The organism is Faecalibacterium sp. An122, from assembly GCF_002160895.1.
Lineage (GTDB): Bacteria > Bacillota > Clostridia > Oscillospirales > Ruminococcaceae > Faecalibacterium.
This window is the reverse complement of record NZ_NFLL01000012.1, coordinates 1-86,391: the sequence shown is the minus strand read 5'-3', so window position 1 is coordinate 86,391 and position 86,391 is coordinate 1. Positions and strand designations below refer to the sequence as shown.

At 57.4% G+C, this 86,391-nt stretch carries 68 protein-coding genes and 1 tRNA gene; 31 read left to right on the top strand and 38 right to left on the bottom strand.

Translation table 11 applies throughout. From position 1 onward, the window contains the following. Nucleotides 1–185 precede the first annotated feature (185 nt). The 14 genes from mobP3 to B5E67_RS09125 form a co-directional block, all read right to left on the bottom strand. Nucleotides 186–2,132 (bottom strand): MobP3 family relaxase, encoded by a 1,947-nt coding sequence (gene mobP3 / locus B5E67_RS09185; RefSeq protein WP_204246543.1) that lies wholly within the window; start codon nucleotides 2,130–2,132, stop codon nucleotides 186–188. Beyond that, nucleotides 2,120–2,539: a hypothetical protein gene (locus B5E67_RS09180; RefSeq protein WP_087384874.1), complete on the bottom strand. Its 420-nt coding sequence runs from the start codon at nucleotides 2,537–2,539 to the stop codon at nucleotides 2,120–2,122. Before B5E67_RS09180 ends, mobP3 begins: the two co-directional genes overlap by 13 nt. Before the next feature lie 188 nt (nucleotides 2,540–2,727). Continuing rightward, nucleotides 2,728–3,273 carry a helix-turn-helix domain-containing protein gene (locus tag B5E67_RS09175; protein WP_087384871.1) on the bottom strand — a complete coding sequence of 182 codons (546 nt, stop codon included), beginning with the start codon at nucleotides 3,271–3,273 and terminating at the stop codon, nucleotides 2,728–2,730. After that, entirely contained in the window at nucleotides 3,270–3,449 is a 180-nt protein-coding gene (locus B5E67_RS09170; protein ID WP_087384869.1) for a DNA-binding protein, read from the bottom strand. Before B5E67_RS09170 ends, B5E67_RS09175 begins: the two co-directional genes overlap by 4 nt. Nucleotides 3,450–3,649: 200 nt before the next feature. After that, on the bottom strand, nucleotides 3,650–4,357 hold the full coding sequence (locus B5E67_RS09165; RefSeq protein ID WP_087384867.1) for a hypothetical protein: 708 nt from the start codon (nucleotides 4,355–4,357) through the stop codon (nucleotides 3,650–3,652). Nucleotides 4,358–4,581: 224 nt separating this feature from the next. After that, a complete protein-coding gene (locus B5E67_RS15460) occupies nucleotides 4,582–5,241 on the bottom strand; it encodes a hypothetical protein (protein WP_143405409.1) in 660 nt (219 codons plus the stop codon). Between the two features lie 6 nt (nucleotides 5,242–5,247). Further along, on the bottom strand, nucleotides 5,248–6,291 hold the full coding sequence (locus B5E67_RS09160) for an ATP-binding protein (protein ID WP_158098869.1): 1,044 nt from the start codon (nucleotides 6,289–6,291) through the stop codon (nucleotides 5,248–5,250). A gap of 204 nt (nucleotides 6,292–6,495) precedes the next feature. Next, nucleotides 6,496–9,780 carry a DEAD/DEAH box helicase family protein gene (locus tag B5E67_RS09155; protein WP_204246542.1) on the bottom strand — a complete coding sequence of 1,095 codons (3,285 nt, stop codon included), beginning with the start codon at nucleotides 9,778–9,780 and terminating at the stop codon, nucleotides 6,496–6,498. An 11-nt stretch (nucleotides 9,781–9,791) separates the two neighbouring features. Further along, nucleotides 9,792–10,679: an FRG domain-containing protein gene (locus B5E67_RS09150; protein WP_143405408.1), complete on the bottom strand. Its 888-nt coding sequence runs from the start codon at nucleotides 10,677–10,679 to the stop codon at nucleotides 9,792–9,794. A 126-nt stretch (nucleotides 10,680–10,805) separates the two neighbouring features. Beyond that, nucleotides 10,806–11,486: a hypothetical protein gene (locus tag B5E67_RS09145; protein ID WP_087384861.1), complete on the bottom strand. Its 681-nt coding sequence runs from the start codon at nucleotides 11,484–11,486 to the stop codon at nucleotides 10,806–10,808. Between the two features lie 161 nt (nucleotides 11,487–11,647). Continuing rightward, nucleotides 11,648–12,310 carry a hypothetical protein gene (locus B5E67_RS09140; protein ID WP_087384859.1) on the bottom strand — a complete coding sequence of 221 codons (663 nt, stop codon included), beginning with the start codon at nucleotides 12,308–12,310 and terminating at the stop codon, nucleotides 11,648–11,650. Beyond that, the gene (locus tag B5E67_RS15615; RefSeq protein WP_158098868.1) at nucleotides 12,311–13,549 is read right to left on the bottom strand and encodes a restriction endonuclease subunit S; all 1,239 of its coding nucleotides are present in this window, start codon (nucleotides 13,547–13,549) and stop codon (nucleotides 12,311–12,313) included. Next, nucleotides 13,549–15,045 (bottom strand): class I SAM-dependent DNA methyltransferase, encoded by a 1,497-nt coding sequence (locus tag B5E67_RS09130; protein WP_087384857.1) that lies wholly within the window; start codon nucleotides 15,043–15,045, stop codon nucleotides 13,549–13,551. The genes B5E67_RS15615 and B5E67_RS09130 overlap by 1 nt, the downstream gene beginning before the upstream one ends. A gap of 6 nt (nucleotides 15,046–15,051) precedes the next feature. Beyond that, a complete protein-coding gene (locus B5E67_RS09125; RefSeq protein ID WP_087384855.1) occupies nucleotides 15,052–16,110 on the bottom strand; it encodes a Fic family protein in 1,059 nt (352 codons plus the stop codon). Between the two features lie 414 nt (nucleotides 16,111–16,524). Between B5E67_RS09125 and B5E67_RS09120 the strand changes: the two genes are divergently transcribed. Further along, nucleotides 16,525–16,995: a sigma-70 family RNA polymerase sigma factor gene (locus B5E67_RS09120; protein WP_087384853.1), complete on the top strand. Its 471-nt coding sequence runs from the start codon at nucleotides 16,525–16,527 to the stop codon at nucleotides 16,993–16,995. Then, a complete protein-coding gene (locus B5E67_RS09115) occupies nucleotides 16,992–17,654 on the top strand; it encodes a zf-HC2 domain-containing protein (RefSeq protein ID WP_087384851.1) in 663 nt (220 codons plus the stop codon). Before B5E67_RS09120 ends, B5E67_RS09115 begins: the two co-directional genes overlap by 4 nt. A gap of 56 nt (nucleotides 17,655–17,710) precedes the next feature. On the opposite strand, the gene B5E67_RS09110 is transcribed toward B5E67_RS09115, so the two are convergent. The 5 genes from B5E67_RS09110 to B5E67_RS09090 all read right to left on the bottom strand — a co-directional run bounded on the left by B5E67_RS09110 (nucleotide 17,711) and on the right by B5E67_RS09090 (nucleotide 24,604). After that, entirely contained in the window at nucleotides 17,711–18,025 is a 315-nt protein-coding gene (locus B5E67_RS09110; protein WP_343286520.1) for a DUF6809 family protein, read from the bottom strand. A gap of 54 nt (nucleotides 18,026–18,079) precedes the next feature. Further along, entirely contained in the window at nucleotides 18,080–19,048 is a 969-nt protein-coding gene (locus B5E67_RS09105; RefSeq protein ID WP_087384850.1) for a site-specific integrase, read from the bottom strand. Then, nucleotides 19,045–19,758 carry a tyrosine-type recombinase/integrase family protein gene (locus B5E67_RS09100; RefSeq protein WP_087384848.1) on the bottom strand — a complete coding sequence of 238 codons (714 nt, stop codon included), beginning with the start codon at nucleotides 19,756–19,758 and terminating at the stop codon, nucleotides 19,045–19,047. Before B5E67_RS09100 ends, B5E67_RS09105 begins: the two co-directional genes overlap by 4 nt. Before the next feature lie 584 nt (nucleotides 19,759–20,342). Further along, complete coding sequence (locus B5E67_RS09095; protein WP_087384845.1) at nucleotides 20,343–23,273, bottom strand: DEAD/DEAH box helicase family protein; 2,931 nt, start codon at nucleotides 23,271–23,273, stop codon at nucleotides 20,343–20,345. Between the two features lie 26 nt (nucleotides 23,274–23,299). Further along, a complete protein-coding gene (locus tag B5E67_RS09090; RefSeq protein WP_087170146.1) occupies nucleotides 23,300–24,604 on the bottom strand; it encodes an RNA-binding domain-containing protein in 1,305 nt (434 codons plus the stop codon). A 787-nt stretch (nucleotides 24,605–25,391) separates the two neighbouring features. Here B5E67_RS09090 and B5E67_RS09085 point away from each other — a divergent pair. Beyond that, nucleotides 25,392–25,784 carry a hypothetical protein gene (locus B5E67_RS09085; RefSeq protein ID WP_087384842.1) on the top strand — a complete coding sequence of 131 codons (393 nt, stop codon included), beginning with the start codon at nucleotides 25,392–25,394 and terminating at the stop codon, nucleotides 25,782–25,784. A gap of 73 nt (nucleotides 25,785–25,857) precedes the next feature. Further along, complete coding sequence (locus tag B5E67_RS09080) at nucleotides 25,858–26,619, top strand: DUF1829 domain-containing protein (RefSeq protein ID WP_158098867.1); 762 nt, start codon at nucleotides 25,858–25,860, stop codon at nucleotides 26,617–26,619. A gap of 161 nt (nucleotides 26,620–26,780) precedes the next feature. On the opposite strand, the gene B5E67_RS09075 is transcribed toward B5E67_RS09080, so the two are convergent. Both B5E67_RS09075 and mobV read right to left on the bottom strand, forming a co-directional pair. Then, nucleotides 26,781–26,966, bottom strand: coding sequence for a hypothetical protein (locus B5E67_RS09075; protein ID WP_087384839.1), 186 nt, complete (start codon nucleotides 26,964–26,966; stop codon nucleotides 26,781–26,783). Between the two features lie 18 nt (nucleotides 26,967–26,984). After that, nucleotides 26,985–27,971: a MobV family relaxase gene (gene mobV, locus B5E67_RS09070; protein ID WP_087384836.1), complete on the bottom strand. Its 987-nt coding sequence runs from the start codon at nucleotides 27,969–27,971 to the stop codon at nucleotides 26,985–26,987. Between the two features lie 1,803 nt (nucleotides 27,972–29,774). On the opposite strand from mobV, the gene B5E67_RS09065 reads away from it, so the two are divergent. After that, a complete protein-coding gene (locus tag B5E67_RS09065; RefSeq protein WP_158098866.1) occupies nucleotides 29,775–30,584 on the top strand; it encodes a helix-turn-helix transcriptional regulator in 810 nt (269 codons plus the stop codon). A 671-nt stretch (nucleotides 30,585–31,255) separates the two neighbouring features. On the opposite strand, the gene B5E67_RS09060 is transcribed toward B5E67_RS09065, so the two are convergent. The 8 genes from B5E67_RS09060 to B5E67_RS09025 all read right to left on the bottom strand — a co-directional run bounded on the left by B5E67_RS09060 (nucleotide 31,256) and on the right by B5E67_RS09025 (nucleotide 43,656). Further along, on the bottom strand, nucleotides 31,256–32,089 hold the full coding sequence (locus B5E67_RS09060; protein WP_242956901.1) for an HAD family hydrolase: 834 nt from the start codon (nucleotides 32,087–32,089) through the stop codon (nucleotides 31,256–31,258). Nucleotides 32,090–32,101: 12 nt separating this feature from the next. Beyond that, nucleotides 32,102–33,850: a glycoside hydrolase family 3 N-terminal domain-containing protein gene (locus tag B5E67_RS09055; RefSeq protein WP_087384833.1), complete on the bottom strand. Its 1,749-nt coding sequence runs from the start codon at nucleotides 33,848–33,850 to the stop codon at nucleotides 32,102–32,104. A 25-nt stretch (nucleotides 33,851–33,875) separates the two neighbouring features. Further along, nucleotides 33,876–35,201 (bottom strand): carboxylesterase family protein, encoded by a 1,326-nt coding sequence (locus tag B5E67_RS09050; protein WP_087384832.1) that lies wholly within the window; start codon nucleotides 35,199–35,201, stop codon nucleotides 33,876–33,878. A gap of 16 nt (nucleotides 35,202–35,217) precedes the next feature. Then, entirely contained in the window at nucleotides 35,218–37,443 is a 2,226-nt protein-coding gene (locus B5E67_RS09045; protein ID WP_087384830.1) for a glycoside hydrolase family 2 TIM barrel-domain containing protein, read from the bottom strand. Nucleotides 37,444–37,516: 73 nt separating this feature from the next. After that, complete coding sequence (locus B5E67_RS09040; protein WP_158098870.1) at nucleotides 37,517–39,145, bottom strand: extracellular solute-binding protein; 1,629 nt, start codon at nucleotides 39,143–39,145, stop codon at nucleotides 37,517–37,519. Between the two features lie 196 nt (nucleotides 39,146–39,341). After that, on the bottom strand, nucleotides 39,342–41,624 hold the full coding sequence (locus tag B5E67_RS09035; protein WP_087384826.1) for a helix-turn-helix domain-containing protein: 2,283 nt from the start codon (nucleotides 41,622–41,624) through the stop codon (nucleotides 39,342–39,344). Between the two features lie 135 nt (nucleotides 41,625–41,759). Continuing rightward, nucleotides 41,760–42,653 carry a carbohydrate ABC transporter permease gene (locus B5E67_RS09030; protein WP_087384825.1) on the bottom strand — a complete coding sequence of 298 codons (894 nt, stop codon included), beginning with the start codon at nucleotides 42,651–42,653 and terminating at the stop codon, nucleotides 41,760–41,762. Nucleotides 42,654–42,681: 28 nt separating this feature from the next. After that, on the bottom strand, nucleotides 42,682–43,656 hold the full coding sequence (locus B5E67_RS09025) for an ABC transporter permease subunit (protein ID WP_242956899.1): 975 nt from the start codon (nucleotides 43,654–43,656) through the stop codon (nucleotides 42,682–42,684). 279 nt (nucleotides 43,657–43,935) lie between these two features. Between B5E67_RS09025 and B5E67_RS09020 the strand changes: the two genes are divergently transcribed. Together B5E67_RS09020 and B5E67_RS09015 are read left to right on the top strand one after the other, a co-directional pair. Next, complete coding sequence (locus tag B5E67_RS09020; protein ID WP_087384824.1) at nucleotides 43,936–46,395, top strand: glycoside hydrolase family 3 N-terminal domain-containing protein; 2,460 nt, start codon at nucleotides 43,936–43,938, stop codon at nucleotides 46,393–46,395. A 299-nt stretch (nucleotides 46,396–46,694) separates the two neighbouring features. Further along, nucleotides 46,695–47,099: a helix-turn-helix transcriptional regulator gene (locus B5E67_RS09015; protein WP_087384878.1), complete on the top strand. Its 405-nt coding sequence runs from the start codon at nucleotides 46,695–46,697 to the stop codon at nucleotides 47,097–47,099. Between the two features lie 112 nt (nucleotides 47,100–47,211). On the opposite strand, the gene B5E67_RS09010 is transcribed toward B5E67_RS09015, so the two are convergent. Further along, nucleotides 47,212–48,438: an IS110 family transposase gene (locus tag B5E67_RS09010; protein WP_087384822.1), complete on the bottom strand. Its 1,227-nt coding sequence runs from the start codon at nucleotides 48,436–48,438 to the stop codon at nucleotides 47,212–47,214. A 341-nt stretch (nucleotides 48,439–48,779) separates the two neighbouring features. Here B5E67_RS09010 and B5E67_RS09005 point away from each other — a divergent pair, with 341 nt between their 5' ends. Further along, entirely contained in the window at nucleotides 48,780–50,264 is a 1,485-nt protein-coding gene (locus tag B5E67_RS09005) for a recombinase family protein (protein ID WP_087384821.1), read from the top strand. Between the two features lie 136 nt (nucleotides 50,265–50,400). After that, nucleotides 50,401–51,042, top strand: coding sequence for a polyprenyl diphosphate synthase (uppS, locus tag B5E67_RS09000; RefSeq protein ID WP_087384820.1), 642 nt, complete (start codon nucleotides 50,401–50,403; stop codon nucleotides 51,040–51,042). Nucleotides 51,043–51,159: 117 nt separating this feature from the next. Here uppS and B5E67_RS08995 read toward each other — a convergent pair whose 3' ends face one another. Then, a complete protein-coding gene (locus B5E67_RS08995) occupies nucleotides 51,160–51,855 on the bottom strand; it encodes a biosynthetic peptidoglycan transglycosylase (protein WP_087384818.1) in 696 nt (231 codons plus the stop codon). A gap of 350 nt (nucleotides 51,856–52,205) precedes the next feature. Here B5E67_RS08995 and B5E67_RS08990 point away from each other — a divergent pair, with 350 nt between their 5' ends. The 8 genes from B5E67_RS08990 to B5E67_RS08955 all read left to right on the top strand — a co-directional run bounded on the left by B5E67_RS08990 (nucleotide 52,206) and on the right by B5E67_RS08955 (nucleotide 60,042). Continuing rightward, on the top strand, nucleotides 52,206–52,913 hold the full coding sequence (locus B5E67_RS08990) for a response regulator transcription factor (RefSeq protein ID WP_087384816.1): 708 nt from the start codon (nucleotides 52,206–52,208) through the stop codon (nucleotides 52,911–52,913). Beyond that, nucleotides 52,910–54,283, top strand: a complete 1,374-nt coding sequence (locus B5E67_RS08985) for a HAMP domain-containing sensor histidine kinase (RefSeq protein ID WP_087384815.1) — start codon at nucleotides 52,910–52,912, stop codon at nucleotides 54,281–54,283. Before B5E67_RS08990 ends, B5E67_RS08985 begins: the two co-directional genes overlap by 4 nt. Before the next feature lie 122 nt (nucleotides 54,284–54,405). Then, nucleotides 54,406–55,191 (top strand): MurR/RpiR family transcriptional regulator, encoded by a 786-nt coding sequence (locus tag B5E67_RS08980; RefSeq protein ID WP_087248554.1) that lies wholly within the window; start codon nucleotides 54,406–54,408, stop codon nucleotides 55,189–55,191. Nucleotides 55,192–55,508: 317 nt separating this feature from the next. After that, nucleotides 55,509–55,826, top strand: a complete 318-nt coding sequence (locus B5E67_RS08975) for a PTS lactose/cellobiose transporter subunit IIA (protein ID WP_087248556.1) — start codon at nucleotides 55,509–55,511, stop codon at nucleotides 55,824–55,826. Nucleotides 55,827–55,879: 53 nt separating this feature from the next. After that, entirely contained in the window at nucleotides 55,880–56,191 is a 312-nt protein-coding gene (locus B5E67_RS08970; protein WP_087248558.1) for a PTS sugar transporter subunit IIB, read from the top strand. A 46-nt stretch (nucleotides 56,192–56,237) separates the two neighbouring features. After that, a complete protein-coding gene (locus B5E67_RS08965; RefSeq protein WP_087384813.1) occupies nucleotides 56,238–57,569 on the top strand; it encodes a PTS transporter subunit EIIC in 1,332 nt (443 codons plus the stop codon). Nucleotides 57,570–57,692: 123 nt separating this feature from the next. Next, nucleotides 57,693–59,129 (top strand): 6-phospho-beta-glucosidase, encoded by a 1,437-nt coding sequence (locus B5E67_RS08960; RefSeq protein WP_087384810.1) that lies wholly within the window; start codon nucleotides 57,693–57,695, stop codon nucleotides 59,127–59,129. Nucleotides 59,130–59,142: 13 nt separating this feature from the next. Beyond that, nucleotides 59,143–60,042 carry an ROK family protein gene (locus B5E67_RS08955; RefSeq protein WP_087384808.1) on the top strand — a complete coding sequence of 300 codons (900 nt, stop codon included), beginning with the start codon at nucleotides 59,143–59,145 and terminating at the stop codon, nucleotides 60,040–60,042. Nucleotides 60,043–60,228: 186 nt separating this feature from the next. Here B5E67_RS08955 and B5E67_RS08950 read toward each other — a convergent pair whose 3' ends face one another. The 3 genes from B5E67_RS08950 to B5E67_RS08940 are packed head-to-tail and all read right to left on the bottom strand — an operon-like array spanning nucleotide 60,229 to nucleotide 64,242. Next, nucleotides 60,229–62,073 carry an ABC transporter ATP-binding protein gene (locus tag B5E67_RS08950; RefSeq protein ID WP_087384805.1) on the bottom strand — a complete coding sequence of 615 codons (1,845 nt, stop codon included), beginning with the start codon at nucleotides 62,071–62,073 and terminating at the stop codon, nucleotides 60,229–60,231. After that, nucleotides 62,048–63,802, bottom strand: coding sequence for an ABC transporter ATP-binding protein (locus B5E67_RS08945; protein ID WP_087384803.1), 1,755 nt, complete (start codon nucleotides 63,800–63,802; stop codon nucleotides 62,048–62,050). The genes B5E67_RS08950 and B5E67_RS08945 overlap by 26 nt, the downstream gene beginning before the upstream one ends. Further along, nucleotides 63,799–64,242, bottom strand: a complete 444-nt coding sequence (locus tag B5E67_RS08940; RefSeq protein WP_087384801.1) for a MarR family transcriptional regulator — start codon at nucleotides 64,240–64,242, stop codon at nucleotides 63,799–63,801. Before B5E67_RS08940 ends, B5E67_RS08945 begins: the two co-directional genes overlap by 4 nt. 197 nt (nucleotides 64,243–64,439) lie before the next feature. Here B5E67_RS08940 and B5E67_RS08935 point away from each other — a divergent pair, with 197 nt between their 5' ends. The 9 genes from B5E67_RS08935 to B5E67_RS08895 all read left to right on the top strand — a co-directional run bounded on the left by B5E67_RS08935 (nucleotide 64,440) and on the right by B5E67_RS08895 (nucleotide 73,749). Further along, the gene (locus tag B5E67_RS08935; protein ID WP_087384799.1) at nucleotides 64,440–65,399 is read left to right on the top strand and encodes a C40 family peptidase; all 960 of its coding nucleotides are present in this window, start codon (nucleotides 64,440–64,442) and stop codon (nucleotides 65,397–65,399) included. A gap of 24 nt (nucleotides 65,400–65,423) precedes the next feature. Next, complete coding sequence (locus tag B5E67_RS08930; protein WP_087384796.1) at nucleotides 65,424–66,413, top strand: dipeptidase; 990 nt, start codon at nucleotides 65,424–65,426, stop codon at nucleotides 66,411–66,413. Nucleotides 66,414–66,498: 85 nt separating this feature from the next. Next, nucleotides 66,499–67,347, top strand: coding sequence for a serine hydrolase (locus B5E67_RS08925; RefSeq protein ID WP_087384794.1), 849 nt, complete (start codon nucleotides 66,499–66,501; stop codon nucleotides 67,345–67,347). Between the two features lie 31 nt (nucleotides 67,348–67,378). After that, nucleotides 67,379–68,155: a TSUP family transporter gene (locus B5E67_RS08920; RefSeq protein ID WP_087384793.1), complete on the top strand. Its 777-nt coding sequence runs from the start codon at nucleotides 67,379–67,381 to the stop codon at nucleotides 68,153–68,155. Between the two features lie 762 nt (nucleotides 68,156–68,917). After that, nucleotides 68,918–69,406 carry a nucleoside deaminase gene (locus B5E67_RS08915; RefSeq protein WP_087248580.1) on the top strand — a complete coding sequence of 163 codons (489 nt, stop codon included), beginning with the start codon at nucleotides 68,918–68,920 and terminating at the stop codon, nucleotides 69,404–69,406. Between the two features lie 198 nt (nucleotides 69,407–69,604). Further along, nucleotides 69,605–70,573 (top strand): SDR family NAD(P)-dependent oxidoreductase, encoded by a 969-nt coding sequence (locus B5E67_RS08910; RefSeq protein WP_087384791.1) that lies wholly within the window; start codon nucleotides 69,605–69,607, stop codon nucleotides 70,571–70,573. A 44-nt stretch (nucleotides 70,574–70,617) separates the two neighbouring features. Then, nucleotides 70,618–72,009 carry a sigma-70 family RNA polymerase sigma factor gene (locus B5E67_RS08905; protein ID WP_087248584.1) on the top strand — a complete coding sequence of 464 codons (1,392 nt, stop codon included), beginning with the start codon at nucleotides 70,618–70,620 and terminating at the stop codon, nucleotides 72,007–72,009. Nucleotides 72,010–72,194: 185 nt separating this feature from the next. Next, nucleotides 72,195–72,265 (top strand) — tRNA-Gln (locus B5E67_RS08900). A gap of 1,265 nt (nucleotides 72,266–73,530) precedes the next feature. Beyond that, nucleotides 73,531–73,749 carry a hypothetical protein gene (locus tag B5E67_RS08895; RefSeq protein WP_087384789.1) on the top strand — a complete coding sequence of 73 codons (219 nt, stop codon included), beginning with the start codon at nucleotides 73,531–73,533 and terminating at the stop codon, nucleotides 73,747–73,749. Nucleotides 73,750–73,877: 128 nt separating this feature from the next. Here B5E67_RS08895 and B5E67_RS08890 read toward each other — a convergent pair whose 3' ends face one another. From B5E67_RS08890 to B5E67_RS08880, 3 genes are all read right to left on the bottom strand, one after another. Next, nucleotides 73,878–75,794 (bottom strand): ABC transporter ATP-binding protein, encoded by a 1,917-nt coding sequence (locus B5E67_RS08890; protein WP_087248589.1) that lies wholly within the window; start codon nucleotides 75,792–75,794, stop codon nucleotides 73,878–73,880. Beyond that, entirely contained in the window at nucleotides 75,784–77,547 is a 1,764-nt protein-coding gene (locus B5E67_RS08885) for an ABC transporter ATP-binding protein (RefSeq protein WP_087384876.1), read from the bottom strand. Before B5E67_RS08885 ends, B5E67_RS08890 begins: the two co-directional genes overlap by 11 nt. Before the next feature lie 120 nt (nucleotides 77,548–77,667). Then, the gene (locus B5E67_RS08880; protein ID WP_158098865.1) at nucleotides 77,668–78,120 is read right to left on the bottom strand and encodes a MarR family winged helix-turn-helix transcriptional regulator; all 453 of its coding nucleotides are present in this window, start codon (nucleotides 78,118–78,120) and stop codon (nucleotides 77,668–77,670) included. A 470-nt stretch (nucleotides 78,121–78,590) separates the two neighbouring features. On the opposite strand from B5E67_RS08880, the gene B5E67_RS08875 reads away from it, so the two are divergent. Continuing rightward, complete coding sequence (locus tag B5E67_RS08875) at nucleotides 78,591–80,120, top strand: GGDEF domain-containing protein (RefSeq protein WP_087384785.1); 1,530 nt, start codon at nucleotides 78,591–78,593, stop codon at nucleotides 80,118–80,120. A gap of 81 nt (nucleotides 80,121–80,201) precedes the next feature. Here B5E67_RS08875 and B5E67_RS08870 read toward each other — a convergent pair whose 3' ends face one another. Next, entirely contained in the window at nucleotides 80,202–81,419 is a 1,218-nt protein-coding gene (locus B5E67_RS08870; RefSeq protein ID WP_087247588.1) for an ATP-binding protein, read from the bottom strand. A gap of 628 nt (nucleotides 81,420–82,047) precedes the next feature. On the opposite strand from B5E67_RS08870, the gene ilvB reads away from it, so the two are divergent. The 4 genes from ilvB to B5E67_RS08850 form a co-directional block, all read left to right on the top strand. Beyond that, entirely contained in the window at nucleotides 82,048–83,712 is a 1,665-nt protein-coding gene (ilvB, locus tag B5E67_RS08865; protein WP_087384783.1) for a biosynthetic-type acetolactate synthase large subunit, read from the top strand. A 13-nt stretch (nucleotides 83,713–83,725) separates the two neighbouring features. Then, entirely contained in the window at nucleotides 83,726–84,295 is a 570-nt protein-coding gene (gene ilvN, locus B5E67_RS08860; protein ID WP_087247583.1) for an acetolactate synthase small subunit, read from the top strand. 89 nt (nucleotides 84,296–84,384) lie between these two features. Continuing rightward, entirely contained in the window at nucleotides 84,385–85,404 is a 1,020-nt protein-coding gene (ilvC, locus tag B5E67_RS08855) for a ketol-acid reductoisomerase (protein ID WP_087247581.1), read from the top strand. A 74-nt stretch (nucleotides 85,405–85,478) separates the two neighbouring features. Further along, nucleotides 85,479–86,391 (top strand): dihydroxy-acid dehydratase (locus tag B5E67_RS08850; protein ID WP_204246541.1); only part of this gene is annotated, 913 nt, incomplete at its 3' end.

The window sequence follows — 86,391 nt, the reverse complement described above, 5'->3', positions numbered from 1 at the left end:
GGATCGCTACCCGCTATGATAAGAGAGCGGATTCTTTTCAGGCTTTTCTTTTCCTTGCTGCTTCTGCTGTCATTTTCTCCATTTTGCACATATGAGCCGACTTCTCAGATACACCCTAGATTCCTTTCTCCCCTTCTCGCGGAAGGGATTTTATTCTTTGTTTTGCGGCTCATTTTCTGCGCCGCTTACATGGTCATCTCAGGCCACTGTTCCTCATGGTCGTCCGGCTTGTGACCCATCGTAATCTTCTTCTCCTGGATCTTCCTCCTGAGCTTTCGATCCACCTGCTGACCTACTGGGACGGCGGACGGCACGGAGTTGTCCTCAAAGATCCGGCTCATGTGGTAGAGCAGCTGAGTGACCGCCAGCATCACAGAGGGTGTGTGGAGATTGTTTCTCTGCTCCAGGAAAAACTGAGCATACTGATTTCCCTGGACCGCCGAACGGCTAAACCACATCATTGCCTGGGCCTGATCCCGTGGCAGCCCCTGCCCCGTCAGGCACAGCTTGCCCAGCATGTACTGGGCGTACTGGTTTCCCGCCTCCGCCGATTTGGTGAACCAATCCGCCGCCTTAGTGACACTCTTTGAAACAACTTCTCCACTGAGATATTCTTTGCCCAGACGGTAAGCGGCAAAGTGACTTCCGTTTTCCGCTGCCTGTTTCAGCCAGCGGATGCCCTCGCCTGGGTCCCGCACCTCCCAATCGTCAGAGAGAAGCAGCTTGCCAAGGGCGTACTGTGCTTCCGGCAGACCCTGTATTGCCGACTGGCTGAGCCAGTACTTTGCCTTATGGTTGTCCGGGATTAGCAGAGGACCGTCCCGGTAGAGCTGCCCCATCCGGTATTGGGCGTGGGCGTCGCCGCGCTCCGCTACCTGTTCCAACTTCTCTGCCGCCCGGTCACGGTAGTCCAGAGAAATGTTCTTGTTCCCAATGATGCGCCGCAGCTCCCGGCAGGCATTAGACTCACCACGCGCCTGTTCCGGCTCGTTGTGCTCAGCCAAGTCATCATCCTCGAAGGAGATCTCACCCAGACGGATGTGCTCCGCCTCCTGGATGACAGCGTTTTTGATCTGCCGGAACTCTTTCTCCTGGGACAGCTTTTTTCGTTCTCTGGGTTTGTCGTGGTAGTAACTCTCCACCTCGCCCTGGAGCCTGCACCACCGGTCGTAGCACTCACGCACTACCGGCAGCTCCTCCAGCTTGTCCACTACCTCGTCCACGGTTTTCTTCACGGACTTGGGGAGGTATCCGTAGGATTTTTTGCCCTTGACCGTTTCCAGTTGTCCGACCAGTTGCTCCATCTTCTGCTCAATCTCAGGAGCCGTACAGATGCTTCGTGTCATCTCCTGAGTGAGCTGCCGGATTGCGCGGCGGGCCTCCCGAACCAGTTCATCCCGCGACTGTGACTTCTGTTCGTAGGTGTGAAGCATCTCCTGTTTGAAGATCTGATTGGTGAGCGCAGATTTGATGTTGCGGATACCATCCCGCGTCAGGTACGCTTCTCCCGGCTGTGTTGACCACGCCATCATGTGGACATGGGGATGCTTGCCCTCATCGTGGAAGGCAGCGTACCAGCGGAAGTGGTTCGGTTGAATATTCATGGCGGCGGCAATTTCATTGCGATTGGCTCGGAGCAGGTTCCGCCACGCTTTGGCATTGTCATATCCAAGACGTGCAGCGTCCTCACGCTTCAGTGAGAGGATATGCGTCCACACATTTCCGTCGTACTGATCCAGTTCCTGCATGGCTTGCTCCAAGTCCACAGCATCTTCATCACCAAAGAGCCCGTGGTCACCAAGCCGTTCCGCACGAGGCCGAGTAGCGATGTACTTCATGTAGCTGTCTGACTGCTGCACTTGAGACCAGTTCTCCTCCAGTGCTCGGGTGATAAAGACAGAGGCATTGGCCTTGGTGGGCTTGCCTTTGTAATCGGAATACTCGCCCAGGTCCCTGGCCTCCGGGAAATCCTTGGTCAGTTTGGTGATGAGCTGCTCCTGCTTTCGAGTGGGCGGACGGTCATCCGGGAGGATCTCCACCCGTTCCCGTGTGCCGATGTACCTCAGATAGCCGCTGACCGAACTGCTGCCTCCGCACTTGAGATAAGGGCTCTTTACGATCAATCCTGCCACTCATCGTCCTCCTCCCAAGCATCACGCACCCGTTGCTCCAGCGAGATGCGGCCATTGGTTTTCCGCACATTTTGAACGCTCTCCGCCCGCCGTCGGCGTAGATCCTCGCCGCTGAACTGATACGCGTCGGCGAGGATACCGGCCACCATGTCCTGCTCCACCGCCTGCCGGAAGGCGATGGAGGACAGCCGCTCCTCCAGCTGTCCCATCCTTCCGTCCAGGTAGGACTTGATGGAGGCGGGGAGAAACAGTCCGGCGTTGTTGGCGCTGAGGTAGTCCAGATAAAAGTCCACCGCCCGCTCAATGAAGGCGGTGATGCTCCGGCTCCCGTCCTCCTGATACCGGCGCTCCAGGATAGCCTTTTTCTCCGGCGACAGGTAAAGTGGGAATTTCTCTTTTTTGCTCATAATGTTCTCCTTTCCGGGGGGGTGACCCCTGTTTTTTCCTTGTGGCAGTAGGCTTTCGGGGATTGTGACCGCAGAGATGATGTCACAGTCCGGATTTTGACCCCATTTCCAATCCCCGCAAAAGCCCCCGCAACTGCCCGCACTGCGGGCAGAGGTGCTTCTGACGGGGGCGCTTGCGACCCCGTCGTTTATCCTGCTTTTTCTTTCGTCCTCGGAGGTACCTCCGAAAGCGGGCCAAATTGGGCCTCCAATCCCAGATTGGCACTGGGACTCGCTTCCGTTCCGAAATGCGCACACAGGGCGTTCTGGGGGCTTTCACGGGCTGATTCTGCGAGGCGTGCCGCCGCCCTCTGACGGGCGGCATCCTCCTCCAGCTGCTGGAACTGTCGCTTGTAGAACAATTCAATTGCCGCCTGGATCGGACGGATGGTATAGAGCAGGTTTCCGTTGAGGGGCCTGCCGTCTTTGCTCCGTACCATCGTCGGCTCGGTGCGAATGAGACCTTTCTCCTCCAGGCTGCGCACATACTTGCTCACGGTGTTCTCACTCATACCCAGCGCCTTGCCGATGGTCTTGTAGCTGGGGTAGCACTGGTAGGTTTCTCTGTCCTCGATGCTCAGCAGATAGCAGTAGATGGAGATCTCTGGGTAACTGAGCCCGATGTAAAATACTTCATTAAGGACCTTGAAATAGTTTTTGTCGGGATCTCGTTTGGGCCACTGTTGGAACTTCATATAGCACCTCCTGTATGCTCCTCCATCCACTGAATGCACTTTTCTTTCGGCACCACCATGCTGCTGCCCACGCGCAGCACCGGGAAATCCGGTTGGTGCATCAGTTCACACCCGCTGGACGGTGATACGCCCAGCACCGTCGCCTCACCGTAGTTTTTGCAGACAGATACTTTCATGTTGACCATCTCCTTCTCAAAACTCCCTCTACTTCTTTAGCCGCAAACATTTGCATGTGACATAGGTTTGACATAACCTTTGGATGGTGTCCGAGTTGTCTCTCTACTTGTATTGGGGAAAATATATCCCACTGACATACATTTGACAGAAAAACGGAGCGCCTGCTTTGTCGCAGACGCTCCGTTTGAGGTTGGATTATTTACTTTTGTGCTGGTTTCAGCAGCCGGCATGTTCCCTCCGCCTCGTCCCGCTCTTTCAGCAGAGAGGCCAGAGCAGAGAAGAATTTCTTTTGCTGATAGTCCACGCTGCCACGGTTCAGCTGATGGGCTTCCGCATACTTGCGGATGGACAGGCCATCCATGAATCGCTCCCGGAAATAATCCTGGTATGCAGCCAGCACCGTTTTCATGGCATTGTCCAGAAACTGCAGGTCCTCTTTCAGTTTGGCGAAGTCACTTTTGGTGATGGCAGCAAATCTCTTTTCCTTTACGCAGAGGCGATATTTGTTCCTGTCGAAGTTGTAGTGCTCGCAGAGATCTTTTGCGTATGCGTAGTAGGTAAGAGACTGCTGGTACTCGCGGGAGTCGTATGCTTCATCCAGCTGTGGTCGCTGCCGTTTACGAACCGGTCCCCGAAACTCCTCTTCCTCCAGCCGCTCTATTACTTCACCTGAGATCTTCATGTTGAGCAGCCGCTTATACTTGGCTTTCCGTTCACCATCCACTTCCACAAAAGCGCAGAAGGACTTTTTGCTGGAGGTATAGTACTTGGGGACATCCGCGAAGGGATAGGTGGTCCAGATGACACTTTCCTCGCCGGTGTCGGCGTCGGTGGCCAAAGAGATTACATAGACCACTTTCTTGTCGTACCGCTGGTAGTACCCGGCGCTGATCCGCCTGCCCGCCATTTCCGCACCTCCTCTTTTTATTGTTTATTCCCACGCAGAATTTGAGGGGCACATTCTATTACGCCTGCGGTTCTCACTAAGGGACAGGTCAAGAATCTCTGAGCCAACGAAGAACGACTCTCCCTCTTTTTTATTCCTGCAGCGTGATCTGTGCAATCGCCAATATGGTAATAGCGGTGCATATTTTAGAAATAATGAATATCTACAGGCCGCATCAAATCGAACTATTTTTCAATTAAATCCGAAATAACCTGTTTCATTTCATCGCATACATCCTCAGCTGTTAACGAATCCAGCAATTTTTTTCGACTTGACTTCTGGTGATATTGGCGTGCAACCCAACTGTTTATATGTGAAATTAAATCCTTCCCATTGCAAACAGAAAGGCGATCTTCTAATGTTCCCCAGCGTTTCTCCAATTCAGCCATTGCAATTTGATACTTTCTGCTGGAAGCTTGTCCACGGCAATTTCGATCAAGTTGATCCATAAAACCTCCCAAGGTTTGCTGTTTCAATTGCTCCAGCTCTATACTTAAACACTCCAGAAATATTGGATATGTTTCTTGCGGCTGTTCTATTAACCGGAAGATCGACTGTGGGGTGAGAATATAATTTTCAATTTCCTTCTTTTCCCATACATGAAGATTTAAATGATTCTCCTCAGCTTTTCGATATAACTCCGCTATTTCCTCATCAAAATGATAATCTCTATCCAAGATACATATTGTTTTAAATTCTCCGTTAGTCTGATCATAAAATAAACGTGCGGCACCCAACGCTTCATCAAATCGGGACCATCCGCCAAGAGAAACGGTTGGTAGTTGCTCCAGCGATATATTGCTATCCGGATATAGAAGTTCATGAAATTTTGAAAGCAACTTCAAATCTTTTCATTCGACAAAGACACATTTTCTGGCTCCACCCAAACGAATAAGTGAAAGATTGTTCATGCCTCCTAAATTATCAACCAGATCTTGAACCGCTTGGTAGCTGTCTGCGTATTGCATTTTTCTGGAACGCTTGTCAACCGTTACAATTTGCTTCGGTTCGACCAAGGAAATGATCTCTACCGAATGTGTTGCTATAATAACTTGCCTAAACTTTCGCTGCACAATTTTGAAGATTTTCTGTTGTAGATCAGGGTGCATATACACATCTGGTTCATCCAAAACAATTGTACTTCCAATTGGGCACCGACTGATATACCAAACCATTTGCAACCACATTTGCAAACCGCTTCCCATTTGGCCGATTTCTGCCGCAAAATCTGCATCGTAAACAATTAATTCTATTCTTTCTTCGTCAATATCTAAGTTGGTTATGCGTAGGCCTGGCCATGACATTTGAGCAGATTCCCGAAACTCTTCAAAATATTCTCGATACAGTAAAAGTTCATTTCGAAAATGTCGAGACGATAGACGAGTATGCATATGCGCCTTTACAGTATCGGGGGACAGTCTCTTCTCATCCTCCCGTATCAATCCAATTTGAGGCATTATATATAAAGGGATGTCTGGCAATTTTTTAGCAGCAGCTTTGTTCTTTATTTGCTGGCCACTTGCCTCTATGGTAGCAAAAGAAATCTCAGATGACAGATAAATATGTATCCGGATTTTTTCATCAAAATATGCAATCAGTTCTGCAACCACGCCATCTTCTTCGCGGTACTGATATACAATTGACCGGAAATCAATCTTCAAATTATCCAGGTTAACTTTGATCCCTCTTGTAGCTAAAGGGAGTCCTAACCCCCGTGGGACCTCAACATAGTTCGACTGTTTAAACTTCTGAGCCACCACTGAAAGGATACGAAGCGCTTCCACAATTGTAGATTTTCCGGCATTGTTTTGCCCCACGATGATGGCTGTATTTCGGAAGGAGATTTCAGATTCCTCAAAGCAGCGGTAGTTTTTAAATTTGATCTGTCGGAGCAAGAATACACCCCCACTCTTAATTTCATTTGATAAAGCGCATCAGCTCTATTCATTTACTAAGGCACTCTGTTTTAAAGGCAATTTACTGTCCAGAACAGGCGCTCAATTTTCTTTCCTTGACTATTTCTGGGAGTTATCCAGTAGACAGAGCGGCACCACACAGCGTGCCAAGATTTGCCCACAGCGTCGCTTTCTATCCGATCCCTACGCCGCTGCGTTAGCATTAATCCTGTCGATAACACTCTTGATGCCTGCCCATAGAGACAGATCTGTGAAAATCTCCACAATACTTCCCCGATCTGTGAAGGGAGGTTCCTGAAGCACAGACAGATCCTTCATCACGCCGTTGTGGACGATGTACTCTACGATCTGGTTGACAAAGTAGATCTGCCGGCTGTCCAGGTTGACATCGTTTAAGTACTGGGCGAAAGCTTCCTTGGCAGCGTTCATATCCATACCCACAATCTCCCGCACGAACTCGCCCAGCGGCTTCTGGCCCACTTCTGCCTCATAGTCCTGCCTGGTGCCTACCTCGCTCCAGAGGATGGACTCCAGCTCCTTTACATCCTCCGCCGTCAGCGGCACATTGGAGCGTAGCTTGGCGATGGCGGGTTTGTCCTGATGCTGGCGCACATAGAATTCCGCCTTGGCCTTGTAGTTCTTCAGATCGTCGTTCTCCAGCTCCGACTCCTTCCACTCCACGGACAAGATATCGTCCGTAAAGTTGGTGTTGTAAATGGCACCGTTGTGGGGCAGATACTTCATTAGGTTCCGCAGGCACTCCCGGATATGCTCAAACTCATTGATCCCTGCGTCGTCCAGATAGTCGGTATGCAGGATTTTCTCGATGAGTTCCGATTGTGCCCGGATTTCTGGGATATTTGCGACGCTGGCCACGCCGCTGACCTTTTTCACCAGATCCTTCCGGGCTTTCTTGTAGGTCTTGCCCACCAGATAGGCAAGTTCAATACCGTACATTAGCGCGTCAAACCGCACAGCACTGGCTTCGTCCATATCCGGCTGGAGCAGCGGCGCCACTTCCTCTTTCAGATGGAGCGTATCCTCATAGCTGAGGGCCTGGTAGCTCGCCGGGTCGGCGAACTTCTCCACATACCGCAGGTGCTGCCGCACAGCGAAGTTCTCTCGATCCAGCTGTTGCACCTTAGGAAGCATTTCGTCCACCAGCTTCTCTCGGAAGGGAATCAGTTCCTCGGTCTGGTAGGCCAGATCCTGGAGCTTGTAGACGATTTGAGCTTTCAGATAGAAGATGGCGCTTTGCAGGGCCATCTGGTTGGCAGTGGCCTTGCCCTTGTTCATTCGGAAGAATTCGAAGTTGCCGCACAGGTCGAAGATGTAGAACTTGGTCTTGTCCTCCCCGTCTATCAACCCCGGACACAAACGGGTGCCCCGGCCGATCATCTGCCAGAATTTCGCTTTGCTCATGACCTTCTTGAAAAACACCAGATTCAGCACCTCAGGCACATCAATGCCAGTGTCCAGCATGTCCACGGAGATGGCAATCTGGGGAAGCTTCTTGGGATCGGAGAACTCATCGATGGCGCTCTGGGCGTAGGTCATGTAGTTGTCGATGACCTTGGCATAGCCGGGCAGGTGGGGATACTCTTTGCCGAAGACCTCAAGAATTTTTTCGGCGTGGCGGTGGTTCTTGGCGAAGATGATGGTCTTGCCCAGTTTCTCCCCGTAGTCGATTTTCAGGCCGTTGGTCATCAGCAGGTTCAGGGCCAGACGAATGGTGTCCTCGTTGAACAGCCACTCGTTGAGGGCGGAGGACTCAATCCGCTCGGGCAGCTCCCCGTTCTCGTCAGTAAAAGTGGCCTCATACTCCGCCTTTTCCTCCTCGGACAGGTCGGCGTAGGAAATGCCCTCCTCCAGGAATTTCAGTTTGCTCTCCACGGTGAGGAAGTCCACCAGGAAGCCGTCCTTTACCGCCTGGGCCAGTTCGTAGCCGTAAGTGGGTACGCCGCTCTCCAGTTCAAAGACTTCATAGGTGTTCTTGTCGATCTCGTCCTTGGGGGTGGCAGTGAGGCCTACCAGGGGCGCGTCAAAGTAGTTGAAAATGTCCCGGTACTTGTTGTAGATGGAACGGTGGGCCTCGTCGCAGATCACCAGATCGAAATGGCCTACGGTAAACAGCTTCCCCTCCCCGTCCTCCACCGAGTCGATGCAGTTCATCATGGTTTGATAGGTGGAAAAGACGCAGTGGGCGGTGTAGTTGTCTTTCTCCTCGCACAGGTTGGTCACGGAGAGGTCGGGCAGCAGGTTCACAAAGCTGCGCTTGGCCTGGGTGACCAAGGAGTTGCGGTCAGCCAGGAAGAGGACATTATTTACCCAGCCGTGCTGAAGGAGCATCTTCACCAGGGCGATGACCGTGCGGGTCTTACCGGAGCCGGTGGCCATGACCAGCAGGGCCTTCCGGCGGTTTTGGGCCAAAGCTTGACAGGTGGCTTTGATGGCCCCCTCCTGGTAGTAGCGACCTGCAATGTTGTGGTCTACCTGGATGTACTTGAGGCTTGTCCGCATGGCCCGGAGATTGAAAAGCTTCTCCAGATCCCTCTTGGAGTAGAAGGAGGCCACCCGGCGCTCCGGGTAGGCCCCGTCGTCCAGGCGGGTGTCAAAGCCGTTGGTGAGGAAGATCACCGGGAGGCGGCCATACTTCTGCTCCAGCAGGTCGGCGTACAGCTTGGCCTGCTGGCGGCCTTTGGCCGGGTCCACGCAGGTGCGCTTGGCCTCGATGACGGCCAGGGGGCGGTGGGCATCGTCGTAGAGCACATAGTCAGCATAGCCCACCTCGCTCTTGTTGGGCATACCGGGCAGCTCCACTTCATTCAGCCAGTCCTTCCCCTCGGTCCAACCCGCATCGGTGAGCATGGCATCGATATACAGCTTGCGAGTCTTGTACTCGGAGAGATCCAGGGGCTTGGGGGTATAGCTGGGCTGCTGGGCTTCCCGGCGGGCGGTAAGCTGGGATTTGAGGGCCTTGTTCTCCGCCATGAGGGCGGCCAGATCCACCTCGGGCACGGGCGCGGGGGCCGGGGCAGCGGCCTGTTGCTCCAGCAGAGCCGTGTTAAATGCTTCGGGGGTGTAGGTCGTGCCGTAGCAACAGGCCACAAAGTCCATGAAGTACCACAGGTTTTCCAGGCACAGCCTGGCCTGCTCCGGGTTGATCTTCCTGCCGGTGTGAGCGGCGGCGTTGCCCGTCTGGCGGATGTATCTGAGGCGCTGCCACAGATCCCGATCCACAATGGCCCTAAAATCCTCAGTGTCCATCAGGCTGGCCAGCCGGTCATCGTAGGGCATGACCAAAGCGCTGTCCACGGAGTACATCCATTTGACAGCAAACTCCACCGCCCGGCGGCAGTTCAGCACGCAGGCTGCCGGGTCGATGGCATAGATTTTTTCCGCTGCGACAGCGACCTCTCCGAAGACGGTAAATTGTGGATCAGAGAGGAGAAAATCGAAGTTGGTCATGATGCGTCACCTCACGATTCTGGGTATCGCTTTCGTTGTTCGTCTATAATGCCTTTTAGGACTGTATCTACATCATCAGCAAACAAGAATTCTTTAGTAATTCCAAAGCGTTTAAGTTGCTCTATTATTGTTGCTTTTGAATTTTTATCGATAATAAGTCTTTTAACGACCGACGGATCATCTTTACTAAACTTAATGAGAGTATCTGCAATGACTTCTCCTTCACATATTTGGCTTGGAAAAATGGCAAAATAGCCCCCTTGATTTTTTTGCCTCTCGCATACAGTTCCAACTTCCAGAAAGATTGGTTTTTGGGTTGACTCTATTAAGTGCTCAATTCCTCTGCGCATATCATCTTTCCGCTCAGGATAAAGTAAGCGGGATGAATATGGCCGGTTCATTGCTCTAAAGTAATAATTCTCAACAGTTGTCATTGCATTTGATGTTAATCGATATGTATCTGCGACGATATTCGCAATTGGATCATATGCAGAGCATACAGAAGCTTGAAATGCAAGGACTTCTCCATCACGATCCTCATTTTTATTACAGGAAAAGTATAATGCTATGAGCGCGTTTTCTGTCAAATCAAGCATTCTTGTATAGATCCCGTAATGCTGTAATTTGGCTAAAAGAATCACTGGGTAATCAGTATCTGGAAAAAGTAAGGGGAATTTTTGTTGAGCGCTCTGCACTAAATCTTTTTCAACCGATGTCCATGAATTTAACCAATGCTGGGAAGGATATCGTCCCAAAGATGGAACTAACTTGAAATTCGTCCAACTTTGTCCTCTAAAAAGCAGTTTTGGTGGAAACATTCTCATTTCACTTTTAATTTCAATAGAATTAACCTCTTCTATAAATTGAGATATGCTTTGAATTTTTTGTTGCTCTTCCATTTCTACAGTCTCCCCCAAACTCTTTTGTGCAAAGTCTTTTTTAGTGTTTCCAACTTACCGCCGCATCAATAATTCACTCTTTGCATTCTTCAGAAACGGTGTTTTAAGTTTACAGTCTGTTCTTCCTCAAAGAGGATATTTCTTAATTTGCCCTATCTGTATCTCGACATTTCGAAATTTGATTTCAAACCACTCCATGGTTTGCTCCAGAATAGCCACAATTCTATCTTTTATGGCTTCGCCTGCCTCCATCGTAAGATCTTCTGGAATCGAGAAAACTACATTATCCAGACTCTTTTCAAGATCGTCAAACGCTGTGCTTGTGGTTTTTTGGAACTCTTTGTACACTTGATAATCAATAGTTTTCAGAGCCGCGAGGTAGTCTTTGGATGCGGTAACAACCTCTTCTAAGTACTCATGTGCCATATCACATTCGTTAACATTTGAAAGCGACTGTACTGTCCAAAACATCCTCAAGGGATATGAAAAATAGATTTTCTCCTCTAAATCATGCAAGCTCTGCAATTGATTGTAGATATGCTCTAAATATTTTTCTGTCCCATTCCTGATATTGCCCAAGATATAAAGAACCATACCAGTAACCATGCCAACACCAAGTGACTGTAGCAGGGGAGCAAACCAAGGATGCTGTCGCCTCATAGCGTAAGACAGGATAAACAAGAGCGTCGTTATAACACAGGAAAGCCCTATAACCTGTATATGCCGCAGTTTACAAAATTGTTGCCTTTGCTCTTTTTTCTTGTATCTAAGTAGTGCATCAAGGTTACGATCTCGTTTTTTGAACATATCCCATCCTCATTAAACAGTTTTTATCAGCATCTTTTATCCCGCAGGATTGGTAGCAAAGATTTTATCTACCGCAACGGCTACCTCACCAAAGGTGGCAAATTGGGGGTCGGAGAGGAGAAAATCGAAATTTCTCAAAGCGTCACCTCTCGTTCAAATAACTAATTCGCCCTAAAAAAATTAAGAAAGTACTGCATGACCGGGTTATTTTGATATAGCGTACAATTTCCAAGATAATCCCGAACTACAAAATACGGGGTTCCAGACTCGTCGTCATTAATATTAAGGCTATACAAAAAATCAACATGCTTCATTTGGTCTAAATCAGACTGATAAACGCTATAACTTTGGATTTCGTTATCATACTGAAATCCAAACTTCTTTAAAACAGTACGTGCTTGTGCAGATGTACTATAGCAAAACATGCCTACAGAGATAGGAGTTTCGTCGGAATGTTTTTGCTTAAGTATTGTGCCGGTAGTTTCAATGGCCCGTAGCTCAGGTGCGGTAGCGCAACTTTTAACTTCCATAAACATTTTACAATCGTTTAAGTCGTAAATCTTGAGCGAACCTACACGAGCACTATCTTTTAACCACAGGAAGTCACCTTGTGTGCTTTGCCAGTCTTCAAAACACAAAATACCACTTTCCAGTTTTAAGTTTGGAAACTGTTCTAAAATCATTCGGTGTATAAATTTTTCCCTTAGTTCACCCTTCGTCGGTTTGTGATCTATTCGATTTGATACATGGAATTGCATAATTAACATATCTTGCAAATATGTATCTATTTGTGTTCGTATAGAAGTCATATTTGGCAACTCCATTTATCCAAAGTACTCCTGCATCAGGGCTTTTTTCAGCGTTTCCAGCTTTTCAAGGCTGTTGTTAATCGAACACTTCACGCTATCTACTTCTCCAACAAAGTGAGCAAACTGCTGCTGTAAATCAAAATCAGGCAAATGAATTTCGATATGCTTTAGTTTTGTTACATTCACACCTGCCATGATGGCACCTGAGCTGACAACTTCTATTTGACGCTGGACGGCACCACTGAAATGTAGTTGATACATCATGAAACACGGATTTACCTGTTGTTTATTCACTCGTATTCTTAAGACATCAGAATGAATAATGCCGGAATCAAAATTGTCCGGGAAAAGCGCACACCGACCGACGTTCCCTTTTCTGGACATAGCAATGTCTCCAGGAATAATAGAATAGGCTTTTAACTGTTCCGCCTTTTCAACGGTGAGAAAATGGGTAGGCTGAGTAGTAAAATAACTGTTGATTTGGGGTATCTCCCAGACCGCAACACCATGATCTTGGTACTCCTCTTTACTTAGTTGTGTTCCAAATGGCCCACATTTAATATCATCAGAGCTTACACAAGTTTCAACCAATTTACATTTTTTGTGGGGACATTCTGGAGCCGCAAGATCCCCAAATATCTCCACAAACCGGGCTTTGACCAGCAGATCCAGCTTGTCCAGTTGCGCCCGGCGTTTGGCGATCAGGTCGCTGACCTTGTCCAGCGTGGCCGCAATGCGACGCTGTTCCTCCAACGGTGGGAGATGTACTTTGTAATGTTCGAGATAAGATTTAGGTACTCTTTTCTGACCTGCACTTCCGGTCATATTTCTGGCACACTGTTTGCGAAATTCATCCCAAGAAGTCAAATAATACAACCATTCACTTGAAACCTTCTCTGGATCCGGATGCAAGACATGGAACTCTGTACTCCCAAAGCCAACACTATTTTTTAAGCCTCGAGCAATTCCGCCTTTTCCGTTTTCCATACATGGCGTAATCTTTGCAAAGAGTACATCTCCCTCCTCAAAAAAGGTAAATCCTTTTTTGACTTCTGATGCTTTTCGGACTTCATCTGTTTGCACATCGCCAGTATCGCTGACACTCTGCATAGGGACAAAAGACACTTCCATATCATCTGGGATTTGCTTGGTTTTGGGATTAACCGTACAAAATTCTTCCAATTCCCCCCAAGTCATTTCTTCAAGACTACTCCATTTTGTCCCTGCTTTTTCAAGTTCTCCCCATGTAGCCATCACACCATCTCCTTCAGCTCCGCCAATCCCTTGGTGATCTCCATCTCCAGCTCGTTGAGGTCGGCCAGAATCTCCTGGGTGGAGGGGTACTCTACGGGGACATATTCCACCTTTTTGTACTTATTGATGGAGAGGTCATAGCCGTTCTCGGCAATCTCCTCCTTGGGCACCAGGAAGGACTGCTCGGTGCGCTGGCGCTCCTTCTCCCCCTCCCGGTCATGGAACCGCTTGACGATGTCGGGGATATCGTTCTCCTTCATCTCAGTGCGCTTGTCGTCCAGGGAGAAGCCGTCGACCTTCATGTCGTAAAACCACACATCATCCGTGCCTCCGTGGCCCGTCTTGGTGAACACCAGCACCGCCGTGGACACCCCGGCGTAGGGCTTGAACACCCCGGAGGGCATGGAGATCACTGCCTCCAGCCGGTTGCCCTCCACGATCTCCTTGCGGATATCCTTATGGGCCTTGGAGGAGCCGAACAGCACCCCGTCGGGTACGATGACGGCGCACCGCCCGCCCACTTTAAGCATCCGAAGAAAGAGGGCCAGGAACAGCAGTTCGGTTTTCTTGGTCTTGCACACCTTCAGCAGGTCGGCGGACACGATGTCCGCGTCCAGGCTTCCCTTGAAGGGAGGATTGGCCAAGATGAGGGAATACTTCTCCCGGTCGGTGTTCTGGTCGCTGAGACTGTCCCGGTACTCGATGTAGGGATTGTCGATGCCGTGGGTCATCATGTTCATGGCCCCGATGCGCAGCATGGTGCGGTCCATGTCGTAGCCGTGGAACATGTGGTTCATGTAGTGGTCCTTCTTCTGGCGATCAAAGAAGATTTCCTCTTTGCGGTTCTCCTTCAGGTATTCCCCTGCCGCCACCAGGAAGCCGCCGGTGCCGCAGGCCGGGTCGCAGATCACATCATCCGCCTGGGGAGCCATCATGTCCACCATCATGCGGATGATGTGCCGGGGGGTGCGGAACTGGCCGTTAACCCCGGCGGTGGCGATTTTGGACAGGAGGTATTCGTAGATGTCGCCCCGGACATCGGCATCGTGGAGCTTGTCCGCCTGGTCATAGATCTCGTCCATGGCTGTAACGATCTTATCCAGCATCAGAGGCGTTGGGATTTTAAAGATGGCGTCCCCCATGTACTTGGCGTAGGCGCTGTCCTTGTCGGCGTGGAGGTTCTTGATGAAGGGGAACACCCACTCCTGCATGACGGAATATATCTGCCCGGCGGGGAAGTCGTGAAACACCGACCACTTGAGCTGGTTACCAGGAATGGTCCGCTCTCCCACCTGTACCTCGCCGGCAAAGATGCTCTTGTGTGGCAGGCCCAGCATAGCGCTCTCCTTGGCGCGCTGGTTGTCAGCGGCGTCCAGGTCGTGGATGAACATGAGATAGGTCATCTGCTCCACCACGTCCAGGGGGTTGGTAATGCCGCCAGTCCAGAAGGTCTCCCAGAGGCGGTCGATCTTGTTTTTCAGTTCACCAGTGATCATGTTCTCTTACTCCTTTTCCCGGTTCCAGATATAGGCGGTATAGCGTCCGCCGCTGAGTTTCAGAATTTCCCCGCTCTTCTGCAGGTCGGCCAGAGTGCGCTGTATCGTGATTTTACTAATATCGGGGCACTGCTGGATGATCTCCGCCTTGGTAACCTTTCCAAGGGTGCCCTTGATGATCTCCCGGATACGGTCCGGCTTGCTCATGCCACTGACGGCCAGGACCTGCACACGGGCGGAAAAGTCCCGGTAGGCCGCCGCCACTACGCCCAGGGTATAGCGCACAAAGGGGGCGTAGTCGCTGGTTCCCTCGTGCCATCCCTGGGAGCTCTGCTGGAGGGCCTCATAATAGGTTTCCTTGCTCTCCTCAATGAGTTTTTCAATACTGATATATTTGCCCACGATATAGCCTGCCCGGTAGAGCAACAGCAGGGTCAGCAGTCGGCTCATACGGCCGTTACCGTCGTTAAAGGGATGAATACAGAGGAAGTCCAGAATGAACATGGGAATCAGCAGCAGCGGATCCATGTCACCCTTCCCCACAGCCTCCTCGTAGGCCCGGCAGAGGCTGTCCACCGCCTCCGGCGTCTCCCAGGCCGGAAGGGGTTGAAAACGAATGCTTTTATTTCCCTGAGTATCCGTCTCGGCGATTACATTGTCCGCTGTTTTATAGTGCCCGCCGTAGGATGCGCCGCTGAATTTATAGAGATCGCGGTGGAGCTGCAGGATAATGGAGGCTTTGGGCGGGATATAGTCAAAGCTCTCATGGATGGTGGCCAGCACATCCCGGTAGCCGGCGATCTCCTGCTCGTTCCGGGTGCGAGGGGTGGTCTTGTCCTGCACCAGCTTCTTCAGGCGCTCGTCCGAGGTATAGATTCCCTCAATTTTATTGGATGCCTCGGTACTCTGAATTTTGGCAATCTCCACCAGTTTGGTCAGAGTATCGGCCTTGGCCTCGATAAATAGGGCTTGTTCTCCTTTGTATTCATGAATCTGAGTCAGCAGGGCCACGATATCGGGCGTGAGCAGCTTCTCATAGTTTTTGGTAAAATCGTAGGTGCGCATCCTGTACCTCACTTTAGGTCAATTTCATCATTTTCCTTATAATGATACAATTAAACTATATCAAGTAATCTTGCTCGTGTCAAGGTTCAACTATATCATTTTAACAAAAATGATATAGTTGAACCTTTGAAGAGTAGTTGTTGCGGCTGTTGGACCTGTACGGGTATCTCTTTGACCGCCGCAGCTTCGGACCCATACAGTGGCCCACAGGGCGAAGCTGGCGGCAAGTGCCGTGACTGTAGGTCGGATGTTCAGCAACCGACTGTCTGTGCTCATCGCACAGCTTGCTTGATCGCTCACTCTTTCAAAAACAAGCGGCAAAGTTGTTCTCGCCAGAAAATAAAATGATAAAAACAAATTTTGTAATAACCCGCATTGATGTGCGTCATATAGGCAGAAAGCGAGGTGGTGTGGATGGATTTTGATCAGCTGTACAAGGAGCAGTTCCCCGTGGTGTACCGCTATCTGACAGGACTTTGCGGGAACCAGGCGCTGGCAGAGGAATTGGCCCAGGAGACCTTCTGCCGTGCCATTGAACACAGTGCCTCCTTTCAAGGGAAATGCAGACTGTCCGTATGGCTGTGCCAAATTGGAAAGAACTGTTGGCTTTCCTATTTGAGAAAAGCAAAACGACAGGCGGGAGATGAGGCCCTGGAGCAGATTCCTTCCCCGCAGAATGTAGAAGAGGATCTGCTCATCCAGGAAAATGCCCGCCAGATCCATCAACGGCTCCATGCTCTGCCAGAGCCATACCGGGAGGTGTTTACTCTGCGGGTCTTTGCGGAACTACCCTATACGCAGATCGGCGAATTGTTCGGCAAATCTGAAAACTGGGCCAGAGTGACTTATTATCGTGCGAAACAGAAAATCAAGGAGGGGTTATGATGAAATGTGAGATCATCCGCGACCTGCTGCCTCTATACTGCGACGGGCTGTGCAGCGAAGCCAGCAAGCAGGAGATCGAAGCCCATGCGGCACAATGCGAGGAATGCCGCGCCTTTTTGGCGGAAATGAAAGAGGAGGCTCCCGTCCCCTCGCTCTCTCCTGAGTCGGAAACGGAAGCCCGTGTTCTTCAGGGAGTGAAGAAGAAGTTTTCCCGTGGGCGCCGGCGGGCGGTCCTGATCGCCGTGGCGGTCATGCTGATTTTTTCCATTGTTTTGGCGGGTGCGGCCGATGTTCCGCAGCCGGTATCCTATACAGACGGTCTGGTAACGGCAGAGCTTGCGGTGGATGAGGTAATTGACCTCTACTATCACGGCGGGAGCTACGATTCTTTCTACGGTTTCAGCCGGGAGGTGGACGGACGGAATGCTGTTTTCCTCTATTTTGACCGTACCCTTCGCTCGGATGTGATGCCGGATCGTGATGGACATTTGTGCATCGGAAACGGTCTGCTGACCGACTTTGAGACAGCCACCTATCAGGTGGATCGTCAGGTAGATGCGGTCTATTATTTGGTGGGAGATTATCTGGAACTCCCCGGTCTGGCACAGGCCGAATTTGAGCAGGCCGTGGCGGATGCGGTCCTTCTGTGGGAACGCTGAACCAAACCTACAAGCAGAATGCCTGGGCAGCTTTTTGAGGGCTGTCCAGGCTGATTTTATATTTCATCTTCCCATACACAACGAGCGCCCGTTCTCCTGGTCCGACAGGAGAATGAGCGCTCGTTTTCGTCATTTTGCAGTTCTATTGAGAGCCTCCACGCCAGTTCAAAGCCGGCAATAAAACTGTCGAGGGAGGTCTGTTCTGTGATATAGTTTTGGGCATCGATGATCCGCAGCACCAGCTTGCGCTCTGGTTTTTCCAAAGCTGCAATCAATGCTTTGTGGCACTCCTCCACTTCGTTCTCCTGTTCGTCAAGCTCCGGGCGGACATAAAAGTAATCATACAGCTCTTTAAGCAGTTTGTTTTCCATCGTCATCATCTCCTTGTGACCCAAACATATACCACACCTTCCGCGGAATATCTATCAGAATTTCAGAAGATTATCCAGAATATTTGCTGCTTCCCTGAGATCTTCCGTGGATGCTTCATTGGGCTTGTTTTCGCCTTTGGCGGCAGTATGGGCCAGGTATGGTGCATAGTTCTGCCGGGTCATTGCGGTTCTGAAGTGGCCCAGCATCTGAGAAACCTCTTTCGTGTCCATTCCATTTTGCAGCGATAGGACGGCGCAGGTGTGCCGGAGATCTGCGAACCGAATGTGATCCAGCCCGGCCTCTTTGATGATCTCATTATGCAGCCGGCGCACCATCTGGGGTGAGTAGGGCCTCTGGGTGGCCGGGTGCATGAACATGAGCGGACTTCCTGGGTGTTTAGCGTGTTCCAGGCGCAGGAGTTCAACCGCTTCCGGGGTCAGACTGACGATTCTGGTGCTGCCTTCGTACTCCACCAGCTCCCGCCGTTCCACCGAGCGTTTCTCAGTGATGGTCAGCGTCCGCTCCTTCGTGTCCAGGTCGCTCCACTTCAGGGCAATCAGTTCGCCTTGCCGAAGTCCTGCTGTCAGTGACAGCAGGAACATGGGGAGGTGGCCCAGCCGCTCCGCTGCATCCAGATAATCCTCCACTTCTGCTGGCGTCAGCACATTGGCGCTGACCTTCTTTGGCTTTGGGTAGTGAAACGCTCGGGCGGGGTTGTCCGCTGTCAGCCCATCGCGGATCGCCTGATCCAGACATTGCTGAAGCAACCGGTGGATGTGCCGCATGGTATGCTCCCCCAGCCCTGGGTATTCAGGGCTTTCCGGGCGATGACCTCCAAAGCGCCTTCGATCCTCCAGGAAATCTCCAACCTGCTCCACGGTCAATTCAGAGAGCTGGATCTCTCCCAGTCCGGGGAGAATGTGGTTCTTGAATATGTAGCCATGAGCTGCGTATGTGGTCGGACGGCTCTGGTTCTTGTCGTAGACCTCCTGCCAGAGGAGAATATAGTCTTTTAGCGTCATATCCCAACCTCCATGCACTGACGCTGCAGGTTCCGGAAGGCCACCCACGGAAGACCTGCTTGTTTTAGAATCCGCTTGTGTAGATAGTAAAACTCGTGGAGCTGATACGGCGCTCCGGTCTTGGGGTTGAGGAACACATAGAAGCCGGTTTCCGGTATCCGCTCCAGAAGATGCTCGGCTCTGCTGTTGAGAGTCAGCAGGCGTTGTCCTTTGAGGATGTACCGGCAGCGGATATGAAAATCGGCCCACGACAAGGTGATAAGTTCACATTGTCGTAGGCCGCTGGAGAGTCCTGTGTAGATGAGAGGGAGTGCGCCAAGCCGTTCTGCCACGTTCAGATACCGCTGGAGCTGGCCCAGGCGCAAGGGGGCTGTTTTTTTATACTCTTCTGCCTGTGGCTCCTGACAGAGCCGTACCGGGTTGTAGGGGATACGCTGGTCGCGGGCCGCTTCGTCCATGCAGCGTCGCAGGAGCAGATGGATGCACCAGACGCTTCTGACGCTGAGTCCCTGGCTCCGCAAGCTGTCATAGAAGCTGGTTACTGTGTCTTCGGTCAGCTCCGACAGCGGGATGGCCCCAACTTCGGGGAGAATGTGGCGGTAGATTAGGTTGCGGTATCCGCCCACAGTGCTGCCGCTCCATCTGCCCTGATTCTCGTAAAACCAGCGGTCGCACCATTGGCCTACCGTGTAATTGTTCGCATTCTGCATATCTTCGCCTCCTTTTGGCAAACGAACAATATCACAGAAAGAGAGAAATAGCCACTACTTTATCGCCTTGCGTAAGCATCTGTTGTCTTTTGTACGGTGGCATGGTAGAATGAAATAACTTTGGGGGACAGCCATTGATTTGCGTGGAGACGGGCCGCGCTCAGACTGCTTGGGGGTAGGGCTTTATTCTTTGTTTATGCGACGCATTTTCTGCGCCCCTCCACTGAGGTGATCCCGCCTGCCATTGCCCCTCAAACCGGGAGGAACATCTTTTAATACACAGAATCCAATCCCACACAAATCCCAAAAGACGAAAGGTTTCCTTGAAACAAGCAGGGCAAAAGAGTTCTAAAGAGGAACTGGCGAAGCAGCAGAAAGGGCCAAAGAGGGCGTAAAAGTGCTGGCTGAAGGTTCAGACACACATTTGGGACCGCATTCCCAGACATTCGAACCCCACACGCCGGACCAAACACTGCCAAACAGGGTTAAAGAGCATTGAAAAGCAGCAGAAAGCAGCGGTTTTTCTCTACCCCTTTTCTCCATTTCGTGTAATCCCAAATGCGGAAATATCCCGAAGACGACCCCTACATAGAAACATCTTCCATGACAAGCTGTTCGCTTTCTGCATGACCAGAAAGTGCCAGGAACTCACCGGCAATGTCTGGATTTTTGAACCGAAGCACATCCGTATCTTTTCTGCCAAACGCAAGAAAATCCACGCCGCCATACCACACAACGCTTTCATCAACGACGGCATACCGCTGATTCAGTTCTTTGTGCGTATGGACCACAATACCTGTCTGCCTCATCATCTTGATCGCTTCACACACACTTTCTTGATTTGATAGTTCTCTGCTATCTGCCGTTCTGGTATGGATCGCAATTTCGACACCGGAAGCAACCGCCTTCTGTAAAGAGGGAAGAAGTTTCACGATTCTGCCTTTTTGCAGATAAGGACTGACGATAACCACGCTGCGGGCGGCATCATCCAGGTCCTGCTCAAAGGGAAGCATAGATGAGTATCCGTCGTAAATCACGCTGACAGACTGATCCGCTGCACCGAATTTGACCTGATATCCCAGTTCCGCATAGCCCTTCAGGCGTTTATGATACATCCGCTCCAGGGTGGGAACATGGATATCCACATAATCATAGATGCGAGCTTCCTGCTTTCCTTCATAATTTCTATGGAGACGTCCGGCATACTGTGCCAATGTACCTTTCCACGATATGGGCATCGCCAGAAGCAAGGTGTCCAGCCGCGGAGAGTCAAATCCCTCTCCAATATACTTTCCGGTGGCAACGACCACCACGTCCTCATCGTCAGACACATTCTGCAATGCTGCCAGCTTTTCACGCTTATCCTTTTGCTTCTCACTACCAATAAGCAGAAAGACATTTTTCACTTGATCCGACAGACAACCAGCAAGCAATACAGCGTGTTCCTTCCGCTCCGTCAGCAGAATCGGTGTACGCCCCTCCTGTATCAACTTCAAAGTGTCTGACACCAACAGTTCGTTCCTGTTTTGATTTTCAATTACTCCGACGTACATATCCTGAATCCCATTGGCATTTGGTAGCCTCATGCGTGTAAATCTGGGAATTACAATGTGAGAAAAGCTTCGCTTTTCTGCCTGACTTTTGGCGTCCACCAAATACCGGACAGGGCCGCACTGCATAAAGATGATGGGATGATGACCGTCCTTGCGGACAGGAGTAGCAGACAAACCGTAAACATATTTGGCTTCAACTGCTTTCAGCACGGTTTCGAAGGTGAATGCGGCCACATGATGGCACTCATCTACAATGACCATTCCGTACTCTGTCACAAAAGACTTTACCGTCTTTTCTTCTCCCTCAAGCAGGGACTGCATGGTGGCAATATCGACAATCCCACTGCGGGAATTCTTTCCGCTGCCGATTTGGCCAATGAGGTACTGTTTTTTCTTCCTGCCGCGCTTTTTTGGAAGTTCCGGCAGAACCTCATGAACATTCAGAAATTGTTCCAGCGAGGATTTCCACTGTTCCAGCAATGCGCTGGACTGCACCAATACCAGAGTATTGACTTTGCGCTGTCCAATCAGATAGGCGCCAATCACAGTTTTTCCAAACGCAGTAGTTGCTGAGAGAACGCCCATGTCTGCGGCAAGCAGGGCCTGGGCAGCAGGTTCCTGTTCTGGGCGCAGCACCCCATTGAATTCCACATCAATGGAACGTCCCAGTGATCTGTGATCTTCCAGAATGACAGGGATTTCATATTGATCAAATAACCCCAGAATCTCATCCATGCAACCACGGGGAAGGCCGATGTATTCCTCATCTTCATAGCCGCAGTCCAGAACACGAGGAACGCCATAAACGGAAATGCGCATGGCTTGCTTGGAGCGAAATTCCGGATTTGGAAACGCCGCAAGTCTCTTGAGCGTATTCAATGCCCCTTGAGAGAAGTCTTTTTTCTCAATATAGATCAGATTGGAACTATACAGGCTTACCTGCAGCGGAAAATCTCTGTGTGTCAGTTTTGTCTGGGTTCGCTTGCGCTTCCATGGCACTTGCTTCTCCCCAGCATCTTCCAGTTCTCCCATGTCGCCATGATGACATAGTTTCCCCAGACATTCTTCCAACTGTTCCGGTGTAATTTTGGGCAGGGAGGACAGAAACGCCCACTGATCGGGATAAGGCTCAAAGTGATCATCCACAAACAGAGAATTTCCGTCTTTCTGCGCCTGGCCTTGAAATGGCAGGGCAATCAAATTCCCAAAGCCGCCCTTCGGCACAATATCCTGAGACGGGAACAACCGGTCATAGGATGAAAAGGATAGCTCATGTCTGCACGACATGGTTCGGGTCAGCAAACCGGTCCCCAAGCGCCTGGCATCGGCGGCAGAAACAGGCTCCGAAAAGAAAAACCAGATATGTGCGCCGTTTCCGGAACGGGAGCGTTCCACTGCTGGTACAAGTCCTGCTTCTTTGCAGGATTTGCAAAATGCAGTCACATCAAGCTTCCAGTTTTCTTCATCAAAATCCGCAGCCAACAGCCAGGTCCTGTTGTCCTCCAGCATCGGATAGATTGCCGCCACATCTCTACACAAAGCATCACGGCCCATCAAATGCGCCTTGACCACATCGGCCGTGAGTGGCCGAAACTCACGGTTGGGGCACTCTACGCACCTGTATTTCTTTTTATCACACAGGCCATGCGCCCATTCATTTTTACAGACTGGGGTGTAACCGGTTTTCCCGGTGGTCGTGCTGTGATATCGGCGTGCATATACATCTTCCCGCCCTTTGAAAACAGAGAGGAAATACTCGATTTTCTCCTGTGAGGAGCTGTGTGCGTGAACCGGAGCAGACTGCACATCCGTTAGCGCACAGCTGCGCCACAGCGGCTCGGAGCATACCGCCCTTTTGCCGTTTTCATCTTCACAGAGAAGCAGCGCCTGCCCTCCATCCAGAGACGGGACAATTTCAAGAAGCGCATACTCCCGGTTATTGATGATCGCTTTTCTATTCATACACAGTCCCCCCTCCACACCCACAGTCACTTCCGTCTATACTTTGTTTTCCTGCCGTTTCCATCCTGATAAATCAGGCCCTTGGCGACCATGTGTTTCAGAATTCGGTTGGCTGTGGCTTGGCTTACATCCAGCAGCTGATCCACATCACGGCGTACGATATGGCCATGGGAACCAATGAAATCCAGAATCCGCTTTTCATCGCCTTTGACCGTGCCAATCAATGTCTCTGTATGATTTGCGCCGGCGTTCCTGTTTGGCAGCGTGATTTTGAATGCGTTGCTTGATACCTCGATTTTTGGTTTCAATTCCGTCTCCCCATAGGCGTTCATAATTTTAGGCATACCCGTGCCGTATGCCTCAATCAGCTGCAGACGATAAAATATGGCTGCCAGCTTGGGATTTCGGCAAACCGAGAGTCCCAGCATAATGTCATCCAGTTCAATGCCGGAAAGCAGTCCGCCTACAGAGACAAATTCAATTCTGTCGGCATATACACTGACCAGGGTGCTTGCACGGAAGGAATAGTCTCTGTGGACCAGCGAGTTCAGCAGCGCTTCCCGCAGTGCATCTTCCGGATAATCCCGTGTGTCGATTCGGTATAGCCCATCAAAAGTTGCCTTTGTCTGGTTACGCATATCCAGATAGCTGTACAGCTCCTCCATTTGCTGAAACAGCGAACCGTCAAATTCCCTTCTGTCCTGAAAAGTTCCTTTATCTTCTCCCGAGAAGGTCGCCGCCTTAATGGTGCTGGGACACTGATCGGACAGGAGCAGCGCCACATTGGAGTAGATACCATCTGCAGAAATCATCCCAAGGGTCTGCATTTTTGCAGCATCAAATGGGATATTCTGCTTTTCAAATTGCTTCTCTGCCGCTTCAAAGCTGAGGTTCTGTTCCAGCGAACGCATGGATTCGAAGCTGTCACCATCGGTTTCTTTGATCATTCTTCGGATCGCAGTATCTGTAGCCGGGTCAGAAGATGTGCCGTTTCTGACATAGACCCCACTGGGTTTCAATCCCTTACTGCCCAGATAATAGGGCCGGTCGGTTCCTTTTTGAATGGTCACAGCAATGATATCCTTGTCGCCGACGTGTTGGTTTTCGTAGCCCACAAACATTGTCACATCAGGCTTGATGGAATCTCGAATCATATTGTTTAGCTGCAAAATGACTTGGTCGGCGTTTTTGACCCCCAAGACATTTCCATCGTTGCTGACGCCAATATACAGCGTACCGCCTTTTGTATTGGCAAAGGCAATGACTTCTTTGCAGATATCTCCCACGACCTCTGCTTTCAGTTCAACAACTTCACTCTCAACAAATGCCATACACAGCGCCTCCTTTTCTTAGTTGTCATTATAATCATTCTTGTCATTCTTGTCAATTTGTATTCATCTGACAAGAGAATTATTCCGTGTTGTCAAAGCCCACGGTCCAGAGTATTTCTTTGTTTATGCGGCGTATTTCCTGCGCCTCTGCTCTGAGATGAACCGTCCTGTCATCGCCCCCTAAAACCGGACGGAACATCTTTTAATATACAGAATCCAATCCCACACAAATCCCAAAAGACGAAAGATTTTCTTGAAACAAGCAGGGCAAAAGAGTTCTAAAGAGGAACTGGCGGAGCAACAGAAAGCGTCAAAGAGGGCGGCAGAGTGCTGTTTGAAAGTTCTGACACACGTTTGGGAGCAGGAGGCCGCGAGTTCGAGTCTCGCCACTCCGACCAAGAGATAGAAATCCGAACTTGATCTTCCCGGTGGGAGACGGGTTCGGATTTCTTCTTTCTACCGAGAACCTGGATTTGACGCGGTGAGCGGAAAGGGCGGGCTTTCCTCCGAGGAAAGGGGAGAGCCCGCCTTTGCGGCGCAGTGACCGGATTTTAAGGGGCACAGAGGCACTTTTCCATTGCTCAAGGGACTTTTCTTGACCGATGACATAAGCCTTTTAGAACTTGTTATTCGCTGTGCTGTCTTGGGAAGAGAAAAGTTTCAAAACCATAGTCTATAGGTTTCATAGGACAGTATTTGTCGAAAAAGAAACCTTACTAAATAATTGCCATGTATTGAATGAACAGGGATTATGTGCTACACTAAACAAAATAGGGGAGGTAATCAGATGAGCGTTCCTAAACTTACCAATGAAGAAGCGCATAGACTCCTTGAAATGACAAAGCGTTCTCTGGTTGCTGAAGTGGGATTCCCCAGCTGTGGCGGCGAGGAAGAATTTGATGTTATTGGGGATACTAAAAAGGATGTTTTTGCCGTAAAAATATACCGAGGCAGAATCAAACCTTTTAAGTATAATATTGGAGCCCGCATCAGAAAAAATGGAACAATGCTGTTGGAGCTTCATATCAATCCAACTACCATTCATTATAACCCGGATGGCAAAAAGATTTGTGGTAGTCACTGGCATATATATATACAGAAGAATATGGGCGGGGTTATGCTTTTCCAGCAGAAGATATCCGAGAAGATACTTTTGTGGAAAATACGATTGCTTTTTTGACAAAGTTTAATGTTGTTGAGCAACCACAAATCAATTATCAACTTGAAGTATTGTAATGAAAGGAGGGAGAATCTTGGATATTCAAAAACTTATTGATGATTACGCATCATGGCTGAAACAGGAGATTACATTTGAAAAAGTAGGAGAGTATTACGAGATTACAACTCCTTATTTGGATAATGCGAATGACTATCTTCAAATTTATGTGCGTCAAATCGAAAATGATATTTACTTTACAGATGATAGTGCCACAATTCGAAATTTGAAGATGGAAGGATTTCAATTTACAGCGGCACGGAAAAAGCATCTACAACGAATATTAAATCAGTACGGTGTAAAACTTGAAGGAGATGAATTGACTTGTAAGGCTCCTGTAAGTTCTTTTGCACAGAAAAAGCACCTATTTATTCAGGCAATGCTGCGAATTGATGATATGTTCACAATTTCTAAAGCCAAGGTGAGCTCGCTTTTTCTTGATGATATTCAGGAATTCTTTTCAGAAAAGGATATTTTTTATTCGGACAATGTTCAGTTTACTGGAATTTCCGGATTTTCTCATAACTATGATTTCTTGTTGCAAAGAAGTAAAACAAAGCCAGAAAGGCTTTGCCAAGCAGTTAATAATCCAAATAAATCAAGTATGGGAAATATTTTGTTTGCCTGGAATGATACGAAACCTGCAAGAAGAAATGATAGCCAATTGATTGTAATTTTGAACGATCAAAATACAATTGCCAAAGGAATTGAGGATGCATTCTTAAATTATGAAGCAAAAGTAGTTCGATGGAGTGAGCGAAACAAGGACAGTAATTTGCAATTGTTTGCAGCATCCTGATCTTCCCTAAAATAGTTCCCAGTCCGGTAAAAAAGATGTGCCTTCTTCCCTGATTGAAAGAAGGCACATTTTCTATTTTGAGGGTTACCTTTGATATACGATGATTTAGTATTATGTAGGTCCAGTGCTCACTTGAGCACTAGACTTGAAAATTAATTTACTTACCCAGCCATAGGGAGGTTCTGCTGTTTTAGCTGCTGTTCCTCTTTCCACTGAGCAAACTGGCGCTGACCTTCTTCGCTGGCGTAAAATTTTTCAATTTCCGGCAGCAGGACTCGAGCCAGCGCTTCCATCTCGCGCTGTGGAATGCCGGTGCCGTAATCATTGATCGCTTTCTTTTTTGCCAAATGATTACCTCCCAATGCTCATAAGCCCTGTTTCATGGGGTGATCACGTTCTGTGGTTCCCATGTGGGTATACGCATCCAGAATCTCTTTGGGAATGCGTTCAAGAATGACTACGGTCTCCTGATACTCCCGTTGGAGCTTGGCATCCTTCAGCTGCTTCAGAACGCTCTCGTGAGTCGCCTCGTCCAGGGACTCCGAGAGCTTTTTATTTTTCTTCTTGAGCTTTTCATTCTCAGCCTTGGTACTGGTAAAGGCTGTACTGTACTTTTTGAGCTGGGTCCGCATCTTCTCCACGGCCGGGATATAACCGTCCAGCAATTCTGAAATCTCGGTGGCCCGCTTCTTGCTGTTCAAGGGACCGATGCCAGCGAGCAGCTGGTCCAGCTTCTGGCGCTGCTTGGTCAGGTGAGCCATCTCCTTGAAAATGCGGGGCGGGATATGGTCGCGGCCCGTTTGGCTGGCGCTCTCACCGCGTTCCAGGTCGGAGTATTTGACGACCATGTGCTCCCAGAACTTGTCCTGCCACCAGCTCAGCTTCTTTTTGTTGCCTACAATTTCTTTGGCGCTGAGTCTCCCATCTGGCGTCAAGGGGACAAAAGAAAGGTGCATATGGGGCGTCTTCTCGTCCATATGCACCACGGCGGAAATGATCGTTTCTTTGGGTTGATACTGCTCCAGGAAGTGGAGCGCTTCTTCAAAGTACTGCCGGATTTCAGGCAGCTTCTTGCCCTGAAAGAATTCCGGTGTGGCGGTGAACAGCACCTCCACCACCCGAACACTGTCCTTTCGGGTGCGGCAGCCGGCAGCGCTGATTTGTCGCTCGGCCTCGGCCCGGTAGCGCTGGGGCGGCTTAATCAGGTGGAAGTTTTGCTTGCTGCGGGAAAGGTCAATATCGGGGTTGCTGGCGTACTTTTCTTTTCTGCGCTCGTTATGGGCTTCGATGTTGGTGATCTCCGGCCCCTTGTACTTGGCAAAGCGCATGATAGCGTATTGTGGTTGGCTCAATGACGGCCCTCCTTTTTGGCAATTCAATCGTATTGATGACGGGCATAGTAAAAACTCCTTTCTTTTAGGTAGGTGGATGAGCTTCGACTATAAAAGTGGTGCTGGACATTTTATCCAGCACCAACTGAACCAAAATCAAGTGTTCATTTTGAGCACTTGATTATAAGTCTAATAACTGAGACAACCGTGCTCTCAAAATCAAGTTATCAAAATGATAACTTGATCCAACGGGCACAGTATGATAGAGTTGCTGTCCGAACTTTACGCAAATAAAGTAGTCGGATTCAAATGAATCCGACTACTTTAACTTACTGATTTGCTTTTGAGATGAAACAACCTGGTTTTTAGTAAGTCCAAATAGGGACTTAATCGGAACCCGGTTGGTCTGGGTCAAAATGACCCAGACCAGTTCAGTATCATAAAGCATTGTGTATATAGCGCGTTTTGGGGGTTTCGCTATATACGTGCATACAGATATTGTGCAAGATCAAGTGGTCAAAATGACCACTTGATTACAAGAATTGGGATCAACGCAAATGCACTTCCGAAAAGGTTATCCAATAAAAAGACCGTGGACATTTTGTCGACACCTAGTTCAGAGTCTTAAAGCTTTCGGAGATCTTCAGTGGCACAGGACATTTTGTCCAGTGCCATCAAAACCGAGTTGTCACCGTGACAACCTGGTCAAATCCGAGTGGTTGTGGACAAAATGTCCACAACCACTTCAGGAACGTAAAGGATTGCGTATATAGCACGTTTTGGGGATTTCGCTATGTACGTATGTACAGGTTCTGTACGCACGTACATAGCAAAAGGGCGAAATCCTCTCATCTATCGGATTTTGGCTGCTTGATTCAGAACTCAGACTGTGGATTTTATAGGTGTGTTCAATTTGAACACGCCTACTTTAGACTCATAAAGCGCTGTGCCTGGAGGATATTTGCCGTAGCCATTGTACGAATCTCGTACATAGGTACACAACAAAAAGGGCAAGTTCTCCCATTCTCCCATATAAAGGAAATCCTCTGTAAAATGATGGGGTCGGTGATTCGCCGTCCCCTTTCTGGCATGGTAAGGATGTCGTGCTTCACGATTTCCATCTAATCCGGAACAGTGGGGGTGATTTTTCATTTGGTTGTGACCAAATTGGTCACAACCAATTCAAGGGAGTAACAAACGGTTACACCCTCTGGAGCCTTTCACCAAATAGGTTTGTACTGACCTTGTACATACGTACATAGCGAAAAGGCCAAGTTTTCCCATATACAGAATTACCGGCCCGAGGATGGGGGAGCAGGCTTAGGCCGTGCAGGTACTTCGATTATCAGATAGCTCCATACGCGGCGGCCCATTTGACTGTGGTGTCGGAAAAGAGAAGGTGTACCCTGATTCGGGGTACACCTCCTTTTATGTCTGGATGGGAGCTGTGCCGGTCCTGCCAGGTGCGTAACATTTCGTTACATACCTCCTTTTCATCAATCTCTGCCGGTCTCCCTCATCGCTTCTGACAGGCAACCGCTCATTTCTGAGGGCGCTGTGCCATCCCTTTCGGGCGCTCGCTCCGGGTGGAGGTCGTCGCGGTTTGGGCGGTGAGGACGGTCATTCACTTATCTGTGAAGGCTATTATAGCAGGAAAATTTTGATTTCCTGATTTTTCCATAAATTAAAGTAAAGGCGCTCTGACAGCCGTTTTCCACGATTATGGACGAAACGGATATGTGTTCAAAACATCGAGGAATTCGTTCCTTCGACCCAATTCGACAGATCGAATATGGTAAAATAAAAAACAATGGAGGTGAATCAATGCAGACGAAACTAACCACGGGAGAACGACTCACCGATCTGAGGCGGGAACATAACCTGACGCTGGAACAGGTATCTGAACAGACGGGGATTGTAAAGTCCACGCTGAGCAACTACGAAAACGACAAAAAGCCGGATATCAACCTGGGGGCATTGGAGAAGCTGGCGGCGCTCTACGGCGTAGGCTTGGATTATCTGCTGGGTTTGACCGAAAATAAAAAACACTCAGGGACAAGTCTTGCAGACCTGCATCTGAGTGATGACGCAGTGGACGTATTGAGCAGTGGAAAGGTCAACAACCGGCTCCTGTCGGAGCTAATCGCCCACCCTGAATTTGCCCGGCTGATGGCGGATATGGAGATCTACGTGGATGGCATAGTGTCTATGCAGATCCGCAATCTGAACAGCTTGCTGGAATCCGCCCGAACCGCTATTCTGGAAAAGTACCACCCCGAAGAGGACAACACCCTATTGACATTAAAGGCTGCCCAAATTGACGAGGATGAATACTTTGCCCGAGTGGTCAGCGACGATGTGGAGCGCATCCTAAAGGATCTGAAACAGGCACACAGCGGAGATCAGGGGAGTGCTGCTGCGGATGATGCCGCCTCGCTCAAAGAGTACATTGAAAGCATCTCCGAAACGGAAGGCAGCGATTTCCAGAAATGGATTATGATTTTCTGTAAGCAAATTCACCTGCCTTACAACAAACTAACCGACACCGAAAAGCAGTGGCTGATTCAAATAAGCCGAAAATCGAGCCTCCTGAAAAGCGGGACCAGTCAGAGGGGAAAGCACCCAAGAAAGTGATAGGGGAGTACCAGACGTAAGATAATCCGCTGCGGCGGGGCTTTATATACCTTTGTTCCGCAGACAGCAAAAGGCTGGCAACCTGTGCTTTTAGGCACAAACTGTCAGCCTTTCTTTGCCGCTTCTGCTGCCCCGCGGGGGCACCTTGTTGTGAGGAGAGCAGAGCGGAACTGCCCCACGCAGCTGCCGTCTGCTGCACAAAGGTATAACACACTAGACTTTGGTTCCAAAGTCGTGTGCCAACAGGGATGCTGCTCGCCCCTATTGGAAACCCAGAGCCAAAGAGGGGATACCTCTCTTTGAAATCACCCCGGCCTTTTCGTATTCCAGATCAAGCATCGAATACACAAAGCCCTCAGCACCGGTCAATGTATTTTTCCGGTGCTATTCTGTGCGGGCACGAAATCCAGATTGCCCATATCTCCACCCATTCCCATTCATGCTCAAAAGTGCGGTGTTGTTGCAGAAGTGAAACCAAATAAAAAACCCGGACTCACCCAAGGCATGGAAAGGGGAGTCCGGGTTTCTCTGTTTTGAGAACAGAATGGGGATGTGTCCTCAGTCAGAAAGAGAAGAAAAAAGGATAAAAAGAGTTGAGAAAATGTCAGAAGGAGCCGGTCTCCGCCGGCGGGCGGTGCAGCCTGCCGGCCATGGGTGAGAAAAGGAGAAGATTACAGCAGGTTCTTCTCAAAACGCCTGGCCATTTCCTCGCCGTAGGGGCCATAACCGCCGCTCAGCAGGGCGGGCAGGGCTTTGGCGGTGAACTCGGCCCAGCTGTCCGCCTCGTGGCGGGCCAGGATGGGGTAGAACAGAACCCCGTTTTTCTGGGCGGCGGCCTGGTCGCCGGGGGCGTCCCCCACCATCAGGATGTGGGCGGGGTCATAGCCCTTGGCTTTCAGCTGGGCAATGCAGGCGGCCTTGGAGCCGCTGTCCTGGCAGCAGAGCACGTCCACCGAGGGCAGCAGGCCGCAGCGGGTCCATTCTTCTTCCACAGCTTCCCGGTTGGCGCTGGACACAATAGCCACGTCCGCCGCTTGATGGGCGGCAGCCAAGGCTTCGGCCACCCCGGGGAAAGGCTTCTTATCGCTCTCGGGCAGGGCGTCGATGGCGGCGTTCACCTTCTGGGACCAGGACAGAGCCTTGGCCAGGCAGGGGCCTTTTGCGGTTTTGGCCGCCTCTGCGATGGCCTGGTTGGACAGCTCGGGGGCGTGTTCGGCCCAGGCGGCCAGCTCGGCCACCCCTTCGATGGGGCGGTAAACCTTGTCGATCTCGGTGAGGGCCATAGCCAGGCCCTTGAACCGGTTGATGCCGCGGGTGCCGGAATAGAGGTTGATGGCGTTCCAGCGGTTCAGGATGGGCTCGGACCACTGTTCCAGCCCCCATTCCTCCACCATGCAGGGCCCGAAGCAGCGGAAATGCTTGATGTCCATGGTATCCATGGCACAGCCGTCCGAGTCCACGCAGATCAGGTAATCTTTTTGTTTGGCAAATGCTTGCAGGGTCACAGCGGTTCCTCCTTACAGGCGGGTGTCCCAGCGGTCACAGAACACGTTGTCCTCGGCGGTGCCGCGGAATTCGCTCTGGCCGGTGATCTTCTCGATGGCGGCCCGGATGTGGTTGCGCTTGGGGCCGTAGGCATTGATGAAGGTGTGAATCTGGGGCAGGTCAATCAGATGGTTGGTATAGTTGAGGCTGATGGCCACAGTGGGGATTTCTTCATTATACCACGGCAGTTCCAGACTGTGGTTGCAGCTCCACCGAACCCGGACATCGTTTTCCTGGGCATAGCCCTTGACGTTCACCACAATCAGGGCCCAGTCGTGAGTCTTAATAAATTCCTCCCGGCTGGAATGGCCCAGCATCTTGACAAAGTTCATGGGGGAGACGCCGTTTTCTACTTCCAGGGCGTGGAAGTTGGGGCACAGGTCCACCTCAAAGCCGGCCTTTTCCAGTTCCTCCTTCACCACCTGTTTCACGGGGTCGCCCTTGTAGCCCTTGGAGGTGGGGGTGGAGCCCACGTACACCAGGAACACCCGCTTTTTCTCGGCGGGGTTCACCGGCAGGGTGCCGCGGGTATCCTTCACCAAGGTGATGCAGCTGTCGGCGGCCTGGTCGCTGTAGGCCTGGTGCTCGGCGCAGCCGATGCAGTCCAGGCCGGCCTTGTCCGGGATGCGGACAGCCTCCTCATAGAGGTGCAGGTGGGCTTTCAGGCCCAGAATCCGATGCAATGCATCGGACAGCCGCTCCTCGGTGAGGTCGCCCTTGTCATAGGCGGCTTTCAGGTAGGCGATGTCCTCGTCGATGTCGTTGGCAAACAGGATCATGTCGCAGCCGGCGATGATGGCGCCGGGGATGGCATCCTTCCGCTTGGCGGTGGCGGTCATGCCCACCATGTGGGTGGCGTCGGTGATCACCACGCCGTTGAAGCCCAGTTCCCCCCGCAGCAGGCCGGTGATCAGTTCGGGGGCCATGGTGGCGGGCTTGATGTCCTTGTCCTGGATGCCGGGGCAGAGCTTCCGGCTCATTTCAGGCAGGGCGATGTGGCCCACCATGACCGATTCCAGGCCGTCCTCGATGAGAGCCCGGTAGACCTTGCCAAAGGTGGCCTCCCAGTCCTCCACGCTCAGGTTATTGACCCCCATGGCCAGGTGCTGGTCCAGCTCTTCTACGCCGTCGCCGGGGAAATGTTTGGCGGCGCAGGCCATGTTGGGGTTGGCGTCCTTGATGCCCTGGATGTAGGCTTTGGCGTTGGCGATGACCTGGTCGGGGTCGGAGCCGAAGGACCGGGTGTTGACGATGGTGTTCCGCCAGTTCATGTAAACATCGCACACCGGGTTGAACATCCAGTTTGCCCCCAGGGCGCTGGCCTCACGGCCGGCCACCAGGCCCACATGATAGGCGTTTTCGGTGCCCTGGCCGGCGCCGCACTCCACGGCGGTGGCCACAAAGGTACCCTCGGGGGCTGCACCGTTGCCGCCGTCGTCGCAGTTGGCGGCGATCAGCAGAGGAATTTTGCTGTGCTTCTGGAAGGTGGTCAGCTGGTTGTAAATCTGCTGCTTGTTCCCGCCGTTCTGCCAGCGCAGGCCGCCCATGTGGGACTGGTTCAGCAGGCCTTCCACCTGCTTTTCCTGGAACCCGGGCTGGGCCTGCAAAACCACCAGCAGCTGGCCCAGTTTTTCCTCCAGGGTCATGCCGGCAATGGTATCTTCCACCCACTGGATTTGTGCATCGGTCAGATAAAAGGGCTTGGCTTTCAGGTCAACCATAAGGGTGCGCTCCTTTCCGTCATCATTACCATCCAAAAACGTTGGCTTTCGCTTCTTTGCCCAGGCCGGCCATGGCAGGGGCGGGGACATCCAGCCGCAGTACCTGGCCGCTGTGCCGGGCGGTTTCCCACACCGGCAACCCGGCGCCGTTGGGATTGCCGGAGGCGGCAAAATGGGTCAGGTAGGATACCATGGCGCCGGACAGGGCCCGGTCCCCATCGTTGAAAGGCCGCCAGCTGTTGGTCAGGGTGCCGAACCAGTACCACAGATCGGCGCTGTGCCAGGCACCCTTGTCGTCCCCGGGCAGCTGCCGGGCAAAGCACCAGGCATAGCTGTCCGCCGGCTGTTTCTGACACCACCGAAGGGCGTCGGCGGTCATCTCAGGCTTCATGTCCTGGGTGTTGCCGCCGGCCAGATAGGGGATGGGCAGGGTGAAGCCTTCGTCGGGGAACAGGGCGGTGTCCCACACCGGGCCCATGTTGGCCATCACGGTACCGAAGCCCTGGGTGGCAAACTGCTTGCCCACGGCACCCAGCAGGGCCTGGGGAGGCAGAGCCCGCAGCTGGGCCAGGGTGGAAGCTCCAGTGGCCTCCTTCCAGGCAGTCCAGAAGGGGTATTTGTGTTCCATCACCCAGTCCCCGGCAAAAAGCACCGAATCATCCCCGGCGCCGCTGGACATGACGGCTTTGGCGATCAGGCCCTGGGCGGCCCTGGTACTGCACAGCATCTGGACGCTGTGGGCGCCGGCGCTCTGGCCCATCACCGTGATGTTGTCGGGGTCACCGCCGAAAGCGGCAATGTTGTCGTGTACCCACTGTAATGCACACAGCTGGTCATACAGACCGTAGTTGCCAGTGTGGCCGGCCTCGGCGGCCAGCTCGGGCAGGCAGGCGTAGCCGAACAGACCCAGCCGGTAGTTGAGGGTGACGCCGATGACCCCCTTCCGGGGCCAGGCCGGTTCGTCAAAGGCCTTGTCCCAGCCGGAACCGCTGAGGAAGGCGCCGCCGTGGATGTAGACGATCACCGGGGCCTTTTCGGCGTTGTCGGGGGCCCAGATATTCAGATACTGGCAGTCCTCGCTGTAGCTGTAGTCCAGCCCTTCCCGAAACTCATGGTAGTAGAAGGGGGAGCGGCCGTTTTGGTCTTCGGGGGTGAAGGCGGCATCCTGCATGGCGTTGGGGCCGAAGCGGGAGGCATCGTAGACGCCCTCCCAGTGGGTGACCTGCTTGGGATATTCCCAGCGGCCGGCGGCGGCATAGCGGATGCCCTTGAAGGCGGTGACGCCGGGGGCGGCAGCCGCTACGCCCCGGATGTCGCCGCAGGGGGTGGAGCAAACATGCTGTTGTATCATGGAAAATCGCTCCTTTTCAGTCCTCGTCCCTGGAGACCAGTTCCTGGGGCTTGGGGATGGCGTTGAGCTTGCGGTTCAGCTCCTTGACGAAGTCCTCGGAATACTGGCTGCTCTTGGTGTTGATCTTACGCAGGAGGGTGACGTAGGTCAAAATCCGGGTCAGAGGGTCGGATGTAATGCGGGGGACTTCCTGTTCCAGCAGGGCCCAGGCCTCAGGGCTCTTCATCAGATCGCCCATCTCGTCCATGATGGAGTAGTGGTCGGCGGGGAACAGATCCTCCTTGCTCTCCTGGAGGGTGAACCAGTTTTTCACATTGAAGCCGGGGTTGGGATCGTCATAGATGTAGCTTTGTTCCGGCTGTGCCACACGGGTCAGGGTAATGGCATCGGTGAGACTGCCCGCCGAAGCGGCAATCCGGTTGTCTCCTTCGGCCAGAGGCACCTGGTCAAAGACAAAGACCCGGTTTCCTTCCTGAGAAGCGAAGACCTGCCCGTTAACGGTGAGGGTGACGGAGGGCGCGTTGGAGTACACCTTGACGGTGGTGGTCTCGCCGCAGCGGCGGGCATAACGCCGGCCGGTCAGATAGACAAAGGGCTCCTCGCTCCAGCAGGCTTTGTAGAAATAATAGGCATCCTTGCAGACCGAGCGGTCATAGGTGACAAGGCCTTTGCAGTTGCGCCCTTTGGAGGTGGCCATCGCCCGGTTGGCGCTGCCGAAGTCAAACATATTCCACACAAAGCTGCCCCACACAAAGTCCCGGGCCTCGATCTGGGGATAGGCCGTTTCGTGCCAGCGGCACTGGAATTCCTCGGAGCAGTCGCCGGGCTTGGGGTCATCCCGGTGGAGGGTAATCAGGCTGTCTGCGCCGTACTCGGACAGGCAGAGGGGCATGTCGGGATTTTTCTTGTGGAAGCGGTCAAAGAAGGGGCCGTAGTCGGTGGCTTCACCGTAGTACCAGCCAAAGTAGATGTTATAGCCCACGGCGTCGGTCAGATGGTTGAGCTGGCTGTTCAGCTTGACGGCGTTGATGTTGGCCAGGGTGGTGAAGCGGGTGGGGTCCAGCTCCTTGGCCAGCTGGTGCAGCTGGCCGATCTTGCGGTACATTTCCAGGCTCTCGCCAGCCATCGAAATCTCGTTTTCCACCCCCCAGAAGCAGATGGACGGGTGGTGCTTGAGCTGCAAAATCAGCTCGGTGAGCTGCTGTTTGGCGTTTTCAAAGACGGCCTCGTTGCCATCCGGCAGGGCCAGCAGCGGGATCTCGGCCCAGACCACAAGGCCTGCCTGATCGCACAGGTCATAGGTCAGGTCGGGGTGCTGGTAGTGGGACAGGCGCACCGCGTTGGCCCCCATCCCGCAGAACAGCTGGATGTCCTGCCGCTGCTGTGCCTCTGAAACCGCGCAGCGGCAGCCCTCCCAATCCTGATGTTTGGCGGCGCCCCGCAGCTTCAGGTGCTGGCCGTTGAGGAAAAAGCCCTGTTCCGGGGAGAGTTGGATGGAGCGGAACCCGAAGGGCAGGCTTGCCTCATCCAGACAGACGCCGTCCCGCAGGAGGCGGGCCCGGCAGGCGTAGAGATAGGGGTCTTTGCGCCCGTCCCAGCTGTGGGGCCGGGAGACCTGGAGGCAGGCCTGGGGGGCCGAGGCGGGGCGGGTCACGCAGGCACAGGCCTCTCCCTGGTCCAGTACCTCATACTGGATCTGGACGCCCTCCGTCGGGCCCGCAATGCGGGCGCTGACCTGTACCTTCCCGTCGGGACCGGGCTCCACCGTCAGGCCGGAAGTGCCGTAATAGAGCAGGTCAAAGTGGGTGGCCCCGGTCTGGATCAGGTGGACGGGGCGGTAGATGCCGCCGTAATTGTTGAAGTCACCGCCCAGGGGAATGTAGTCCCGATGGGTGTTGTCGGCCAAAACCAACAGCTCGTTGCTGCCCGCCCGGGCACCGCTGAGGGCAAAGCGAAAACGGGCATAGCCGCCCTTGTGGCAGCCGAGATAGCAGCCGTTCAGCCAGGCGTGGCAGATGCCGGCCACCGCGCCGAAATCCACAAACGCAGGCCGGGCGGCGTCCGCCAGGGCCAGGGTGCAGCGGTAGAGCCTGGGCCCTTCCTGTTTGGGATCGTCCCCGTTCCACACATGGGGCAGGGTGACGTCCACCCAGTCCTGGCCGGTGGGAAGGGTCTGGTAGGTGCCGTCCCAGGAGCAGCTGCTGAATTGCCAGCCCTCCCGCAGCAGAGTAACAGTGCGCATAAAAACCTCCTTGGGTCTGTAAAAATAAGTGCCTGCAGGAAAACCTGCAGACACTGCCGGAATGTAAAAGAAATCAGCGCTGCTGGAAAGCGTTGTAAGCGTCGGTCACATACTGGGTGGCTACATCCAGGCCCATGCCGTTCAGGGTGTTGACATAGGTGTCCCAGCTTTCGTCGATGTTGGACTGGCCGGTGACAAAACGGATCAGCATTTCCTGCACGTAGGTGTCCACCTCGTTCATAATCATGTTGTAGTCGTTCTGGCGTTCGGGCGCGATGGTCAGCTGGGGCAGGCAGACGCCCTGGTCCAGGCTGTGCCACAGGGTGCGGGCTTCCACCTGCTCGGGCATGGTGAGGGTGATCTGCATATAGGCGTCCTCGTCCATGGGGTTGACGAAGCCGTAGGAGGGCAGGGCGTAGGCCAGGACAGCCTCAGAGGGGGTTTTGCCCTCGGGGTTGTTCATGACGGCATCGGTGAAGGTCTTGCTGCCGTCTGCATTGACGGTGTAGCTTTCCCCTTCGATGCCCCAGCACAGCAGGTTGTTGCCCTCTTCCGAGAAGAAGTAATCCAGCACCTGGGTGGCCAGAGCGGGGTCGGCACAGGAGGAGGTCACCACAGCCTGGACGCCCACCTGGGCAACGCCGCCGTCCAGGTGGAAGTAGGGGGTGTCCCCCTCGTTCAGCACCGGCCAGGCCACGCCCACCAGTTCAAAGTCGGGGTTATTGGCCCGGGCGGTGGTGGTCACGTTGCCAATGCCGCTGTTGAGGGAGAGGACGGAAGCAATGCTGCTGCCGTTGACCAGCTTGGCGTTGTTGGCGGCGCTGTCGTTGGACATGAACTCGGGGTCCAGCAGGCCCTTGTTGTACCAATCGTTCAGCTTGGTGACAAACTGGCGGTAGTTGTCGGTAGAGGGACCGAACACCACGCCACCGTTGCCGTCAGAGCAGAACTCGGTGCTGGTCTTATAGGCGGGCAGAAGCAGGTTGAGGTTGGCGTTGCCAATGTAGTTGCGGTAGGTGGTGAAGGGATAGGTGACGCCGGGCTCGTTGTCCCGGATGGTGGTCATGACGTTCTCCCAGTCGTCCACCGTGACGGGGACATCCAGGCCGTACTTTTCCAGCAGGTCGGCGCGGATGGAGGGGCCGGAGGAGACAGGCACGCCCAGGGTAAAGCAGTAGATGCCCTGGTAAGTGCCGCTGTTGGAGAGGACTTCCTTTTCATGGGCAGGGGTGTCCACCGCCGCCAGATAGTTGGGGGCGTACTGGCGGATGCAGCTGTCCATATCCATCAGGACGCCTTCGTCGATCAGTTCATCAACGCCCATGGGGCTGGTGCTGTAGGACCAGATGATGATATCAGGGTACTCGCCGGAGGCGATCATCAGGTTGAACTGGTCGGACTCGCTGCCCACGGCGGGATGGGTAAAGGTCAGGTTGACGCCCAGCTTTTCTTCTGCGACCTGGAAGGCTTTGATGTCATGATAGTTCTGCACCACGCCGGAGGTGGCATTGCGGATATAAATGTTCAGGGTCTTGTCCCCGTTGGCCAGGGGATAGGTGGCGGTGACGGCTTCACCCGTAAACTGGGATGCAGCGGTGGATGCGGCGCTTTCCGACTCGCTGCCGCCGCAGGCAGCCAGGCCGAGAGCGGCGGCGCCTGCACCGACGATTTTCATAAAGTTGCGGCGGGAGATGCGTTTCATAGGGAAATCCTCCTTCTTCGTGCTGGAATTCGTGGGGTTGAGCGTTGCGCTCTTTCTGGTCATTATGATACACGACCCGCCGGAGCTTGTATATCTGCATTATGTTGGAAAGCACCGCGGTTTTGTGTTTTGCGCCGAAAAAGGGCCTATGCAAAAATTACGCCCGTCACACAATTTTGTGCGACGGGCGTAAATATTACGAATGAACGCTGCTTTCCCGGTACTGGGTGGGGGTGACATGCTCGATTTTTTTGAACGCGCGGGTGAAGCTGTTGGCGCTGGCATAGCCCACGCGCTCGGAAATTTCAGTGATGGAAAGGCGGGTGTCCCGCATCAGGCGTTTGGCCTCTTCCAGCCGCAGCCGTGTCAGGTAGTTCAGGAAGGTATCATGGGCATTTTCCTTGAAAAAGATGGAAAGGTAATTGGGCGTCAGGTTGAACTGGTCGGCCACACAGGTCAGGGTGAGATCCACATCCCCGTAATTTTCCTGCATATAGGCCTGAATTTTCTGGATGAGCTGGGAAGCGGGGCTGGTGCGGTTCTCCTCCACATAGCGGCACAGCTGGCAGATGAGGGTTTGGAGGAGTTCTTCCAGCTCGTTGATGTTCCTGCGCTGGAAGATCTGCTGCAAGGGGGAAGCATCCTCCACCCGCAGCACAGCGGGGTCCTCCACACGGTAGGCCTCCAGGATGATGTTGAGCATGCCAATGCAGTAGCCCTGGGCCTGGTACAGCTCCACCGTGCGGCGGCGCAAGTTGGCGTCCAGGTTCTCGTGCAGCAGCGCGGAAGCCTGGGCGGCGTCGCCGGTGGCAATGAAGTTCTGCAGCTGAGCCGCAATGCTGTTCAGGCTGCGATCCATGGGCCAGACATCCTTTTCCTTTTGCAGGTACCGGATGCCGCCGCCGGGCTGCTGGGCCTGGGTTTGGGTCACGGCATAATATCCCTGGGGCACCGACTCCAGGCCCTGGTCGATCCAGCTGACATAGAGCCACAGCAGCTGGCCGTATTGCTCCCGCATGGTATCCTGCAGCCGGCCCAGGATGTCCTGGGTGTCCTGGTCGAAGCGGGCTCCGCTGCCGTTCAGAATCCACACGATGCTGTCATTGTCCAGGGTCACGGCGGTGTAGGTGATGCCGCCGGGCACAAGCTGGGACAGCTGGTCCCGCAGCACAATGTTGGTGAGGGCCTGCTCGGACAGCTCACGGGATTCGCTGGGCACCTGCCGGGCCAGCACCACCCGGAACTGCGGGTAGGGGAAGAGGATACCCACTTCCTCCAGCAGCTTCCGGTAGGTTTCATAGTTGCTCACGTCATTTTTCAGCAGCTGGAGCAGAATGCTTTCCTGAATGCGGGGGATTTCCTGCCGCAAGGCTTCCTGCACCTCTTTCATCGAGTGCTGCATATCTGCCACCGACTTTTCAATCAGCCGGAATTCGTTGAAGCCGGTCCCTTCGGGGCTCTCCAGAATCACAGAGCGGCGGCGCAGCTCGGCCAAAAGGTGCTCCACCGGGCGGTAGTTGCGCCAGGTGAGGTAATAGACGATGCCGGCGCCCACCACCAGCACTAGGGCCAGGGCCAGCAGGCTCAGGTTGCGGGCAACCCGCAGCTCGCTCTGCATCCGGTGGACCGGCTGGATAGACAGATAGGACCAGCCTTTTAGATTGGAATCCGCCCGGGAGACGGTGTAGCTGGCCCCGTGCCAGTCCTGAATGGGCTGGCCGCTGACCTGGGGCACAAAATCCAGCATGGCCTCGCTGCCCGCCCAGACGGCCGGCGTGCCGCTGGGGTCCAGCAGACAGACAAGGCCGGATTGAAGTTCCTCCATATCCCGGATGGTGGAGAACAAACCATCGCCGTCAATCCGCAGGCAGATGGTTCCATAGGAGGCAGCGCCGGAGCTCCACAGGGGAACGGAATGAAGCATCACCAGCTGGCTGTGACCCTGGCTGTCCCCCAGCAGATAGAACTGGCAGTAGGACCGCTCGTTTTGCAGCAGCTCCAGCAGGCTGCGGTTCATTTCCTCCGACGGCATCCGAAGGTTTCCCTGGGATACGCGGTAGTTAACGTAACTGCCGCTGACCATGCAGTCGTACAGCCGGGAGTAGATGGTGGTATCGCAAAAGCTGCCGGCTGTGGCGCTGTAGCTCTGGAGATGCCGGGACAGCTCCCATAACTCGAAGTTGCCCTGGCTGTCATCGGCCTGCCGCTGGCTCAGGGTGGCATTGAGGACTGTATCATTGCTCAGGTCAATGGCATAGAGCTGGATGGTCTGCAAACGCTCATCCATCGACATCTGTGCCTGGGTGAGCACGGCGTTCTGATAGTTGATATTCTCTTGCTGCAGCAGGCCGCGGGCATAAAAATAGTTGGCCAGCACAAGGACCAATGGCAGGATAAGCATCACAAAAAACGAGGCCAGCAGCTTATAAAAAGACTGTTTCCGGGCCAGAATCTGCCGCAAAGCAAAACGCCGGGTCATTTGCACGCACCATCTCTCCTTCGTCACAGTTTATTATAATATACCAGATCTTGCGGCATTCGTCAAAGATCCAGGGGCGCCAAAAGCCGCCGCAGGCAACTGCGGCGGCTTTGATTCACATGGATCGGAGCGGGATCAGCCCTTGACGGCGCCGACGGTCACACCCTTGGCAAAGTACTTCTGCAGGAAGGGATACAGGCACAGAATCGGCAGGGTGGTGACGATGATGGTGGCATACTTGATGGCGTCGGCCATTTCCTGGGTCATGACGGCGCCGTCCGACATGGCGGCGTTGGAGCTGGAAAGGATGATTTCACGGGTGATCAGGGCCAGGGGCCACAGATCGCGGCTGTTGGGCAGGTACAGCATCTCGCGGAACCAGCTGTTCCAGTGGGCCACGCCGTAGAACAGGACCATCACGGCCATGGTTGCGCCGCTGATGGGCAGGATCACCCGGGTGAAGATGGTCCAGTGGTTGGCGCCATCCAGCTTGGCGGATTCTTCCAGCTCGGCCGGCAGGGATTCAAAGTGGGTGCGCATGTTGATGAAGTTGAACACCGACACCAGGCCGGGCAGCAGGACGGCAACGCGGCTGTCCAGCAGGCCCAGGTCCCGGATCACCAGATAGGTGGGGATCATGCCGCCGTTGAAGAACATGGTAAAGGTGACAAAGACGGTGAGCGGCTTTTTGAACAACAGGTTTTTGCGGGACAGGGTGTAGGCCAGCATGGCTGTGAGGATCACATTGAGTGCGGTGCCCACGACGGTATAAAAAATGGTGTTCAGCAAACCGCGCCAGATTTCAGCGTCGGCGAACACCCGCTTGTAGGCGTCCAGGGTGATGTCCTGGGGGAACAGCAGGATGCCGCCTGCACCCGCCACGATGGTGGGATCGGTCAGTGAGGCACATAAGACGTACCAGATGGGATAAAAGCAGATGAAGATCAGAATTGCAATGACGACAAAGGATACGCCGTCAAAAACGCGGTCTTCGGTGGTGGATTTGATTTTGTTCTTGGTGCGGGCCATATAGGACTTCCTCCTTTTTGCAGATGGTTTACCACAGGCTGGTTTCGGCCAGTTTGCGGCTGACCTTGTTCATGATAAAAACGATGATCAGATTGATGACGCTGTTGAACAGGCCGATGGCAGCTGCCGAACTGTAGTTGGCACCCAGCACGCCCTGGCGGTAGACAAAGGTTGCAATGATATCGGCGGTCTCATAGGTGGCAGGGCTGTAGAGGTTGAAGACCTTTTCAAAGCCGATGCTCATCACATGGCCCAGCCGCATCAGAAGGATGGTGACGATGGTGGGCAGGATGCTGGGCAGAGAGATGTGCCAGATGGTTTGCCAGCGGGAAGCGCCGTCCAGTTTGGCGGCCTCAAACTGCTGGAGGTCGATGGAAGAAAGGGCTGCCAGGAAGACCACACTGTCCCAGCCGAAATTCTGCCAGATTTCGGAGGCCACATAGATGGGCCGGAACCAGGCCGGGTCGGACAGGAAGGCGATGGGCTCCCCGCCAAAGGCCTGGATGATGGTGTTGAACAGGCCGTCCAGGCTGACAAAGTCCACCACCAGGCCGCAGATGACCACAATGCTGATGAAGTGGGGCATGTAGGTGACGGTCTGGGCCAGCTTTTTGAAGCCGCGGCTGCGGACCTCATTGAGGACAAGGGCGAAGATGATGGGAATGGGGAAGCCGAAGATCAGGGTCTCCAGGCTCAGAACCAGGGTGTTGCGGATCAGTCGGCCAAAGTAGTAGCTGTTGAAAAAGTCAATGAAATATTCAAGGCCGACAAACTTTCCTGAGAAGAGGCTCCCGGTGATTTTGTAGTCCGAAAAGGCAATGTACAGGCCGGCCATGGGGGCGTAGCAGTACACTACAAAGTAGATCAGGGCCGGCAGGGCCATCAGGTAAAGAATCCAGTTGGACTTCAGGTCGTTCACCAGCCGTTCCCGGAATGGTTTTTGCGGCATGGCCAGCGCAGCGGCCGGCTGGTCTTTTTTGTGCAGCATTTTTGGTAGAGTCATCTTGTTTTCCTCCCGCTTTGATTGTCGTTCTCCTCTGCAAGATGGGGGTCTTGCGTTGTTGCAACCAGTATAGTCCTGCGGTGGGAGGCTTTCCATCTGCACTTCGTTGGATTTGGCGGCGGGGGCGGTTTTTGAACCCTGCATTTTTTTGGCTGGCTATTCCTTTTTTGTGGCAGGGTACCGGCGTTCTATGCAAAAAACTTGTAGATTTATCGGTCGGCGTGCCCTATGGTATCCTTTTGCTGAAAAGAATACAAAAATGGTAAGGAGGAAAGAACCATGGATTATCGCAACCCCGCCCTGACCGTCCCCCAAAGAGTGGAAGACCTGATCGCCCGGATGAATCTTCGGGAGAAGGTGGCACAGCTGTGCTGCTGCACCCTGCCCCATCCGCTGGATGACGCCGCGCTGGACAAGCTGCTCCGCTACGGGATGGGCACCGTCAGCTATCTGAATTCCGCCCTCAGCGGCGACCAGCAGCAGGATGTGGATACCTTGCAGCAGGTCCAGGCCTATCTGCGGGAACACACCCGCTGGGGCATCCCGGTTCTGGTCCACAGTGAGGCCATTGCAGGGGCGCAGATCCCTGGGGCCACGACATTCCCCCAGTCCCTGGGGATAGCAGCCACCTGGCAGCCCGATCTGGCCCGGGACATCGGCAGCGCTGTGCGGGCACAGCTCAAAAGCTACGGTATCTATGGGGCCCATTCCCCGCTGCTGGATTTGGGGCGCGACCCCCGCTGGGGCCGGGTGGGGGAAACCTACGGCGAAGCGCCGCTGCTGACGGCCCGGATGGCCACCGCTTTCATCCAGGGTCTGCAGGGCCGGCAGGAAGTCATGGCCACCGCCAAGCACTTCCTGGCTTACGGCAACGCGCTGGGCGGACGAAACGGCGGCCAGGCGGATTGCTCCGAGCGCACCCTGCTGGATGAATACTGCCTGCCATTTGAAGCCGCCATCCAGGAAGGCGGCGTGATGGCGGTCATGAATTGCTACGGCACCCTGAACGGGGAGCCTGTGGTCACCTCCCATCATCTGCTCACCGAAATCCTGCGGGACAAGCTGGGTTTTGCCGGGCCGGTGGTCTCGGACTACGGCAGTATCGAGCGCACCTGCAACCGGTTTGGGACGGCTGTGTCAGAAATGGACGCCGCAGTCCAGGCTCTGCGGGCTGGCATGGATGTGGATCAGCCCAGCGGGACCTGCTTCTCCCACCTGGTTCAGGCTGTGGAGGAAGGGCTGGTGGAAGAATCGGCAGTGGACCAGGCGGTGCGCCGGGTGCTGACCCTCAAATTTACCCTGGGCCTGTTTGAGAACAGCGCCCCCCAGGGGGACTTTGCAGCCCTCACCGCCGACCCGGCGGTGCAGCAGCTGTCCCGAATCAGCGCTGAGAAAAGCATGGTCCTGGCCAAAAACGATGGGATTCTGCCCCTGTCCGGCGGATGCAGGATTGCGCTGGTAGGGCCTTCTGCGGATGCGAAGGTGGTCTTTTTTGGGGGCTATTCCAGCGTGGGAACGGTAAACGCCACCAGCCTGGATTTCAACCGCAGTGAGTTTGACCAGTTCCGCCGGATGATGCTGTCCATCTATACCACCCAGCGCCGGGAGGAACTGCGGGAAAAGGGCATTGTCTGGGAGGATGCGCCCACACCCGCCCAGGAAGAGCAGATTCTGGCCATTGTCAAAGAGAACTTTGCCCGGCAGGACAGTTATAAAGTCTACCACGGCCAGGAGGAATTTATGGACCGTTTCTATCCCGGCTGCAAGACGGTGCGCCAGGCCCTGGAAGAGGCGGTGGAAAAGGACCATGTCCTGTATGCGCCCGGTTGTGAGATCAAGCGCCCGCTGGAGGGCGGCATCGAGGCAGCCGTGGCGGCGGCCCGGCAGGCGGATGTGGTGGTAGCCGTTGTGGGCGGCCAGGAGAGCATGCGCTCGGCAGATGCCACCTGCGGTGAAAACAAGGACAACGCCAACATTGGCCTGGAAGAGCCGCAGCGGGCTTTGCTTCGGGCACTGTTTGCAGTCGGCAAACCGGTGGTGACCGTCCTGGTGGATGGGCGACCCCTGGCGCTGACAGAGGAGGACGCCCACAGTGCCGCCGTGCTGTATGGCTGGCTGCCCGGGGAACAGGGTGGGCAGGCCATCGTGAACGTCCTTCTGGGAAAGGTGAATCCCGGCGGCAAAATGCCGGTGACGGTGCTGCGCCATGCCGGCCAGATCCCGCTGCGCCACGATTTGCAGCCCCTGTTTGAAAGCAGAACCGCCATGGCGGAATACCTGGACCGGCCCAGCAACCAGCCCCTGTATCCCTTTGGCCATGGGTTGTCCTATACCAGCTTTGCCTACAGCAGCCTGCAGGTGACGCCGGAGACGCCCTGCGGCGGGAACATTCAAATTCGCTTTCAGGTAAAGAACACCGGCGCAGCAGCCGGCGACGAAGTGGCGCAGCTCTACTGGCATGACTGCCAGGGCACGCTGGTGCGGCCCATGCGCCAGCTGGGGGCCTTTGTGCGGCTGACGCTGCAGCCCGGAGAAGAACGCACCGTGCAGGTGGTACTGGACAGCCACCAGCTGGCCTATCATGGGGCGGATATGCAGCTTGCCATCCAGCCCGGCAGACGTGAAGTGATGGTCGGCTCCTCCGCCGCCGATATCCGCCTGGAGGGCAGCTTTACCCTGACCGGGCCGCGCCTTGTGGTGGAGCGGCGGACATTCCACCCGCAGATCACCCTGTTCTGAGCAGGCAAATGAGAGATTCCAAAGAGATGCTTTTGGAGAAAATTTTATAGAATGAATCAAAATCCTGGAATACGTTCATGAAAGGGCTTCCTGCAATGAATGGACGTGTTCCAGGTATTTTTATAGTTTGATAGGGGTGATTCAGAAATGAGAAGAGTACGGAACTTTTATTTTTACAAGCGAAGGGCTTTTCGATAGTCCTATGAAGATACTACGTGATATTTTTATTCTACAAGTCACATGATGAGTTGAAAATAATTCGATATATGGTATAATGGGCGTGGAAGGAGGCGATGGCGTTGAAAGAAGTCGGCAAACGGTTGCGTACACTGCGGGAGAGCCTGTCCCTGTCCCAGGCAAAGTTGGCGGAGCTTTTGGGGATCACCCAGTCCAGCCTCAACCGATACGAAAACGGGCAGTCAACCCCAACGGTGGAAGTATTCCGAAGGTACGCGGACTTTTTCGATGTCTCGATGGATTACATCTTTGCCCGCTGCGATAAACCGCAGGGAAAGCTGTACCGCTATCAGCCGAAGGTGTGGAAAAACGGTGCTGAGATGGAGCAGTTCGTGGAGATGTGCTTTGACCCCAAGTCGCCTTATTACAACCGGATGAAAGAATCTGTCTTGCAGATGTTTGCAGAAAAGGCAGATGAGGAAAAGTCCAATGGTATGAAGTCAAGTAGTGATGAAGAAAAAAATTAGGCGAAACAGAATAAGAAGCACTGTGTAGACAGCAAAAATGCAACACCAAACTAAGCCCTGCCTCTGCAATTTTTGAAACAGGGCTTGGACACCAAAGCGGCAAGCGGTGTGCTCAGCCCTCTGGCGGGATATACAGGCGGTTGTCCTTCAGCAGTCGAAAGACCAACCGGACCAGTTTTCTGGCAGTTAAAGCGAGTGCTCGTTTGTGCTGGTACTTGTTGACCTCTTTGAATTTAAGGTCATAGTAGCGCCGGAACTCGGAGTCGCATCTTCTCACAGAGTTGGCGGCTTCCAGCAGGTAGTAGCGGAGATAGCGATTGCCGGATTTAATCATCCTGGAATGCTCCGCCTCAAAGTCACCGGACTGGTTCCTGTTCCAGACAAGGCCAGCGAATTTGGCGACAGAGGCTTGGGATTCAAAGCGGTGAATATCGCCAATTTCAGCGATAATACCAGCGGAGTAAACCTTTCCAATACCGGGGACGGATGTCAGAGTGTTCGGAATGATTTCAAACTGTTGCTCAATGGCCTTCTCCAGAACCTTGATCTGTTCTTTCAGTGCTCGCATGGAGGCGATAGAAACAGACATGGCCTGGTTCACGGTGTCGTTCACTGTCTTGGGCAGACGGTAAGACCCTCTGGCCGCAGCTCGTACCGCCTTAGCAGTGGATTCTGGGTCTACAAATCTGCCATGTCCCGCTTTAGCAACAAAGGCAGTTAGTTCATCCAGGTCGACATTTGCCAGGTCGTCCACCGTTTCAAACCGTTCCATGAGTGCAATCGTGGTGGAGCTGGTATTCTGAATACCCTTGTCCTGAGCCATACCGGAGCATTTGAGAAACAGGTAGTTGGCAAACCTCTGCTTTTCACGGGTCAGATTCTGAATAACATCAAATCTGGCTCTGGTAAGGGTTTGCAGGGCCTTGTAGCGGTAATCGTCCATGTAGACTTCCCTGGCAATTCTGCCGAAACGGAGATGGTCGGCAATTACAAAGGCATCCACCCAGTCGTTCTTTGGCAAGTCAGGATAGGCTTCCTTGAATTTCCGCACCTGCTTTGGATTCAGAACATGGATTTTCCTCTGAAACCGTCCCAAGTGGCCATCCTCACGAAGAGCGTAAACCAAGCTGTCCCCGTAGATGGAGGTGGCCTCCAGGCCAATCACCACACGCTCAAGCTGCATGGAGCCAAGTGCCGACACGATTCTCTCTGATAACAGTTTAGCACCGCCAAGGTTATTCTGCACGGAGAAGCTGGAGTGTTTACTACCGTCCGGTTTCATTAGGTAGACCACATTGTTCTTGCTGCTTACATCAATGCCAACGAATAATGGATTCACAATTTTCACCTCCCCACATGGGGATTTCAGGCCAGCAGGCTTTGAGATACCCATGATAACCGGAGCATCTGGCAACCTCGCTTATCAGAATCATTCCAGAGAAAGCCAATGCGATATCCCTCACTGCTGAAAGGGCGGCCTTGTCTCCGGCAAACAGCCAATGAGTTTGCAGCTAACTTCCGGCTCAGGGGAACGGACTTTGTTTGAAGCAGCCTTGCGGCTCAACTGGAGGTGATAGAACTTGACCCTGCTGTCCTACAGCTATTGTATCACGGGCATCTCTAAGCCTGCTGATACCTAAATTATTAACTTTGAAACTTATTATACGAGGAGGTGACAGGATGAACGCTGTAATCTATGCCCGCTACTCCTCCGACAACCAACGGGAAGAGTCCATTGAAGGCCAGCTCCGGGAGTGCATGGAATATTGCAGCCGGAATGGGATGACCGTCATAAAGGAATATATTGACCGTGCCCTTTCTGCCAAAACAGACAATCGCCCCGACTTCCAGCGGATGATTAAAGACAGCGCCAAAGGTCTGTTTGACGTGGTCGTAGTCTGGAAGCTGGACCGCTTTGCCCGCAACCGCTATGACAGTGCCCATTATAAAGCTGTCCTGAAAAAGAATGGCGTGCGGGTGATTTCGGCAAAAGAAAACATTGCCGATGGCCCGGAGGGCATCATCCTGGAGTCCATGCTGGAAGGCATGGCAGAATATTATTCCGCGGAACTGTCTGTAAAGGTCATCCGCGGCCATACCGAAAATGCCCTCAAGTGCAAATATAATGGCGGCACACCCACGTTTGGGTTTATCATTGATGCCAATAAGCAATACCAGCCCGACCCGGTCAGAGCCCCTATAGTGTTGGATATTTTCAAAATGTACGACACAGGCTCCACCATGAAAGAGATCGTGGATCATCTGAATGGTCTGGGGGTTACAACGGTGCGGGGCAAAGTGGCGGACCTGAATTTCATCTCGGGGATTCTCCACAACCGAAAGTATATCGGTGAATACAAGTATCGCGATATCGTGGTGCCGGATGGCATTCCGGCTCTGGTCCCGACGGATTTGTTTGAGCGAGTGCAGAGCCAGATGCAGAAAAACAAAAAGGCCCCGGCCCGTCACAAGGCCGAGGATGATTACCTGCTGACTACCAAATTGTTTTGCGGCTCCTGCAAGGCGATGATGGTGGGCGAGTCCGGCAGAAGCTCCAGCAAAGGAAGGGTATATCACTATTACCGCTGCGTCAACAGCAAAAAGAAGAAGATCTGTACAGCCAAGCACAGGAGCGTCAGGAAGGAGCCTTTGGAGCGGGCCGTGGTGGATTCCGTTATGAGAAACATCATGGACGATGCCTTTGTGGAGTATTTTACCGATCAGGCATTGGCCTTGCAGGGGCAGGAGAGCAGCGAGCTGCCTGCCCTGCGCCGGCAGCTCGCAGACACTGAGAAAGCAATCGACAATCTGCTGAACGCCATCCAGGCCGGCGCTTTCAATGCCTCTGTGAAGCGTCGGTTGGATGAAATGGAGGAAACCAAGGAAAAGCTGGAACTGAGCATTGTCAAGGAAGAAATGAAAAAGCCTCAGTTTACCCGAGAGCAAATTCAGTTCTATATCCTCCAGTTCCGCAAAGTGGACATCAACACCCTGGAAGGCCGGAGGCGGTTGATTGACAGCTTTGTCAACAGCGTGGTAGTGTATGATGACTCCATTCTGGTGACCTTCAATTATAAGGAAGGGGCAGAGCAGATCACCTTTGACCAGATTGAACGTTCGGATTTATCTTCTCTCGCTCGACCAGAAGCCTCTGAAATCGCTTGATTTCAGGGGCTTTTTTGTGTGAGAGGAGCGCATCCGGATGTGGGAATCTTCCGGGAATCCCGCGCGGTTTTTGCTTTGGCTGCATAACCCCCGCCCGTCCGGCCCAAGCTGGGAGGAGAAAGGGAGGGAGTTTTCCATGCGCATACCAAAGCATATCGGGATCATCCCGGACGGCAACCGCCGCTGGGCCCAGGGGGCGGGGATGCCCAAACAGGACGGCTACACCCACGGTCTGGCGCCGGGGGTGGAGGTGCTGCATCTGGCCCGGCAGGCCGGGGTGGAGGAGATTACCTATTACGGCTTCACCACCGACAACTGCCGCCGCCCGGCGGAACAGGTGGCGGCCTTTTCCAGGGCCTGCGTGGAGGCGGTGGAACGGATTGCCGCCGAGCCGGTGTCCCTGCTGGTGGCAGGGGACGACCGGGCTGCGGCCTTTCCCGAGCCGCTGCGGCAGTACCGCACCCGTACCGACCTGAACGGCGGGGGCATCCGGGTGAACTTTCTGGTGAATTACGGCTGGGAATGGGATCTGGCCGATCTGGACCGGCCCGGGTCCAGCCGCCGGAAAATCACCGAGAGCCTCCGCAGCCGGGATATCTCCCGGGTGGATCTGGTGATCCGCTGGGGCGGCATGCGGCGTCTGTCGGGATTTTTGCCGGTGCAGGCGGTGTATGCGGACTTTTATGTGGTGGACCGGCTGTGGCCCGACTTCCAGCCCGAGGACTTCGCCGCCGCGCTGGCGTGGTATCAGAAGCAGGATGTGACCAGGGGCGGGTGAAGCGGGGGAGGCCCCGCTCATCGGACGCAGCCCGGCGCAAAGAAAAACAACAAAAAACCGCCGTGCCCGGCCAAAACCGGGGCGGCGGTTTTGCTTTGGATGGGAGGAGGGGGCCGGTCAGAGGGCGGCGGCCTCCTCGTCGGTGAGGTAGCCGTATTTCACCATCTGGCGCACCACATAGTCCTGGCGCTGGTCGGCCAGGTCGGGGTTGGCGCTGAGGGAGTAGACCGAGGGCGCGTTGGGGATGCCCGCCAGAAGGGTGGCCTCGTAGGGGGTGATCTCGGCGGGGGTCTTGCCGAAATAGCCGGCGCAGGCCTCGGTGACCCCGTAGTAGCCGTCGCCGAAATAGATGGTGTTGACGTACAGCTCCAGAATTTCCCCCTTGGTGTAATGGCGCTCCAGGGCGAAGGCCATGAACACCTCGGCGATCTTGCGGGTGAACTCCTTCTCCTGGGTGAAGAACAGGTTTTTGGCCACCTGCTGGGTGATGGTGCTGCCGCCCTGGTCCAGGGTGCCGGTGGCCAGGTCGTAGATGGCCGCCCGGGTGATGGCGATGAGGTCGATGCCGCCGTGCTGGGTGAAGCGGTGGTCCTCCACCGCGATGACTGCGTTGAGATACAGCTGGGGCAGGTCGCTCAGGGGGGCGTAATCGGGGGCGGAGCGGATGGCGTCCACCGTGGCTTCCAGGCTCTGGTCCTCCAGGGCCCGGCGGTACAGCTGGTAGCCCCGGACGGTCAGCAGGCCGCCCGCCACCAGCGCGGCCGCCAGCGCCAGCACCAGCAGCCGCTTGAGCAGGTTCAGGAAAAATCGCATAACAATCATACCTCGTATGTAGGCGTTTTGACAGAATGGGGAGACGGGCTCCCTTTGCCCGCAGGCCGCAGCTCTGCGGGACGTCCGGGCGGGCCCGTCCGGAAAACAGGGCTCCGCTTCTCTTATTATAACGCAGGACAGGCGGTTTTGACTACGGCGGCGGGGGAATTTCCAGCGAAACTCAAAGATGGATGGTCTTGATTTTCCCTTGAGATTCCCCCGGGGCCGTAGGCAGGGGGCGGCCCTTGTGGTACAATGGATTTGATTCAGGCGGCAGATTGGGCCGCCGCAGCCCCTCCCGGCCGGCCCCCGGGAAGGGGCGGATGCCATCGGGCTGGAGGTGAAACGGGATGAATGAGGACAAAACCATCCTGATCGTGGACGACGAAGCGGAACTGCTGGAGATGGTGCGGGGGATTTTTGTCCGGGCCGGCTACGGCCAGGTGATGACGGCAGGGAACGGCCCCCAGGCCCTGGCCCTGTGCGCCGCCCGGCGGCCGGATCTGGTGATTCTGGACGTGATGATGCCGGGAATGGACGGGTTTTCGGTGCTGCGGGAACTGCGCCGCACCAGCAGCGTGCCGGTGCTGATGCTCACCGCCCGCAGCGAGGCCGAGGACAAGTTCACCGGCTTTGAGAGCGGGGCCGACGACTATCTGGCCAAGCCCTTCCTGCCCCGGGAACTGCTGTTCCGGGCCCAGGCCATCCTGCGGCGCACCAGCCCCGCCACCGGGCACCGGGTCCGGCTGGCCGCCGCCGAGGTGGACATCGAGAACGCCGCCGTCCGCCGGGACGGCCAGACTTTCCCCCTGACCGCCAAGGAACTGCAGCTGTTCCGCAAGCTGTACGAGAACGCCGGCCGCATCGTCACCACCGGCGCCCTGTGCGAGACGGTCTGCGGGCCGGTCTGGCAGGGTTACGAGTGCACCCTGGCCACCCACATCCGCCATCTGCGGGAAAAAATGGAGGCGAACCCCTCCCGTCCGGTGTCCATTGTGACGGTGAAGGGGCTGGGCTACCGGCTGGATCTGCCCGACGCCAAGGGGGCGGGCCGATGAATCCCGTACGACGCTTTTTCCGCCGGTATGTCTTTTCCACCGTGGGCCTGCTGGCCCTGCTGCTGTTCACCAACATTGCGGTGCTGGTGGTGCTGCTGGGGATCAGCGAGGTGAAAGGCCCTTCGGACCGGTTTCAAATTGTGGATTTCTGCGCCCATCTCCAGGGCGGCGGCAGCAGCTGGCAGGCCGACCCCGAGGCCATCGGGATGCTGAAGGAGGAGCGGGCCTGGGCCATGGTCCTCAGCCCGGCGGGACAGGTGGCCTGGGAATACCAGATGCCCGCCGAGCTGCCCCGGGCCTATTCCTCCGGCGACATCGCCCAGTTCAGCCGGTGGTATCTGGAGGACTGGCCGGTCACCGTCTGGGCCCTGGACGACGGCAGCCTGGCGGTGGTGGGCCGGCCCAAGGGCTCCATGGCCAAGTATTACGTCTCCCTGGGCCGGGACTACTACGATTTTCTCACCACCCTGGCCTGCGGCATCTTTTATATCAATGTACTGCTGGTGGTGGTGCTGTTCATCCACAGCGCCCGGCGGGTGGAAAAGGCCATGGGCCCCATCCTCAACGCCATCCGCAGCCTGGCCGACGGCAAGCCGGTCCGCCTCCAGGAGGACGGCGAGCTGGCCGAAATCAACACCAGCCTCAACCGGGCCGCCGCCTACATCACCCGCAAGGATAACACCCGGGCCGAATGGATTCGGGGCATCTCCCACGACATCCGCACCCCGCTGTCGGTGATTCTGGGGTATGCCAGCGAGCTGGAGGAGAGCGGGGAACTGCCGCCCTGGGCCCGGGAACAGGCGGGGGCCATCCGCCGCCAGAGCGAAAAGCTCACCAGCCTGGTGGCCGACCTGAACCTGACCACCCGGCTGGAATACGCCCTGCGGCCCATCGACCAGAAAAAGCTGGACGGGGTGGAGCTGGCCCGCCAGGCGGTGAGCGAGGTGCTCAACGACGGCCTGGCCGACTGCTACACCCTGACCTTCATGGAGGCCCACCCGGGCCGCCATCTGCCGGTGGCGGGGGACCCGGCCCTGCTGGACCGGATGCTCTCCAACCTGCTGCGCAACTGCATCCGCCACAACCCCGGCGGCTGCCGGATCACCGTGACGGTGGCTCCCGCCCCCGCCACCGCGGCGGGCTGCCTGTTCATCATCGCCGACGACGGCTGCGGGGTCAGCCCCGCCCAGCTCCAGACCCTCAACCGGGGCGGGCCGCTGGCCAGCACCCAGCCCGCCGACCCCGCCGGAGAACACGGCCTGGGCCTGCGGATTGTCCGCCAGATTGTCCAGGCCCACCGGGGCCGCCTGTCCTTCTCCAACACCTCCCCCCACGGTTTGACCGTCACCATCTGGATCGGAGAAAAGTAGGGCGGTTGTCAAAACAGGGCGGTTATGTTAAAATGAAACAGAAAAATGTTTCGAAATCTACCCAATGGGTGTAAAAATGACCCGGGGGCGGGGCGCCCGCGGGGCGAGGGGGTCGAGGACTGTTGTTTTCCCACGAAGAAATCCAGAGCCTGAACGCGCTGGAAATGGCCGTCTACAACTACGTCACCAAAAACCGCGAAAAAGTCATCTACATGAAGATCCGGGAGCTGGCGGCCCAGGCGCATGTTTCCACCACCACGGTGCTGCATATGTGCAAAAAGTTCGGCTGCGACGGCTACACCGAGTTCAAGCTCCAGCTCAAACAGGAGCTGCTGCAGGACAAAAAGGATGTGGCCGACCTGGACATCGCCGCGCTGCAGGATTTCCTGGTGCGGCTGTCCTCCCCCGCCATCCAGAGCCAGGTGGACCGGGCGGTCCAGCTGCTGCGGGGCGCGGGACACATCCTGTTCATCGGGGTGGGCACCAGCAGCATCCTGGCCCAGTACGGCGCCCGGTACCTGTGCAACGTGGGGTATTTCGCCACCTTCATCGACGACCCCTTCACCCCCATCAATACCTGCATGACCACCCAGGCCCGCTTTGACAGCGTGGTGGTCATCGCCCTGTCGGTGTCGGGGGAGACCCGCCAGGTCATCGACATGGCCCGCCAGCTCAAGGAGCGGGGCTGTACCCTCATCTCCCTCACCAACAGCGCCAGTTGCACCCTGGCCCAGATCAGCGATCTGAACCTCAACTATTATATGGCCGACGTGCGGGTGGATGGATACTTTCAGCTCACCTGCCAGGCGCCGGTGCTCTGCCTGCTGGAGATGATCGGCCGCCGGATGTACCAGGCCCGGCCCGATCAGGACGGCGCTTCCGGCCTGGCCGTGCTGCCCGCAACCTGAAAACACACCCGCCACCCCGGAGCCCCGGGGTGTTTTTTTATGCACCGGAACAAAAACAAAACCGCCCGCCCAAAAAACAGGCTGTGAAGAAATTGGTCAAAAGTATCGAACGGCAGGAAGTGGAATTGCAGACATTGCACAAAAGAAAAAACGAATCGTTGCCGTTCAAAAACAAGTTATCTTGGGGTTGACCGGTTATTTTTGCCCTGAAAACCGATGACAAGGGCAAAAAAACGGATTATACTGGCTTCAGCAAGCGGGGCCGGGCGCCCCGCCAAGGTCCACAAAAAACAAAAAACAGAAAGGAGAAACGTGCAATGGACGAGAATCTCACCGATGCCATCGTAATGAATCTGGTGGTGAACAGCGGCGAAGCCCGCAGCCTGGCCATGGAGGCCATCGGCCTGGCCGAGCAGGGCCAGTTCGAGGAGGCTGTCGCCAAGATCGCTGCCGCCCGCGACACCATCAACGCGGCCCACAACTTCCAGACGGAACTGGTGCAGAAGGAGATCAACGGCGATGCGGTGCCGATGAGTCTGCTGATGTGCCACGGCCAGGATCACCTGATGACCGCCATGGTGGTCATTGATCTGGCCGAGAAGTTCATCGAAGTGTACAAGAAGATGGCCGGCTGAACCTGTCTGGCAAAAGGTTTACCTTTGAGAAGAAGATAAGGAGAGTGTGTTCTATGTTTAAGATTCGTCTGTTCTGCGCCGCCGGTATGTCCACCAGCCTACTGGTCACCAAGATGCGCGCCGCCGCCAAGGAAATGGGCATTGAGGCCGACATCGAGGCCGCCGGCGAGACCAAGATGCGCGAGGAGACCGACGGCATTGACGTGGCTCTGCTGGGCCCCCAGATCCGCTACAAGCTGGCCGACGCCAAGAAGATCTGCGAGCCCAAGGGCGTGCCCGTGGACGTGATCCCCATGGTGGACTACGGCACCATGAACGGCAAGAAGGTCGTGGAGTTCGCTCTCAAGCTGGCCGGCAAGAAGTAAGCTTTGCCCCCGCCGAAACACCATACCGAGGAGGAAATCTGAAACAATGGCTATGATGGATAAAATGCAGGCCGCCATGGAAGCTACCCTGGTGCCTGTTGCGGCCAAAATCAATGGCCAGCGCCACGTGGCGGCCGTCCGTGACGCATTCACCCTGGCGTTCCCCATGACCCTGGCCGGTTCGCTGGTTATGCTGGTCAACTACGCTGTGCTGGACCCCAACGGCTTCATCGCCAAGATCCTGCACCTGGGCGCTCTGATCCCCAACCTGGCCGACTACCAGGCCGCCCTGACCCCCATCCTGCAGGGCACCACCAATATCATGGCGCTGCTGATCGTGTTCCTGTGCGCCTACAAGCTGGCTGAGGCCAAAAACGGCGACACCCTGCTGAGCGCCATCTGCGCTGTGGGCGTGTTCTTCATCATCTACCCGCCCTACGACGAGAACGGCGCCCTGTCCATGACCTTCATGGGCGCCCAGGGCCTGTTCGTGGCCATCATCGTGGGCCTGCTGGTGGGCGAGGCCATCCCCGCCCTGTCCAAGAATGAAAAACTGCGGATCAAGATGCCCGACGGCGTGCCCCCCGCTGTGGCACAGTCCTTCAACCTGGTCATCCCCATCATCATCGTGTTCGTCATCGCCAGCGTCCTGAGCTTTGTCTTTGGCAACATCACCGACGGCGGCGTCCAGTACATCATCTACAACATGATCCAGGTTCCCTTCCGCAGCCTGGGCAGCAACATCTTCACCGTCCTGCTCTTTGCTCTGGCTCAGCAGTTCCTGTGGATCCTGGGCATCCATGGCCCCAACACCCTCAGCGCCATCCGCAGCGTCATGTTTGCTGAGCAGGGCGTGGCCAACCTGGCCTACTACGGCGAGATGGGCACCACCATCGGCTGCCCCTTCCCCCTGACCTGGGCCTCCATCAACGACGCTTTCGGCAACACCGGCGGCTCGGGCGCTACCCTGGGCCTGATCATCGCCATCTTCCTGGTGGCCCGCAAGGACAAGACCCAGATGACCATCGCCAAGCTGGCTTTTGCCCCCGGCCTGTTCAACATCAATGAGCCCCTGATGTTCGGTCTGCCCATCGTCATGAACCCCATCTATGCCATTCCCTTCATCGCAACCCCGCTGGTCTGCAACATCATCGGCTACCTGTGCACCATCGTGTTCCAGATCATCCCGCCCGTCACCCTGGACGTGGGCTGGACCACCCCCGGCTTCCTGATTCCCTTCCTGGGCTCGGGCGGCCACAACCCCCTGTCCCTGCTGATCGGCGTGCTGTGCGTCTGCGTCAGCACCCTGATCTACATGCCCTTCGTCCGGGCAGCTGCCAAGGCCAACATCGCCCGCGAGGCCGAGGCCGAGAACTAATCACAACCTGATCACTTTCCCGCAGGCCCCTGCGGTTTGACCGAAAGCCCTGCCCGTCTTTTTGGAAGGACAGGGCTTTCGGCGTACCAGGGGACGGGTCTTCAACAACAGGAGCGTATCGTTATGAGCTTTAGCAAGGATTTTCTGTGGGGCGGCGCCGTGGCCGCCCACCAGCTGGAAGGCGCTTACCGTGAAGGCGGCAAGGGCCTGAGCATTGTGGACGTGGTCACCGCCGGCGACGTCCACACCCCCCGCCGTGTCACCGACGGCATCCAGGAAGGGGAGTTCTACCCCAACCACGAGGCCATCGACTTCTACCACCGCTACAAGGAGGACATCGCCCTCTTTGCCGAGATGGGCTTCAAGTGCTTCCGCACCTCCATCGCCTGGACCCGCATCTTCCCCAACGGCGACGAACTGACCCCCAACGAGGAGGGCCTGAAGTTCTACGACGATCTCTTTGACGAGTGCCATAAGTACGGCATCGAGCCGGTGGTCACCCTCAGCCACTTCGAGATGCCCCTCCACCTAACCGAGGTGTACGGCTCCTGGCGCAGCCGCAAGATGATCGAGTTCTTTGTCCGGTTCGCCCGCACCTGCTTTGAGCGGTACAAGGACAAGGTCAAGTACTGGATGACCTTCAACGAGATCAACAACCAGGCCAACTTCACCCACGACAACAGCATGTACTTCAACTCCGGCTTCATCTGCAAGCCCGGCGAGGACCACGAGTACCTGATGTACCAGGCCGCCCACTATGAGCTGGTGGCCAGCGCCGAGGCCGTGAAGGTGGGCCATGAGATCAATCCCGACTTCAAGATCGGCTGCATGATCGCCATGACCCCCATCTATCCCGCCACCTGCAAGCCCGAGGACGTCATGATGGCCGAGCGGGCCATGCAGCGCCGCTTCTACTACATGGACGTCCACGCCAAGGGTTTCTATCCTCCCAACATCCTCAAGCACTGGGAGCGCAAGGGCTATCAGATGGACGTCACCGACCAGGATCTGGCCATCCTGAAGGATGGCTGCGTGGATTACATCGGCTTCAGCTATTACATGACCTTTGCCATCCAGCACAAGGACGACAACCCCGCCTACGACTACCGCGAGAGCACCGACCTGACCCGGAATCCCTTTGTCCAGGCTTCGGACTGGGGATGGCAGATCGACCCGGTGGGCCTGCGCTACGCCCTGAACTGGATGACCGACCGCTACACCCAGCCCCTGTTCATCGTGGAGAACGGACTGGGCGCCTACGACACCGTCCTGCCCGACGGCTCCATCCAGGACGACTACCGCATCGCCTACTTCCAGCAGCACATCGCCGAGATGAAGAAGGCAGTGGAAGAGGACGGGGTCAACCTGATGGGCTACACCCCCTGGGGCTGCATTGACCTGGTCAGCGCCGGCACCGGCGAGATGGACAAGCGCTACGGCTTCATCTACGTGGACAAGCACAACGACCGCACCGGCACCCTGGCCCGCAGCCGGAAAAAGAGCTTCTACTGGTACAAGAAGGTCATCGCCACCAACGGCGAGGACCTGAGCAACGATTGAGAGAGGGGACATCATGGCAGGGATTTGTCTTACATTGGATGTGGGCGGCAGCTCCATCAAATACGCGCTGATTGATTCGGACCGGAACCTGACCCATCACGGCAAGGTCCCCTCGCCCCACGGCTCCCGCAGCGCCCATCTGGACGCCATGGCGGGGATTTATGAGCAGTTCCGGGGCCAGGTGGAGGGCATCGCCATCTCCTATCCCGGCATCATCGACAGCGAGGCCGGCATCTGCAAGACCACCGGCGCCCTGGAACTGGGCCTGGACTTCCCGCTGGTGCAGGAGCTGGAAGCCCGCTGCGGCGTGCCGGTGACGGTGATGAACGACGCCAAGGCCGCCGCCCTGGCGGAGGCCTCCTGGGGCGCCCTGGCCGGCTGCGCCGACGGCGTGGTGATTGTGCTGGGCACCGGCATCGGCGGCGCCCTGATCCAGGACGGCAAGGTCCGTATGGGCAAGCACTTTTCGGCGGGTGAGTTCAGCACCATCAGCATGGACGAGCACGTGGAGACCATCGAGCACACCTGGTGCGGCCTCAACGGCAGCAGCAAGCTGATCACCACCGCCGCCTATGCCAAAGGGGTGGACCCCGCTTCCATCAACGGCGAGGACGTGTTCCGCTGGGTGAACGAGGGGGACCCCGCCGTCTGCATGGCCCTGGACCGGTTCACCGCCCAGCTGGCGGTGATGATCCGCAACCTGCAGCTGATCTATGACCCCGAGCGGGTGGCCATCGGCGGCGGCATCTCCCAGCAGCCCAAGCTGATGGAATCCCTCCAGAAGAACCTGGACCAGCTCCACCGGATGGCCGCCATCTACGGGATGCCCGAGGCCCAGGTGGTCACCTGCAAGTACTACAACGACGCCAACCTCATCGGCGCATACGCCTATTACGTCCAGCGCCGGGGCTGATGCACGCCATCTCCGCCAGCCTGCGCCCTGACTGCGTGGACCGGTCCGGCCGCGCCGGCTGTCTTTCCTCTTAGCCCGAAGCCCCCCGCAGAGAGTGCACGTCTCTGCGGGGGGCTTCGTGTCGGTCCAAAAAACCAAAGCGCCCGTCCCCGGTTTCCCGGAGGCGGGCGCTTTGGCGTATCCAGGTCAGGACAGCTCAAACATGCCGTTGTAGAGCTGGTAGTATTCGCCCTTCTGGGCCAGCAGGGCGTCGTGGTCGCCCCGCTCCACAATCTGGCCCTGTTCCAGCACCATGATGGCGTTGGCGTTGCGGACGGTGGACAGGCGGTGGGCGATCACAAAGACGGTGCGGCCCTCCATCAGCTGGTCCATGCCCTTTTCGATCAGGGACTCGGTGCGGGTGTCGATGGAGCTGGTGGCCTCGTCCAGAATCAGCACCGGCGGGTCGGCCACCGCCGCCCGGGCGATGGCCAGCAGCTGCCGCTGGCCCTGGGACAGGCTGGCGCCGTCCGAGGTGATGCGGGTGTCGTAGCCCTGGGGCAGGCGGCGGATGAAGGAGTCGGCGTTGGCCACCTTGGCCGCCCGGATGATCTCCTCCCGGGTGGCGTCCAGCTTGCCGAAACGGATGTTGTCGGCGATGGTGCCGGTGAACAGGTGGGTGTCCTGCAGGACGATGCCCAAAGACCGGCGGAGGGAATCCTTGGCGATGTCCCGCACGTCGATGCCGTCGTAGGTGACGCTGCCGGCGTCGATGTCATAGAACCGGTTGATCAGGTTGGTGATGGTGGTCTTGCCGGCGCCGGTGGAGCCCACAAAGGCGATCTTCTGGCCCGGCTTTGCGTAGAGGCTGACGTTTTTCAGGATGGGATGGCCCGGCTCATAGCCGAAACTCACGTCGTGGAACCGCACATCCCCCCGCAGGGGCACCAGTTCGCCGTCCGGCTTCTGCCAGGCCCACAGCCCCGTCTTTTGGTCGCAGGCGGTGAGGACGCCGTCCTTCTCCTGGACGTTCACCAGGCGGATTTTCCCCTCGTCCACCTCGGGGTCCAGCCGCATGGCCTCAAAAATCCGCTCGGCGCCCGCCATGGCCGCCAGCAGGAAATTGCTCTGCTGGGTGAACTGGTTGATGGGCATGGCGGCCTGGCGGACAAACACCAGATAGCTGGACAGGCTGCCGATGTCGGTCATGCCGTTCAAAACCATCAGGCCCCCCACCACCGCCACCACGGCGTAATTGATATAGGAGATGCTCACCACCGCCGGCACCATGGTGGCGGCGTAGCTCTGGGCGCCGGTGCCGGCCTTGCGGAGGGTCTCGTTTTTCTCCCCGAAGATCCGGAGGTTTTCCGGCTCGTGGTTGAACACCTTCACCACCTTCTGGCCGCTGACCATCTCCTCAATGTAGCCGTTGACGTCCCCCAGGGCCGCCTGCTGGGTGGTGTAGTAGGAGGTACTGCGTTTGGCGCTGAACCGGATGTACAGGAACATGGCCGCGTAGCCCACCACTACGATCAGGGACAGACGCCAGTTCAGCACAAACAGCATCACTAGGGTGCCGGTCATCTGGATGAAGCTCTGGATGGTCATGGCGAAACTGTTGTTCAGGGCGTCGGCCACCGTGTCCACGTCGTTGGTGAAATAGCTCATGATGTCCCCGTGGAGCTGGGTGTCAAAGAACCGCAGGGGCAGGGACTGGATGTGGGCGAACAGGTCCCGCCGGATGTCGTACAGGACCTTCTGGGCGGCGTAGACCATGGTCTGGGTGTAGCCAAAGGCGGCCAGAGCGCCTATGCCGCAGATGAGGGCGGTGAGCAGCACACCCCGGGCCAGGGCGTCGGCGTCCCCGGCGCCCACGCTGTTCACCACCGGGCGGATCATATAGGTGCCCAGCAGGTTGCCCAGGGCGCTGATGGTCACCAGCAACGCCACCGCAAGAAACAGGAATTTGTGCTGCCCCATGTAGGACAGCAGGGTTTTCAGGGTGCGCCAGAAGTTCTTGGGCTTTTTACCCGTGATCTGCCGTGCCGGCATCCGCGCCGCCTCCTTTCATCTGAGAGTGATAGATTTCCTGGTAGATGGGGTCGGAGGCCAGCAGCTGGCTGTGGGTGCCCACAGCGTGAATCTGTCCGTCCTCCAGCACCACAATCTGGTCGGTGCCCATCACCGAAGTGACCCGCTGGGCGATGATGATTTTGGTGACGCCGGTCAGGTCGCTGAGGGCTTTGCGGATTTTGGCCTCGGTGGCGGTGTCCACCGCGCTGACCGAGTCGTCAAAAATCAGGATCTTGGGCTTTTTCAGCAGGGTGCGGGCGATACACAGGCGCTGTTTCTGGCCGCCCGACACGTTGACGCCGCCCTGGCCCAGGTCGGCGTCCAGGCCCCCGGGCATCCGGCGGAGAAATTCCTCCGCCTGGGCGGCCCGGCAGGCGGCCCACAGGGTCTCGTCGTCGGCGTCGGGATTGCCCCATTTCAGGTTGTCCCGCACCGTCCCCGAAAACAGCACGTTTTTCTGCAAGACGATGCCCACGGCGTCCCGCAGGGCGGTCAAATCGTAGCGGCGGACGTCCTGTCCGCCCACCAGCACCCGGCCCTCGGTGGCGTCGTACAGACGGGGAATCAGCTGCACCAGGGTGGACTTGGCCGAGCCGGTGCCTCCCAGAATCCCCACCGTCTGCCCCGGCCGGATGGTCAGGTTGATTCCCGCCAGGGCGTATTCGGCGGCGTCGGGGTGGTACTTGAAGGAGACGTTCTCAAAGACCACGCCCCCGTCGGGGATTTCCTTCACGGCGTCTTGGGGGGAGGTGAGCTCCACCTCCTCGTCCAGCACCTCGGCGATCCGGTGGGCGCTGGCCAGGGAACGGGTCATCAGCAGAAAGACGTTGGAAATCATCATCAGGGAGTTCATCACCTGCAGCACATAGCTGAGGAAGCTGGTGAGCCGGCCCACCGTCAACGTCCCGGCCAGAATCATCTGCCCGCCGAACCAAAGAATCATCACCATGGCGGCGTACATGGTCAGCTGGAAGGCCGGCAGGTTGAGCACCGCCGTGCGGAAGGTGGAGAGGCTCACGTTCATCAGTTCGGTGTTGACCTGGCGGAACTTTTCCTCCTCGTACTGGCCCCGGACAAAGGCTTTTACCGCCCGGATGGCGGTGAGGCATTCCTGCACCACCGTGTTCAGGTGGTCCATGGCCTGCTGGAGCCGGGTGTACATGGGGGCGATCCGCCGCACCACCAACACCAGCACCAGGCCCAGAATGGGGGCGCAGACAAAGAACACCACCGCCAGCCGGGGGCTCATATAGAAGGACAAAGCCACACCCAGCACCAGCATGGCGGGGCCCCGCACCATGGGCCGGAATCCGCCGTTGATGGCGTTCTGCACCACCGACACGTCGGTGGTCATCCGGGTGATGAGGGAAGAGGTCTCAAAGTGGTCCAGGTTGCCGAAGGCGTAGGCCTGGACTTTGGCGTATTGGGCCTGGCGGATCCGGGCGCCGAAGCCGTAGGAGGCCCGGGCGGCGTATTTGGCGTACAGCAGGCCGGTGATGAGGGCCAGCAGGGCGCAGGCGGCCATCTCCAGGCCGATCCGCAGGATGACGGCCACATCCCGCTGGGCTACCCCTGCGTCGATGATCTGGCTCATGAGAATGGGAATGAACATCTCAAAGGCGCTCTCGATCACCACCAGCAGCATCCCCAGGGCCATGTCCCGGCGGTAGGGGCCCATGTATTGAAGCAGGCGTTTCAAATCCTTCACGGCGTTTCCTCCTTGGGGGCCGGTGCGGCCCGCAGATTTTCCCGGGCCCGGCGCAGGTAGTCGGCAAACTGCCGGGCCTCCTGGTCCGAAAAGCCCCGCAGCATCTGCTGTTCCATGGCCTGGCAGTCCTCCTGCCAGGCGTCGGCGGCGGCCCGGCCCGCCTCGGTCAGCTGGACGATGCCGGTGCGGCGGTCGTTCTGGTCCACCCGGCGGGTGATGAACCCGCCTTTTTCCAGCGAGTCCAGCATCCGGCAGACCGCCGCCGGGTCCACCTCAAAGTAACAGGCCAGATGCTTCTGGCTGCAGGGACCCTTCCGGGCCAGATAACAGATCAGCTTGGGCTGGCCGGGGCCCAGGCCCAGGGCGGCGCGGCCCGGCCGCAGCCAGGCGCGCTGGGCGTGGAACGCCCGGTACAGCAGCATGTGAAAGCCGTTTTCCATGGAAAAGGCTCCTTTCTTGATGCGTCAATGGTTGATATGTCAATGATTGTGCCACAGCTTTTTCATTATAGCGCAGCGGCGGCGGATGTCAAGCGGCCCCGCCGGGGGCCAAAGAGGGAAAAGTCCGCGGTTTTGTTGCATTTTTCGCCCCGTGATGCTACAATGATAGACCGAGTGAAACAAAGGAGGGCTGCACTGTGCAATACGCGCTGTTTATCCGCCCGGCGGCCACCATTTACGACCTGCCGGAGAAAACCCGTCCGGGCGAGGACGGGCAGCTGCTGTCCGCCATCGGGGACGAGGGCCTCTACGGCCAGAGCTGCCAGGTGGTGGAGGACCCGGACGGGGAGGGAATGGTCCGGGTCTGCACCTTTTACGGCTATCCCGGCTATGTGGACCGGGAAGACCTGCTGTTCCTGACCGAGGAACAGCTGCGGGCCTATCTGTCCGCGCCGTCGGTGATGGCGGCCCGGGAGACCGACCTGCTGACCTGCCCCAAAGTGGCGGGGGTCCGGCTCTTGACGGTGGGCCGGGGCAGCCGGCTCCGCCTGGCCCCTGAAGGGGAACCGGTGGAGGGCTGGACCCGGGTTCTGCTGGCGGACGGCCGGCCCGCCTGGGCCTGGAACCAGTCTCTGGAACCCCTGGCCTGGGAGGAGGACGCCGTCTTTACCCAGCGGGAGGGCCTGCCCTTTGACGACGCTTTGGCCCAGGCTCTGGGCATTCAGCCCGGCCAGCTGGTCCAGCGGGCGCTGGACCGGTGGCACGGCGGGAACGAAGGAGCCTTCCGCCGGGCGGTCTGCGAGACGGCCCGGAAGTATCTGGGGGCCCAGTACCGCTGGGGCGGCAAGGCCGGGGCCGGGGTGGACTGCTCGGGCCTGGTGAGCAACGTCTATATGCAGAACGGGGTCCTCATCTACCGCAACGCCAGCATCAAGCCGGGCTGGCCGGTGCGGGAAATCCCCCGCGCCGCCATGCAGCCGGGAGATACCCTGTATTTCCCCGGCCATGTGGCCCTCTATCTGGGGGAGGGGCTGTACATCCACTCCACCGGGGCGGCGGCCAGCGGCGGGGTGGTGTACAACAGCCTGGACCCGGCCAGCCCCCTCTACCGGGAGGACCTGGACCGGAAGCTCACAGCCGTGGGCACGATATTTTGAACGGTGAAAGGGGAGACGCCCACCATGAAAGTATGGGATCTGCACTGCGATACCCTCAGCGAGCTGCGCCACGCCGAAAAGGAAGGCCGGCCGGCGAATTTTGAACGCAACGACCTCCACATCGACCTGACCCGGCTGGAGGCCGGGGACTATATGCTCCAGTGCCTGGCGGCCTTTGTGAACCTGGGCTCGGGGGAGGACCCTCTGGTCACCGCCCTGGAAGAAATCGATATCTTCAAGCGGATCATGGCGGCCTATCCCGACCGGATCGCCCCGGTGTACACTGCCGCCGACATCGCCCGCAACGCTGCCGCCGGCAAGATCAGCGCCCTGCTGACGGTGGAGGAGGGCGGCTGCTGCAAGGGGAGCCTGGGAGTCCTGCGGCGGCTGTATGAGCTGGGGGTCCGGATGATGACCCTCACCTGGAACTACGACAACCAGCTGGCGGCCTCCAACGTCAAGGCGGAGGGGCCCCAGCTGTGGCCCTGCCCGCCCGACGCCCACCACGGCCTCACCGGGACCGGCCTGGCCTTCCTGGCCGAGATGGAGCGGCTCCGCATGATCGTGGACGTGAGCCACCTGTCCGACCGGGGATTCTGGGACGTGGTGGAACACAGCACCCGGCCCTTTGCGGCCAGCCATTCCAACTGCCGGGCGCTGGCCCCTCACTGCCGCAACCTCACCGACGAGATGATCCGGGCCATGGCCGAACGGGGCTGCATCGCGGGCCTGAACTACTGCACCGCCTTCCTGGACGACCAGCCCGCCCCGGCTCTCTGCCGCAGCACCACATCCCTCATCGCCAAACACGCGGCCCACTTCAAGCAGGTGGGCGGGGTGCAGATGATCGCCCTGGGCAGCGACTTTGACGGCATCGGCGGGCCGCTGGAACTGGACAGCTGCGACAAAATGCCCCTGCTGGCCGACGCCCTGCGGAAAGAAGGCTTCACCGAGGACGAGGTGGAAGGGATCTTCTGGCGCAACGCCCGGCGGTTCTTTGAGGAAAATCTGTGACCGGAGCGCAATATCCGGGCGGAATTCTACCGGCTGGATACGGATAAAATTTACAAACTGAAAAACGGACGAGGAATGATACAAGATGGATCAGAACATGACCCTGGAAAAGCGGATTGCGGCGGAGCTCTATTCCTATCATGGCCAGATGAGCGTCTTTGTGGACGACCTGCAGGGCCATACGGTGGAGATGGGGGCCGACGAACCCTTTGAGACGGCCTCCACCATCAAGGCGTATATCCTGGCGGCTTTGTACCTGCAGGCCAGCCGGGGCAAGGCCAGCCTGGAGGACACCGTCACCTACCGGCCGGAACACTTTGTGGACGGCTCGGGGATGCTGCGGGCCCTGGGAGTGGGGGCGGCCCTCAAGGTGAAGGATGCCGCCACCATGATGATTATCTGTTCGGACAACATCGCCACCAACATGATCATCGACTACCTGGGCCTGGAGGAGATCAACCGGTGCATTCAGGAGCTGGGGTTTGAGCATACGGTGCTCCACAACCCCCTCCACTTTGACCGGTACGACAAGCTGGGCACCACCACACCCCGGGATTATGCGGGCCTGTTCGCCCGGGTGGCCCGCGGAACCCTGGTGAGCCGGGAGGCCAGCGCCGACATGCTGGCCATCTTTCGGGCCCAGCACTACAACACCATGCTGACCGGGAATTTCCCGCCCTACTACCTGGACTGCGAGGAGACCGGGGAGGAGGAGCTGATCTGGGTGGCCAGCAAGAGCGGCAGCATGAACGCATGCCGCAACGACGGCGGCATCGTCCACACCCCCTACGGGGAGTACGTCATCGTCCTGATGAATAAAAATTTTGACGACATCATTGAATACAACGCTCACCCCGCCATGGTATACGGTGCGAAGGTGAGCCGGATGATCCTGGACCAGGTGCTGGCCTGTGAGGGCCGGCTGTGGCTGTAAGGGAAGACAAAAACGAGAGGGGAAACATTTTATGGGAGAAATCACGGTAAGCGGCCCCATGCTGCTTTTTCTGATCTGCATGGCGGGTTTTGCGGGGATTGTGGACTCGGCGGCGGGCGGCGGCGGACTCATCAGCCTGCCGGCCTACCTGTTTGCGGGGCTGCCGGTCCATTATACTTACGGCACCAACAAGTTCAGCGCCGCCTGCGGCACCACCTTTGCCACCGGCAAGTTTCTGCGCAGCGGCGCTCTGGACGTGAAGGTGGGATTGCTGGCGGCGGCCGGCAGCTTTGTGGGCAGCGCCGCCGGCAGCCACATTGCGGTCTGGCTCAGTGACGGGGCCCTGCGGCTGATGATGCTGTGCATCCTGCCGGTGGCGGCGGTCATCATCCTGACCCAGTGGAAGGCCCCCGACCGGGATTGCGGCGACTGCGCCCTGACCCGGCTGCGGGCGGTTCAGGCCCTGGCCATCGGCGTGGGCATCGGGTGTTACGACGGCCTGTTCGGCCCGGGAACCGGGACCTTTGCCATCATTGCCTTCAGCACCATCATGGGGTTTGATATGCGGCGGGCCAGCGGCAACGCCAAGGTCCTGAACATGGCCAGCAACTACGCCAGCCTGGTGACCTATCTGGCTTCGGGGTTGGTGGTGTTCCATATCGCCATTCCCTGCGCCATCAGCGGCATTGTGGGGAACCTCATCGGGTCCCGTCTGGCCCTCAAGGGCGGCGCCAAGGTGATCCGCCCCATGATGATGGTGGTCCTGGTTCTGCTCCTTGGCCGCCTCACCATGGAAGCCGTCGCCTGACCGACTTTTCTGGAAGAAAAGTCGGCAAAAGACTTTCACTGTGTACCATTCAGTTCGCGGGTCTCCGACACTTCCGCGGGGCCGTTACGCCCCCGCTCGCTCGTTACGTTTGCGCCTGCGGCGCGGTACGATGCAAAGTTTTTTCTGGCCTGATTACTGAGTGAAAGATTCACTGATAAGTAAAAGACTCACCGAACCGCCAGCCCGCTGAGGCGAGCATGTGGCACCAATCGGAGCGGCGGGTAAAAGCCGTTAAGAAAAACACCCGTGCCGCCGTTTGAGGCCTTGAAAGTTTAAACGGGCCAGGCATGACAGTGTTTTTTAGGCTTTTGAACGCCGCGACTTCCTCGTCTGGGTCCAGGGTTCAGACCCTGGTCGTTAGGGAGGGTAGGGAGTCCAGAGGGGGTAGGGAGGGGGAGTCGAAACCCCCTCCCTCCCCCTCTGGGCCTAGCGCAGCGAACAAAAAGGAAAAGAGACAGAGTGTTAAAGGGTAGGGCGGCAAAGCACAAAAGAACCCTCCCTCCTTTGGGTCGCAGCTGCTCCAATTTTCTGTGCCGGACGCGGTCCGCTTGAAAATTTGCATGGCGGCCCCAGCGCAGCGAACAAAGCCGAAAAGAGAGTGCGTGCTTAAGGTAAACCAGCATCCTGCCGCCTTCGTCCGCAGGACATGGTGTATATGTTTGTCGCGGCGCTTGTTGTGCCAAACTGTAGATGTGGCGCATCAGCGCCGTTTTTGTATCATAAAGAAAGGAGAGGCCCCCAATGGGTGACTATGAATGGATGGGCGCTGCCCTGGAGGAAGCCAGAAAGGCGGCGGAACTGGGAGAGGTGCCGGTGGGGGCGGTGATCGTCCGCCGGGGCGAAATCGTGGCGGCGGCCCATAATACCCGGGAAACCCAGCGCAACGCCACCCATCACGCCGAACTGCTGGCCATCGACGCCGCCTGCAAGGCCCTGGGCGGCTGGCGTCTGTGGGAGTGCGAGCTGTTCGTCACCCTGGAACCCTGCCCCATGTGCGCCGGGGCCATCATCAACAGCCGGCTCCGTCGGGTGGTGTATGGCGCCGCCGATACCAAGGCCGGGTGCTGCGGGTCGGTGACCGACCTGTTCGCGCTGCCCTTCAACCATCACCCGGTGGTGGAAAAGGGCCTGCGGGCCGAGGAGGCCGGGGAACTGCTGGCCGCGTTCTTTGCCCGGCTGCGGGCCGAACGGGGCAAAAAGCCCCGCTGGACCCCGCCCGGCCGTCCCTGAAAGCCCCCGAAAAAAATATTTTCCGCCAGACACTTCCCTTTTTCGCGCCGGTGGTGTATAATATACGATGGTATTTTGCCGAAAATGCCCGCTTTTTTGCCCAAAAATGCCGCAGTGCCGGCGATTCCGGCAGGGAAAGTATTGGCGGCGCGGCGGCGGGCGGCAGGGTATCCAACGACCTTTCAGGAGAAACAGCCTATGCACGAAGACGAATTTGAGCTGACTTTTGAGCTGGAACCACCCGCACCGGCCCCGCAGCCCAAACAGGACGTGCCTGCGTCCTTTGCGCCGGAGCAGGAAAAAGCTCCCGCCGCAGAGATTCCGGCTGCAGCCGAGCCGCCTGAACTGCCTGTGGAGGAGCCCCCTGCAGCGACTGCATCGGAGCCCTGTCCCGCACCGGCCCGGCCGGCGGCGGAACCTTCCGCCCCGCAGCCCTGCCATACCCCCGCCCGCGGGGTGTTGATCTCGGGGGGCGACCGGGGCATCGGCGCAGCGGCAGCCCGCGCCTTTTATCAGGCGGGGTATCGGGTGGCGGTGCTCTACCACACCAACACCCAGGCCGCCGCAGCCCTGGAGGCCAGCCTGCCCGGCTGCATCGCCCTCCAGTGCGACGTGGCCAGCCGTTCGGCCTGTGAGGCGGCGTTTGCCGCGGCCGCCGCGGCTCTGGGCCATGTGGACATTCTGGTCTGCAACGCCGGCATCGCCCAGCAGAAGCTCTTCACCGACATCGCCCCCGACGAGTGGCAGCGTATGCTGGACGTCAACCTGACCGGTGCCTTCCACCTGTGCCAGCTGGCGCTGCCCGGGATGATCCGCCGCAAGTGGGGGCGGATTCTCACGGTGAGCAGCATGTGGGGCCAGACCGGCGGCAGCTGTGAGGTCCATTATTCGGCGGCCAAGGCCGGCCTGATCGGCCTGACCAAAGCCCTGGCCCGGGAGGAGGGGCCCAGCGGCATCACGGCCAACTGTGTGGCCCCCGGCGTCATCGACACCGATATGATGGCGTCCTTTACCGATGCGGACCGGGAGGCCCTGGCGGAAGAAACCCCGGTGGGCCGCCTGGGCAGCGCAGAGGAGGTGGCCCGGGCCCTGCTGTTCCTGGCAGGGGAAGAGGCCGGGTATATCACGGGGCAGGTGTTCGGCGTAAATGGCGGGCTGGTGATTTGAACCGCCCCGCCGCCTGACCTCTGGAGCAAAAAGGAGAGAGAAATATGGGCATGACCTTAAAAGAGATGCTGCGCAAAGGCGCCAACGAGGGGACCGTCAACGCGGACGAAGTGCGCGCACTGGCGCAGGAATGCGGCCTGGACACCGAGAGCCTGTACACCATTCTGGAGGAACGGGGGATCAAGATCCAGGAGAACGAGGCATCCCTGGACGTGGACGGCATCCTGGCAGAGGTGGAGAGCGCCGAGAACAGCGCCAACGACGACTACGACGAGCCCGAGGAGGACCGTCTGGAGGAGAATCCCGCCGACCTGAAGGCGGCGATGGATGAGCTGCTGGACGACCCCGTCAAGAATTACTTAAAGCAGATCGGCCAGATTCCGCTGTTGTCGGCGGAGCAGGAGGTGGAGCTGAGCCGCCGGATTCATGCCGGCGCCGAGGCGGCCCGCATCCTGCAGGCCGACCGCCGCAAGTATAACCGCCCCGATTACATCAAGCGCAACACCGCCCGGTTCTCGTTTGAGGAGGACGAGAACTCCCCCGACTACGAGGAGCCGGAGGAGGATCTGGATCCCGAGGACCGCAAGGATAAAGAGAACCCGGAGGAATCCGCCGAGGAGGCCGCCGAGGTGAAGGAAGCCATGGAGGCCGTCGAGGACGGCCCCCTGACCGACGAGCGCCGGGAAGAGCTGATGAAGGCCCGTCAGGACGGCCTGAACGCCCGCCGCAGCCTCAGCGAGGCCAACCTGCGTCTGGTGGTGTCCATCGCCAAGAAGCATGTGGGCCATAACCTGGCGTTCCTGGACCTGATTCAGGAGGGCAACATCGGCCTGATCAAGGCCGCCGAAAAGTTCGACTGCGCCCGCGGCTTCCGGTTCTCCACCTACGCCACCTGGTGGATTCGCCAGGCCATCACCCGCGCCATCGCGGACCAGGCCCGCACCATCCGCATCCCGGTGCACATGGTGGAGACCATCAACCGGATGCGCCAGGCCACCAGCCAGCTGGTGTACCAGAACGGCCATGAGCCCACCGCCGAGGAACTGGCCAAGGCCATGGACATGACGGTGGAGCGCGTCCGCGAGATCCAGCGGATGGCCCAGGAGCCCGCCAGCCTGGAGAGCCCGGTGGGTGAGGAGGAGGACTCCTCCCTGGGCGATTTCGTGGCCGATGAGAACGCCGAGGCCCCCGGCAAGGCCGCTGACCGCGCCATGGTGGCCCAGCAGATCAACCTGGCCCTCAAGAGCCTGACCCCCCGCGAGGAGAAGGTCATCCGCCTGCGCTTCGGCCTGGACGACGGCCGTCCCCGCACCCTGGAGGAAGTGGGCCGCGACTTCGGCGTCACCCGTGAGCGTGTCCGCCAGATCGAGGCCAAGGCCATCCGCAAGCTCCACAGCCGCAAGTGCCTGACCCTCCTCAACGGCCTCATCGAGTGATGCCGGGCCAAACGCCCCGGCCCACTTGCACAGAGTGCTCAAATATGGTATAATAACCGCCAAAGCGGTTATTTGACCCAGAGGAATGTGCTTCGCACGGATTGGTTTTTGTCTGCTCTAGCAGACACGGTATAATAATTATCTGCACGGTGCGTCCGCTTTTGGCGGACCGCCGTGCAGTCCGATGCGCCATCGCCAAGCGGTAAGGCAGGGGACTTTGACTCCCCCATCGCAGGTTCGACTCCTGCTGGCGCAACTGAAAACCCCGCATGGAGGCTTTGGAGCCTCTGTGCGGGTTTTTTTGTTGTTTGGATGGGAAAAGTTATGCCCGGGAGGCAAAACCCTTCCAGGGGCCTCGTTTTCCTTTCTGCTGCACGGGGCGTCCTGCGGCCCTGCCGCGCCGCAAAAAGCCGCCCTCCCGGTTTTGTCCGGCCCCGCCTTGTCGGCCCCTGGCTGTTCCCGCGGGTCACCCAAAGGCCTCCGGCCGCTCCCTTGCGGCTCTGGGCCGGGTTCCGGGCCGCCCTGACGGCCCTGGCTTTCCCTGTCGGCCTTGAACGGCCCCGGCGGGCCTCCAATGGCCCCCGCGCCCGCCGCCCGCTCCCGCGGGACCTGCAAGGAGGACGGGCCCTTGGGGTTCCCGGCCGGGCCGGTCATCGGGTTCTATCCCAAACCGGTGGAAGTCGTCTCCCTCTTCGCAAAAGGCGGTATGCGCCGTCATCGGCGCACAGCGTCTTTTGCCTCTCTCTATGAGAGAGACAGGAACAGTTACATGTACAGTTACAGGGACAGGGACAGTTACAGGAACAGTTACAGTTACAGCCGGTTTTGCCGAAAACCAAAGCGGCAAATCCGGCATTTGCCGCTTTTGCCGCCCTTTGCCGACTTTTGCCGCTTTTTGCCGGAAATATCCGGCGGAAAGGCCCCCGGCCGCTCTGCCCATGGTTTCCGGCGGGCCTCCAATGGCCCCCGCGCCCGCCGCCCGCTCCCGCAGGACCTGCAAGCAGGACGGGTCCTTGGGATTCCCGGCGGGGCTGGTCATCGAGTTCTATCCCAAACCGGTGGAAGTCGTCTCTCTTCGCAAAAGGCGGTATGCGCCGCCACCGGCGCACAGCGTCTTTTGCCTCTCTCTTTAACTCTCTCTATGAGAGAGACAGGAACATGTACAGTTACAGTTACAGGGACAGTTACAGGGACAGTTACAGGAACAGTTACAGCTTGATTTGCTACCGTTTGCTTAGCAAAAGTAGCATTTGCTTGATTTGCTTGCGTTTGCCTGGCAAATGAAGCATTTGCTTGACCGACAGGGGTGTCCTGTCCGGCCGGGGGCATCCGGGCGGCCCGGAGAGAAGCCCGGCGGCGGAAAACGCGACAGAGAACGGGATGACGAACCGCGGCGGCGGAAAACGGGCAGAGACGGCAGCCGCAGGGGAGGAAAAAGTCCTGCCAAAGGGACCGGGCCTGTGGTACAATCAGACCGACAGAAAAGGGCGGAGCGCCGCCCATGCGGAGGAGGAAGGCAGGATGAAGGACTGGGATTTCGGGTTTTACGGCAAGGGCGCCTGGGGCTACGCCCACTACAAGCAGGCGTTTGACCGAACGCAGAAACCCGGCAAGCCTCAGACCGGCGGGCCGGGGGGCGGCCTGGGATGCCTGCTGTGCGGGCTGGGGGTGGTTCTGGCTGTGGCAGGTCTGGCGTGGTTTGCTTGGCTGCTGGATGGGCTGGGGGCGCTGCTGGGGTGACGGCGCCGCCCCGGGGCAGAGCACAGGCCGGCGGGCCCGCACACAAACGGAAAGCGGCGCTTCCCGGCCGGTGAGGCTGCGGGAAACGCCGCTTTGACTTTGGGAATATGGATGCCTGTACAGGAGAATTAGTCCAGTTCCAGAGCGCCGGTGTACAGCTGGTAGTAGGTGCCCTTGAGGGCGATCAGCTGTTCGTGGGTGCCGCGCTCGATGATCCGGCCATGGTCCAGCACCATGATGGCGTCGGCGTTCTGGACGGTGGACAGACGGTGGGCGATGACGAAGGTGGTACGGCCGCTCATCAGGGCGTCCATGCCGCGCTGGACAATGGCCTCGGTGTGGGTGTCGATGGAGCTGGTGGCCTCGTCCATGATCATGACCGGGGGGTCCGCCACGGCGGCCCGGGCAATGGCCAGCAGCTGGCGCTGGCCCTGGGACAGGTTGGCGCCGTTGCCGGTCAGCATGGTGTTGTAGCCGTCGGGCAGGCGGCGGATGAAGTCATCCGCACCCGCCAGCTTGGCGGCGGCGATGCACTCCTCGTCGTGGGCGTCCAGGTTGCCGTAGCGGATGTTCTCCATGACGGTGCCGGTGAACAGGTTGGTGTCCTGCAGCACGATGCCCAGGGAGTGGCGCAGGTCGGCCTTCTTGATCTTGCGGATGTTGATGCCGTCGTAACGGATCTTGCCGTCCTGGATGTCGTAGAACCGGTTGATCAGGTTGGTGATGGTGGTCTTGCCGGCGCCGGTGGAGCCCACAAAGGCCACCTTCTGGCCCGGCTTGGCGTACAGGGAGATGTCGTGCAGGACGGTCTTTTCGGGCACATAGCCGAAGTCCACGTCATAGAACCGCACGTCGCCCTGCAGGCGGGTGTAGGTGATGGTGCCGTCGTGGTGGGGATGCTTCCAGGCCCAGACGTTGGTCCGCTCGGGGTATTCCTCCAGGGTGCCGTCCTCTTTCTCGCGGGCGTTCACCAGGGTGACGTAGCCCTCGTCCACCTCGGGCTCCTCGTCCAGCAGGGCAAAGATCCGGTGGGCGCCGGCCAGGCCCATGACCACCATGTTCACCTGGTTGGACACCTGGCCGATGGCGCCGGCGAACTGCTTGGTCATGTTCAGGAAGGGCACCACGATGCTGATGCTCAGGGCCATGCCCGACAGGCTCAGGTTGGGGGTGCCCCACAGCAGCAGGCTGCCGCCCACCAGGGCCACCAGAACGTAGGTCACGTTGCCCATGTTGGCCAGCAGGGGCATCAGGATGTTGGCGTAGCGGTTGGCCTTTTCGCTGTTCTCGAACAGCTCGTCGTTGACCTTGTCAAAGTCGGCCTTGGCGCCGTCCTCGTGGCAGAAGACCTTGATGACCTTCTGGCCGCTCATCATCTCCTCCATGAAGCCCTCGGTTTTGGCGATGGTGATCTGCTGCTGGAGGAAGTAGCTGGAGGAGTGGCCGCTGACGTAGCGGGCGGTGAAGAACATGATGATGACGCCGAACAGCACCACCAGGGCCAGCCAGATGCTGTAGTAGATCATGATGCAGAAGACGCTCAGCAGGGTGACGCCCGAAATCATCAGCTGGGGCAGGCTCTGGCTGATGAGCTGGCGCAGGGTGTCGATATCGTTGGTGTAGAAACTCATGATATCGCCGTGGCTGTGGGTGTCGAAATAGCGGATGGGCAGGTCCTGCATGTGGTCAAACATCTTTTCGCGGAGTTTGGCCAGGGTGCCCTGGGTGATGATGGCCATCAGCTGGTTGAAGGCAAAGCTGGCGGCCAGGCTGACCACATACATGGACACCAGGATGGTCAGCAGGCGGAAGATGGTGCCCGAAGCCGAGGCCCAGTCGCCGGTGCGGTAGGTGGCCTCCACCACGGCGATGGCGTTCTGCATGAACACCGAGGGCAGCGAGCTGACGATGGCGTTGACCAGGATGCAGCACAGGGTGATGGGCAGCAGGACCGGATAGAACGAAAAGATGGTGCGGATCAGGCGGGCAGCGACGCCCTTGGGGGCGCGCTTGCCGCGCCCGGTGCTGGTGGTGTTATTCGGCATCCTTGTCACCTCCTGCCGGATTCTGCGATGCACGGTTCTGGGATGTATAGATATCGCGGTAGACCGCATTGGTCTGCATCAGTTCCTCGTGGGAGCCGATGGCGGTGATGCGGCCGCCCTCCATCATGATGATGCGGTCGGCGTCCTGGACGCTGGCCACACGCTGGGCGATGATGATCTTGGTGGTCTCGGGGATGAACTCCCGGAAGCCCTGGCGGATCAGCGCGTCGGTGCGGGTATCCACGGCGGAGGTGGAGTCGTCCAGAATCAGGATCTTGGGCTTCTTCAGCAGGGCACGGGCGATGCACAGGCGCTGCTTCTGGCCGCCCGACACGTTGGAGCCGCCCTGCTCAATCCAGGTGTCGTACTTGTCGGGGAACAGCTGGATGAATTCGTCGGCCTGGGCCAGGCGGCAGGCCTCCTCCATCTCGGCGTCGGTGGCGTTGGGGTTGCCCCAGCGCAGGTTGTCCTTGATGGTGCCCGAGAACAGGACGTTCTTCTGCAGCACCACGGCCACCTGGTTGCGCAGGGTTTCCAGGTCGTACTTGCGGACGTCCACGCCGCCCACCTTGACGCTGCCCTCGGTGACGTCGTACAGACGGGGGATCAGCTGGATCAGGCTGGACTTGGACGAGCCGGTGCCGCCCAGAATGCCGATGACCTCGCCCGACTTGATGTGCAGGTCGATGTCGGACAGAGCGAAGCGCTCGGCCTTCTTGGAATACTTGAAGCTGACGTGGTCAAAGTCGATGGAGCCGTCCTTCACCTCGGTCAGGGCGTTTTCGGGGCTGTGGAGGGTGCTCTCCTCGTCCAGCACCTCCACGATACGCTCGGCCGATTCCTGGGACATGGTGATCATGGCGAACACCATGGACAGCATCATCAGGCTCATCAGGATCTGGAAGCTGTAGGTCAGCATGGAGGACATCTGGCCCACGTTCAGGTCCAGGCCCTGGGTGGTGATGACGGTGTAGGAGCCGTAGGACATGACGAACACCATGCCCACGTAGATGCAGAACTGCATCATGGGTCCGTTCAGGGCCATGATCCGCTCGGCCTTGGTGAAGTCCTTCTGGACGTCCTCGGCGGCAGCGGCAAACTTTTTCTTCTCGTAGTCCTCACGGACGTAGCTCTTGACCACCCGCATGGCCTGGACGTTTTCCTGTACCGAGTCGTTCAGGGCGTCGTACTTGCGGAACACCCGGCGGAACAGGGGGGTGGCGGCCCGGATGACCAGCAGCAGGGCGATCAGCAGCACCGGGATGGTGAACAGGAAGATCACGGCCAGACGGCCGCCCATCACAAAGCCCATGACGAAGGAGAACACCAGCATCAGGGGGCAGCGGATGGCCACGCGGATGATCAGCATGTAGGCCATCTGGACGTTGGTGATGTCGGTGGTCAGACGGGTGACCAGGCTGGACACCGAGAACTTGTCGATGTTTTCAAAGGAATAGTCCTGGATCTTGTAGAACATATCCTTGCGCAGGTTGCGGCCAAAGCCGGCGGAGGCGTTGGCGCAGGTGGCGCCGGCGGCGGCGCCGAAGATCAGGGACACCACCGCCATGACCAGCAGGGACACACCGTACCGCACGATGACGTCCATGGAGCAGCCGGCCTGCATCTGGTTGACCAGGTTGGCGATCACAAAGGGGATCGCACACTCCAGAATCACCTCCACCGTGACCAGCAGAGGGGTCAGGATCGAGGTTTTCTTGTACTCACGGATCGAGTGAGACAAGGTCTTGATGATGTGAGTCATTCCTCGTGGATTCCTCCTTAAAATAGTGTGGGGGACGGCGCCGCAGCGCCATCCCTTTGTTCCTGTACGAACTGTTCAGAGCCGGATTGTTGCAAGCCGGATCAACGCCGGTCACGGCTCGGCGGGCGGGACGTCCTCGGCCTGTTCCAGGTTCTGGGCCATGGCGGCCGCAATCTCCTTGAACAGCTGCACCTGCCCCTCCGACAGCCCGCGGGTCAAAACCGCATCGGTCTGCCGCAGGCAGGCGCGGACCTGAGCGTCCAGCTCGGCGGCCCGCTCGGTGGGCACCAGGCTTTTCAGCCTGGCATCGGTGGAAACGCTCTCCCGCCGGATGATATCCTTCTTTTCCAGCTGCTGCAGGATGCCGGTGGCGGTGGAGCGGCTCATGCCGAACACCTGTTCGATGTCCCGCTGGAACACCGGCCCCTGCTGGCAGTGGACCAGGATATAGTAGATGACCCGGCTTTGGATGGCGGTGATGCCAAGACCCTGGAGGGTGACGTTCAGCCTCCGTTTGACCTTGCGCGACACCAGGTTGACCAGAGCACCGCAGTCTTTTTCCAATTTGATCCCACCCCCTTTCGGGCCGGAAAAGCCCTGTTTTATAGTTCGCTTACGAACAACAGATTAGCGGCTTTTCTTAGGATTGTCAAGAATGGTCCATAGAACTTTCACCTTTTTTTCACATATACTCTTGCACAAAAATTCTCTGTTAAATTTGTCACAAATGACGGAGCCGTTCGCTCTGCAACAAAAGCCGCGTCCCCGCGCCGGAAAAACCCTCTTCCGCCCCGGTGTTCCGGCGAAAAGGCGGCCGTATGCACCCCCGGGCGGCGGGCTGCATACGCTGGGAGGAAACAGGTGAAGGGGACAGGTTTTTGCCCCCGGGAAAAGTGATGTATTTTTATCCATAAAAAAAGAATGACTCTCGACAAACGGTTTTGGGGTTTGTTATAATAAGAATGGTAACTGTAATTACATAGCAGGGGGCAGGGAGGGGCTGCCGCCCATACGACAGAACAGGAGGAAACGGGATGAGCCGCTATCTGGAACCCCGGATTCGGACCCGGTTTGTGAACAAAGCGGTCCGGTTCAACTGGAACCTGATGCGTTTGCTGGGGATTTACGGGATTGTGACCCAGATCGTCAATATAGCGCGGGTGCTGCTGTGGAACCATGTGGGCCTGGGCACCCTGAACAATCGGATTTACTTTGGATTTTATGCGGCGCTGCTGGCGCTGTCGGCGGTGTTCCTGGCGGGGGGCTGGCTGATGAAGGACCAGCCGGTGGAGGAGAACTACCGGATGCAGATGGTGCTGGCCAGCCTGCTGGTGGTGTGGCAGACCCTGTTCGGGATCTACGACATCAGCCGTTCCATTTCCATCGGCAAAATCGGGACGGTGACCGCCCTGGTGGCCTTTGCGGCCCTGCCCATGGTGGAGCCGCTGTACGCGGTGGTCAATCTGGCTCTGAGCTATGGGACCCTGATGCTGTTTTTGTCCACCCTGGGGGACGCCGAGGCGGTGTTCAATTATGCGCTGGTGGCCCTGGTGAGCTTTGTGATCTACTTTGCCCGGATCGAGCATATCCGGGTGGAGCTGCTGCAGCAGAGCGAGATCGAGAGCATGAACCGGACCCTGGAGGAAAACGAGGAAAAATTCCTCCTGACCAACGAACAGTATGAGCTGCTGCTCCAGAAAGGGCGGCTCATCGCCTTTGAGTGGGACATCCGCACCGACGTGGTGCGGTTCACCCACGCCTGGAAGGAGATTTTCAACGGTCCCCAGCGGATCGAGAACATCAAGGAATACATCGAGAACGCCCCCTCCCTCAAGCGGCGCCAGAAGGACGAGATTTTCCAGTGCATGAAGAACGCCCGCCGCAGGCTGGCCTATCAGAAAAAAGACCTGTTCCTGCCGGTGAAAACCGGGGAACAGCGGTGGTTCGAGCTGCAGCTGGCCCTTCAGTGCGACGGGGACGGCAATCCGGTGCTGGGTGTGGGCCTGCTGTTCGACATCATGGACCAGAAAAGCCGGATCATCGAGCTGCAGAAAGAGCTGCTGATGGACAACTTCACCAAGACCCTCAACAAGACCGCCCTGGAGAGCTATGCGGCCCGCCGGCTCCATGAGATGGGCCCGGGCGAGCGGCTGGGGATGCTGGTGCTGGACATGGACGACTTCAAGAACATCAACGACACCTATGGGCACCTGTGCGGGGACTATGTGCTGGTGCAGCTGGGCGAGCTGATGAATAGCCTGGCCCCCGGCCGCACCCGCGTGGGACGGCTGGGCGGGGATGAGTTCGGGGCCATCCTGGACCTGTCCAATGAGGTCCAGGCGGCGGAGGATTACGCCGCCCGGCTGATTCAGGAGGTCACCAACATCCGGTGGGCCAGCCAGGACCTGCCGGTGGCCTGCAGCATCGGCATTGCGGTCTGTACCGGCGGCACCTCCTATCCGGACCTGTACGCCGCCGCCGACAAGGCCCTCTATCAGGCCAAGCGGGCTGGCAAAGGCCGCTACGCCGTGGCCCCCCTCATCGAGACCCCCGAAGAATCCTGACCCAAACAAAAAATCCGCCGTTCCCCGGACTGAACCGGAGAGCGTGCGGATTTTTGTTTTATATGGATGGGAGCGGGCGGCTCAGACCACCCCGGCGCGGCACTGTTCGATGAACTGCTTGGCGGCCCGGGGGCTGCGGCCGCCGGCCCGGATGGCGAAGGCCTCGCCCATGGTGACCAGCTGCTGTTCCGGGATGGTCAGCTGATACTGACGGGCCAGCTCCAGCAGAATCTGGCTGTAGAGGGCCTTGTCGGGCCGCTGGAAGGTGACCACCAGACCAAACCGGGCCGACAGGCTCATCATTTCCTGGCGGGTGTCGGCCTCGTGGATGTCGTCGCCGGTGCGGTCGGTCATGGTTTCCTTCACCAGATGGCGGCGGTTGGAGGTGGCGTACACCGCAATGTTGGCGGCCCGGCCTCCGGCGCTGCCCTCCAGAATGGCCTTGAGGGCGGCGAAATTGTCGTCGTTGGAGGCAAAGCTCAGGTCGTCGATGAACAGGATGAACTTGAGCGGGTTGGCCGCCAGCTGGTCCATCAGGTCGGGCAGCAGGTAGAGCTGGTTTTTCTTCACCTCCACCAGACGCAGTCCCTCGGGGGCGTACTCGTTGACGATGGCTTTCACCGCGCTGGACTTGCCGGTGCCGGCGTCGCCGTACAGAAGGACGTTGTTGGCCGGCAGGCCCGCCAGCAGGGCCTTGGTGTTGGCCAGGATCTTTTCCCGCTCCCGCTCGTAGCCGGGCAGGTCGGCCAGCCGCTGGGGATCGGGATGCCGCACCGGGGTCAGCCTGCCCTCCTCATTCAATGTAAAGACGTGGTGGCGGGCAAACATGCCGTATCCCAGCCGGCCCATCTCGGACAGACGGGCCTCGTAGCTGGCCGCCAGGCCGGTGGGATGGGCGGTCCACCGGGGCAGGAAGGCCAGTTCTTCCCGCTGGGCCGGGGTCAGGCCGGCGGCCAGCAGCAGCTGGTCCAGGCCCAGCCCCGACAGCTCCTCCAGAAAGTGCAGCTCGCTGTCCAGGGCCTTTTCCAGGGCCGGGGACAAAGCGCCCCGGGCCGCCCGGCGGGCGCAGATGTTTTCGCATTCCAGCACCGCCGCCGTCAGATACTCGCTGAAATCGTCGGTGTCGGCCCCGAACAGCAGCGCCTCAAACTGCCCCGCCGCCTGGCATACCGCACCGCGGCCCGCCCCGTCGGCCAGGGCCTGGACAAAATGCGCGTAGGCCGCAATCACAGGGTCTTCCAGCAGCCCGCGAAAGACCGCCAACCCTCCCAGCCGCGCGCTGAGATCCTGTATTTTCATTGGAATATCCCCCTCGCATCAAACAGTGGAAATGGTATATATACCTTCTAAGTATAGTGCAGGGCAGGGGAAAAGTCCAGCCCGGCGGCCGGAGGCCACAGAGGCGGAGAAAACCGGTTTTTCGGCCCGGAGACTGGGTTTTGGAGCGGTGCGGGGGAATTTAGCACAGTGAATTATTTTCATGTGAAAGACGAATCGCGTTGCAAAATATATTGATTGACAAGACGCCCTTTTTCTAGTATAGTAAATTTCAACACAAACAACAAAAATGCGTGGATGGGAACAAGTAACCCGCGGGAGATTTGCTGCTCAGAGAGCCGCCGGACGGTGCAAGGCGGCCGGCGGCCCGCGCGCCAAGTCCTCCCGGAGCAGCCTGCTGAGCAGCCCGTCGCGGGTCCCGTAAGCAGTGCCGGGTGCACCCGTTATCGTGCAGGGCCTTATCGGAACCAGAGGGGAAGTGAGGCCCGTGAGAGGGCGCGGCCAACGCCGTGTCAACGAGAGTGGTACCGCAGAGAACTTACGTATTAAGGTCTTTGTCTCTTGGGCAACAGGGGACGAGGGCTTTTTTATTTATCGCGGCCGGCCCCTGGACGTTGGCTTTGGTTAGGAGTAAAGAGGAGGGAAAAACATGCTGCTCAACGGTTCTCAAATTTTCGTCGAGGTCCTCTGCGAGCAGGGCGTCGATACCATTTTCGGCTACCCTGGGGGCGCAGTGCTGAACCTATACGACGAACTGTATAAAAATGCAGACCGGATCACCCATGTGCTGACCGCCCACGAGCAGGGCGCGTCCCATGCGGCGGACGGCTACGCCCGGGCCACCGGGCGCACCGGCGTGGTGCTGGCCACCAGCGGTCCGGGCGCCACCAACCTGGTCACCGGTATCGCCACCGCCTATATGGACAGTATCCCCATGGTGGCCTTCACCGGCAACGTCTCCACCGACCTGCTGGGCCGCGACAGCTTCCAGGAGGCCTACATCGAGGGCATCACCATGCCCATCACCAAGCACAACTTCACCGTCCGCCGGGTGGAGGACCTGGCCGACACCATGCGGGCGGCCTTCCGCATCGCCCAGAGCGGCCGCAAGGGCCCCGTCCTGGTGGATATCCCCAAGGACGTCACCGCCAACAAGTGCGAGTTCACCCCCAAGCAGCCCGAGCCCATCCGCACCGTCACCACCTTTGATGAAAAGGAAGTCTCCTGGGCGGCGGACCTCATCAATGGCGCCGAGCGGCCCCTGGTCTACTTCGGCGGCGGCGTCCGCAGCGCGGCCAGCTGCCAGCCCCTGCGGGACCTGATCCATAAGGCCGGCATCCCCGCCACCTACACCCTGATGGGCGCCGGCGTGGTGCCCTACGGCGATCCTCTGAGCCTGGGCATGATCGGCATGCACGGCTGCTACACCGCCAACCGGGCGGTCAGCGAGGCGGACGTGGTGGTGGCCATCGGCACCCGCTTTTCCGACCGGGTGGCCCTCAAGCCCAGCACCTTCGCCAAGAAGGCCACCATCATCCAGATCGACATCGACCCCAGCGAGGTCAACAAGAACGTGCAGGTGGACCTGTCGGTGGTGGGCGACGCAGCCTATATCCTGCAGGCCATGCTCCCCAAGATCAAGGAGGCCCAGCACCCCGAGTGGATGGCCCAGATCCATGACTGGCAGGCCCACGATTACCACCCGGTGTCCGACCCCAGCCGCCTGATGCCCCATCAGGTCATCGGCGAGATCTGCAGCCAGTGCGGCCCCGAGGCCGTCTACGTCACCGACGTGGGCCAGCACCAGATGTGGGCCGCCCAGTACCTGCGCCACACCAAGAGCCGCGGCTTCATCACCAGCGGCGGCCTGGGCACCATGGGCTTCGGCTACGGCGCCGCCATCGGCGCCCAGATGGCTCTGGGCCGGGACCAGCGGGTGGTGATGCTCACCGGCGACGGCTCCTTCCATATGAACCTCAACGAGGCCTGCACCGCCGTCAGCTACAACCTGCCCATCATCACCGTCATCTTCAACAACCAGGTTCTGGGCATGGTCCGCCAGTGGCAGACCGCCTTCTACGGCAAGCGCTACTCCCAGACCGACCCCCACCGCCACACCAATTTCGTCAAGCTGGCCGAGGGCTTCGGCCTCAAGGGCTACCACTGCGAAAACCTGGCCCAGTTCCAGGCCGCATTCGCTGAGGCCCTCAAGAACGACGGCCCCACCTGGATCGAATGCATGATCGGCAAGGACGAAAAGGTGCTGCCCATGATTCCGGGCGGCGGAGACATCCGGGATATTATGATGGAATAAAGGAGGGACCAGCATGGAACATACGGAACAGCGCAAGGTGGTCAGCCTGCTGGTGGATAACCAGACCGGCGTTCTGGCACGGGTGTCCAGCCTGTTCACCCGCCGCGGCTTCAATATCGAGAGCCTGACCGTCTCGGCCACCAACGACCCCACCATCAGCCGCATCACCGTCACGGTGTACGGCGATGAAAACCGCCTCAATCAGCTTTTGCTCCAGACCGAGCGTCTGGAGGTGACCCGCCAGGTGTTTGTGCTGGACGATCGCAAGGCCCTCCAGCGGGAGCTGCTGCTGCTGAAGGTGGCGGCCACCGTGGTCAACCGGGCCGAGCTGCGGGAGATCGCCAGCATTTACAAGGCGAAAATCATCGACCTGTCCCCCGACAGCATGGTCTTTGAGCTGACCGGCAAGCCCGACAAGGTAGACGCCTTCCTGCGGATGTTCGAGGGCTACACCATTCTGGAGCAGTGCCGCACCGGCGTGACGGCCATGGAGCGGGGCGGGATGCACCAGCGGATGCAGAAGCCGCCCCAGGAAATCCGGGCGGTCCAGTTCCCGCTGCCGGGCCAGAGCTGCCCCAAATAACATTGGTTTTTCGCTCCTCGAGAGGGGGACGGAGAGAAATAGATCTTCTGGCATTCTGAAACGAGAAACAGTAAAAGGAGACAACGATTATGGCAATCAAGAAGTATTACGACAGCGACTGCAACCTGGGTGTTCTGGACGGCAAGACCGTTGCCATCATCGGCTTCGGCAGCCAGGGCCATGCACATTCCGAGAACCTGGCCGAGAGCGGCGTGAACGTGGTGGTGGGCCTGCGCAAGGGTTCGAGCCACTGGGCCAAGGCATCCGAGTTTGCCGCCAATCACCCCAACTTCCAGGTGATGGAGGTTGAGGACGCCGCCAAGGCCGGCGACGTGGTCATGATGCTGGTGCCCGATGAGCTGTGCGCCGACATTTACTATAAGCAGGTGGCTCCCTACATGACCGAGGGCAAGGCCCTGGCCTTTGCCCACGGCTTCAACATCCACTTCAAGACCATCACTCCTCCCAAGAACGTGGACGTCATCATGATCGCCCCCAAGGGCCCCGGCCACATTGTCCGCCGCCTGTACACCGAGGGCGAGGGCTGCCCCTCTCTGATCTGCGTGGAGCAGGACTACACCGGCAAGGCCAAGGAGATCGCCCTGGCTTATGCTTCCGGCATCGGCGCAGGCCGCGCCGGCATTCTGGAGACCACCTTCCGTGAGGAGACTGAGACCGACCTGTTCGGTGAGCAGGCTGTCCTGTGCGGCGGCGTCTGCGAGCTGATCCACGCCGGTTTCGACACCCTGGTGGAGGCCGGCTACGCCCCCGAGATGGCCTACTTTGAGACCTGCCACGAGATGAAGCTGATCGTCGACCTGATCAACGAGGGCGGCTTCTCCAAGATGCGCTACTCCATCTCCAACACCGCCGAGTACGGCGACTACCGCACCGGCAAGCGCCTCATCACCGAGGAGACCCGCAAGGAGATGAAGAAGGTCCTGACCGAGATCCAGGACGGCACCTTTGCTTCCGAGTTCCTGACCGAGATGAGCGACAAGGGCGGCCGCAAGGTCCACTTCCTGGCCCAGCGCCGCATGGAGGCCGAGCACCCCATCGAGAAGGTTGGCTCTGAGCTGCGCAGCATGATGAGCTGGCTGAAGAAGTAAGAGACTGTTTCTTTCCGGCCCCGGTGGCGACGCCGGGACCGGTTTTTTGATTTGGCAGAAGGGAGATACACCCCATGAGAAGCGATAATGTGAAGAAGGGTTCGGAGCGGGCGCCCAACCGCAGCCTGTTTTATGCCCTGGGCTATACCCCCGAAGAGCTGGACCGCCCCCTGATCGGCGTGGTGTCGGCCTACAGCGAGATTGTGCCGGGCCACATGAACCTGGACAAGATCGCGGATGCGGTCAAGGCCGGCGTCCAGATGGCCGGCGGCACCCCCATCCTGATGCCGGCTATCGGCGTGTGCGACGGCATCGCCATGGGCCACGTGGGCATGAAATACAGCCTGCCCAGCCGTGAGCTGATCTGCGACAGCGTCGAGACCATGTGCCAGGCCCACCAGCTGGACGGCCTGGTGCTGGTGCCCAACTGCGACAAGATCGTTCCCGGCATGGTGATGGCCGCCGTCCGCCTGGACGTGCCGGCGGTGGTCTGCTCGGGCGGCCCCATGCTGGCGGGCAGCTACGGCGGCGAGGAGGTCAGCCTGTCCAAGATGTTCGAGGCGGTGGGCGCCTATAAGGCGGGCATGATCTCGGACGACCAGCTGGAGGACTGCACCTGCAATTGCTGCCCCAGCTGCGGCAGCTGCTCGGGTATGTATACCGCCAACAGCATGAACTGCCTGTGTGAGGCGGTGGGCATCGCCCTGCCCGGCAACGGCACCATTCCGGCGGTGTACTCCAAGCGCCTGCAGCTGGCCAAGCACGCCGGCATGGCGGTGATGGAGCTGGTGCGCAAGAACATTACCGCCCGCCAGATCATCAACGAGCGGTCCCTGCGCAACGCCCTGACCTGCGATATGGCTCTGGGCTGCTCCACCAATACGGTGCTGCACCTGCTGGCCATCGCCCACGAGGCAGGGGTGCCCATCGACCTGAAGATGTTCAATGAGATTTCGGCCCGCACCCCCAACCTGTGCCACCTGGCCC

Bases quoted from the DNA above. Each gene is read 5' to 3' on its own strand.
- B5E67_RS09180 (WP_087384874.1), bottom strand. From the start codon at position 2,539: ATGAGCAAAAAAGAGAAATTCCCACTTTACCTGTCGCCGGAGAAAAAG.
- B5E67_RS09175 (WP_087384871.1), bottom strand. From the start codon at position 3,273: ATGAAGTTCCAACAGTGGCCCAAACGAGATCCCGACAAAAACTATTTC.
- B5E67_RS09170 (WP_087384869.1), bottom strand. From the start codon at position 3,449: ATGAAAGTATCTGTCTGCAAAAACTACGGTGAGGCGACGGTGCTGGGC.
- B5E67_RS09165 (WP_087384867.1), bottom strand. From the start codon at position 4,357: ATGGCGGGCAGGCGGATCAGCGCCGGGTACTACCAGCGGTACGACAAG.
- B5E67_RS09155 (WP_204246542.1), bottom strand. From the start codon at position 9,780: ATGACCAACTTCGATTTTCTCCTCTCTGATCCACAATTTACCGTCTTC.
- B5E67_RS09150 (WP_143405408.1), bottom strand. From the start codon at position 10,679: ATGGAAGAGCAACAAAAAATTCAAAGCATATCTCAATTTATAGAAGAG.
- B5E67_RS09145 (WP_087384861.1), bottom strand. From the start codon at position 11,486: ATGTTCAAAAAACGAGATCGTAACCTTGATGCACTACTTAGATACAAG.
- B5E67_RS09140 (WP_087384859.1), bottom strand. From the start codon at position 12,310: ATGGAGTTGCCAAATATGACTTCTATACGAACACAAATAGATACATAT.
- B5E67_RS15615 (WP_158098868.1), bottom strand. From the start codon at position 13,549: ATGGCTACATGGGGAGAACTTGAAAAAGCAGGGACAAAATGGAGTAGT.
- B5E67_RS09130 (WP_087384857.1), bottom strand. From the start codon at position 15,045: ATGATCACTGGTGAACTGAAAAACAAGATCGACCGCCTCTGGGAGACC.
- B5E67_RS09125 (WP_087384855.1), bottom strand. From the start codon at position 16,110: ATGCGCACCTACGATTTTACCAAAAACTATGAGAAGCTGCTCACGCCC.
- B5E67_RS09120 (WP_087384853.1), top strand. From the start codon at position 16,525: ATGGATTTTGATCAGCTGTACAAGGAGCAGTTCCCCGTGGTGTACCGC.
- B5E67_RS09115 (WP_087384851.1), top strand. From the start codon at position 16,992: ATGATGAAATGTGAGATCATCCGCGACCTGCTGCCTCTATACTGCGAC.
- B5E67_RS09110 (WP_343286520.1), bottom strand. From the start codon at position 18,025: ATGGAAAACAAACTGCTTAAAGAGCTGTATGATTACTTTTATGTCCGC.
- B5E67_RS09105 (WP_087384850.1), bottom strand. From the start codon at position 19,048: ATGACGCTAAAAGACTATATTCTCCTCTGGCAGGAGGTCTACGACAAG.
- B5E67_RS09100 (WP_087384848.1), bottom strand. From the start codon at position 19,758: ATGCAGAATGCGAACAATTACACGGTAGGCCAATGGTGCGACCGCTGG.
- B5E67_RS09095 (WP_087384845.1), bottom strand. From the start codon at position 23,273: ATGAATAGAAAAGCGATCATCAATAACCGGGAGTATGCGCTTCTTGAA.
- B5E67_RS09090 (WP_087170146.1), bottom strand. From the start codon at position 24,604: ATGGCATTTGTTGAGAGTGAAGTTGTTGAACTGAAAGCAGAGGTCGTG.
- B5E67_RS09085 (WP_087384842.1), top strand. From the start codon at position 25,392: ATGAGCGTTCCTAAACTTACCAATGAAGAAGCGCATAGACTCCTTGAA.
- B5E67_RS09065 (WP_158098866.1), top strand. From the start codon at position 29,775: ATGCAGACGAAACTAACCACGGGAGAACGACTCACCGATCTGAGGCGG.
- B5E67_RS09055 (WP_087384833.1), bottom strand. From the start codon at position 33,850: ATGGTTGACCTGAAAGCCAAGCCCTTTTATCTGACCGATGCACAAATC.
- B5E67_RS09050 (WP_087384832.1), bottom strand. From the start codon at position 35,201: ATGATACAACAGCATGTTTGCTCCACCCCCTGCGGCGACATCCGGGGC.
- B5E67_RS09045 (WP_087384830.1), bottom strand. From the start codon at position 37,443: ATGCGCACTGTTACTCTGCTGCGGGAGGGCTGGCAATTCAGCAGCTGC.
- B5E67_RS09040 (WP_158098870.1), bottom strand. From the start codon at position 39,145: ATGAAACGCATCTCCCGCCGCAACTTTATGAAAATCGTCGGTGCAGGC.
- B5E67_RS09035 (WP_087384826.1), bottom strand. From the start codon at position 41,624: ATGACCCGGCGTTTTGCTTTGCGGCAGATTCTGGCCCGGAAACAGTCT.
- B5E67_RS09030 (WP_087384825.1), bottom strand. From the start codon at position 42,653: ATGGCCCGCACCAAGAACAAAATCAAATCCACCACCGAAGACCGCGTT.
- B5E67_RS09025 (WP_242956899.1), bottom strand. From the start codon at position 43,656: ATGACTCTACCAAAAATGCTGCACAAAAAAGACCAGCCGGCCGCTGCG.
- B5E67_RS09020 (WP_087384824.1), top strand. From the start codon at position 43,936: ATGGATTATCGCAACCCCGCCCTGACCGTCCCCCAAAGAGTGGAAGAC.
- B5E67_RS09005 (WP_087384821.1), top strand. From the start codon at position 48,780: ATGAACGCTGTAATCTATGCCCGCTACTCCTCCGACAACCAACGGGAA.
- uppS (WP_087384820.1), top strand. From the start codon at position 50,401: ATGCGCATACCAAAGCATATCGGGATCATCCCGGACGGCAACCGCCGC.
- B5E67_RS08995 (WP_087384818.1), bottom strand. From the start codon at position 51,855: ATGCGATTTTTCCTGAACCTGCTCAAGCGGCTGCTGGTGCTGGCGCTG.
- B5E67_RS08990 (WP_087384816.1), top strand. From the start codon at position 52,206: ATGAATGAGGACAAAACCATCCTGATCGTGGACGACGAAGCGGAACTG.
- B5E67_RS08985 (WP_087384815.1), top strand. From the start codon at position 52,910: ATGAATCCCGTACGACGCTTTTTCCGCCGGTATGTCTTTTCCACCGTG.
- B5E67_RS08975 (WP_087248556.1), top strand. From the start codon at position 55,509: ATGGACGAGAATCTCACCGATGCCATCGTAATGAATCTGGTGGTGAAC.
- B5E67_RS08970 (WP_087248558.1), top strand. From the start codon at position 55,880: ATGTTTAAGATTCGTCTGTTCTGCGCCGCCGGTATGTCCACCAGCCTA.
- B5E67_RS08965 (WP_087384813.1), top strand. From the start codon at position 56,238: ATGGCTATGATGGATAAAATGCAGGCCGCCATGGAAGCTACCCTGGTG.
- B5E67_RS08960 (WP_087384810.1), top strand. From the start codon at position 57,693: ATGAGCTTTAGCAAGGATTTTCTGTGGGGCGGCGCCGTGGCCGCCCAC.
- B5E67_RS08955 (WP_087384808.1), top strand. From the start codon at position 59,143: ATGGCAGGGATTTGTCTTACATTGGATGTGGGCGGCAGCTCCATCAAA.
- B5E67_RS08950 (WP_087384805.1), bottom strand. From the start codon at position 62,073: ATGCCGGCACGGCAGATCACGGGTAAAAAGCCCAAGAACTTCTGGCGC.
- B5E67_RS08940 (WP_087384801.1), bottom strand. From the start codon at position 64,242: ATGGAAAACGGCTTTCACATGCTGCTGTACCGGGCGTTCCACGCCCAG.
- B5E67_RS08930 (WP_087384796.1), top strand. From the start codon at position 65,424: ATGAAAGTATGGGATCTGCACTGCGATACCCTCAGCGAGCTGCGCCAC.
- B5E67_RS08925 (WP_087384794.1), top strand. From the start codon at position 66,499: ATGGATCAGAACATGACCCTGGAAAAGCGGATTGCGGCGGAGCTCTAT.
- B5E67_RS08920 (WP_087384793.1), top strand. From the start codon at position 67,379: ATGGGAGAAATCACGGTAAGCGGCCCCATGCTGCTTTTTCTGATCTGC.
- B5E67_RS08915 (WP_087248580.1), top strand. From the start codon at position 68,918: ATGGGTGACTATGAATGGATGGGCGCTGCCCTGGAGGAAGCCAGAAAG.
- B5E67_RS08910 (WP_087384791.1), top strand. From the start codon at position 69,605: ATGCACGAAGACGAATTTGAGCTGACTTTTGAGCTGGAACCACCCGCA.
- B5E67_RS08905 (WP_087248584.1), top strand. From the start codon at position 70,618: ATGGGCATGACCTTAAAAGAGATGCTGCGCAAAGGCGCCAACGAGGGG.
- B5E67_RS08895 (WP_087384789.1), top strand. From the start codon at position 73,531: ATGAAGGACTGGGATTTCGGGTTTTACGGCAAGGGCGCCTGGGGCTAC.
- B5E67_RS08890 (WP_087248589.1), bottom strand. From the start codon at position 75,794: ATGCCGAATAACACCACCAGCACCGGGCGCGGCAAGCGCGCCCCCAAG.
- B5E67_RS08875 (WP_087384785.1), top strand. From the start codon at position 78,591: ATGAGCCGCTATCTGGAACCCCGGATTCGGACCCGGTTTGTGAACAAA.
- B5E67_RS08870 (WP_087247588.1), bottom strand. From the start codon at position 81,419: ATGAAAATACAGGATCTCAGCGCGCGGCTGGGAGGGTTGGCGGTCTTT.
- ilvB (WP_087384783.1), top strand. From the start codon at position 82,048: ATGCTGCTCAACGGTTCTCAAATTTTCGTCGAGGTCCTCTGCGAGCAG.
- ilvN (WP_087247583.1), top strand. From the start codon at position 83,726: ATGGAACATACGGAACAGCGCAAGGTGGTCAGCCTGCTGGTGGATAAC.
- ilvC (WP_087247581.1), top strand. From the start codon at position 84,385: ATGGCAATCAAGAAGTATTACGACAGCGACTGCAACCTGGGTGTTCTG.